The sequence below is a fragment of the Salmonella enterica subsp. arizonae genome, assembly GCF_008692845.1.
Classification (GTDB): domain Bacteria; phylum Pseudomonadota; class Gammaproteobacteria; order Enterobacterales; family Enterobacteriaceae; genus Salmonella; species Salmonella arizonae.
In genome coordinates, this window is record NZ_VXJW01000005.1 from 173,015 (window position 1) to 288,357 (window position 115,343).

Annotated in this window: 88 protein-coding genes, 6 pseudogenes and 1 riboswitch (2 of these 95 running past the window's edge); of the genes and pseudogenes, 52 read left to right on the forward strand and 42 right to left on the reverse strand. The window is 53.2% G+C overall.

Annotated features, from left to right (window positions below):
• The 4 genes in view from rsmA to lptD are tightly spaced (at most 53 nt apart) and all read right to left on the reverse strand, a layout consistent with a single transcriptional unit that may run on beyond the window.
• Positions 1-706, reverse strand: partial view of a 16S rRNA (adenine(1518)-N(6)/adenine(1519)-N(6))-dimethyltransferase RsmA gene (gene rsmA, locus F4V61_RS11685; RefSeq protein WP_001065397.1) — the 5' portion only. The gene continues 116 nt to the left of window position 1, outside the view; the window shows 706 of its 822 coding nt (coding positions 1-706); the start codon lies at positions 704-706; its stop codon lies off the left edge, out of view.
• Positions 703-1,692 carry a 4-hydroxythreonine-4-phosphate dehydrogenase PdxA gene (gene pdxA, locus F4V61_RS11690; protein WP_038396990.1) on the reverse strand — a complete coding sequence of 330 codons (990 nt, stop codon included), beginning with the start codon at positions 1,690-1,692 and terminating at the stop codon, positions 703-705. The genes rsmA and pdxA overlap by 4 nt, the downstream gene beginning before the upstream one ends.
• A complete protein-coding gene (surA, locus tag F4V61_RS11695; protein WP_038396989.1) occupies positions 1,692-2,978 on the reverse strand; it encodes a peptidylprolyl isomerase SurA in 1,287 nt (428 codons plus the stop codon). The genes pdxA and surA overlap by 1 nt, the downstream gene beginning before the upstream one ends.
• A 53-nt stretch (positions 2,979-3,031) precedes the next feature.
• Positions 3,032-5,386: an LPS assembly protein LptD gene (gene lptD, locus F4V61_RS11700; RefSeq protein WP_080152947.1), complete on the reverse strand. Its 2,355-nt coding sequence runs from the start codon at positions 5,384-5,386 to the stop codon at positions 3,032-3,034.
• Positions 5,387-5,639: 253 nt separating this feature from the next.
• Here lptD and djlA point away from each other — a divergent pair, with 253 nt between their 5' ends.
• Positions 5,640-6,449 (forward strand): co-chaperone DjlA, encoded by an 810-nt coding sequence (gene djlA / locus F4V61_RS11705; RefSeq protein ID WP_001200598.1) that lies wholly within the window; start codon positions 5,640-5,642, stop codon positions 6,447-6,449.
• 75 nt (positions 6,450-6,524) lie between these two features.
• Here djlA and rluA read toward each other — a convergent pair whose 3' ends face one another.
• From rluA to polB, 3 genes are all read right to left on the reverse strand, one after another.
• Positions 6,525-7,184: a bifunctional tRNA pseudouridine(32) synthase/23S rRNA pseudouridine(746) synthase RluA gene (gene rluA / locus F4V61_RS11710; protein WP_080160915.1), complete on the reverse strand. Its 660-nt coding sequence runs from the start codon at positions 7,182-7,184 to the stop codon at positions 6,525-6,527.
• 11 nt (positions 7,185-7,195) lie between these two features.
• On the reverse strand, positions 7,196-10,102 hold the full coding sequence (rapA, locus tag F4V61_RS11715; RefSeq protein ID WP_001116961.1) for an RNA polymerase-associated protein RapA: 2,907 nt from the start codon (positions 10,100-10,102) through the stop codon (positions 7,196-7,198).
• Between the two features lie 174 nt (positions 10,103-10,276).
• Positions 10,277-12,628 (reverse strand): DNA polymerase II, encoded by a 2,352-nt coding sequence (gene polB / locus F4V61_RS11720; RefSeq protein ID WP_080160914.1) that lies wholly within the window; start codon positions 12,626-12,628, stop codon positions 10,277-10,279.
• A gap of 636 nt (positions 12,629-13,264) precedes the next feature.
• Here polB and F4V61_RS11725 point away from each other — a divergent pair.
• Positions 13,265-13,685 (forward strand): annotated as a pseudogene (locus F4V61_RS11725) (DUF4751 family protein).
• 4 nt (positions 13,686-13,689) lie between these two features.
• Here the strand turns inward: F4V61_RS11725 and araD are convergent.
• From araD to araB, 3 genes are all read right to left on the reverse strand, one after another.
• Positions 13,690-14,385 carry an L-ribulose-5-phosphate 4-epimerase gene (gene araD / locus F4V61_RS11730; protein ID WP_038396986.1) on the reverse strand — a complete coding sequence of 232 codons (696 nt, stop codon included), beginning with the start codon at positions 14,383-14,385 and terminating at the stop codon, positions 13,690-13,692.
• 100 nt (positions 14,386-14,485) lie between these two features.
• Positions 14,486-15,988, reverse strand: coding sequence for an L-arabinose isomerase (gene araA, locus F4V61_RS11735; RefSeq protein WP_038396985.1), 1,503 nt, complete (start codon positions 15,986-15,988; stop codon positions 14,486-14,488).
• Between the two features lie 10 nt (positions 15,989-15,998).
• Positions 15,999-17,708 (reverse strand): ribulokinase, encoded by a 1,710-nt coding sequence (gene araB / locus F4V61_RS11740; protein ID WP_080160913.1) that lies wholly within the window; start codon positions 17,706-17,708, stop codon positions 15,999-16,001.
• A gap of 339 nt (positions 17,709-18,047) precedes the next feature.
• On the opposite strand from araB, the gene araC reads away from it, so the two are divergent.
• Both araC and F4V61_RS11750 read left to right on the forward strand, forming a co-directional pair.
• Positions 18,048-18,893 (forward strand): arabinose operon transcriptional regulator AraC, encoded by an 846-nt coding sequence (araC, locus tag F4V61_RS11745; RefSeq protein WP_000852380.1) that lies wholly within the window; start codon positions 18,048-18,050, stop codon positions 18,891-18,893.
• 118 nt (positions 18,894-19,011) lie between these two features.
• A complete protein-coding gene (locus F4V61_RS11750; RefSeq protein ID WP_001148361.1) occupies positions 19,012-19,779 on the forward strand; it encodes a DedA family protein in 768 nt (255 codons plus the stop codon).
• Positions 19,780-19,828: 49 nt separating this feature from the next.
• Here the strand turns inward: F4V61_RS11750 and thiQ are convergent, their stop codons facing one another.
• From thiQ to sgrR, 4 genes are all read right to left on the reverse strand, one after another.
• Complete coding sequence (gene thiQ, locus F4V61_RS11755; protein ID WP_080160912.1) at positions 19,829-20,530, reverse strand: thiamine ABC transporter ATP-binding protein ThiQ; 702 nt, start codon at positions 20,528-20,530, stop codon at positions 19,829-19,831.
• Positions 20,514-22,124: a thiamine/thiamine pyrophosphate ABC transporter permease ThiP gene (gene thiP, locus F4V61_RS11760; protein ID WP_058819161.1), complete on the reverse strand. Its 1,611-nt coding sequence runs from the start codon at positions 22,122-22,124 to the stop codon at positions 20,514-20,516. Before thiP ends, thiQ begins: the two co-directional genes overlap by 17 nt.
• Positions 22,100-23,083, reverse strand: coding sequence for a thiamine ABC transporter substrate binding subunit (gene thiB / locus F4V61_RS11765; RefSeq protein WP_058344650.1), 984 nt, complete (start codon positions 23,081-23,083; stop codon positions 22,100-22,102). Before thiB ends, thiP begins: the two co-directional genes overlap by 25 nt.
• Positions 23,084-23,114: 31 nt before the next feature.
• Positions 23,115-23,214, reverse strand: a riboswitch (TPP riboswitch).
• 33 nt (positions 23,215-23,247) lie between these two features.
• Entirely contained in the window at positions 23,248-24,906 is a 1,659-nt protein-coding gene (gene sgrR, locus F4V61_RS11770) for an HTH-type transcriptional regulator SgrR (RefSeq protein ID WP_080160911.1), read from the reverse strand.
• A gap of 92 nt (positions 24,907-24,998) precedes the next feature.
• On the opposite strand from sgrR, the gene sgrT reads away from it, so the two are divergent.
• On the forward strand, positions 24,999-25,121 hold the full coding sequence (gene sgrT / locus F4V61_RS11775; RefSeq protein WP_058344652.1) for a glucose uptake inhibitor SgrT: 123 nt from the start codon (positions 24,999-25,001) through the stop codon (positions 25,119-25,121).
• A 118-nt stretch (positions 25,122-25,239) separates the two neighbouring features.
• Positions 25,240-26,418, forward strand: coding sequence for a sugar efflux transporter (locus tag F4V61_RS11780; RefSeq protein WP_079829326.1), 1,179 nt, complete (start codon positions 25,240-25,242; stop codon positions 26,416-26,418).
• 137 nt (positions 26,419-26,555) lie between these two features.
• Here the strand turns inward: F4V61_RS11780 and leuD are convergent, their stop codons facing one another.
• The 5 genes from leuD to leuL all read right to left on the reverse strand — a co-directional run bounded on the left by leuD (position 26,556) and on the right by leuL (position 31,412).
• A complete protein-coding gene (leuD, locus tag F4V61_RS11785; protein WP_080160910.1) occupies positions 26,556-27,161 on the reverse strand; it encodes a 3-isopropylmalate dehydratase small subunit in 606 nt (201 codons plus the stop codon).
• A 10-nt stretch (positions 27,162-27,171) separates the two neighbouring features.
• Positions 27,172-28,572, reverse strand: coding sequence for a 3-isopropylmalate dehydratase large subunit (gene leuC, locus F4V61_RS11790; RefSeq protein WP_079829327.1), 1,401 nt, complete (start codon positions 28,570-28,572; stop codon positions 27,172-27,174).
• A 2-nt stretch (positions 28,573-28,574) separates the two neighbouring features.
• On the reverse strand, positions 28,575-29,666 hold the full coding sequence (gene leuB / locus F4V61_RS11795; RefSeq protein WP_000042339.1) for a 3-isopropylmalate dehydrogenase: 1,092 nt from the start codon (positions 29,664-29,666) through the stop codon (positions 28,575-28,577).
• The gene (gene leuA, locus F4V61_RS11800) at positions 29,666-31,237 is read right to left on the reverse strand and encodes a 2-isopropylmalate synthase (protein WP_000082805.1); all 1,572 of its coding nucleotides are present in this window, start codon (positions 31,235-31,237) and stop codon (positions 29,666-29,668) included. Before leuA ends, leuB begins: the two co-directional genes overlap by 1 nt.
• Positions 31,238-31,325: 88 nt before the next feature.
• The gene (gene leuL / locus F4V61_RS11805) at positions 31,326-31,412 is read right to left on the reverse strand and encodes a leu operon leader peptide (RefSeq protein WP_038396974.1); all 87 of its coding nucleotides are present in this window, start codon (positions 31,410-31,412) and stop codon (positions 31,326-31,328) included.
• A gap of 645 nt (positions 31,413-32,057) precedes the next feature.
• Between leuL and leuO the strand changes: the two are divergent.
• The 25 genes and pseudogenes from leuO to F4V61_RS22850 all read left to right on the forward strand — a co-directional run.
• A pseudogene (gene leuO, locus F4V61_RS11810) lies at positions 32,058-33,002 on the forward strand (transcriptional regulator LeuO).
• Between the two features lie 320 nt (positions 33,003-33,322).
• On the forward strand, positions 33,323-35,047 hold the full coding sequence (ilvI, locus tag F4V61_RS11815; protein WP_167670657.1) for an acetolactate synthase 3 large subunit: 1,725 nt from the start codon (positions 33,323-33,325) through the stop codon (positions 35,045-35,047).
• Positions 35,048-35,049: 2 nt separating this feature from the next.
• On the forward strand, positions 35,050-35,541 hold the full coding sequence (gene ilvN, locus F4V61_RS11820) for an acetolactate synthase small subunit (protein ID WP_058344702.1): 492 nt from the start codon (positions 35,050-35,052) through the stop codon (positions 35,539-35,541).
• A 198-nt stretch (positions 35,542-35,739) separates the two neighbouring features.
• Positions 35,740-36,744, forward strand: coding sequence for a catabolite repressor/activator (cra, locus tag F4V61_RS11825; RefSeq protein WP_000762413.1), 1,005 nt, complete (start codon positions 35,740-35,742; stop codon positions 36,742-36,744).
• Between the two features lie 607 nt (positions 36,745-37,351).
• Positions 37,352-37,810 (forward strand): division/cell wall cluster transcriptional repressor MraZ, encoded by a 459-nt coding sequence (gene mraZ / locus F4V61_RS11830; RefSeq protein WP_000488295.1) that lies wholly within the window; start codon positions 37,352-37,354, stop codon positions 37,808-37,810.
• 1 nt (position 37,811) lies between these two features.
• Complete coding sequence (gene rsmH / locus F4V61_RS11835) at positions 37,812-38,753, forward strand: 16S rRNA (cytosine(1402)-N(4))-methyltransferase RsmH (protein WP_058344656.1); 942 nt, start codon at positions 37,812-37,814, stop codon at positions 38,751-38,753.
• Complete coding sequence (ftsL, locus tag F4V61_RS11840) at positions 38,750-39,115, forward strand: cell division protein FtsL (protein WP_000625665.1); 366 nt, start codon at positions 38,750-38,752, stop codon at positions 39,113-39,115. The genes rsmH and ftsL overlap by 4 nt, the downstream gene beginning before the upstream one ends.
• Positions 39,116-39,267: 152 nt before the next feature.
• A complete protein-coding gene (ftsI, locus tag F4V61_RS11845; protein ID WP_000196921.1) occupies positions 39,268-41,022 on the forward strand; it encodes a peptidoglycan glycosyltransferase FtsI in 1,755 nt (584 codons plus the stop codon).
• Complete coding sequence (gene murE, locus F4V61_RS11850; RefSeq protein WP_058344657.1) at positions 41,009-42,496, forward strand: UDP-N-acetylmuramoyl-L-alanyl-D-glutamate--2,6-diaminopimelate ligase; 1,488 nt, start codon at positions 41,009-41,011, stop codon at positions 42,494-42,496. Before ftsI ends, murE begins: the two co-directional genes overlap by 14 nt.
• The gene (murF, locus tag F4V61_RS11855) at positions 42,493-43,851 is read left to right on the forward strand and encodes a UDP-N-acetylmuramoyl-tripeptide--D-alanyl-D-alanine ligase (RefSeq protein WP_000626641.1); all 1,359 of its coding nucleotides are present in this window, start codon (positions 42,493-42,495) and stop codon (positions 43,849-43,851) included. Before murE ends, murF begins: the two co-directional genes overlap by 4 nt.
• Positions 43,845-44,927 carry a phospho-N-acetylmuramoyl-pentapeptide-transferase gene (mraY, locus tag F4V61_RS11860; RefSeq protein WP_000964138.1) on the forward strand — a complete coding sequence of 361 codons (1,083 nt, stop codon included), beginning with the start codon at positions 43,845-43,847 and terminating at the stop codon, positions 44,925-44,927. Before murF ends, mraY begins: the two co-directional genes overlap by 7 nt.
• Positions 44,928-44,929: 2 nt before the next feature.
• On the forward strand, positions 44,930-46,246 hold the full coding sequence (gene murD, locus F4V61_RS11865; protein ID WP_000796495.1) for a UDP-N-acetylmuramoyl-L-alanine--D-glutamate ligase: 1,317 nt from the start codon (positions 44,930-44,932) through the stop codon (positions 46,244-46,246).
• A complete protein-coding gene (gene ftsW, locus F4V61_RS11870) occupies positions 46,246-47,490 on the forward strand; it encodes a cell division protein FtsW (RefSeq protein WP_001239804.1) in 1,245 nt (414 codons plus the stop codon). The genes murD and ftsW overlap by 1 nt, the downstream gene beginning before the upstream one ends.
• Positions 47,487-48,554: an undecaprenyldiphospho-muramoylpentapeptide beta-N-acetylglucosaminyltransferase gene (gene murG, locus F4V61_RS11875; protein WP_080160908.1), complete on the forward strand. Its 1,068-nt coding sequence runs from the start codon at positions 47,487-47,489 to the stop codon at positions 48,552-48,554. The genes ftsW and murG overlap by 4 nt, the downstream gene beginning before the upstream one ends.
• Positions 48,555-48,671: 117 nt before the next feature.
• On the forward strand, positions 48,672-50,147 hold the full coding sequence (murC, locus tag F4V61_RS11880; RefSeq protein ID WP_001096068.1) for a UDP-N-acetylmuramate--L-alanine ligase: 1,476 nt from the start codon (positions 48,672-48,674) through the stop codon (positions 50,145-50,147).
• Positions 50,140-51,060, forward strand: coding sequence for a D-alanine--D-alanine ligase (locus tag F4V61_RS11885; RefSeq protein ID WP_079827748.1), 921 nt, complete (start codon positions 50,140-50,142; stop codon positions 51,058-51,060). The genes murC and F4V61_RS11885 overlap by 8 nt, the downstream gene beginning before the upstream one ends.
• Before the next feature lies 1 nt (position 51,061).
• The gene (gene ftsQ / locus F4V61_RS11890; RefSeq protein WP_080152763.1) at positions 51,062-51,892 is read left to right on the forward strand and encodes a cell division protein FtsQ; all 831 of its coding nucleotides are present in this window, start codon (positions 51,062-51,064) and stop codon (positions 51,890-51,892) included.
• Positions 51,889-53,151: a cell division protein FtsA gene (ftsA, locus tag F4V61_RS11895; RefSeq protein ID WP_000588463.1), complete on the forward strand. Its 1,263-nt coding sequence runs from the start codon at positions 51,889-51,891 to the stop codon at positions 53,149-53,151. The genes ftsQ and ftsA overlap by 4 nt, the downstream gene beginning before the upstream one ends.
• A 60-nt stretch (positions 53,152-53,211) precedes the next feature.
• Positions 53,212-54,363 carry a cell division protein FtsZ gene (ftsZ, locus tag F4V61_RS11900; RefSeq protein ID WP_000462791.1) on the forward strand — a complete coding sequence of 384 codons (1,152 nt, stop codon included), beginning with the start codon at positions 53,212-53,214 and terminating at the stop codon, positions 54,361-54,363.
• Positions 54,364-54,463: 100 nt separating this feature from the next.
• A complete protein-coding gene (gene lpxC / locus F4V61_RS11905) occupies positions 54,464-55,381 on the forward strand; it encodes a UDP-3-O-acyl-N-acetylglucosamine deacetylase (RefSeq protein WP_038396969.1) in 918 nt (305 codons plus the stop codon).
• Positions 55,382-55,967: 586 nt separating this feature from the next.
• Positions 55,968-57,458, forward strand: a complete 1,491-nt coding sequence (locus tag F4V61_RS11910; RefSeq protein ID WP_150363958.1) for a hypothetical protein — start codon at positions 55,968-55,970, stop codon at positions 57,456-57,458.
• A 362-nt stretch (positions 57,459-57,820) separates the two neighbouring features.
• Positions 57,821-58,324 (forward strand): secA translation cis-regulator SecM, encoded by a 504-nt coding sequence (secM, locus tag F4V61_RS11915; protein ID WP_000014341.1) that lies wholly within the window; start codon positions 57,821-57,823, stop codon positions 58,322-58,324.
• A 60-nt stretch (positions 58,325-58,384) separates the two neighbouring features.
• On the forward strand, positions 58,385-61,090 hold the full coding sequence (secA, locus tag F4V61_RS11920) for a preprotein translocase subunit SecA (protein ID WP_058344661.1): 2,706 nt from the start codon (positions 58,385-58,387) through the stop codon (positions 61,088-61,090).
• A gap of 151 nt (positions 61,091-61,241) precedes the next feature.
• The gene (gene mutT, locus F4V61_RS11925; RefSeq protein ID WP_038396965.1) at positions 61,242-61,637 is read left to right on the forward strand and encodes an 8-oxo-dGTP diphosphatase MutT; all 396 of its coding nucleotides are present in this window, start codon (positions 61,242-61,244) and stop codon (positions 61,635-61,637) included.
• Positions 61,638-61,857: 220 nt separating this feature from the next.
• Positions 61,858-61,953: pseudogene (locus F4V61_RS22850) on the forward strand (LysR family transcriptional regulator); the annotation flags it as partial.
• 24 nt (positions 61,954-61,977) lie between these two features.
• Here the strand turns inward: F4V61_RS22850 and yacG are convergent.
• Genes yacG through coaE form a run of 3 tightly spaced genes read right to left on the reverse strand, consistent with a single transcriptional unit; the run spans position 61,978 to position 63,542 of the window.
• Positions 61,978-62,169 (reverse strand): DNA gyrase inhibitor YacG, encoded by a 192-nt coding sequence (yacG, locus tag F4V61_RS11940; protein ID WP_038396964.1) that lies wholly within the window; start codon positions 62,167-62,169, stop codon positions 61,978-61,980.
• A gap of 9 nt (positions 62,170-62,178) precedes the next feature.
• Positions 62,179-62,922 carry a cell division protein ZapD gene (gene zapD, locus F4V61_RS11945; protein WP_080160906.1) on the reverse strand — a complete coding sequence of 248 codons (744 nt, stop codon included), beginning with the start codon at positions 62,920-62,922 and terminating at the stop codon, positions 62,179-62,181.
• Positions 62,922-63,542, reverse strand: a complete 621-nt coding sequence (gene coaE / locus F4V61_RS11950) for a dephospho-CoA kinase (RefSeq protein ID WP_001270910.1) — start codon at positions 63,540-63,542, stop codon at positions 62,922-62,924. Before coaE ends, zapD begins: the two co-directional genes overlap by 1 nt.
• A 225-nt stretch (positions 63,543-63,767) precedes the next feature.
• Here coaE and F4V61_RS11955 point away from each other — a divergent pair, with 225 nt between their 5' ends.
• The gene (locus tag F4V61_RS11955) at positions 63,768-64,811 is read left to right on the forward strand and encodes a GMP reductase (protein ID WP_001217362.1); all 1,044 of its coding nucleotides are present in this window, start codon (positions 63,768-63,770) and stop codon (positions 64,809-64,811) included.
• Positions 64,812-64,841: 30 nt separating this feature from the next.
• On the opposite strand, the gene hofC is transcribed toward F4V61_RS11955, so the two are convergent.
• The 4 genes from hofC to nadC all read right to left on the reverse strand — a co-directional run bounded on the left by hofC (position 64,842) and on the right by nadC (position 68,980).
• Positions 64,842-66,044, reverse strand: a complete 1,203-nt coding sequence (gene hofC / locus F4V61_RS11960; protein ID WP_080160905.1) for a protein transport protein HofC — start codon at positions 66,042-66,044, stop codon at positions 64,842-64,844.
• On the reverse strand, positions 66,034-67,419 hold the full coding sequence (gene gspE, locus F4V61_RS11965; protein ID WP_080160904.1) for a type II secretion system protein GspE: 1,386 nt from the start codon (positions 67,417-67,419) through the stop codon (positions 66,034-66,036). Before gspE ends, hofC begins: the two co-directional genes overlap by 11 nt.
• A gap of 9 nt (positions 67,420-67,428) precedes the next feature.
• Positions 67,429-67,866: a prepilin peptidase-dependent pilin gene (gene ppdD / locus F4V61_RS11970; RefSeq protein WP_038396959.1), complete on the reverse strand. Its 438-nt coding sequence runs from the start codon at positions 67,864-67,866 to the stop codon at positions 67,429-67,431.
• 220 nt (positions 67,867-68,086) lie between these two features.
• Positions 68,087-68,980 (reverse strand): carboxylating nicotinate-nucleotide diphosphorylase, encoded by an 894-nt coding sequence (nadC, locus tag F4V61_RS11975; RefSeq protein ID WP_080152759.1) that lies wholly within the window; start codon positions 68,978-68,980, stop codon positions 68,087-68,089.
• Between the two features lie 87 nt (positions 68,981-69,067).
• On the opposite strand from nadC, the gene ampD reads away from it, so the two are divergent.
• Both ampD and ampE read left to right on the forward strand, forming a co-directional pair.
• Positions 69,068-69,631: a 1,6-anhydro-N-acetylmuramyl-L-alanine amidase AmpD gene (gene ampD / locus F4V61_RS11980; RefSeq protein WP_000923241.1), complete on the forward strand. Its 564-nt coding sequence runs from the start codon at positions 69,068-69,070 to the stop codon at positions 69,629-69,631.
• Positions 69,628-70,482, forward strand: coding sequence for a beta-lactamase regulator AmpE (gene ampE / locus F4V61_RS11985; protein WP_038396958.1), 855 nt, complete (start codon positions 69,628-69,630; stop codon positions 70,480-70,482). Before ampD ends, ampE begins: the two co-directional genes overlap by 4 nt.
• Positions 70,483-70,547: 65 nt before the next feature.
• Here ampE and F4V61_RS11990 read toward each other — a convergent pair whose 3' ends face one another.
• The 3 genes from F4V61_RS11990 to aroP form a co-directional block, all read right to left on the reverse strand.
• A complete protein-coding gene (locus tag F4V61_RS11990) occupies positions 70,548-71,498 on the reverse strand; it encodes a glycoside hydrolase family 43 protein (RefSeq protein ID WP_038396957.1) in 951 nt (316 codons plus the stop codon).
• Complete coding sequence (locus tag F4V61_RS11995; RefSeq protein WP_038396956.1) at positions 71,498-72,904, reverse strand: glycoside-pentoside-hexuronide (GPH):cation symporter; 1,407 nt, start codon at positions 72,902-72,904, stop codon at positions 71,498-71,500. The genes F4V61_RS11990 and F4V61_RS11995 overlap by 1 nt, the downstream gene beginning before the upstream one ends.
• A gap of 173 nt (positions 72,905-73,077) precedes the next feature.
• Positions 73,078-74,451, reverse strand: a complete 1,374-nt coding sequence (aroP, locus tag F4V61_RS12000; protein ID WP_012210531.1) for an aromatic amino acid transporter AroP — start codon at positions 74,449-74,451, stop codon at positions 73,078-73,080.
• 562 nt (positions 74,452-75,013) lie between these two features.
• Between aroP and pdhR the strand changes: the two genes are divergently transcribed.
• The 4 genes from pdhR (at position 75,014) to lpdA (ending at position 82,123) form a co-directional block, all read left to right on the forward strand.
• Positions 75,014-75,778 (forward strand): pyruvate dehydrogenase complex transcriptional repressor PdhR, encoded by a 765-nt coding sequence (pdhR, locus tag F4V61_RS12005; protein ID WP_000331769.1) that lies wholly within the window; start codon positions 75,014-75,016, stop codon positions 75,776-75,778.
• Between the two features lie 159 nt (positions 75,779-75,937).
• The gene (aceE, locus tag F4V61_RS12010) at positions 75,938-78,601 is read left to right on the forward strand and encodes a pyruvate dehydrogenase (acetyl-transferring), homodimeric type (RefSeq protein WP_038396955.1); all 2,664 of its coding nucleotides are present in this window, start codon (positions 75,938-75,940) and stop codon (positions 78,599-78,601) included.
• Positions 78,602-78,615: 14 nt separating this feature from the next.
• Entirely contained in the window at positions 78,616-80,496 is a 1,881-nt protein-coding gene (aceF, locus tag F4V61_RS12015) for a pyruvate dehydrogenase complex dihydrolipoyllysine-residue acetyltransferase (protein WP_080160903.1), read from the forward strand.
• A 202-nt stretch (positions 80,497-80,698) separates the two neighbouring features.
• The gene (gene lpdA, locus F4V61_RS12020) at positions 80,699-82,123 is read left to right on the forward strand and encodes a dihydrolipoyl dehydrogenase (protein ID WP_000102488.1); all 1,425 of its coding nucleotides are present in this window, start codon (positions 80,699-80,701) and stop codon (positions 82,121-82,123) included.
• A gap of 438 nt (positions 82,124-82,561) precedes the next feature.
• Here lpdA and F4V61_RS12025 read toward each other — a convergent pair.
• Positions 82,562-85,593: pseudogene (locus tag F4V61_RS12025) on the reverse strand (Tn3 family transposase).
• 138 nt (positions 85,594-85,731) lie between these two features.
• On the opposite strand from F4V61_RS12025, the gene F4V61_RS12030 reads away from it, so the two are divergent.
• A complete protein-coding gene (locus tag F4V61_RS12030) occupies positions 85,732-86,289 on the forward strand; it encodes a recombinase family protein (protein ID WP_079827769.1) in 558 nt (185 codons plus the stop codon).
• A 143-nt stretch (positions 86,290-86,432) separates the two neighbouring features.
• Positions 86,433-86,855, forward strand: a complete 423-nt coding sequence (locus F4V61_RS12035) for a hypothetical protein (protein ID WP_079781560.1) — start codon at positions 86,433-86,435, stop codon at positions 86,853-86,855.
• Here the strand turns inward: F4V61_RS12035 and F4V61_RS12040 are convergent.
• The 3 genes from F4V61_RS12040 to F4V61_RS12050 all read right to left on the reverse strand — a co-directional run bounded on the left by F4V61_RS12040 (position 86,852) and on the right by F4V61_RS12050 (position 91,667).
• Positions 86,852-89,233, reverse strand: coding sequence for a glycoside hydrolase family 19 protein (locus tag F4V61_RS12040; protein WP_249041808.1), 2,382 nt, complete (start codon positions 89,231-89,233; stop codon positions 86,852-86,854). The genes F4V61_RS12035 and F4V61_RS12040 overlap by 4 nt on opposite strands.
• Positions 89,234-89,300: 67 nt before the next feature.
• A complete protein-coding gene (locus tag F4V61_RS12045; protein WP_345941267.1) occupies positions 89,301-90,074 on the reverse strand; it encodes a DUF2950 family protein in 774 nt (257 codons plus the stop codon).
• A 12-nt stretch (positions 90,075-90,086) separates the two neighbouring features.
• Positions 90,087-91,667, reverse strand: a complete 1,581-nt coding sequence (locus tag F4V61_RS12050; RefSeq protein ID WP_080161259.1) for a DUF3300 domain-containing protein — start codon at positions 91,665-91,667, stop codon at positions 90,087-90,089.
• Positions 91,668-92,058: 391 nt separating this feature from the next.
• Between F4V61_RS12050 and acnB the strand changes: the two genes are divergently transcribed.
• The 6 genes and pseudogenes from acnB to F4V61_RS12080 all read left to right on the forward strand — a co-directional run.
• On the forward strand, positions 92,059-94,656 hold the full coding sequence (gene acnB, locus F4V61_RS12055; RefSeq protein ID WP_038396949.1) for a bifunctional aconitate hydratase 2/2-methylisocitrate dehydratase: 2,598 nt from the start codon (positions 92,059-92,061) through the stop codon (positions 94,654-94,656).
• 149 nt (positions 94,657-94,805) lie between these two features.
• The gene (gene yacL / locus F4V61_RS12060; protein WP_000384315.1) at positions 94,806-95,168 is read left to right on the forward strand and encodes a protein YacL; all 363 of its coding nucleotides are present in this window, start codon (positions 94,806-94,808) and stop codon (positions 95,166-95,168) included.
• 75 nt (positions 95,169-95,243) lie between these two features.
• The gene (locus F4V61_RS12065) at positions 95,244-96,341 is read left to right on the forward strand and encodes a LacI family DNA-binding transcriptional regulator (RefSeq protein ID WP_282958759.1); all 1,098 of its coding nucleotides are present in this window, start codon (positions 95,244-95,246) and stop codon (positions 96,339-96,341) included.
• Between the two features lie 155 nt (positions 96,342-96,496).
• Positions 96,497-99,574 carry a beta-galactosidase gene (locus tag F4V61_RS12070; RefSeq protein ID WP_080161258.1) on the forward strand — a complete coding sequence of 1,026 codons (3,078 nt, stop codon included), beginning with the start codon at positions 96,497-96,499 and terminating at the stop codon, positions 99,572-99,574.
• 53 nt (positions 99,575-99,627) lie between these two features.
• Positions 99,628-100,334, forward strand: a pseudogene (locus tag F4V61_RS12075) (oligosaccharide MFS transporter); the annotation flags it as partial.
• Positions 100,335-100,338: 4 nt separating this feature from the next.
• Positions 100,339-100,554: pseudogene (locus F4V61_RS12080) on the forward strand (DapH/DapD/GlmU-related protein); the annotation flags it as partial.
• Positions 100,555-100,609: 55 nt separating this feature from the next.
• Here F4V61_RS12080 and speD read toward each other — a convergent pair.
• The 3 genes from speD to F4V61_RS12095 all read right to left on the reverse strand — a co-directional run bounded on the left by speD (position 100,610) and on the right by F4V61_RS12095 (position 102,860).
• Positions 100,610-101,404 carry an adenosylmethionine decarboxylase gene (speD, locus tag F4V61_RS12085; protein ID WP_000734281.1) on the reverse strand — a complete coding sequence of 265 codons (795 nt, stop codon included), beginning with the start codon at positions 101,402-101,404 and terminating at the stop codon, positions 100,610-100,612.
• Positions 101,405-101,424: 20 nt separating this feature from the next.
• Positions 101,425-102,285, reverse strand: coding sequence for a polyamine aminopropyltransferase (speE, locus tag F4V61_RS12090; RefSeq protein ID WP_038396944.1), 861 nt, complete (start codon positions 102,283-102,285; stop codon positions 101,425-101,427).
• A 227-nt stretch (positions 102,286-102,512) separates the two neighbouring features.
• Positions 102,513-102,860: a YacC family pilotin-like protein gene (locus F4V61_RS12095; RefSeq protein WP_000781543.1), complete on the reverse strand. Its 348-nt coding sequence runs from the start codon at positions 102,858-102,860 to the stop codon at positions 102,513-102,515.
• A 200-nt stretch (positions 102,861-103,060) separates the two neighbouring features.
• Here F4V61_RS12095 and cueO point away from each other — a divergent pair, with 200 nt between their 5' ends.
• The gene (gene cueO / locus F4V61_RS12100) at positions 103,061-104,671 is read left to right on the forward strand and encodes a multicopper oxidase CueO (protein ID WP_058344671.1); all 1,611 of its coding nucleotides are present in this window, start codon (positions 103,061-103,063) and stop codon (positions 104,669-104,671) included.
• A 77-nt stretch (positions 104,672-104,748) separates the two neighbouring features.
• Here cueO and F4V61_RS12105 read toward each other — a convergent pair whose 3' ends face one another.
• Entirely contained in the window at positions 104,749-107,142 is a 2,394-nt protein-coding gene (locus tag F4V61_RS12105; RefSeq protein ID WP_079835804.1) for a glucose/quinate/shikimate family membrane-bound PQQ-dependent dehydrogenase, read from the reverse strand.
• 205 nt (positions 107,143-107,347) lie between these two features.
• Between F4V61_RS12105 and hpt the strand changes: the two genes are divergently transcribed.
• Entirely contained in the window at positions 107,348-107,884 is a 537-nt protein-coding gene (gene hpt / locus F4V61_RS12110; protein ID WP_000683337.1) for a hypoxanthine phosphoribosyltransferase, read from the forward strand.
• A gap of 76 nt (positions 107,885-107,960) precedes the next feature.
• Here the strand turns inward: hpt and can are convergent, their stop codons facing one another.
• Complete coding sequence (can, locus tag F4V61_RS12115) at positions 107,961-108,623, reverse strand: carbonate dehydratase (protein ID WP_012210524.1); 663 nt, start codon at positions 108,621-108,623, stop codon at positions 107,961-107,963.
• A gap of 108 nt (positions 108,624-108,731) precedes the next feature.
• Between can and F4V61_RS12120 the strand changes: the two genes are divergently transcribed.
• The 4 genes from F4V61_RS12120 (at position 108,732) to F4V61_RS12135 (ending at position 112,260) form a co-directional block, all read left to right on the forward strand.
• Complete coding sequence (locus F4V61_RS12120) at positions 108,732-109,658, forward strand: ABC transporter ATP-binding protein (RefSeq protein WP_000150647.1); 927 nt, start codon at positions 108,732-108,734, stop codon at positions 109,656-109,658.
• Entirely contained in the window at positions 109,655-110,425 is a 771-nt protein-coding gene (locus F4V61_RS12125; RefSeq protein ID WP_000983421.1) for an ABC transporter permease, read from the forward strand. Before F4V61_RS12120 ends, F4V61_RS12125 begins: the two co-directional genes overlap by 4 nt.
• 104 nt (positions 110,426-110,529) lie before the next feature.
• Complete coding sequence (locus F4V61_RS12130) at positions 110,530-110,970, forward strand: PTS sugar transporter subunit IIA (protein WP_079799284.1); 441 nt, start codon at positions 110,530-110,532, stop codon at positions 110,968-110,970.
• Positions 110,971-111,030: 60 nt separating this feature from the next.
• The gene (locus tag F4V61_RS12135; protein WP_080161256.1) at positions 111,031-112,260 is read left to right on the forward strand and encodes a polysaccharide deacetylase family protein; all 1,230 of its coding nucleotides are present in this window, start codon (positions 111,031-111,033) and stop codon (positions 112,258-112,260) included.
• A gap of 5 nt (positions 112,261-112,265) precedes the next feature.
• On the opposite strand, the gene panD is transcribed toward F4V61_RS12135, so the two are convergent.
• From panD to folK, 4 genes are all read right to left on the reverse strand, one after another.
• Positions 112,266-112,646 (reverse strand): aspartate 1-decarboxylase, encoded by a 381-nt coding sequence (panD, locus tag F4V61_RS12140; protein ID WP_000621524.1) that lies wholly within the window; start codon positions 112,644-112,646, stop codon positions 112,266-112,268.
• Between the two features lie 415 nt (positions 112,647-113,061).
• Positions 113,062-113,913: a pantoate--beta-alanine ligase gene (panC, locus tag F4V61_RS12145; RefSeq protein ID WP_058344675.1), complete on the reverse strand. Its 852-nt coding sequence runs from the start codon at positions 113,911-113,913 to the stop codon at positions 113,062-113,064.
• A gap of 122 nt (positions 113,914-114,035) precedes the next feature.
• Positions 114,036-114,827 (reverse strand): 3-methyl-2-oxobutanoate hydroxymethyltransferase, encoded by a 792-nt coding sequence (panB, locus tag F4V61_RS12150; protein WP_000805439.1) that lies wholly within the window; start codon positions 114,825-114,827, stop codon positions 114,036-114,038.
• Positions 114,828-114,949: 122 nt separating this feature from the next.
• A protein-coding gene (gene folK, locus F4V61_RS12155) for a 2-amino-4-hydroxy-6-hydroxymethyldihydropteridine diphosphokinase (protein ID WP_000150784.1) crosses the window boundary here: on the reverse strand, positions 114,950-115,343 show its 3' portion. Its footprint extends 86 nt past the window's final position; 394 of the gene's 480 nt are visible here — the last part of the coding sequence; its start codon lies off the right edge, out of view; it ends in the stop codon at positions 114,950-114,952.

Below are 115,343 nucleotides of genomic sequence, written 5' to 3' on the forward strand. Positions count from 1 at the left end.
CAACGCTAAAAAGATTGCCGAGACTGTTACGGATCGTTTTACGGCGCTGGTTAAAGGCCTCGGTGGTGATACGGCTCAACACGCGAATATCTTTAACCGGGTAAGGCATCGTTGCGTGTGGCACCAGACGCACCACGGCGGAGTCCACTTTGGGCGGCGGCGTGAAGGCGGATGGCGGCACTTCTAGCACTGGGATCACCTGACAGTAATATTGCGCCATCACGCTTAAACGACCATACGCTTTGCTGTTCGGCCCTGCAACCAGACGATTTACCACTTCTTTTTGTAACATAAAATGCATGTCGGCAATGGCATCAGTATAGCTAAAGAGATGAAACATCAGCGGGGTGGAGATGTTATAGGGCAGATTGCCGAAAACACGCAGCGGTTGGCCCAACTGCGCAGACAGTTCGCCAAAGTTCATGGTCATGGCGTCCTGCTGATAAATGGTCAGCTTCGGTCCCAAGAATGGATGGGTTTGCAAACGCGCCGCCAGATCGCGGTCAAGCTCAATAACCGTGAGCTTATCCAGTCGTTCGCCGACCGGTTCCGTCAGAGCGGCCAGACCTGGGCCGATTTCAACCATCGCCTGGCCTTTTTGCGGATTAATAGCAGAAACAATACTGTCGATCACAAACCGATCGTTGAGAAAGTTTTGCCCGAAGCGTTTACGGGCTAAATGGCCCTGATGGACTCGATTATTCATTGGGTATTAACAATCATTTTGATGGCGAGATTAAGCGCCGTAATAAAACTGCCGACATCCGCTTTTCCCTGACCCGCCAGTTCAAGCGCGGTGCCGTGGTCAACGGAGGTTCGAATAAAAGGTAGGCCGAGCGTAATATTCACTCCCCGACCGAATCCTTGGTATTTTAGCACGGGCAGACCCTGATCGTGGTACATTGCCAGCACCGCATCAGCATGGTCGAGATATTTAGGCTGAAACAGCGTATCTGCGGGCAGCGGACCAGTAAGGTGCATTCCCTGCGCGCGCAGTTCGTCGAGTACCGGAATGATAGTGTCTATCTCTTCCGTCCCCATATGGCCGCCTTCACCCGCGTGCGGGTTAAGACCGCACACCAGAATATGAGGGTTGCGTAGCCCGAATTTCGTCCGCAGATCGTGATGTAAAATAGCAATCACATCGTGGAGTAACGCAGGCGTAATCGCATCAGCAATCGCGCGAAGCGGCAGATGCGTAGTCGCCAGCGCGACACGCAGCGCTTCGGTCGCCAGCATCATCACCACTTTTTTCGCCCGCGAGCGCTCCTCAAAAAACTCCGTATGCCCGGTGAACGGAATGCCAGCGTCATTGATCACGCCTTTATGCACCGGCCCGGTGATCAGCGCGGCGAATTCATTTTGCAGGCAGCCGTCACAGGCCCGCGCCAGCATTTCCACCACATAGGTGCCATTTTCTACCGTCAACTGACCGGGGGACGCTGGCGCGCGCAGCGATACCGGCAATAGGGTCAGCGTTCCCGCAGGCTGCGGTGCGGCGGGGACATCAGGCGAGTAGGGGAGAAGCGAGAGGGGCAGGCCGAGTATGGCGGCCCGCTCCGTCAGGAGCGCGCCATCCGCACAGACGACCAGTTCTACCGGCCACGCACGTTGCGCCAACTGGACAACAAGGTCGGGGCCAATCCCGGCGGGTTCGCCGGGAGTAATAACAACGCGTTGTGCACTGCTCATTAGTTACTCAGAATCTTAACGTAAGCACTGGCGCGCTGTTCTTGCATCCAGGTCGCCGCTTCTTCTGAGAATTTACGGTTCATCAGCATACGATAAGCGCGATCTTTCTGCGCCGCGTCGGTTTTGTCTACCTTACGCGTATCCAGCAATTCGATCAGATGCCAGCCGAAAGAGGAGTGTACCGGCGCGCTCATTTGGCCTTTCTGCAGCTTCATCAGCGCGTCGCGGAACGCCGGATCGAAAATATCTGGCGTAGCCCAACCTAAATCACCGCCCTGGTTAGCGGAGCCTGGGTCCTGAGAGTACTCTTTCGCCGCGGCGGCAAACGTGGTTTTACCGCTCTTAATATCAGCCGCAATTTCTTCCAGCTTCAGGCGCGCCTGCTGATCGGTCATAATCGGCGACGGCTTAAGCAGAATGTGGCGAGCGTGAACTTCGGTCACGGAGATATTCTGGCTCTGACCACGCAGGTCGTTCACTTTCAGAATGTGGAAGCCGACGCCGGAACGAATCGGACCGACAATGTCGCCTTTCTTCGCGGTGCTCAGCGCCTGGGCGAAAATTCCCGGCAGTTCCTGAATTCGGCCCCAGCCCATCCGACCACCTTTTAACGCCTGCTGGTCGGCAGAATAGGTAATCGCCAGTTTGCCGAAATCAGCGCCATTACGCGCTTCTTCAACAATCGTTTCCGCCTGGCGTTGCGCGTCGTTAACCTGCCCGGAGGTTGGGTTCTCCGGCAGCGCAATCAGGATGTGGCTCAGATTCAATTCGGTGTTGGCGTCGTTTTGGGTGCCAATCTGTTTTGCCAGCGCGTCAACTTCCTGCGGCAAAACGGTGATACGGCGACGAACCTCGTTGTTGCGCACTTCAGAGATAATCATCTCTTTACGAATCTGGTTACGGTAGGTTGAATAGTTCAGCCCATCGTAGGCCAGACGGCTACGCATCTGATCCAGCGTCATATTATTTTGTTTGGCGATGTTGGCGATAGCCTGATCCAACTGCTCATCCGTGATTTTCACCCCCATCTTCTGACCCATCTGCAGGATAATTTGATCCATGATCAAACGTTCCAGGATCTGGTGACGCAGCGTGGCGTCGTCCGGAAGCTGCTGACCTGCCTGACCCGCGTTGAGTTTGACTGATTGCATTAAACCATCAACGTCGCTTTCCAGCACGACGCCATTATTGACGACGGCTGCGACTTTATCGACTACCTGGGGGGCAGCAAAACTGGTATTCGCGATCATGGCGATACCGAGAAGCAGCGTTTTCCAGTTCTTCATACTTTTTCCATTTCAATTAACCGCAATGCGGATTACGTGGTAAATCAATCAGATTACATAGAATTTTGATACGGCAGAATGTTAGAACGCAACATTTCTTGCGTGCCGAGGCCGTAGTTAGAGCTCAAACCGCGCAGCTCAATATTGAAGCCGATCGCGTTATCATAAATCGCGTGTTGTTTATCGTTATCCCAACCGTTCAGCTTACGTTCGTACCCAACGCGGATCGCATAGCAGCAAGAGTTGTACTGCAAGCCAAGCATCTGGTCTGCAGGTTTGCTCGAATTGGTATCGAAGTAGTACGCGCCGACAATCGACCAGCGATCGGCAATCGGCCAACTCGCTACCGCGCCTACCTGATTGATGCCGTTTTTATACTGCTCTGCCGTGGAATAAGACGAAGGCAACGTGGCCTGAATGTATTCCGGGCTGGCATAGCGGTAGTTCAACTGCACCAGACGATCCTGATCCCGTCGGTATTCGAGACTGCTGCTGCTGGTGGCGACGCTATCCAGACGGGTATCGTACTGCACCCCGCTACGCAGACCCCAGCGTTCTGAAATACGCCAGTAAGTGTCGCCTGCCCACACCAGCGAACCGGTTTTGTCGTCATTCTCCCATTTAATGTTGTCATCGCCGGTGCGAGACTCCGTGAAATAGTAGATTTGACCCACAGAAACGTTAAAACGTTCAACGGCGGCATCATCATAAATGCGTGTTGTGACGCCGGTCGTGACCTGATTAGCGGAAGCAATACGGTCGAGACCGCCATAAGTGCGGTCGCGGAACAGGCCGTTATAGTCGGATTGCAGTAAAGAAGAGTCGTAGTTATAGATGCCGCTCTGGTCGCGATACGGCACATACAGGTACTGCACGCGTGGTTCCAGCGTTTGGGTATACCCCGGCGCCAGCATCGCCATATCACGTTCGAAGACTAATTTCCCGTCGACTTTAAACTGCGGCATGACGCGGTTAACTGAATCTTCCAGTTTTTTGCTGTTAGTGGAGTTGTACCAATCCAGATTCGTTTGCTGGTAGTGCGTCGCCATCAGCTTCGCTTCGGTGTTCAGACTGCCCCAGCGGTTGGAGAGCGGCAGATTAATGGTCGGCTCCAGGTGGACGCGGGTCGCTTCCGGCATATCGTCTCTGGTGTTGACAAAGTGTACCGCCTGGCCGTAAATCCGGGTATCAAACGGCCCAAGATCGTTATGGTAGTAGTTAACGTCTAACTGCGGCTCCGCCGAGTAGCTGCTGTTGTTCTGATCGTTAAAGACCTGGAATTGCTTGGTCGACACCGTAGCGTCAAAGTTTTGTACGGCGTAGCCGACGCTGAATTTCTGCGTGGCGTAGCCGTCAGTACTTGAACCGTACTTACTGTCGAAATCGTTAAAGTAGCTGGAGTCGCTGACTTTGGTGTAATCGACGTTAAAACGCCACACCTGATCCATCACGCCTGAGTGCTGCCAGTAGAATAACCAGCGGTGCTTATCGCCCTCTTTGGGATGATCATCTTCATAAACTTTATCAGAAGGCAGATAGTCTAATTCCATCAACCCCGCGCCCGCCTGCGTGAGATAACGGAATTCGTTTTCCCACATGATATTGCCGCGGCGGTGTATATAGTGCGGGGTAATGGTGGCGTCCATATTGGGCGCGATGTTCCAGTAATACGGTAAGTAGAACTCAAAATAGTTATTAGTGGTGTATTTCGCGTTCGGGATCAGGAAACCTGAGCGACGTTTGTCACCGACCGGCAGTTGTAAATAGGGGCTATAAAAGATCGGAACCGGACCGACTTTAAACCGGGCGTTCCAGATTTCCGCAACTTGTTCCTCACGGTCATGGATGACTTCACTTCCCACCACGCTCCAGGTATCGGAGCCCGGCAGGCAGGAGGTAAAGCTGCCGTTTTCCAGAATGGTATAGCGGTTTTCGCCGCGCTGCTTCATGAGGTCGGCTTTACCGCGCCCCTGACGGCCCACCATTTGGTAGTCGCCTTCCCAGACGTTCGTGTCTTTGGTGTTGAGGTTCGCCCAGCCCTTCGGTCCCTTAAGGATGACCTGATTGTCATCATAATGCACATTACCCAACGCATCGACAGTACGTATAGGTTCCGGCTGACCTTCCGCCTGTTTCTGATGAAGTTGCACTTCATCCGCTTGCAGGCGACTATTCCCCTGCATAATGTCCACGTTGCCGGTAAAAACGGCATCGTCCGGGTAGTTTCCTTTAGCGTTATCGGCATTAATAGTGACCGGCAGATCGTTGGTATCGCCTTTTACCAGAGGACGATCGTAGCTCGGCACGCCCAACATACATTGTGAGGCAAGATCGGCTGCCAGACCCTGATGACTATAAAGGGCGCTGGCGATCATGGTGGCCAGAAGAGTGGGAATACGTTTTTTCATACGTTGTATTTATTGTTCCATCATCGGTAGCGTTGCGCGTGACAAACGGTCACAGCCTAACTTACTCATCTTCGCTGCGCCAGTGTTAATCCTGCCGTTTAGCGTCTGTGGTGTTAGGCACGGCATTGAATGACAGGTATGATAATGCAAATTATAGGCGATGTCCCACAATTGACCGTAGCCTTCATTAGCGGAAAAGCACCTTATTTTGTGGGAGATAGCCTCACCGATAGCGTAACGTTTTGGGGAGTCTATGCAGTACTGGGGAAAGATAATTGGCGTCGCCGTAGCCCTGATGATGGGCGGCGGCTTTTGGGGCGTAGTCCTGGGTCTGCTGGTGGGCCATATGTTCGACAAAGCCCGCAGCCGAAAAATGGCGTGGTTTGCCAACCAGCGCGAACGACAAGCACTATTTTTTACCACCACCTTTGAGGTGATGGGCCACTTAACCAAATCAAAAGGACGGGTGACGGAAGCGGACATTCATATTGCCAGCCAGTTGATGGATCGCATGAACTTACACGGCGATTCGCGTACCGCCGCGCAGAACGCCTTTCGGGTCGGAAAAGCGGATAATTACCCATTACGTGAAAAGATGCGGCAGTTTCGTAGCGCCTGCTTCGGGCGTTTTGATCTGATCCGGATGTTTCTGGAAATTCAGATCCAGGCGGCGTTTGCCGATGGCTCGCTGCACCCTAATGAGCGGGAGGTGCTGTATGTGATTGCGGAAGAGCTAGGCATTTCCCGTATGCAGTTCGATCAGTTTCTGCGCATGATGCAGGGTGGCGCGCAGTTCGGCGGCGGTTATCATCAACAGTCCGGCGGCTGGCAGCAGGCGCAGCGCGGGCCGACTCTGGAAGATGCCTGTAATGTGCTGGGGGTTAAAACCACCGACGATGCGACCACCATTAAACGCGCTTATCGCAAGCTGATGAGCGAGCATCACCCCGATAAGCTGGTGGCGAAAGGATTGCCGCCGGAAATGATGGAGATGGCGAAGCAAAAAGCGCAGGAAATTCAGAAAGCGTATGAATTAATTAAAGAACAGAAAGGATTCAAGTAATCGTTTTGCCGGATGGCGACGCAAGCGTCTTATCCGGCCTACGAAGATGTGTAGGCCGGATAAGCGAAGCACCATCTAAAAATCCGCTGGCGCTTTAAAGGTCATGCTCGTGCCGTAAGTAGGATGGGTAATGGTCAGCATTTCGGCATGTAACTGCAAACGCGGCGCCAGCGACAACGCCTCTGGCGAGGCGTAAAATCGATCGCCTAAAATCGGGTGGCCCAGTGCCTGCATATGCACACGAAGCTGATGGGAACGTCCGGTGATTGGTTGGAGCGCCACGCGGGCGGTATTATCCGCCGCAAAGTCCACCACGTTATATTCCGTTTGCGCCGGTTTGCCGGTTTCATAACACACTTTCTGCTTTGGCCGGTTCGGCCAGTCGCAGATGAGCGGTAAGTCGATCAGCCCCTCCGCTGGGGTGGGATGCCCCCATACGCGCGCTATATACTGCTTTTTTGGCTCACGTTCGCGGAACTGGCGTTTCAGCTCCCGTTCCGCGGCTTTGGTCAGCGCGACGACAATCACGCCGCTGGTCGCCATATCCAGACGATGCACCGATTCTGCCTGCGGGTAGTCGCGCTGGATACGCGTCATAATGCTATCTTTGTGCGCTTCCAGACGTCCTGGCACGGACAACAGGCCGCTGGGCTTGTTGACCACCATAATGTGTTCATCCTGATACAGGATAACTAGCCAGGGATCCTGCGGCGGATTGTAGTTTTCCATCCCCATGTACGGCTCCGTTATTGGTGCGTGACGACGATAAGGCGAAGCGCGTCCAGACGCCAGCTAGCCTGATTAAGACTTTCCAGCACCTGTTGACGGTTACTGTCGATAGCGGCAAGTTCGTCATCGCGAATGTTCGGGTTGACGGCGCGCAGCGCTTCCAGACGCGACAGTTCTCCGGACAGCTTTTCATCCGCCTCGCGACGCGCGTTATCAATCAGCGCCCTGGCGGATTTTTCAATCTGGGTCTCGCCTAGTTGTAAAATAGCGTGGACGTCCTGTTGAACGGCATTGACCAGTTTGCTGCCAGTGTGGCGATTAACGGCGCTTAACTGACGGTTAAAGGTTTCAAACTCGACCTGGGCGGCCAGATTATTACCGTTTTTATCTAACAGCATACGGACCGGCGTCGGCGGCAGGAAGCGGTTCAGTTGTAGCTGTTTCGGTGCCTGCGCTTCCACGACGTAAATCAGCTCAACCAGCAGCGTGCCTACCGGAAGCGCTTTATTTTTCAGCAGCGAAATGGTGCTACTGCCGGTATCGCCGGAGAGGATCAGATCCAGACCGTTACGGATAAGCGGATGTTCCCAGGTAATAAATTGCGCATCTTCGCGAGATAGCGCGACGTCACGTTCAAACGTGATAGTACAGCCGTCTTCCGGCAGACCAGGGAAGTCAGGCACCAGCATGTGGTCAGACGGCGTCAGCACGATCAGGTTGTCGCCGCGATCGTCCTGGTTAATACCAATGATATCGAACAGGTTCATGGCGAACGCGATCAGGCTGGTGTCATCGTCCTGTTCTTCAATGCTTTGCGCAAGCTGTTGGGCTTTTTCCCCACCGTTGGAGTGGATTTCCAGCAGGCGATCGCGGCCCTGCTCTAACTGGGCTTTTAGCGCTTCATGCTGCTCGCGGCAGGATGTGATCAGATCGTCAAACCCGTCTGTTTCTTCAGGTGCCCCCAGATAGTTAATCAGACTGGCGTAGGCTGAATCATAAATAGCGCGACCGGTCGGGCAGGTGTGCTCAAAGGCGTCCAGCCCTTCGTGATACCAGCGAACCAGCACCGACTGGGCGGTTTTTTCCAGGTACGGGACGTGAATCTGGATATCATGCGCCTGGCCGATACGATCCAGACGACCAATACGCTGTTCCAGCAGATCCGGGTTAAACGGCAAGTCGAACATCACCAGATTGCTGGCAAACTGGAAGTTACGTCCTTCGGAGCCGATTTCGGAACATAACAGCACCTGCGCGCCGGTATCTTCTTCGGCGAACCAGGCGGCGGCGCGGTCGCGTTCGATAATCGACATACCTTCATGGAATACGGCGGCGCGGATGCCTTCGCGCTCGCGCAGCACCTGCTCCAGTTGTAACGCGGTGGTCGCCTTGGCGCAGATCACCAGCACTTTTTGCGAACGATGGCTGGTCAGATAGCCCATCAGCCACTCAACGCGCGGGTCGAAGTTCCACCAGGTGCCGGTATCGCCTTCGAACTCCTGATAAATTTGTTCCGGATAGAGCATATCGCGGGCGCGATCTTCCGCGCTTTTACGCGCGCCCATAATGCCGGAGACCTTAATGGCAGTCTGATACTGGGTCGGCAACGGCAGTTTTACCGTATGCAGTTCACGTTTCGGGAACCCCTTGACGCCGTTACGGGTGTTGCGGAACAGAACGCGGCTAGTGCCGTGGCGATCCATTAGCATCGACACCAGTTCCTGACGGGCGGCCTGCGCGTCGTCGCGATCGCTATTAGCCGCCTGCAACAGCGGTTCGATATCCTGTTCGCCGATCAGATCGCCCAGCCTGTTCAGTTCGTCGTTGCTGAGCTTATTGCCTGCCAGCAGCATGGCCACCGCATCGGCGACAGGACGGTAGTTTTTCTGTTCTTCGACAAACTGTGCGAAATCGTGGAAACGGTTCGGATCGAGCAGGCGCAGACGGGCGAAATGGCTTTCCATCCCCAGTTGTTCCGGCGTGGCGGTCAGCAGCAGCACGCCCGGCACGCGTTCGGCTAACTGTTCGATGGCCATATATTCACGGCTCGGCGCATCGATGCTCCACACCAGATGGTGCGCTTCGTCGACCACCAGTAAATCCCACTCGGCGTCGCACAAATGTTCCAGACGCTGCTTATTACGGCGGGCGAAATCCAGCGAGCAGATCACCAGTTGTTCGGTTTCAAACGGGTTATACGCGTCGTGCTGTGCTTCGGTATAGCGTTCGTCATCAAACAGCGCGAAGCGCAGGTTGAAACGGCGCAGCATTTCTACCAGCCACTGGTGTTGCAGGGTTTCCGGAACGATGATCAATACGCGTTCCGCCGCGCCTGATAACAACTGTTGATGCAGAATCATCCCGGCTTCAATGGTTTTCCCTAAGCCCACTTCGTCCGCCAGCAGTACGCGCGGCGCATGGCGACGACCAACATCATGAGCGATATTAAGCTGATGCGGGATCAGATTGGTCCGCTGGCCGCGCAGGCCGCTGTACGGCATACGGTACTGCTCGCTCTGAAATTTCCGGGCGCGATAGCGCAGCGCGAACCGATCCATTCGATCGATTTGACCGGCGAACAGACGATCCTGGGGCTTACTGAAAACCAACTTGCTGTCGAGCAGAACTTCGCGCAACGTCACATTGGTCTCTTCGGTATCCAGTCGGGTGCCGACATAGGCAAGCAGGCCATTTTCTTCTTTTACTTCATCAATATGTAGCTGCCAGCCTTCATGGCTTGTAATCGTATCGCCAGGGTTGAACATGACGCGGGTCACGGGAGAATCACTGCGCGCATACAGACGGTTTTCCCCTGTGGATGGGAAAAGTAAGGTGACGGTTCGCGCATCCATCGCAACAACGGTTCCAAGTCCCAGTTCGCTTTCTGTATCGCTGATCCAGCGTTGACCAAGTGTAAAAGGCATATTTTGTTAGGCTCTATATCTTTGATTGCAGGCATTACTCGTCATACCCAGGCGATAGCGCTGGATAATTGCAAGTATACGACCCCGCTACCAGGCTAATGTGGTAGTGGCGTTAATTAGGTCCAGGAATGGAAAGGGCGCTATGGTACTGGAAGGCGGCGCTTTCGTCACGCGTCAAAATAGCCCCAGTTGCCCGGTCAGTAGTGTAGCAAAATTATCCTCAATGAAGGGAAGAATTCCTTCCGCCACGGGTTGTAGCTGGCGGGTAAGATAGTGTTCGTAATCCAGCGGCGACTGCTGGTAATCCACAGGCTCGGGGCCATTAACGGTCCAGACATATTTTATGGCGCCGCGATTCTGATACTGCGCCGGACGCCCCCGCTTCAGGTTTTGTTCATCCGCCAGCCGGGCGGCGCGTACGTGCGGCGGGACGTTACGCTGGTACTCATCTAAAGGGCGGCGTAGACGCTTACGATAAACCAGTTGCGCGTCCAGTTCGCCCGCCATCAGTTTATCGATAGTCTCGCGCACATAGTCCTGATAAGGTTCATTGCGAAAAACGCGCAGATACAGCTCCTGCTGAAAGCGCTGCGCCAGCGGCGTCCAGTCGGTCCGCACCGTTTCCAGACCTTTAAATACCATACGCTGACTCTCGCCTTCCTGAATCAGGCCCGCGTAGCGTTTTTTACTGCCGGTATCCGCGCCGCGGATAGTCGGCATCAGAAAACGGCAAAAGTGGTTTTCAAACTCCAGTTCCAGCGCGCTGGTCAAATTTTGCTGTTGTAACGTTTGCCCCCACCATTCATTGACGTGACGCACCAGCATATGCCCGATTTTCGCTGCGTCTGCTTCTGAGTGCGCGCGCCGGAGCCAGACGAAAGTCGAATCGGTATCGCCATAAATCACGTCATAACCCTGCGCCTCAATCAGCGCTTTGGTCTGGCGCATAATCGCATGGCCGCGCATAGTTATTGATGACGCCAGACGGGGATCGAAAAAGCGGCAGGCCGTTGTGCCGAGTACGCCATAAAAGGCGTTCATAATGATTTTAAGCGCCTGCGAGAGCGGTTTATTGCCCTGACGTTTGGCTTCATCGCGCCCGTGCCAGATTTGGCTAACAATTTCCGGCAGGCAATGTTTTTCTCGTGAAAACCAGGCGTCAAGGAAACCTTCGGTACTGTGTTCCGGATCCGGCTGCGCCATGCCTTCGACCAGCCCGACCGGATCAATCAAAAACGTGCGGATAATCGACGGGTACAGGCTTTTATAATCCAGCACCAGCACCGAATCGTATAATCCGGGTTGTGAATCCATCACATAGCCGCCGGGACTTGCCAGCGGCGGCACTTCGCCGAGATTGGGCGCGACATAGCCAGCGCGGTGCATCCGCGGAAAATAGAGGTGTCCGAATGCGGCGACCGAACCACCGTGACGATCGACTGGCAGACCGTTGATCGTTGCCCGCTCCAGCAAAAACGGCATGATCTCGGTTTTATGGAAAATTTGCGTGACCAGCTCGCAGTCTTTCAGGTTATAGGTGGCGAGGGCGGGTTTATCCTGGGCAAAGCGGCGATCGATCTCATCCATACGATCCCAGGGATTATTAATGGATTTACCTTCGCCGAGCAGTTCCTGCGAGACTGCTTCCAGCGAAAAAGATGAAAAATTCCAGAACGCGGATTTAAGCGCATCGATGCCGTCGATAATAACTCGCCCTTTGGCCTGAGCGAAAAAAACGCCGTTTTTAAAGCCGTGTTCACGCCACTCCAGTTCGCTATTGTCACGTCCCAGTCGTAAAGGGATGCGGTAACGTTCGGCATGTTTTTGCAGCATACGCAGGTCGAACTGCACAACGTTCCAGCCAATGATGACGTCAGGGTCATGTTCGGTAAACCAGGCATTTAGTTTTTCCAGTAGCTGCGGGCGGCTGGCGACATACACAAGTTCGAAGTCCAGTTGGCGGGCATCGCCATTCGCCGGACCAAGCATATAAACGATACGCTGGCCGCAGCCTTCCAGACCAATGCAATACAATTCGCCGTGTCGCGTGGTTTCGATATCCAGCGATACCCATTTTAGCGGCGGTCGGTAGTCTGGGTGGGGTTTAAGACGCGCATTGCGGATAATGCCGTTGCGCATCTCGCCGTCTACCCAAACGGGCGAAGTAATAAAGCGCTCCATCAGGTAACGTTCCGGCGGGCGTATATCCGCTTCATAAACGGTGACGCCGTTTTCGCGCAGCATTTTATCCATCCGCATAAGCTGGCGATGAGTGCGGCAATACAGGCCAGATACCGGCTGGCGATGAAAGTCTCGTAGCTGGAGTGGCTTCAGGCGATAGTCGTTTTCTTTGTGCAGCAGCGAGACGGCAAGGGGGGTCTGGCTGGTCGGAATAAACGCCACCGACTCCTGTGGCGCCAGCGTCGCCTGCAAAGGGCCGTTGTCTGTCGCCAGCCAGAAAGAGACCTCTGTCCCTTGCGGCGTATCCCGCCAGTGCCGGGTTAAAATGAAACCTGCCTGCGCCACGCTGATTACCTGTCTAAAAAACTCACGATAATTATAACCTGGTTTAGCGCTGGATACTGTTATTTTGTACAGGCATATGACGTAAAGGACAGTATCCGTGGTCGAACGATCGCGACGTTCACGAATGAGTTCGTTCCCGGTGACGGGTGTGATGGCTATTTTAGCGGTAAAAGGCTGCTGGCGTCAGATATTTTTGTTAACGTGTATTTATCAATATAATGATGTTGGTGTATATAGCAAATGTAATTATTCTATAGCTGTTAATTTTGAATCATCTTTATTTACACATTTTATCTATAGGTTGACTGTTTTGTATCAAGTCTGCTTTCAGATGTTTGATATTTTCAGAATAGTGCTTATTAGAATCTGTTACTTATTTCTCGGATTAACAAAAAAGCGATATTTTTTGTTTGTTTTAATTAATGAAAAGTGTAAGAATTTTAGTTGAAACATCCGCACCATCAGGTAGAAATATAATATTTCAATTGACTGCTATGGTTAAATAAAAATGGAATACAGTGCGAATTCGTCGGGAACTCTCTGCATAATTTAATTTTTATTTTATGATGTAATTTTATTTTCACTTCCAGGTGCGGATGTTTTATCAACATTTGTGGTATTCGGGAATTATCTTTTATGAATGTGAATATGCAGGCATGTCTGATGGGGTACGATCGCTATCTCTTCGTCAATACTCAACGCGCCAACCCTTCTATAAAAACCGTGAGTAGATTTTTTGAGTATAAAACATGGACAGATCAGATTTGGCGTACCGAAATTATTGAAAACGGCAATGCTTTTTTTCACTGGCAAGGACACGACAGAAAAAACGGGCATCGGGATACTATTATTAACTATCTGCTAAATGGGCAACGCTGGCAGTCAACAATCGAAGATTATACTTTCTTCCATGCGTTGGAAGGAAAAGCGTTGCAGGGGCATTATGATAATATTATTGAATATGTGAGCTCTGATAATTACGTCTATCAAAGCGCATTTGCTGAATATATCACCGATCAGACTTCATCAACGCGCCCCAAATGGGACGCACCTTTAGGGAATTACTGCCCGTAATAGGCTTTTGCGCCGTGTTTGCGCAAATAATGTTTATCCAGAAGAGTTTGCTGCATGTCGGGTAACTGTGGCGCAAGCTGGCGGCAGAAGATCCCCATATAAGCCACTTCTTCCAGCACGATAGCGTTATGCACGGCATCCTCGGCATTTTTACCCCAGGCAAACGGGCCGTGCGAATGGACAAGCACGCCAGGCATGTGAGTGGCGTCAATGCCCTGTTTTTCAAAGGTTTCAACAATGATATTGCCTGTTTCCCACTCATACTCGCCATTAATTTCCGCGTCGGCCATTTTGCGAGTGCAGGGAATCGTACCATAGAAATAGTCGGCGTGGGTGGTGCCCGTCGCCGGAATCGACTGACCCGCTTGCGCCCAGATAGTGGCGTGGCGCGAATGGGTATGCACAATGCCGCCGATAGTCGGAAATGACTGGTACAACAGGCGGTGGGTTGGCGTATCGGACGAAGGTTTTTTTGTGCCTTCAACCACCTGACCGGTTTCGAGACTGACTACTACCATATCGTCGGCGCTCATAACGCTATAATCAACGCCGGATGGCTTAATCACCAATACGCCGCGCTCGCGATCGATGGCGCTAACGTTACCCCAGGTGAGGGTGACCAGGTTGTGTTTTGGCAGCGCCAGATTAGCTTCCAGCACCTGACGTTTGAGATCTTCTAACATACTAACTCCTGAATACCGGATGGCGCTTTGCTCATCCGGCCTACGAGGTTGGTGCGGCCTGTAAGCCGGATAAGGCGTTTACGCCGCCATCCCGCAACTATTAATGTTTTAAGCTGTAATACATGTCGTTCCAGCGCAGCGCGTCTTTAAAGCCTGGCAGGTGGGTATCGTTATCAATCACTGCGATTTCGATATCGTGCATTTCCGCGAACTGGCGCATATCGTTCAGATCCAGCGCGTGGCTGAAGACGGTGTGGTGCGCGCCGCCGGCCAGAATCCACGCTTCTGACGCGGTCGGCAGGTCCGGTTGCGCTTTCCACAGGGCGTTGGCCACCGGCAGTTTCGGCAGGTCATGCGGTGTTTTTACCGTGTCGATGCAGTTGACCAGCAGGCGATAGCGATCGCCGAGGTCGATCAGGCTGGCGACGATCGCCGAACCGGTTTGGGTATTGAAAATCAGGCGCGCCGGATCTTCCTTACCGCCAATGCCGAGGTGCTGTACATCGAGGAGCGGTTTCTCTTCCACCGCGATGGACGGACACACCTCCAGCATGTGCGAGCCGAGCACCAGATCGTTGCCCTTCTCGAAGTGGTAGGTGTAATCCTCCATAAATGAGGTGCCGCCCTGCAGACCGGTTGACATCACTTTCATAATGCGAAGCAGAGCGGCGGTTTTCCAGTCGCCTTCGCCCGCAAAACCGTAGCCCTGCTGCATCAGACGCTGTACGGCCAAACCCGGAAGCTGTTTCAGACCGTGTAAATCTTCAAAGGTGGTGGTGAACGCGTGGAAGCCGCCCTGTTCCAGGAAGCGCTTAATACCGAGTTCAATACGCGCCGCTTCTCGTACGTTCTGGCGTTTATCACCGTGGATCCGGGTGGCAGGCGTCAGGGTATAGCTGCTTTCGTACTCGTCAATCAGAGCGTTGATGTCACCGTCGCTGATGGAATTCACCACCTGTACCAGATCACCTACCGCCCAGGTATTGACCGAAAAGCCAAACTTGATCTGCGCGGCCACTTTATCACCGTCAGTCACCGCCACTTCACGCATATTGTCGCCGAAACGGCAGACTTTAAGCTGGCGGATATCCTGTTTAGAGACCGCCTGGCGCATCCAGGCGCTGATACGCTTATGGGCCTCTTTATCCTGCCAGTGGCCGGTGACGACCGCGTGCTGCTGGCGCATCCGCGCGCCGATAAAACCGAACTCGCGGCCGCCGTGCGCGGTCTGGTTCAGGTTCATAAAGTCCATATCGATGCTGTCCCACGGCAGGGCGGCGTTAAACTGGGTATGGAATTGCAGCAGCGGTTTGTTAAGGATACTCAGCCCGTTGATCCACATTTTGGCCGGGGAGAAGGTGTGGAGCCAGACTACCAGACCCGCGCAGCGATCGTCATAATTGGCGTCACGACAAATGGCGGTAATCTCATCCGGCGAGGTGCCCAGCGGTTTTAATACCAGTTTACATGGCAGTTTGGCTTCGGTATTCAGCGCGTTGACCACATGCTCGGCATGTTGAGTGACCTGACGCAAGGTCTTTGGTCCATACAAATGCTGGCTGCCGATCACAAACCATACTTCATAATTATCAAAAATCGTCATTGTCGTGTCCTTAATGAGTCAGGATTGCCTGATTGACCGGGGTTGTTAGCGCCGGTGTGGCAGTCGTAAGATAATGTTGTTCTGCGCTGAGCGCCCACTGTTGATAGCGGCGGTAAAGCTGTTCGAAGCGTTGCGCCTGTTCAGGGCGGGGATGCAGTGTGCGCTCTACCGCGCTCGCCATGTTTTGCTGGGCGGCGGGAATATCGGCATGTACTTTCGCGGCGACGGCGGCAAAGATAGCGGCGCCTAATGCGCAACACTGGTCGGAAGCGACGATCTGCAACGGTCGATTCAGTACGTCGCAGCAGACTTGCATAATGACCTGATTTTTACGGGCGATGCCGCCAAGCGCCATCACGTTATTGACCGGAATCCCCTGTTCGGTGAAGCACTCCATAATGGCGCGGGCGCCGAAGGCGGTCGCGGCGATCAGACCGCCAAACAACGCCGGGGCATCGGTGGCGAGATTGAGATCGGTAATGATGCCTTTCAGGCGCTGATTGGCGTTCGGCGTACGGCGACCGTTAAACCAGTCCAGAACGACCGGCAGGTGAGCCAGTGATGGATTTTTCGCCCACGCGTCGGTCAGGGCAGGCAGTAGTTGCTTCTGGCTGGCGTTAATCTGATCTTTCAGTTCCGGATGACGGGCGGCGAGCTGCGCCAGCGGCCAACTGAGTACGCGACCAAACCAGGCGTAGATATCGCCGAAAGCGGACTGGCCCGCTTCCAGACCGATAAAGTTCGGTACTACGCTGCCGTCAACCTGGCCGCAAATCCCTTTCACGGCGCGATCCCCGACGCTCTGTTTATCCGCAATCAGAATGTCGCAGGTAGACGTGCCGATGACTTTTACCAGCGTATTGGGCTGTGCGCCCGCGCCGACCGCGCCCATGTGACAGTCGAACGCGCCGCCGGAAATCACTACGCTTTCCGGCAAGCCGAGGCGCTGCGCCCATTCGGCGCACAGGGTGCCCACGGGCAGATCGGCGGTGAAGGTTTCGCTAAATAACGGGTAGCGCAGATGACGGTTAATGCACGGATCGAGTTCATCAAAGAAGCTCGCAGGCGGCAGACCGCCCCAGCTTTCATGCCACAGTGATTTGTGCCCGGCGCTGCAGCGGCCACGGCGGATATCCTGCGGGCGAGTGGTGCCGGAAAGCAGCGCCGGCACCCAGTCACACAGTTCAACCCACGATACGGCGGCTTGCGCGACGGCGCTATCCTCACGGGTGATGTGCAAAATCTTCGCCCAGAACCATTCGCTGGAGTAAACGCCGCCAATATAGCGAGAGTAGTCGAGCTTACCCGGCATATGGCACAGACGGGTAATTTCGTCGGCCTCTTCCACCGCAGTATGATCTTTCCATAGCACGAACATCGCGTTTGGGTTCTCAGCGAACTCCGGGCGCAGCGCCAGGACGTTGCCGTCGGCGTCAATCGGCGCTGGCGTAGAGCCGGTGCTGTCAACGCCAATCCCAATGACATTTGCGCGTTGCGCGGCGCTGAGTTCCGCCAGAACGCGTTTCAGCGCGATTTCCATTGATTCCATGTAGTCACGCGGATGATGACGGAACTGGTTATTCGGGCCGTCGCAATAACGGCCTTCTTGCCAGCGCGGATACCACTCTACGCTGGTGGCGATTTCGTCGCCGGTGGCGCAGTCCACTGCCAGAGCGCGCACTGAATCACTGCCAAAGTCGAGGCCAATTGCAATTGCCATCGTCTTACTCCATCCAAAGAAACAGATATGGAGAAACAGTAGAGAGCGGCGGCCAAAACCGTCAGGCAGGATTCGCTAATCTTATGGACAAAATTGCTAATGCTTTGCAAAGTGTGACGCTGTGCAAATATTCAATGTGGACATTCCAGCCATAGTTATAGACACTTCTGTTACGTAATTTTATCGCCCTCGCTGTACGTTTCTGTTACAAATCTCTTTTCACTGGCGGGGTTGATAGGTGCTTTCATCAATCGCAAGGACTCGCGGGAACGTAAGTGCTGTTGCCCTGGACAATATGGACAATTTGTTTGTTCTCTGAATATCGGGGGGAGGGAAATAATGGCTGAAACGCAAAATGATCCGCTATTGCCTGGATATTCATTTAATGCTCATCTGGTTGCTGGGCTGACGCCGATTGAAGCGAATGGATATCTGGATTTTTTTATCGATCGTCCGCTGGGTATGAAGGGATATATTCTTAACCTGACTATCCGCGGAGAGGGCATTATTAATAATAATGGCGAGCAGTTTGTCTGCCGACCCGGTGATATATTGTTATTTCCGCCAGGCGAGATTCACCACTATGGACGTCATCCGGACGCCAGCGAGTGGTATCACCAGTGGGTTTACTTCCGGCCTCGCGCCTACTGGCAGGAGTGGCTGGCCTGGCCGACTATCTTTGCCCAGACGGGCTTCTTCCGTCCGGACGAGGCGCGCCAGCCGCATTTCAGCGAACTGTTCGGGCAGATCATTAGCGCCGGGCAAGGGGAAGGACGTTACTCTGAGCTACTGGCGATCAATCTGTTGGAGCAGTTGCTGCTCAGACGTATGGCTGTCATTAATGAGTCATTGCATCCGCCGATGGATAGCCGTGTGCGCGATGCCTGCCAGTATATCAGCGACCATCTGGCGGACAGCCATTTTGATATCGCCAGCGTCGCCCAGCATGTCTGCCTGTCGCCCTCCCGGTTGTCGCATCTGTTCCGTCAGCAGTTAGGCATTAGCGTATTGAGCTGGCGCGAAGATCAGCGTATCAGCCAGGCGAAACTCCTGCTTAGCACCACGCGAATGCCAATAGCGACCGTCGGGCGCAATGTTGGCTTTGACGACCAGCTCTATTTTTCTCGCGTTTTCAAAAAATGTACTGGCGCCAGTCCCAGCGAGTTCAGAGCAGGATGTGAATAAAAAGTGAATGATGCGTCCGTAAAGATGTCATAAGTCGTAACTATTCAGATAATTGACGGCTTGACGAAGAGAGGCGGGGTAAGCAGAATCCTTGCTTCGTAACGCTGACGGACACACTATGCAAGCACTGCTGGAACATTTTATCACCCAATCCGCTCTGTATTCGCTTATCGCCGTGTTGCTGGTCGCCTTTCTGGAGTCGCTGGCGTTGGTTGGCTTGGTTTTGCCCGGTACCGTGATGATGGCGGGGCTGGGTGCGCTGATTGGCAGCGGGGAGCTGAACTTCTGGCATGCCTGGCTTGCGGGCATCATTGGTTGCCTGTTGGGGGACTGGATCTCCTTCTGGCTGGGCTGGCGCTTTAAAAAGCCGTTGCACCGTTGGTCGTTCATGAAAAAGAACAAGGCGTTGCTGGATAAAACCGAGCACGCGCTGCATCAGCACAGTATGTTTACCATTCTGGTGGGCCGTTTTGTGGGACCGACGCGTCCGCTGGTGCCGATGGTAGCGGGGATGCTGGATCTGCCCGTGGCGAAATTTATTGGGCCGAACTTGATTGGCTGTTTGCTGTGGCCGCCGTTTTATTTCCTGCCGGGGATCCTTGCGGGTGCGGCAATCGATATTCCTGCTGATATGCAGAGCGGTGATTTCAAATGGCTGTTGCTGGCGACAGCGCTGCTGCTGTGGGTAGGCGGTTGGTTTTGCTGGCGGCTGTGGCGCAGCGGCAAAGCGGCTGTCGATCGCTTAACCGCGTATTTACCCCGCAGCCGTTTGCTGTATCTGGCACCGTTGACGCTTGGGATCGGCGTGGTTGCGCTGGTGGCGTTACTCCGCCATCCACTGATGCCGGTGTATATGGATATTCTGCGTAAGGTCGTGGGTTACTGACGATTCTTTTGCCGGATGGCGCTGACGCTTATCCGGCCTACAAAATCAATCACTCGGATTTGATGCCTAATAGCGCCGAGGCGCTGGCCTGACCGCTTAATAACTCATCCGTTTTGCCCTGCCAGGCTATGCGTCCGTTGGCGACCACAATTGAGCGGGGCGCAATTCGCGCCGCATCTTCTACGCTGTGGGAAACCATCAGCAACGTAAGCTGCTTATCGCGACAGACCTCGGCGACCAGCGTCAGCATCTCCTGGCGCAGCGCGGGATCGAGCGCAGAGAACGGTTCATCAAGCAGCAATATGGGTTGTTCCCGCACCAGGCAACGCGCCAGCGCCACGCGCTGTCGCTGACCACCGGAAAGCTCGCCGGGGAGTCGCTCCAGCAGTGAGTCAATCCCCATTTGTTCGGCTATGTGGCGCATTTTCTCTCGCTGCGATGCGTTCAGCTTCAATCCCGGATTAAGCCCCAGGCCGATGTTTTGCTGCACGCTCAGGTGGCTGAACAGGTTATTTTCCTGAAACAGCATGGAAACGGGGCGACGAGAGGGCGGCGTAGTGGTGTGAGCTTCACCTGCAATCATCATGGTGCCGCTGGCAGGCGTAAGAAAGCCGGCAATCAAATTCAGCAGCGTACTTTTCCCGGCGCCGCTTGGTCCGAGTACCGCTACCTGCTCACCGCGCGCGATCGACAACGTAAAACGCATCGGCAAATGGTGATAAAGCCATGTAATATCAATCAGTTTTAACATTTCGGCCCGGTAATTTCTCTATGAGGGTAAATAGCGTAAAGCACAACAGCAACAGAATCAGCGCGGTCACCGCGCCGTCCTCGCTGCGGTAGGAGCCGATTTGCTGATACAGATAAAACGGCAGGGTACGAAAATTGTCGTTGCCGAAAAGCGCGACCACGCCAAAATCGCCAATCGACAGCACGCAGGCAAACGCCATCGCCTGCGCCAGCGGACGCTTCAGAGCACGCAGTTCAACTACTTTCAGGCGCGCTCCCCCCTCAATTCCTAACGACTGACACAGCATTCCGTAACGGGCGGTAATATCGCGCATGGGGTTTTCCAGTACTTTTAGCGCGTAGGGGATAGCCATTAGCGCATTGGTGAAAATCACGATACCGTCGGCGGATTCCGGTAAGCCAACGCTATTATTGAGCAGTAAAAAGAAGCCTGTCGCCAGCACGATCCCTGGCATCGCGAGGATCAACATCCCGCTGAGTTCCAGCGTTTGTCCGGCGAATACTTGCTGGCGTTGGCGTAGCTCGCGGCTACTCCACAGCAGCATCATGGTCAGCACCACACACAGAACGCCCGCCGCCAGCGCAATGCGTAGCGATGTCCAGACAGCCTGCCACAGAATGGGTTGCGCCAGCACCTCCGGCAGGCTGCGGTTGACGCCATCGACCACTACGGCGACCAGCGGCGGAAGCAGCAGCAGCAGCGCCAGCACGATTAATAAGGCGTCCGTCAGACGGCTGTGGAGACGATCATCAGGATCGTGCCAGCCCTGCGTCAGCGTCATCCCCGGCGCAATCGCTTTGCTCAACCGCTGGCTTAGCAGTACCAGCGCCAGGCAGCAGACCATCTGGATTAATGCCAGCATCGCCGCGCGGGCGGGATCGTAGTCATAGCTGAGCGCCTGATAGATAGCCAGTTCGATAGTGGTGGCCTGCGGGCCGCCGCCGAGTGACAGGACCGTCGCAAAACTGGCGAAGCAGAGCATAAAAATCAGCGCCGCGACGGGCGGGATTTGGCGGCGCAGCCACGGCCATTCGACAAAACGGAAAAAATGCCAGCCGCGTATTCCGAGCTGGGCGGCGAGCTGGCGCTGTTCGCCGGGAATATTTTCCAGTGACTGCAACAGCAGACGGCTGGCCATCGGCAGATTAAAAAAGACATGCGCCAGTAAAATGCCCTGCAAGCCGTAGGGGGAGAATGTCCACTTGAGCCCCAGCATCTGCCACAGAGAAGCCAGCCAGCCCTGACGGCCATACACGCTAAGAATACCGAACACGGCGACCAGCACCGGCAGAATCAGCGTCATGGCGCACAGACGCAGCAGCGCCAGACGTCCAGGAAAGCGGCGTCGATAAAGCGCGCGGGCGAGAAAAATCGCCGGGACTACAGACAGGACCGCGGACAGAAACGCCTGCCAGAATGAGAAGCGCACCACATGCCACAGGTAGCTATCCCGCCAGATTGTCGACCACGCGCCCGACGGCGCGTTCAGCCAAAGCGCCAGAAAGGCCGCCAGCGCGACGGTTATCATCAGCGCGGCGGCGGTAAGCCCTGGAAGCAGCCAGCCGGGAATTAACGGCTGACGGCGCGTTGCCATTCGCTAATCCATGTCTGGCGTTGAGCCGCAACCTGCTGCGGCGTAAATTCCAGCGCGGTGGCTGGCTTACTCAGTTGCTCGAATCCTGACGGCAAGGCGACTTGCGTTACCGGGTACATCCAGTTGCCGGTTGGTATGGCGTTCTGAAACGCTGGAGAGACCATAAATTTGAGGAATTTCTCTGCCAGTTCCGGCTGCTTACTGGCGACGGTACGCGCTGCTACTTCTACCTGTAAATAATGACCTTCGCTGAAGTTCGCGGCGGCATAATTGTCCTTTTTCTCTTCAATAATGTGATACGCCGGAGAGGTGGTGTAGCTGAGCACCAAATCGCTTTCGCCTTTCAGAAATAAGCCGTAGGCTTCACTCCAGCCTTTCGTCACCGTAACCGTTTTGGCTGCCAGTTTTTGCCAGGCCTGCGGCGCGTTATCGCCGTAGACTTTTTGCATCCACAGTAACAGCCCCAGCCCCGGCGTGCTGGTACGAGGATCCTGATAAATCACTCGCCATTTTTGATCGCTCTCGACCAATTCTTTCAGGCTTTTCGGCGGATTTTTCAGCTTGTTTTTATCATAGACAAAGGCGAAATAACCGTAATCGAACGGAACAAATGTGTCATTTTTCCAGCCGCCGGGCACCTTGAGCGCCTCATTCGCCACGCCGCTTTTGGCAAAGAGTGTAGTTTGCGTAGCCGCTTCCAGCAGATTGTTGTCCAGCCCCAGCACCACATCAGCTTTACTGTTCTTCCCTTCCATCCGCAGGCGGTTGAGCAGCGAAACGCCATCCTCCAGCGCCACCAGTTTCAGCTCGCAATTGCAGTCGGCTTCAAACGCTTTTTTCACCACCGGGCCAGGCCCCCAGTCGGCGGCGAACGAGTCGTAGGTATAGACGGTGAGAACGGGTTTGGCGAAGGCTGGCACCGCGCACAGGAGTAAAAGCGGAAGATATTTTTTTAACACTTTGCACCTCAGTTAAAGAGTGGCAAAGGACTTGAGAGGTAGCCTCAAATCCCTTCGCCGGCATTATCCGGATCAGGTTCGACGGGTATTTTCTCAGCGCACGCACAGGCGCGGCACCCCGTTGAGTTCGGCGTTAGTGTAGTGATTTTGTCGCCGGGCGGCAATCACGGGTCCGGCGGCGCAAACCACGCCGATTTAAAATCGAACCAGCCGAGGGTATTCATGCGCAGCCCACGCATACTGCGCTGTCCATGGATAATCAGCCAGTGGTGGATTAGCGGCACAATCGCTTTGCTGGCCAGCAGTTGCTGGCACCAGTTCGCCAGGTTCATCTCGCCAGCGCGCCACTGCGCGGCATCGCCCAGCCAGTCGCGCGGAATACAGTTTTGCAAGAGCGGAATTTCGCACAGATGCGCGAACAGCGAGAAATCCAGCGGCAGGGTAAAGTTAGCGCTGTTAAGCCAGATATCGCTTTCGATCTCGCCGGCGTGCCATTGATCGTAGTCGATCTCCTGAATATGCAGATGTACCTGATGCTCAGCCAGAAGCGCGCTCATGATACGGGAGATAACCCGATGCTCAATGTGCTCACGATAGAAGGTCAGCGTGAGGGTTTCCAGCCCGGCGGGTTTTTCGTCCAGGCCTGGGCGGGCATGATGCCAGCGCGGTAACAGCCCATAGGCAGGGAACCAGAGCTGCTGTAGCGGTTCATCGGCATGATAGAGTAAATTGGTGGGGGAGAGGACGTGGCTCACCCATTCTCTGACCTGCGGATGCGCGCCGCGCGGTGTTCTGGCGTCGAATAGCAGGTAATAACACCCCTCCTCCAGGCGGCTTTCTATCGCTTTTTCACCGCCTTGTATCGGCCCTTCCAGCATCAAGCCGCAGGCGGGTTCTTCGCTGATATCCGGCAGTACCCAGACGTTCACTTCGTCTATCAACGCCCGATAGCCGAAATAGTCATCAAATGCGAGTATCTTGAGCTGGTTTCGCGTATTACGCCGCACGGCATACGGCCCGGTGCCAATAGGATGGCTGGCGAAATTCGTCAGCGTTTCCCATTCTCGCGGCAAAATCATTGCCGGGACCTGGCCCAGCAGCCACGGCAGCCAGCGATCCGGCTGAGAAAGATGAATATCCAGCGTCCATGCGGTAGGGGAGTCTATCTTTGTAATGTGCGAGTAAAGCGGAAGCGTATTGATACGCGTCAGCGAGGCGATGACATCTTCCATCTCCAGCTCGCGGCCATGATGAAAATGAATGCCGGGGCGCAGGTAGAAGCGCCATAGTAAAGGGGAAATTTGTTGCCAGTGGTGAGCTATATCTGCTTCCAGTTCCCCATTTTCCTCATTTACCCGCGTGAGCGAGCTGAAAATTTGCCGGGCAATATGGGTTTCCGAGCGACGTAATGCGGTTCCCGGCAGTAGATTGTGCATCGGACGATAGTAAAGTACCCGCAGAATATGCCGCCCCTGCCGAAAACTGCGTCCAAGATGGGAAATCAGCATTTGCCTGACGGCGCTTTTATCGCCGACCAGTTGTACCAGTTGATCGATTCGATCTTGTTCCAGCAGGTCTTCCGCCCGCTGCTGTTGCAGCGCCAGTCCGGTATACAGGAACGTCAGGCGCGAACGCTTGCCGCGTCCAACCTCGGCTTCCCATGTCAGCCAGCCGCGCGCCTGCATCGTATTTAGCAGCGTGCGCATATGGCGACGCGAGCAGTTCAGTAGATCCGCCAGCTCGTTAAGCGTGGTGTCTTGCGTTTTACCGTCACAGCATTGCCATAGACGGATAAATTGTTGTTGCAGGCGACCTGAGGGCATAAAAGGGGAACTCCGAAGAAAAACTCAGCAGTTTTATTATCCCTATATTAGGCCAATAATATCTTTCGATGAAGCAAGAGGAAGAGGTCGCTATGCGCCAGTTCTGGTTGAGATATTTTGCCGCGACGGAAAAAACGTCCTGGCTGGCTTGCCTGAGCGCGCCGCAGCGCTTAAAAATGCTCACAGAACTGATGCAGTGGGAGGCGACCGATTGAAGCCAATTGCGGACATCATGTGTGACTGAGTATTGGTGTGGGCTATGGCCTAAAATCACCCGCCAGCAGATAATACCTGCTGGCTTTTTTTATTTCGGCTGCGCTTAAAGGACTTACTATGCTCTGGATTATGACGATGGGACGGCGTCTCAACGGGATTTATGCGGCGTTTATGCTGGTCGCTTTTATGATGGGCGTCGCCGGCGCGCTTCAGGCGCCGACATTAAGCCTGTTCCTGAGTCGCGAAGTGGGCGCGCAGCCGTTTTGGGTGGGGCTATTTTATACCGTCAACGCCATTGCCGGGATTGGGGTCAGTCTGGCGCTGGCGAAACGCTCGGACAGCCGCGGCGATCGCCGTAAGCTGATTATGTTTTGCTGTCTGATGGCGATCGGCAACGCATTATTGTTTGCTTTTAATCGTCATTACGTAACTTTAATTACCTGCGGCGTACTGCTGGCGTCTCTGGCCAATACCGCCATGCCGCAACTATTTGCGCTGGCGCGGGAATATGCCGATAGTTCGGCGCGCGAAGTGGTGATTTTTAGTTCAGTGATGCGCGCCCAGCTTTCGCTGGCGTGGGTGATTGGTCCGCCGCTGGCCTTTATGCTGGCGCTGAATTACGGATTCACCGCCATGTTCTCTATTGCCGCCGTTATTTTTGCCGTCAGCCTGGTATTGATTGCCCTGATGCTGCCTTCGGTGGCGCGCGTCGAACAGCCTGTCGATGCGCCGATTGCTCAGGGAAACGGCTGGCAGGATAAAAATGTACGTATGTTGTTTATCGCCTCCACGTTAATGTGGACCTGCAATACCATGTACCTCATTGATATGCCGCTATGGATAAGCGCTGAACTGGGCCTGTCGGATAAACTGGCTGGTGTATTAATGGGTACTGCGGCAGGGCTGGAGATTCCGGCGATGATTCTGGCCGGCTTTTATGTGAAGCGTTTTGGCAAACGGCGGATGATGATCGCCGCCGTGGCGGCGGGCGTGTTGTTTTATATCGGTTTGATCTTTTTTCACAGTCGGACGGCTTTGCTGTTGCTGCAACTGTTCAATGCTATTTTTATCGGCATTGTCGCCGGGATTGGAATGCTGTGGTTTCAGGATTTGATGCCAGGCAGGGCAGGGGCCGCCACGACGCTTTTCACCAATAGCATTTCAACGGGCGTTATTCTGGCGGGCATGATTCAGGGCGCGGTGGCGCAAAGCTTCGGCCATTTTGCCGTCTACTGGGTGATTGCGGCGATTTCCGTGGTCACGCTGGCCATGACCGGGCGGGTGAAAGACGTATAGAAAATGCCGGAATATCCCCGGCGCTGGAGACCGATGACAAACCCGGAGCCTGATAGCGCTACGCTTATCAGGCCTACAGAATATAGTGGCAACCTGGTGATATTGCATAACCTGTAGGCCAGGTAAGGCGTCAAGAATTACCGCATAAACGCCGGTTGTTTATTTTCGTAGGCGGCAATCGCATCTTCGTGTTGCAGCGTCAGCCCAATGCTGTCCAGACTGTTCATCATACAGTGACGGCGGAAAGCGTCGATCTCAAAGGGATAACGTTTGTCGCCGGCTTTCACGACCTGCGCGGCCAAATCCACCTCAAAGTGAATCCCCGGATTGGCCTGCGCCAGCGCAAACAGCTCATCCACCGCTTCTTCGCTTAACTTCACCGGCAGCAGTTGGTTGTTAAAGCTGTTACCGTAGAAAATGTCGGCGAAGCTCGGCGCGATCACCACTTTAAAACCGTAGTCGGTCAGCGCCCACGGGGCATGTTCGCGCGATGAGCCGCAGCCGAAGTTTTCCCGCGCCAGCAGAATAGACGCGCCTTGATATTCCGGGAAGTTCAGGACGAATGCCGGATTAGGTTGCTGACCCTGTTCATCCAGAAAACGCCAGTCGTTAAACAGGTGCGCGCCAAAACCGGTACGCGTGACCTTCTGCAAAAACTGCTTGGGGATAATGGCGTCGGTATCGACGTTGGCGGCATCCAGCGGGACAACCAGGCCTGTATGTTGGATAAATTTCTCTGCCATGATGGTTTCCTTATTTGATGCTGCGAATATCGGCAAAACGGCCCGTGACGGCGGCGGCGGCGGCCATCGCCGGGCTGACCAGATGGGTCCTTCCTCCGCGGCCCTGACGGCCTTCAAAATTGCGGTTGCTGGTCGAGGCGCAACGCTCGCCCGGATTCAGACGATCGTTATTCATCGCCAGGCACATCGAGCAGCCTGGCAGACGCCACTCAAAACCGGCTTCGATAAATATTTTATCCAGCCCTTCCGCTTCCGCCTGCGCTTTGACCGGACCGGAGCCGGGAACCACCAGCGCCTGTACGCCTGGAGCCACTTTGCGGCCTTTGGCGACTTCCGCCGCCGCGCGCAAATCTTCAATACGCGAATTGGTACAGGAGCCGATAAAGACTTTATCGATAGCAACGTCCGTTAACGGTACGCCCGGCTGTAAGCCCATATAGGCCAGCGCTTTTTCAGCGCTGGCGCGCTCAACCGGATCGCTAAAGGAGGCGGGATCGGGGATGATATCGGTGACGGAAATCACCTGGCCCGGATTGGTGCCCCAGGTGACCTGCGGCGCGATCTCTTCCGCCCGCAAGGTGACGACGGTATCAAAGGTCGCGCCGTCATCAGTCTTCAGCGTTTTCCAGTACTCGACGGCATCGTCAAAATCGCTGCCCTTCGGCGTGTGCAAACGTCCTTTTACATAGTTAAAGGTGGTTTCATCCGGGGCGACCAGACCAGCTTTGGCGCCCATCTCAATCGCCATATTGCACAACGTCATGCGGCCTTCCATACTCAGCGCGCGGATCGCGTCGCCGCAAAATTCAACCACGTGTCCGGTGCCGCCGGCGCTGCTGGTTTTACCGATGATCGCCAGCACGATGTCTTTGGCGGTAATGCCCGGCGCGGCGTTGCCCGTGACTTCAATCTTCATGGTCTTAGCGCGCCCCTGTTTCAGAGTTTGCGTCGCCAGTACATGTTCCACCTCAGAAGTGCCGATACCGAAGGCCAGCGCGCCAAACGCGCCGTGGGTGGCGGTGTGGGAGTCGCCGCAGACGATGGTCATGCCCGGCAGGGTGACGCCCTGTTCCGGCCCCATCACATGGACGATGCCCTGATACGGGTGATTCAGGTCATACAGTTCGACGCCGAACTCGTTACAGTTCTTAATCAGCTCCTGCATCTGGATACGCGCCATTTCGCCGGAGGCGTTAATGTCTTTGGTCTGCGTCGAGACGTTGTGATCCATCGTGGCGAAGGTTTTCCCTGGCTGACGTACCGGACGATGGTGCGCGCGCAGACCGTCAAACGCCTGCGGCGAGGTCACTTCGTGTACCAGGTGGCGATCGATGTACAGCAGCGGCGTTTCGTTTGGCGCCTCAAAGACCACGTGGGCATCAAATAATTTTTCGTATAATGTCTTCGCCATGATTACACCCCTTCTGCGACATAGCGGGCGATAATATCGCCCATCTCATCGGTACTGACCGCGGCAGCGCCCCGCGCTAAATCATAGGTAGCGATGCCTTCTTCTAATGCGCGATTGATCGCCTGTTCAATGGCCGTTGCCGCCTCATCGGCGTCCAGGCTGTAGCGCAGCAGCAACGCCAGCGACAGGATCTGCGCAATGGGATTGGCGATATTTTTCCCGGCGATATCCGGCGCGGAGCCGCCAGCCGGTTCATACAGGCCAAACCCTTGCTCGTTCAGGCTGGCGGAGGGCAACATCCCCATTGAGCCGGTGATCATGGCGCATTCGTCGGACAGAATGTCGCCGAACAGATTAGAGCACAGCAGTACGTCAAACTGCGACGGGTCTTTAATCAACTGCATGGTGGCGTTATCGATATACATGTGCGTCAGTTCCACATCGGGATACGCTTTCGCGACGTCATTGACGATCTCACGCCACAGGATAGAGCTTTGCAGTACGTTGGCTTTATCAATAGAGGTGACTTTACGGCGGCGTTTACGCGCCGATTCAAAGGCGATACGGGCAATGCGCTCGATCTCAAAGCGGTGATAAACTTCGGTATCAAAGGCTTTTTCGTACTGACCGCTGCCTTCGCGGCCTTTTGGCTGGCCGAAATAGATCCCGCCGGTCAGCTCGCGCACGCACAGGATATCGAAACCGTTAGCGGCGATATCGGCGCGCAACGGGCAAAATGCTTCCAGTCCCTGATACAGTTTCGCCGGACGCAGGTTACTGAATAATTTGAAATGCTTGCGCAGCGGCAGCAGGGCGCCGCGCTCCGGCTGGCTTTCCGGGGGCAAATTTTCCCATTTCGGGCCGCCGACGGAGCCAAACAGAACGGCATCCGCCTGCTCACACCCTTCAACGGTGGCTTTCGGCAGTGGATGACCATGATTGTCGATAGCAATACCGCCGACGTCATAGCGGCTGGTGGTAATACGCATATCAAAACGGCTGCGTACCGCATCCATGACTTTCAGGGCTTGCGCCATGACTTCCGGGCCGATGCCGTCGCCCGGCAATACGGCAATATGATAGTTCTTCGACATTACACGATTTCCTTGTTGTTCTCTTTATTGTGAGCTTTGCGTTGCAATTCTTTTTCAACTTCGGCGGCGCGCCAGATATTGTTCAGTACGTGCACCATCGCTTTGGCGGAGGATTCGACGATATCCGTCGCCAGCCCGACGCCGTGGAAGCGGCGACCATGATGGTTCACTACGATATCGACCTGACCCAGCGCGTCTTTGCCCTGGCCTTTGGCGTTCAGGTCGTATTTAACCAACTCAACGTCGTAGCCGGTAATGCGGTTAATCGCCTGGTAAATCGCGTCAACCGGGCCGTTACCGTTGGCGGCTTCGGCTTTGGTTTCTTCACCACAGGCCAGTTTCACGGAGGCGGTGGCGATATCGCTGGAGCCCGACTGCACGCTGAAATAGTCCAGGCGGAAATGCTCTGGTTCTTCCTGCTGCTTATTAATGAACGCCAGCGCCTCCAGGTCATAGTCAAACACCTGGCCTTTTTTATCCGCCAGCTTCAGGAACGCGTCGTACAGGCGATCCAGGTTATAATCGCTTTCTTGATACCCCATCTCTTCCATACGGTGTTTTACCGCGGCGCGGCCGGAACGGGAGGTCAGATTCAACTGCACCTGATTCAGACCGATGGACTCCGGGGTCATGATTTCATAGTTTTCGCGGTTCTTGAGGACGCCGTCCTGGTGGATGCCGGAAGAGTGAGCGAAAGCGCCGCTGCCGACAATCGCTTTGTTGGTCGGAATTGGCATATTACAGATTTGGCTGACGGTCTGGCTGGTGCGCCAGATTTCGTGGTGATTGATGTTGGTGTGTACGTTCATAATGTCTTTGCGCACTTTAATCGCCATGATGACCTCTTCCAGCGCGCAGTTACCGGCGCGTTCGCCGATACCGTTCATTGCGCCTTCAACCTGACGCGCGCCCGCATGTACCGCCGCCAGCGAATTACCTACCGCTAACCCTAAGTCGTCGTGGGTGTGAACGGAGATGATGGCATTGTCGATATTGGGGACACGTTCATACAGACCGGAAATGATTCGCGCGAACTCAAACGGCATGGTATAGCCTACGGTATCGGGAATATTGATGGTTCTCGCGCCGGCGTTTATGGCGGCTTCCACCACGCGTGCCAGATCGTTAACAGGCGTCCGGCCGGCATCTTCGCAGGAGAACTCCACGTCATCAGTGTAATTACGCGCACGCTTAACCATGTATACCGCGCGTTCGATGACCTCATCCAGCGTGCTGCGCAGTTTGGTGGCGATGTGCATTGGCGAGGTGGCGATAAAAGTATGGATACGAAACGCGTCGGCGACCTTCAGCGCCTGTGCCGCGACGTCGATGTCTTTTTCTACACAACGCGCCAGGGCGCAAACGCGGCTATTTTTGATGATGCGCGCGATGGTTTGTACGGACTCAAAATCACCCGGAGAAGAGACCGGGAAGCCCACTTCCATGACATCAACGCCCATACGCTCAAGGGCCAGGGCAATCTGCAGCTTCTCTTTTGCGCTCAGGCTGGCCTGTAACGCTTGTTCGCCGTCGCGTAAGGTCGTATCGAAAATAATGACTTGCTGGCTCATGATGTGGTCCTTGTCTCCTGGGGCGCCTTGCGTCAGGCATAAAAAAACCCGCGCAACGGCGCGGGTTTTTGTTTGACTTCGAGCTGACTTAATGCTGAATGCCGCCCACCCGTCTACCGCGCACAGAAAATGCGTTTAGTAGTAGTAGCCCGGTGAAACGAACGATATGTGACATTAATTCAACTCCAGCGAATGCGATATGCTTTTAGTGGTACTGGATATGACGTTTGATGTCAACTCTGATTGCTGCCGCCATTGCATTTTGTGGGCGATATCCGGAGACGTACTTTAGCTAATTGTGCTGGGCTTTGCGTCCAATAAAGGATAAAAGAACGGGTAGATATTCATACTTTTCATTATTTGAAATATTTAGGCATTTTTGTTTGCAAATTGGTTAGGAGAGTGGCCTGCTAAAGGTTTAGTATATCTTTTTGATTTATTTTATATTTTAACAAATAACCGTGTTTACTTAATGAATAAGGATAAAGTTATTGATAAATTAATGTTAACTTTTTCGGTGTTAATAATATAAACATTTAATTGAAGCTTAAATTATCATTCACTTGGCGTATGATTGTCTATTTGTCATGGTTATGGTTATATTGCTTTCGTAATTTAAACATTATGAATCGCGATGATGTGGCTCAGGACACATTACGTTTGCGCTGGCATTCTATTTGTCTATGTCAGCGTCTTTATGTTTTCCGAATTTTAACGCTTTCCCTTTTTCTTATTTTATATGCATGGTAAATCATATTTTCAGGAATTATTTCTGCTTTCAGCCAGAAAAAGGGAGTTAAGCGTGACAGTGGAGTTAAATATGCCAGAGGTCAAAACCGAAAAGCCGCATCTTTTAGAGATGGGTAAACCGCAGCTTCGCATGGTTGATTTGAACCTATTGACTGTGTTCGATGCGGTGATGCAAGAGCAGAATATTACGCGCGCCGCCCATACGCTGGGAATGTCTCAGCCTGCGGTCAGTAACGCCGTGGCACGTCTGAAGGTGATGTTTAATGACGAACTATTTGTTCGTTATGGACGAGGAATTCAGCCGACTGCCCGCGCATTTCAGCTATTTGGTTCAGTCCGCTAGGCGTTGCAATTGGTACAAAATGAATTACCGGGATCGGGGTTTGAGCCGATCAGCAGCGAACGTGTATTCAACCTTTGCGTGTGCAGTCCGCTGGATAATATCCTGACGTCACTGATTTATAATCGCGTAGAACAAATTGCGCCGAATATTCATCTCGTTTTTAAAGCTTCGTTGAATCAGAATACCGAGCATCAGCTACGCTATCAGGAGACCGAATTCGTTATTAGCTATGAAGAATTCCGTCGTCCTGAATTTACCAGCGTACCGCTATTTAAAGATGAAATGGTTTTAGTCGCCAGCCGGAAACATCCGCGTATTAGCGGCCCACTGTTAGAAAGTGATGTTTATAATGAACAACATGCGGTTGTTTCTCTCGAACGTTATGCTTCATTTAGTCAGCCATGGTATGACACGCCGGATAAACAGTCGAGCGTGGCTTATCAGGGCATGGCGCTTATCAGCGTTCTGAATGTAGTTTCGCAGACACATTTGGTCGCCATTGCCCCGCGCTGGCTGGCGGAGGAGTTTGCGGAGTCGCTGGATCTGCAAATACTACCGTTGCCTTTAAAACTGAATAGCCGGACATGCTACCTTACCTGGCATGAAGCGGCTGGGCGCGATAAAGGGCACCAATGGATGGAAGAGTTATTAGTCTCTGTTTGTAAGCGATAAAGACGGGCAGAATAAATCAGAAATGCCTTCTGGTTTATTCTGCTTTTTAATATATATCAAAAATTTTATGCTAAACTAGCGGTTGACCCTTGTTTTCGCCATTATAAAAAATTGATGAATTGCTGTAAGTCTGCTTTTATAAGCAATTATTTATTACCTGATGTGATTCAGACGGAGTATTTCTCCATTTCCTTTCTTCTTGCTTCCTGATTATTCTGATCTTCTCCCCCGTTACATCATTCCCCCTAATTGTCGGCGTGATAGCGAGCGGTTAAGGTGTCCGTCAAACCGTGATGACAAGTGTAAAGTGGAGGCAAGCCGTGGAGATGTTGTCTGGAGCCGAGATGGTTGTGCGATCGCTTATCGATCAAGGCGTGAAGCAGGTGTTCGGCTACCCTGGGGGCGCAGTGCTTGATATTTATGATGCGCTACATACCGTCGGGGGAATCGATCATGTTCTGGTTCGTCACGAGCAGGCCGCGGTGCATATGGCGGATGGTCTGGCGCGAGCCACTGGCGATATTGGCGTGGTGCTGGTGACTTCCGGGCCGGGGGCGACCAATGCGATTACCGGGATTGCTACGGCCTATATGGATTCTATTCCGCTAGTGATTCTTTCCGGCCAGGTCGCTACCTCATTGATTGGCTACGATGCCTTTCAGGAATGCGACATGGTGGGGATTTCCCGACCGGTGGTCAAACATAGCTTCCTGGTCAAACATACGGAAGATATTCCTCAGGTACTCAAAAAAGCCTTCTGGCTGGCGGCAAGCGGGCGTCCCGGACCTGTGGTCGTGGATTTGCCGAAAGATATTCTGAATCCGGCGAAAAAAATGCCGTATGCCTGGCCGGAAACGGTCAGTATGCGCTCTTACAATCCCACAACGTCAGGACATAAAGGACAAATTAAACGTGCGCTGCAAACGCTGGCGTCGGCGAAACAACCGGTGGTTTATGTGGGGGGAGGGGCGATAAGCGCGGCCTGCTACGCGCCGCTGCGCCAAATAATCGAAACCTTCAACTTGCCAGTCGTCTCTTCGTTAATGGGGATTGGCGCGTTTCCTGCGACTCATCGCCAGTCGTTAGGGATGCTGGGAATGCATGGCACTTATGAAGCCAATATGACCATACATAACGCCGACGTGATTTTTGCCGTCGGCGTACGATTTGACGACCGGGCGACGAATAATCTTGCTAAATATTGTCCGAACGCGACGGTATTGCACATCGATATTGACCCGACGTCTATATCCAAAACGATTAACGCTGATATCCCGGTGGTAGGCGATGCCCGTGTGGTACTGGAACAAATGCTGGAGCTCCTGGTGCAGGATACGCCGTCTCAGCCGCGGGATGATATTCGCGACTGGTGGCAGCAGATAGAGCGCTGGCGTGCCCGTCAGTGCCTGAAATATGACGCGGAAAGCGAAAGCATTAAACCCCAGGCGGTGATTGAAACCCTCTGGCGTCTGACGAAGGGCGACGCGTACGTGACGTCCGATGTAGGACAACACCAGATGTTTGCCGCTCTCTACTACCCGTTCGATAAACCACGTCGCTGGATTAATTCCGGCGGGCTCGGCACGATGGGCTTTGGCCTACCGGCTGCGCTGGGCGTTAAAATGGCCCTGCCGAAAGAAATGGTGGTCTGCGTGACCGGCGATGGCAGTATACAGATGAATATTCAGGAGCTGTCGACAGCCTTACAGTATGAACTGCCGGTGCTGGTTCTGAACCTGAACAACCGTTATCTGGGGATGGTGAAACAGTGGCAGGATATGATCTATTCTGGTCGTCATTCTCAGTCTTATATGCAGTCATTGCCGGATTTTGTGCGCCTGGCGGAAGCATATGGCCATGTCGGGCTGCAGATTAACCGTCCGGATGAGCTGGAAAGTAAACTCAGCGAAGCCCTTGAGCATGTGCGTAATAACCGGTTGGTGTTCGTCGATGTCACCGTTGATGGCAGCGAGCATGTCTATCCGATGCAGATTCGCGGGGGCGGGATGGACGAAATGTGGTTAAGCAAAACGGAGAGGACCTGATGATGCGCCGGATTTTATCGGTATTACTGGAAAACGAATCTGGGGCGTTATCGCGGGTTATCGGCCTCTTTTCGCAACGCGGATATAATATTGAAAGCCTGACCGTCGCGCCGACAGACGATCCGACGTTGTCGCGCATGACTATCCAGACGGTAGGCGATGAAAAAGTGCTTGAGCAAATTGAAAAGCAACTGCACAAGCTGGTTGATGTGCTGCGCGTCAGCGAGCTGGGTCAGGGAGCGCACGTTGAGCGGGAAATCATGCTGGTGAAAATCCAGGCCAGCGGCTACGGACGGGAAGAGGTGAAGCGTAATACGGAAATTTTCCGTGGTCAGATTATTGATGTCACGCCAACGCTGTATACCGTTCAACTGGCGGGCACCAGCGATAAACTGGATGCTTTTCTGGCCTCGCTGCGCGAGGTGGCGAAAATTGTTGAAGTGGCGCGTTCAGGCGTCGTAGGGCTTTCACGCGGCGATAAGATTATGCGCTGACCTGGTTTGCCGGCTGTCTGCCGACAAGAATTATCATCCCCAACCCAACATCACCGGTTGGGCTTTTTTTTTGCGAAATCCGTGGTAACCCGGAATAAAAGCGGTTGCCGGAGTGATCAATCTGCGCTTAGATGTTAACGATTTTAACCCATGCCGTCATAAAGGTTATGGTTTGTACAATTTACACAAGGGGCAATTGTGAAACTGGATGAAATCGCTCGGCTGGCCGGTGTCTCGCGCACAACTGCAAGCTACGTTATAAACGGTAAAGCGAAGCAATACCGCGTGAGCGACAAAACCGTAGAAAAAGTCATGGCGGTGGTGCGTGAGCACAATTACCATCCTAATGCTGTGGCTGCCGGGCTACGTGCTGGACGCACACGTTCCATTGGTCTGGTGATCCCGGACCTTGAAAACACGAGCTACACCCGTATTGCAAACTATCTTGAGCGCCAGGCGCGCCAGCGTGGCTACCAACTGCTGATCGCCTGTTCTGAAGATCAGCCGGATAACGAAATGCGTTGCATTGAGCATCTATTACAACGGCAGGTGGATGCAATCATCGTTTCAACCTCGTTACCGCCGGAGCATCCCTTCTATCAGCGCTGGGCCAACGATTCGTTCCCCATCGTCGCGCTTGACCGGGCGCTGGATCGCGAACATTTCACCAGCGTGGTCGGAGCGGATCAGGATGATGCCGAGATGCTGGCGGAGGAGTTGCGTAAATTCCCGGCGGAAACGGTGCTTTATTTGGGGGCGCTGCCGGAGTTGTCCGTCAGCTTCCTGCGCGAGCAGGGGTTCCGCACCGCATGGAAAGACGATCCGCGGGAGGTGAATTTCTTATATGCCAACAGCTATGAACGCGAAGCCGCTGCGCAGCTATTTGAGAAATGGCTGGAAACGCATCCTATGCCGCAGGCGCTCTTTACCACGTCGTTCGCGCTATTACAGGGCGTGATGGACGTTACGCTGCGGCGCGATGGAAAATTGCCCTCGGATTTGGCGATTGCGACCTTCGGCGATCATGAGCTACTGGATTTTCTGCAATGCCCGGTGCTGGCGGTAGCGCAGCGTCATCGTGATGTTGCGGAGCGTGTGCTGGAGATTGTACTGGCAAGCCTTGATGAGCCGCGTAAGCCGAAGCCGGGCTTAACGCGTATTCGGCGTAACCTATATCGTCGTGGCATTCTGAGCCGTAGTTAACGGAGCGGCGGCAAAAGATAATCTCTTCTGCCGCCGTCAAACAAAAAGCGTATTAGTAAAAATAACCCTCGAATAATTAAGATTATTCCTTAAAATTATCCGAAAATTGTTTTTTATTTCCTTTCTTTTGTCTGAAATTGTCTGCATTCCGGTAATGAAGACGTAACGAGTGTTTTCCTTTGTCTTGTTTTGTTACAAGCATGCAAGAAATTGTCGAATTAACAGCCACTTTTTTCACTCTGGTGCGATAGTCGCCCGTAGACGCTGGTATAGCAGGCGCCTGGCACGTTAAGCAGGCACTGTTAACACAGTGCAATATGTCCTAAAATGCCGCTCGCGTCGCAAACTGACACTTTATATTTTTCTCGGATTATATTGAGTCCGTTTTAAACGGTGGTGGGTCTTTGGTTTTTTTCTTACAAATATTCATAACGTTAATTTGTCTGGCGCGCTGGACGGAAATTAATCAACGCGGATATTCGCTATAAACATTGGCTTTTTTACTTCGGTAAGCGTTGTGACTCGCTTGACAAGCTTTTCCTCCGCTCCGTAAACTCCTTCGAGTGGGAATTTGTGGGATAAAGTGGTGGAAAGGGGTGAGACTGGCATGTTCCGGGGGGCAACGTTAGTCAATCTCGACAGTAAAGGGCGCCTGACCGTGCCGACCCGTTATCGGGAGCAACTGATCGAGAGCGCTACCGGTCAAATGGTATGTACCATTGACATCCATCACCCATGTCTACTGCTTTACCCCCTGCCTGAATGGGAAATTATTGAGCAAAAGTTATCTCGTCTGTCGAGCATGAACCCGGTAGAACGTCGCGTACAGCGTTTACTGTTGGGCCATGCCAGCGAATGTCAGATGGATGGTGCAGGTCGATTACTGATCGCGCCAGTTCTACGGCAACATGCCGGACTGACGAAAGAAGTGATGCTGGTTGGACAGTTCAACAAATTTGAGCTGTGGGATGAAACGACCTGGTATCAACAGGTCAGGGAAGATATCGACGCTGAACAGTCAGCTACCGAAACGTTGTCGGAGCGGCTGCAGGACTTGTCTCTATAAGATGATGGAAAATTTTAAACACACCACGGTACTGTTGGATGAAGCCGTTAATGGTCTAAATATTCGTCCGGATGGTATCTATATTGATGGCACATTTGGTCGCGGCGGCCACTCGCGCCTGATCCTCTCGCAACTAGGCGAAGAGGGGCGCTTGCTGGCGATCGATCGCGATCCGCAGGCGATCGCCGTTGCGCAGGCCATTAATGATCCTCGCTTCTCCATCATTCATGGACCTTTTTCCGCGTTGGCTGATTATGTAGCCGAGCGCGAGCTTACCGGTAAGATTGACGGAATTCTTCTTGATCTTGGCGTCTCCTCTCCGCAGCTTGACGATGCGGAGCGCGGTTTTTCATTTATGCGCGACGGTCCGCTGGATATGCGAATGGATCCGACGCGCGGCCAGTCTGCCGCCGAGTGGTTACAAACGGCGGAAGAGGCGGATATTGCCTGGGTGCTGAAAACATTCGGCGAGGAGCGTTTTGCCAAACGTATTGCTCGCGCCATTGTTGAGCGCAATCGCGAACAGCCGATGACCCGTACCAAAGAGCTGGCGGAAGTGGTTGCGGCGGCGACCCCGGTAAAAGACAAATTCAAACATCCCGCGACCCGTACCTTCCAGGCGGTGCGCATCTGGGTAAACAGTGAACTGGAGGAGATAGAGCAGGCGCTAAAAAGCTCGCTCAGCGTACTGGCCCCAGGCGGGCGGCTTTCAATCATCAGTTTCCACTCGCTGGAAGACCGTATTGTGAAACGCTTTATGCGTGAGCAAAGCCGCGGTCCGCGGGTGCCGGCCGGATTACCGATGACGGAAGCGCAGCTCAAAAAACTGGGCGGTCGTGAGTTACGAGCGTTAGGCAAGTTGATGCCGGGTGAAAAAGAGGTAGCTGAAAATCCTCGGGCCCGTAGTTCAGTTCTGCGTATCGCAGAGAGGACGAACGCATGATCAGCAGAGTGACAGAAGCCCTAAGCAAAGTGAAGGGATCGCCAGGAATCACCAACCGCCATGCCTTGCCTGGCGTGATCGGTGACGATCTTTTGCGGTTCGGGAAGCTGCCACTCTGCTTGTTCATTTGCATCATTTTAACGGCGGTGACGGTGGTAACGACGGCGCACCATACTCGCTTGCTCACCGCGCAGCGTGAGCAACTGGTTCTGGAGCGCGATGCATTGGACATTGAGTGGCGCAACCTGATCCTTGAAGAAAACGCGCTCGGCGATCACAGCCGGGTGGAGCGGATCGCAACGGAAAAGTTGCAAATGCAGCATGTTGATCCGTCCCAAGAAAATATCGTAGTGCAAAAATAAGGATAAACGCGACGCATGAAAGCAGCGGTAAAAACGCTATACGTGAAAGCATTCATGGTGCATCAAGGCGGCAAGCACATGAATCCTCAGGAGCTTACTCAGGTAAGTGACTGGGGCCGGTGCGCGCAGTCAACGCAGAGGCTACTTGAAGGATGACGCGTATAAATTCGAAACGCCAGGAAGAACAGACCAACTTCATCAGTTGGCGTTTTGCGTTGCTTTGCGGCTGTATTTTACTGGCGCTGGTTTTTTTACTTGGGCGCGCGGCGTGGCTACAGATTATCGCCCCGGATATGCTGGTGCGTCAGGGCGATATGCGTTCATTGCGTGTTCAGGAAGTCTCCACCTCACGCGGTATGATTACCGACCGTTCCGGGCGTCCACTGGCGGTCAGCGTACCGGTTAAGGCGATCTGGGCCGATCCGAAAGAAGTTCATGACGCCGGCGGCATCAGCGTCGGCGATCGCTGGAAAGCGCTTTCCACCGCGCTCAATATCCCGCTCGATCAGCTCTCCGCCCGTATCAACGCCAACCCGAAAGGGCGTTTTATTTATCTGGCGCGTCAGGTGAATCCTGACATGGCGGACTACATCAAAAAACTCAAACTGCCGGGTATTCATTTGCGTGAAGAATCACGCCGCTACTACCCGTCAGGAGAAGTAACCGCTCACCTCATCGGTTTTACCAACGTCGATAGTCAGGGAATTGAAGGCGTTGAAAAGAGCTTCGATAAGTGGCTTACCGGTCAGCCTGGCGAGCGAATCGTGCGTAAAGACCGCTATGGTCGCGTGATAGAGGATATCTCCTCCACTGACAGCCAGGCTGCGCACAACCTGGCGTTAAGCATTGATGAACGCTTACAGGCGCTGGTTTACCGCGAGCTGAACAACGCGGTGGCGTTTAACAAGGCGGAATCCGGTAGCGCGGTGCTGGTCGATGTCAATACCGGTGAAGTGCTGGCGATGGCCAACAGCCCTTCTTATAACCCCAACAACCTTGCCGGTACGCCGAAAGACGCGATGCGTAACCGCACCATCACCGACGTGTTTGAACCGGGTTCTACGGTTAAGCCGATGGTGGTGATGACCGCGCTTCAGCGCGGTATCGTCAACGAAAATACGGTGTTGAATACCGTTCCATACCGAATTAACGGCCACGAAATCAAAGACGTGGCGCGCTACAGCGAATTAACCCTGACCGGGGTTCTACAGAAGTCGAGTAACGTCGGCGTATCCAAACTGGCGTTAGCGATGCCGTCCTCAGCGTTAGTAGATACTTACTCACGTTTTGGGCTAGGAAAGGCGACCAATTTGGGGTTGGTCGGAGAACGCAGTGGCTTATATCCTCAAAAACAACGGTGGTCCGACATAGAGAGGGCCACCTTCTCTTTCGGCTACGGGCTAATGGTAACGCCGTTACAGTTAGCGCGAGTCTATGCAACGATCGGCAGCTATGGCATTTATCGCCCGCTGTCGATTACCAAAGTCGATCCGCCTGTACCCGGCGAACGCATATTTCCTGAATCCACCGTGCGCACCGTGGTGCATATGATGGAAAGCGTGGCGCTGCCTGGCGGCGGCGGCGTGAAGGCGGCAATTAAAGGCTACCGTATCGCTATCAAAACCGGTACGGCGAAAAAAGTGGGGCCGGACGGTCGCTACATCAACAAATATATTGCTTATACCGCAGGCGTAGCGCCTGCGAGTCAGCCGCGCTTCGCGCTGGTAGTTGTAATCAACGATCCGCAGGCGGGTAAATACTACGGCGGCGCCGTTTCCGCGCCGGTGTTTGGTGCCATCATGGGCGGCGTTCTGCGCACCATGAACATCGAACCGGATGCGCTGGCAACGGGCGAAAAAAATGAATTTGTAATTAATCAAGGCGAGGGAACAGGTGGCAGATCGTAATTTGCGCGACCTTCTTGCTCCGTGGGTGGCTGGACTACCCGCGCGAGAACTGCGAGAGATGACGCTCGACAGCCGTGTGGCTGCGGCGGGCGATCTCTTTGTGGCAGTGGTGGGTCATCAGGCGGACGGGCGTCGATATATCCCGCAGGCGATAGCGCAAGGCGTAGCTGCCATTATTGCAGAGGCGAGAGACGAGGCGACCGACGGTGAGATTCGCGAAATGCACGGCGTACCGGTCGTCTATCTCAGCCAGCTCAATGAGCGTTTATCGGCGCTGGCGGGCCGCTTTTACCACGAGCCATCTGAAAACATGCGTCTGGTGGCGGTGACCGGCACCAACGGCAAGACCACCACCACCCAACTGCTGGCGCAGTGGAGCCAGTTGCTCGGCGAAACCAGCGCGGTGATGGGAACGGTAGGCAACGGACTGTTGGGCAAAGTGATCCCGACGGAGAACACAACCGGTTCCGCTGTGGATGTTCAGCATGTGCTGGCCAGTCTGGTTGCGCAGGGCGCGACCTTCGGCGCGATGGAAGTCTCTTCTCACGGCCTGGTGCAGCATCGCGTGGCGGCGCTGAAATTTGCTGCCTCCGTATTTACTAATTTGAGCCGCGACCATCTCGACTATCATGGCGATATGGCGCATTACGAGGCGGCAAAATGGATGCTTTATTCAACTCACCATCACGGGCAGGCAATCGTCAACGCCGATGATGAAGTTGGACGCCGCTGGCTGGCGTCGCTACCCGATGCGGTCGCAGTATCGATGGAAGGGCATATCAATCCTAACTGTCACGGCCGTTGGCTGAAAGCGGAGGCGGTGGACTACCACGACCGCGGAGCGACGATTCGTTTTGCTTCAAGCTGGGGTGAAGGCGAAATAGAAAGCCGCCTGATGGGCGCGTTTAACGTCAGCAACTTACTGCTGGCGTTGGCGACGCTGCTGGCGCTGGGCTATCCGTTAACGGATTTGCTGAAAACCGCCGCGCGTTTGCAGCCGGTTTGCGGGCGGATGGAAGTCTTTAGCGCGCCAGGCAAAGCCACTGTCGTTGTCGATTACGCGCACACGCCTGATGCGCTGGAAAAAGCGTTGCAGGCGGCGCGTCTGCACTGCGCCGGAAAATTATGGTGCGTCTTTGGCTGTGGCGGGGATCGTGACAAAGGTAAGCGCCCACTCATGGGGGCCATTGCCGAAGAGTTCGCGGATATCGTCGTGGTGACTGACGATAACCCGCGTACCGAGGAGCCGCGCGCCATTATCAACGATATTCTGGCTGGAATGCTGGACGCCGGGCAGGTCAGGGTAATGGAAGGCCGCGCTGAGGCGGTAACCAACGCCATTATGCAGGCAAAAGACAATGACGTCGTGCTGATTGCAGGTAAAGGGCACGAGGATTACCAGATTGTCGGCACGCAGCGTCTTGATTATTCAGACCGCGTGACCGCAGCGCGTTTGCTGGGGGTGATCGCATGATTAGCGTAACGCTCAGCAAAATTGCCGATGTCCTTGGCGCCGAACATCGCGGGGCGGATCTCACTCTCGATACGGTCATTACCGATACACGGAAAGTGACGCCGGGATGCCTGTTCGTGGCGCTGAAAGGGGAACGCTTTGATGCGCATGATTTTGCTGATAAAGCAAAAGCGAACGGCGCTGGCGCCCTGCTGGTCAGTCGTCCTCTGGATATCGATCTTCCGCAGGTGATTGTAAAAGACACGCGTCAGGCATTTGGCCAACTGGCCGCCTGGGTACGTATGCAGGTACCGGCGCGGGTGGTGGCGTTAACCGGTTCGTCCGGCAAAACCTCGGTCAAAGAGATGACCGCCGCGATTCTTAGCCAGTGCGGAAATACCCTGTATACCGCAGGCAATTTTAACAACGATATCGGCGTGCCGATAACGCTGCTGCGATTAAACCATGATTATGACTATGCCGTAATCGAATTAGGCGCTAATCACCAGGGCGAAATCGCCTGGACCGTTAGCCTGACGCGCCCGGAAGCGGCGCTGGTCAATAATCTGGCGGCGGCGCATCTGGAAGGCTTCGGCTCGTTAGCCGGCGTGGCGAAAGCGAAAGGCGAAATCTATACCGGTTTGCCTGAGAACGGTATCGCGATTATGAATGCCGATAATAACGATTGGCTAAACTGGCAAAGCATTATTGGCGATCGCCAGGTGTGGCGTTTCTCACCGAATGCGGCAAACAGCGACTTTACCGCCGCGAATATTCACGTTACGTCACATGGTACAGAATTTACCTTGCAAACGCCGAGGGGCAGCATTGATGTACTGCTGCCGCTGCCGGGGCGGCACAATATTGCTAACGCGCTGGCGGCCGCTGCTTTATCAATGGCGGTGGGGGCGACGCTGACGACCATTAAAGCGGGTCTGGCGACGTTAAAAGCCGTGCCTGGACGACTGTTCCCGGTTCAGTTAAGTGAAAACCAACTGGTGCTGGATGACGCTTATAACGCCAACGTCGGTTCAATGACCGCCGCAGTGCAAGTCCTTTCTGAAATGCCAGGCTACCGCGTGCTGGTGGTGGGCGATATGGCTGAACTGGGCGCAGAAAGCGAAGCGTGCCACATCCAGGTTGGCGAGGCCGCAAAAGCGGCGGGTATCGATCGAGTGTTAAGTACCGGAAAACGCAGTCAGGCTATCAGCCACGCCAGCGGCGTTGGCGAACATTTTGCAGATAAAGCCGCGCTGATTGCGCGTTTAAAGGCTCTGCTCCAGGAGCAACCGATGATGACTATTTTAGTGAAAGGATCACGCAGCGCCGCGATGGAAGACGTGGTTCATGCGTTACAGGAGAAAGGTTCATGTTAGTTTGGCTGGCCGAGCATTTGGTCAAATATTATTCCGGCTTTAACGTCTTTTCTTATCTGACGTTTCGCGCCATCGTCAGCCTGCTGACCGCGTTGTTCATCTCTTTATGGATGGGCCCGCGTATGATCGCTCGTCTGCAAAAACTCTCTTTTGGCCAGGTTGTACGTAACGATGGCCCGGAATCGCACTTCAGTAAACGTGGTACGCCGACGATGGGCGGCATCATGATCCTGACAGCGATTGTGATTTCCGTTCTGTTATGGGCTTACCCGTCTAACCCATACGTCTGGTGCGTGCTGGTAGTACTGATTGGCTACGGTATTATCGGTTTTGTCGATGACTACCGCAAAGTGGTGCGTAAAGATACCAAGGGGCTGATTGCGCGCTGGAAATATTTCTGGATGTCGGTTATCGCGCTTGGCGTGGCTTTTGCGCTTTATCTCGTCGGGAAAGACACGCCTGCGACCCAACTGGTGGTACCGTTCTTTAAAGATGTTATGCCGCAATTGGGGCTGTTTTACATCCTGCTGTCCTACTTTGTCATCGTTGGTACGGGTAACGCCGTGAACCTGACAGACGGGCTCGATGGCCTGGCGATTATGCCGACCGTCTTCGTTGCCGCCGGCTTTGCGTTGGTAGCATGGGCGACCGGGAACATGAACTTCGCCAATTATCTGCATATTCCGTATTTACGTCATGCGGGCGAACTGGTGATCGTCTGTACGGCCATTGTCGGCGCGGGATTAGGATTCTTGTGGTTTAACACCTATCCGGCGCAGGTTTTTATGGGCGATGTCGGATCGCTGGCGTTGGGCGGCGCGTTGGGCATTATTGCCGTGCTGTTGCGTCAGGAATTCCTGCTGGTGATTATGGGCGGCGTCTTTGTGGTGGAAACCCTGTCGGTCATCCTGCAGGTGGGTTCTTTCAAATTACGCGGACAGCGTATTTTCCGTATGGCGCCTATCCATCACCATTATGAACTGAAAGGTTGGCCGGAACCGCGCGTGATTGTGCGCTTCTGGATTATTTCGCTGATGCTGGTGCTGATTGGCCTGGCAACGCTGAAGGTACGTTAATCATGGCTGATTACCAGAGCAAAAACGTCGTCATTATCGGTCTGGGCTTAACCGGACTTTCCTGCGTGGATTTTTTCCTCGCCCGCGGCGTCACGCCGCGCGTGATGGATACCCGCGTGACGCCGCCGGGTCTGGATAAACTGCCGCAAGAAATTGAGCGCCACGTTGGCGGCCTGAATGACGAATGGCTATTAGCGGCAGATTTGATTGTCGCCAGCCCTGGCATCGCCCTGGCGAATCCCTCTCTTAGCGCTGCCGCCAGCGCTGGAGTAGAAATTGTCGGCGATATCGAACTGTTTTGCCGCGAAGCGCAGGCGCCGATTGTGGCCATCACCGGCTCGAACGGCAAAAGCACCGTGACCACATTAGTGGGCGAGATGGCGAAGGCGGCGGGCGTCAATGTCGGCGTTGGCGGTAATATCGGACTTCCGGCGCTGATGCTGCTGGATGCCGATCGCGAACTGTACGTGCTTGAACTCTCCAGCTTCCAACTGGAAACCACGTCAAGTTTGCAGGCGGTGGCGGCAACGGTGCTCAATGTCACTGAAGATCATATGGATAGATATCCGTTTGGTCTGCAACAGTACCGGGCAGCGAAACTGAGCGTCTACGAGAATGCGAAAGTGTGCGTGGTGAATGCCGATGACGCGTTGACGATGCCGGTACGCGGCGCCGATGAACGCTGCGTCAGTTTTGGCGTCAATATGGGTGATTATCATCTTAATCGTCAACAGGGTGAAACCTGGTTGCGGGTAAAAGGCGAGAAAGTGCTGAACGTGAAAGAGATGAAGCTTTCCGGCCAGCATAACTATACCAATGCGTTAGCGGCGCTGGCGCTGGCGGATGCCGCTGGTCTGCCGCGCGCCAGCAGTCTGAAGGCGTTGACGACATTTACCGGGCTAGCGCACCGCTTCCAGCTAGCGCTGGAACATAACGGCGTACGTTGGATCAACGATTCGAAAGCGACCAACGTCGGCAGTACCGAAGCGGCGCTAAACGGGTTGCATGTGGACGGCACGCTGCATCTGCTGCTGGGCGGCGACGGTAAGTCGGCAGACTTTTCTTCGCTGGCGCGCTATTTGACTGGCGACCGTATCCGCCTTTACTGTTTTGGGCGCGATGGCGCGCAGCTTGCCGCGCTGCGTCCGGAAATCGCAGAACAGACTGAAACGATGGAAGAGGCGATGCGTTTGCTGGCGCCGCGCGTTCAGTCGGGCGATATGGTGCTACTGTCGCCCGCCTGCGCCAGCCTTGATCAGTTTAAAAGTTTTGAGCAACGGGGCGATGTCTTTACCCGTCTGGCGAAGGAGTTGGGTTGATGCGTTTATCTCTCCCCCGTCTGAGAATGCCGCGCGTACCAGGTTTTGGCCTCCTGGCCTGGCTGTTTGCGGCGCTTAAAGGCTGGGTGATGGCTTCGCGCGATAAAGACGCCGACAGCCTGATCATGTATGACCGCACGCTGCTATGGCTGACCTTCGGGCTGGCGGCGATAGGTTTTGTCATGGTGACGTCGGCCTCCATGCCAGTCGGACAGCGTCTGGCGAACGATCCGTTTTTGTTTGCCAAACGTGATGCGCTCTATATCTTCCTGGCATTTTGTCTGGCGATGGTCACGCTGCGTTTGCCAATGACCTTCTGGCAAAAATACAGCACGACAATGCTAATTGCGTCGATCATTATGCTGCTTATCGTGCTGGTCGTCGGGAGTTCGGTCAACGGGGCATCGCGCTGGATTGCGCTGGGGCCGCTGCGTATTCAGCCTGCGGAGTTTACTAAGTTGTCGTTGTTCTGCTATCTCGCGAACTATCTGGTGCGTAAGGTTGATGAAGTGCGCAACAACCTGCGCGGCTTTTTAAAACCAATGGGCGTGATTCTGGTGCTGGCGGTGTTACTGCTGGCGCAGCCTGACCTCGGGACGGTGGTCGTACTGTTTGTCACCACGCTGGCGATGCTGTTTCTCGCTGGGGCGAAATTATGGCAGTTCATCGCCATTATCGGGATGGGGATATCGGCAGTGATTCTGTTGATCCTCGCTGAACCATATCGTATTCGCCGCGTCACCTCTTTCTGGAACCCTTGGGAAGATCCATTCGGCAGCGGTTATCAGCTAACGCAGTCGTTAATGGCTTTTGGTCGCGGTGAGATATGGGGGCAAGGGCTGGGGAATTCGGTACAGAAACTGGAGTATTTGCCAGAGGCGCACACTGATTTCATCTTCGCCATTATTGGGGAAGAACTGGGTTATATCGGTGTGGTATTGGCGCTTTTAATGGTATTCTTCGTCGCTTTTCGCGCGATGTCGATTGGCCGTAAGGCGCTGCAGATTGACCACCGTTTTTCCGGATTTTTAGCCTGTTCTATCGGTATCTGGTTTAGCTTCCAGGCGCTGGTGAACGTTGGCGCGGCGGCGGGAATGCTACCGACGAAAGGTCTGACGCTGCCGCTGATCAGTTATGGCGGGTCGAGTCTGTTGATTATGTCGACGGCCATTATGTTTTTATTACGTATTGATTATGAAACGCGTCTGGAAAAAGCGCAGGCGTTTACACGAGGTTCTCGATGAGTGGTCAACCGAAGCGGTTAATGGTGATGGCAGGCGGTACCGGCGGACATGTGTTTCCGGGGCTGGCCGTTGCGCACCATTTAATGGCTCAGGGCTGGCAGGTTCGCTGGCTGGGCACCGCCGATCGTATGGAAGCGGATTTAGTGCCGAAGCATGGCATCGACATTGACTTTATTCGGATCTCCGGTCTGCGCGGTAAAGGCGTAAAAGCGCTTCTGGCGGCGCCGCTGCGGATTTTTAACGCCTGGCGGCAGGCGCGGGCGATCATGAAGCGGTTTAAGCCGGATGTCGTGCTGGGAATGGGCGGTTATGTTTCCGGCCCCGGCGGTCTTGCCGCCTGGTCATTGGGTATTCCGGTCGTCCTGCATGAGCAAAACGGTATCGCCGGGCTAACCAATCAGTGGCTGGCCAAAATCGCGACCACGGTGATGCAGGCGTTTCCCGGTGCGTTCCCGAACGCGGAAGTGGTGGGTAACCCGGTGCGTACCGACGTACTGGCGTTGCCGTTGCCGCAGGTGCGTCTGGCCGGTCGTGACGGCCCGATTCGCGTGTTGGTGGTCGGCGGTTCTCAGGGGGCGCGAGTCCTGAACCAGACGCTGCCGCAGGTTGCCGCCAGACTGGGCGATACGGTTACAATCTGGCATCAAAGCGGAAAAGGCGCGCAGCTCACGGCAGAGCAGGCGTATGCCGGGGCGGGACAACCGCAGCATAAGGTAACGGAATTTATCGATGACATGGCCGCCGCCTATGCGTGGGCGGATGTGGTGGTGTGCCGTTCCGGCGCTTTAACAGTGAGCGAGATCGCCGCCGCCGGGTTACCGGCGATATTCGTGCCATTTCAGCATAAAGACAGGCAGCAGTACTGGAATGCGCTGCCGTTAGAAAACGCCGGCGCAGCGAAGATTCTTGAGCAGCCGCAGTTTACTGCGGAAGCGGTCGCCGACACCCTGGCGGGATGGTCGCGAGACACTTTGTTAACAATGGCGGAGCGTGCCCGCGCGGTATCCATTCTGGATGCCACCGAGCGCGTCGCCAGTGAAGTCATCCGGGTTGCCCGGACGTAATTTGTAGCGGTGCCTTTTGCATCGCAGGTTTTTATACCCTCAATCATTCGGGTTGCAGGAAAGGCAACGTATCTGCAATTTGAAGTATGACGGGTAGTCGAGTTAATGGCGTAAAGAATGAATACACAACAACTGGCAAAACTGCGTTCCATCGTGCCCGAAATGCGTCGCGTTCGGCACATCCACTTTGTCGGCATCGGTGGTGCTGGTATGGGCGGTATTGCCGAAGTTCTGGCCAATGAAGGGTATCAGATCAGTGGTTCCGATTTAGCGCCGAATCCGGTGACCCAGCAGTTGACGAGCTTGGGGGCGACGATTTTCTTTAACCATCGCCCGGAAAATGTGCGCGATGCCAGCGTGGTCGTGGTTTCCAGCGCGATTTCTGCGGATAACCCGGAAATTGTCGCGGCGCATGAAGCGCGTATTCCGGTCATTCGCCGTGCGGAAATGCTGGCGGAACTGATGCGTTTTCGACACGGCATCGCCATTGCCGGAACCCACGGTAAAACCACAACGACCGCAATGGTGTCCAGTATTTATGCCGAAGCGGGGCTGGACCCGACTTTCGTGAATGGCGGACTGGTGAAGGCCGCAGGCGTTCATGCGCGTCTGGGCCATAGTCGTTACCTGATTGCCGAGGCGGATGAGAGCGATGCGTCGTTCCTGCATTTGCAGCCGATGGTAGCGATTGTCACCAACATCGAAGCCGACCATATGGATACCTATCATGGCGACTTTGAAAATTTAAAGCAGACGTTTATTAACTTCCTGCACAACCTGCCGTTCTACGGTCGCGCGGTAATGTGCGTCGACGATCCGGTCATTCGCGAGCTGCTGCCGCGGGTGGGGCGTCAGACCACGACGTATGGCTTTAGTGATGACGCCGACGTCCGTGTAGAAGATTATCAGCAGATAGGGCCGCAGGGGCACTTTACGCTGTTGCGTCAGGGGATGCCGGATCTGCGCGTGACGTTGAATGCGCCGGGTCGCCATAATGCCCTGAATGCCACGGCGGCGGTTGCGGTAGCGACTGAAGAAGGCATCGACGATGACGCTATCCTGCGCGCGCTGGAAAGCTTCCAGGGGACCGGGCGTCGCTTTGACTTCCTCGGCGAGTTCCCGCTTGAGCCGGTGAATGGTAAATCCGGGACAGCGATGCTGGTAGATGACTATGGCCATCATCCCACGGAAGTCGACGCCACGATTAAAGCCGCGCGGGCGGGGTGGCCGGATAAAAACCTGGTGATGCTGTTTCAGCCGCACCGTTACACGCGCACGCGCGATCTGTATGACGATTTCGCCAATGTGCTGACGCAGGTCGATGCGTTGCTGATGCTGGACGTTTACCCGGCGGGCGAAACGCCGATTCCGGGCGCGGATAGTCGTTCTTTATGCCGCACGATTCGTAATCGGGGAAAAATTGACCCGATTCTGGTTTCCGATCCGGCTCAAATTGCGACAATATTAGCGCCGGTGCTTACGGGTAACGACTTGATATTAGTGCAAGGCGCAGGAAATGTTGGCAAAATTGCGCGTTACTTATCTGAAATCAAGCTCAAGCCGCAAACCCAGGAGGAAGAGCAACATGGCTGATAAAATCGCGGTCCTGTTGGGCGGAGCCTCTGCGGAGCGGGAGGTCTCACTGGAATCCGGCGCGGCAGTGCTGGCAGGGTTACGTGAAGGCGGTATTGATGCGCACCCTGTCGATCCGAAAGAGGTCGATGTCGCGCAGCTTAAAGCAATGGGCTTTCAGAAGGCCTTTATTGCGTTGCATGGCCGCGGCGGTGAAGATGGCACCTTACAGGGAATGCTTGAACTGCTCGGCCTGCCTTATACCGGCAGCGGCGTGATGGCCTCGGCGCTTTCAATGGATAAACTGCGCAGTAAATTGCTGTGGCAGGGCGCTGGCTTACTGGTCGCGCCGTGGTTCGCGCTGACGCGCGCCGGGTTTGAAAAAGGCCTTAGCGAAGAACAAAAAGCGCGAATTTCGGCGCTGGGTTTACCGCTGATCGTCAAACCTGGCCGTGAAGGTTCCAGCGTCGGCATGACGAAAGTGGTAGAAGAAAATGCTTTACAGGGGGCGTTAGCATTGGCTTTTCAGCATGATGACGAAGTGCTGATCGAGAAATGGCTGTGCGGCCCTGAATTCACGGTGGCGATACTTGGCGAAGAAATTTTACCGACAATTCGTATCCAACCGGCAGGAACCTTCTATGATTATGAGGCGAAGTATCTCTCTGATGAGACACAGTATTTCTGCCCTGCCGGTTTAGAAGCCTCCCAAGAGGCCGCGCTACAGTCGCTCGTCCTGCAAGCCTGGAAAGCTTTAGGCTGTAAAGGATGGGGGCGCATTGACGTCATGCTGGACAGTGATGGTCAGTTTTATCTGCTGGAAGCCAATACTTCTCCAGGTATGACCAGCCATAGTCTGGTGCCGATGGCGGCGCGTCAGGCGGGAATGAGCTTCTCGCAGTTAGTGGTACGGATTCTGGAGTTGGCGGACTGATATGTCGCAAGCTGCGCTGAACACGCGAAACAGTGACGAAGAGACGCCTTCTTCACGCCGTAATAATGGAACGCGTCTTGTGGGAATGATATTCCTGCTGACGGTGCTGTGTACCGTGTTTGTTAGCGGGTGGGTCGTGTTAAGGTGGATGGAAGATGCGCAGCGTTTACCGTTATCAAAGCTGGTATTAACCGGCGAGCGTCACTACACGCGTAACGATGATATCCGCCAGGCAATACTGGCTCTGGGCGCGCCGGGAACCTTTATGACTCAGGATGTGAACATTATCCAGAGCCAGATTGAGCGTTTACCGTGGATTAAACAGGCCAGCGTCAGAAAACAGTGGCCTGATGAATTGAAGATTCATCTGGTTGAATATGTGCCGATTGCGCGTTGGAATGATCAACATATGGTCGATGCTGAAGGCAATACCTTCAGTGTCCCGTCAGATCGCATCGGCAAACAGGTTTTACCCATGTTGTACGGCCCGGAAGGCAGCGCGAGTGAAGTGTTGCAAGGATACCGCGAGATGGGGCAGGTGCTGGCTAAGGATAAATTCACTCTGAAGGAAGCGGCGATGACCGCACGTCGCTCCTGGCAATTGACGCTTAATAACGGCATTAAGCTCAATCTTGGCAGGGGCGATACGATGAAAAGGTTGGCTCGCTTTGTAGAACTCTATCCGGTTTTACAGCAGCAGGCGCAAACCGATGGCAAACGGATTAGCTACGTTGATTTGCGTTATGACTCAGGTGCGGCGGTTGGCTGGGTGCCGCTCCCCCCTGAGGAATCTAATCAGCAACAGAATCAGGCACAGGCAGAACAACAATGATCAAGGCGACGGACAGAAAACTGGTAGTAGGACTGGAGATTGGCACCGCGAAGGTTGCCGCTTTAGTAGGGGAAGTTCTGCCCGACGGTATGGTCAATATCATTGGCGTGGGCAGTTGTCCATCGCGGGGTATGGATAAAGGCGGGGTGAATGACCTTGAGTCAGTAGTGAAGTGCGTTCAGCGCGCTATTGACCAAGCGGAATTGATGGCGGATTGCCAGATATCTTCGGTATATCTGGCGCTTTCTGGAAAGCATATTAGCTGTCAGAATGAGATAGGCATGGTGCCTATTTCTGAAGAAGAAGTGACGCAGGAAGATGTGGAAAACGTCGTGCATACTGCGAAGTCAGTGCGCGTGCGCGACGAGCATCGCGTGCTGCATGTGATTCCTCAGGAGTACGCCATTGACTACCAGGAAGGCATTAAAAACCCGGTAGGTCTTTCCGGCGTGCGAATGCAGGCGAAAGTGCATTTGATTACCTGCCACAACGATATGGCAAAAAACATTGTCAAAGCTGTTGAACGTTGTGGTCTAAAAGTTGACCAATTGATATTTGCCGGACTGGCGGCCAGCTATTCCGTGTTGACGGAAGATGAACGTGAACTGGGCGTCTGTGTCGTGGATATCGGCGGTGGTACAATGGATATCGCCGTTTATACTGGCGGCGCGCTGCGCCATACCAAAGTGATCCCTTACGCGGGGAATGTGGTGACCAGCGATATCGCTTATGCCTTTGGTACGCCGCCGAGCGATGCCGAAGCCATTAAAGTCCGCCATGGTTGCGCGCTGGGTTCCATCGTCGGTAAAGACGAGAGTGTTGAAGTGCCAAGCGTAGGCGGGCGTCCGCCGCGCAGCCTGCAACGCCAGACGCTGGCGGAAGTAATTGAGCCGCGTTATACCGAGCTGCTCAATCTGGTCAACGAAGAGATATTGCAATTACAGGAACAGCTTCGCCAACAAGGGGTAAAACATCACCTGGCGGCGGGGATTGTGTTAACCGGTGGCGCGGCGCAAATCGAAGGGCTTGCGGCTTGCGCCCAGCGCGTATTCCATACGCAGGTGCGTATCGGCGCGCCGCTGAATATCACCGGTCTGACGGATTATGCCCAGGAGCCGTATTATTCGACGGCGGTGGGATTGCTTCACTACGGGAAAGAGTCCCACTTAAACGGTGAAGCAGAAGTGGAAAAACGTGTTACGGCATCAGTTGGCTCGTGGATCAAGCGACTTAATAGCTGGCTGCGAAAAGAGTTTTAATTTTTATGAGGCCGCCAGATATTACGGCCTCAGGCGACAGGCACATGACGGAGAGAGATTATGTTTGAACCTATGGAACTAACCAACGACGCGGTGATTAAAGTCATCGGCGTCGGTGGCGGCGGCGGTAACGCTGTTGAACACATGGTGCGCGAGCGCATCGAAGGTGTTGAATTCTTCGCGGTGAATACCGACGCTCAGGCGTTGCGTAAAACGGCGGTTGGCCAGACCATTCAAATTGGTAGTGGCATTACCAAAGGTTTGGGCGCTGGCGCGAACCCGGAAGTCGGTCGTAACGCGGCGGACGAAGACCGTGAAGCGCTACGTGCGGCGCTTGAAGGCGCAGACATGGTATTTATCGCGGCAGGCATGGGCGGAGGTACCGGAACCGGCGCGGCGCCAGTAGTTGCTGAAGTGGCAAAAGATTTAGGTATTCTGACCGTTGCCGTGGTGACTAAGCCTTTCAATTTCGAAGGCAAAAAGCGTATGGCATTTGCGGAACAGGGTATCACCGAGCTGTCCAGGCATGTGGACTCGCTGATCACCATACCGAACGACAAGCTGTTGAAAGTACTGGGTCGCGGCATTTCGCTGCTCGATGCCTTCGGCGCGGCGAACGACGTATTGAAAGGCGCGGTGCAGGGTATCGCCGAGCTGATTACCCGCCCAGGCCTGATGAACGTCGACTTTGCGGACGTGCGTACCGTGATGTCTGAAATGGGCTATGCAATGATGGGCTCCGGCGTGGCAAGCGGTGAAGACCGTGCGGAAGAAGCGGCTGAAATGGCTATTTCTTCTCCACTGCTGGAAGATATCGACCTGTCTGGCGCGCGCGGCGTGTTGGTCAACATTACGGCGGGCTTCGACCTGCGTCTGGATGAGTTTGAAACCGTCGGCAACACCATTCGCGCCTTTGCGTCGGATAACGCCACCGTGGTTATCGGTACTTCTCTGGACCCGGATATGAACGACGAACTGCGCGTGACCGTGGTGGCGACCGGTATTGGTATGGACAAACGTCCGGAAATCACTCTGGTGACCAACAAACAGGTGCAGCAGCCGGTGATGGATCGTTATCAGCAGCACGGTATGGCGCCGCTGACGCAGGAGCAAAAAACGGTCGCTAAAGTGGTTAACGACAATACGCCACAGGCGGCAAAAGAGCCGGATTATCTGGATATCCCCGCATTCCTGCGTAAGCAAGCTGATTAAGAATTAGCTGGAATTTGGGATTCTGGGCTCTTTGTGCTAAACTGGCCCGCCGAATGTATAGTACACTTCGGTTGGATAGGTTATTTGGCGAGATTATACGATGATCAAACAAAGGACACTTAAACGTATCGTTCAGGCGACTGGCGTCGGTTTACATACCGGTAAAAAAGTCACTCTGACATTACGCCCTGCGCCGGCCAATACCGGGGTCATCTATCGTCGCACCGACTTGAATCCACCGGTAGATTTCCCGGCCGATGCCAAATCTGTGCGTGATACCATGCTCTGTACCTGTCTGGTGAATGAGCATGATGTACGGATTTCAACCGTTGAGCACCTGAATGCTGCTCTGGCGGGGTTAGGTATCGATAACATCGTTGTTGAGGTTAATGCCCCGGAAATCCCGATTATGGATGGCAGTGCTGCTCCGTTCGTCTACCTGCTGCTGGATGCCGGTATTGATGAACTGAACTGCGCCAAAAAATTTGTACGTATTAAAGAGACTGTTCGGGTTGAAGATGGCGATAAATGGGCTGAATTCAGACCGTACAATGGTTTTACGTTGGATTTCACTATCGACTTTAACCATCCGGCGATCGATTCCAGCAGCCAGCGCTATGCGATGAACTTCTCTGCGGATGCGTTCATGCGCCAGATCAGCCGTGCGCGTACCTTCGGTTTCATGCGTGATATCGAATATCTGCAGTCCCGTGGCCTGTGCCTGGGCGGCAGCTTCGATTGTGCCATCGTTGTTGACGATTATCGCGTATTGAACGAAGACGGCCTGCGTTTTGAAGATGAATTCGTTCGCCACAAAATGCTCGATGCGATCGGTGACTTGTTCATGTGCGGTCACAATATTATTGGTGCATTTACCGCGTATAAATCCGGTCATGCATTGAATAACAAACTGTTACAGGCTGTCCTGGCAAATCAGGAGGCCTGGGAATTTGTGACCTTCCAGGATGACGCAGAACTGCCGTTGGCTTTCAAAGCGCCTTCGACGGTACTGGCATAACGACATACGTTGTCGTATAAATTCGACTGGTTAACCTGGCACTCTCTCCGGCCAGGTGAGCTAGTCGTTTTTTTTATTACCCTTTATCTGCGCTTCCCTTAATATGGCAATTTTGGCGTGGGCTAGCGGCGAAGTTATGTCTTTATAATAATTTTAGTAGGTAATATTAGCAGTCTTTAACCACAACTGTAATGGCATTATCTAACGTCAAAACCATTCTGATCCATTGAATAAAAAACAACATGTTATTATTTGTCACGCCAGTAACCTGGCTGGCCAATACTACTGTAAACTCAACAATATTCCCTTCCTATCCCTCGCAAGTGGTCAAAAAGTAAAGTAAAAATTGAATGCCGGGCAAATGAACATGGCGGATATGCACCTGTCTCTCCAGGCAATAACTGCGGCGTCAGCGGAGAAAATCAGCCAGTGGCGACAATGCTATTTCAGACCGATACTGGATGACCTGTGCTTATGTCTTGAGATGAAAAATATAAATCAGGTAAATGCCTGGTAACGAAAAGGGGAAACGATATGGAATAATTTTTTACATTATAACTTCTCTGGTAAAGGGGAGACACACAGTATGATGCTTTTCTCTATCATATCTGCCGTAAATGGTGGTGTGTTATCATCTGCGTGCACTCATTTTCTTTTAGATGAGAGTAAGTTAGTTGAGCCTGGTATTATTGGCGATAATAAAGAGCGAACATTGCACTTTGATGTGTTACTTAACCAGCTCACACTCTATCCATATGAAACATCGGATCCATTGTTCATATCTATAAACGCGGTGACCTCATGCTGCGGTGAGAGTAGTGCCTACCAATTGGCGATATCTACAGGGCGGTTCCCTTTGTATGAATCTGAGATTAATGAGTTGATGAAAGATTTTCTTTATCAACATGTCGTTGATGCCAATGGTCATGTAAAAATTACTTTCACCGATGTATGTAAGAGGCTGAATTCATTATGGAGGAAGTTCACTGAAGAAAATTTACGCACAACTTCAAAAGATGAAGAGGTTGTGTGTTCGTCTTATACCATGCCTGTATCTGTGCCGGAAAAAGAGAGTTCTCTTGACGAAAAAGATGAAAAGGTTGTGTGTTCGTCTTATACCATGCCTGTATCTGTGCCGGAAAAAGAGAGTTCTCTTGACGAAAAAGATGAAAAGGTTGTGTGTTCGTCTTATACCATGCCTGTATCTGTGCCAGAAAAAGAGAGTTTTTTTGACCAAAACAAACTAACTTTGAAGGATGTCAAGAATTTCAAGAAAATACAATCTGCCTTTAAGCGCGAATTGAGCTCCATTCAGAAATCGTTAAATGTTCTTAATAACCGTAAAGCCGTTGAGCGTTTTAGAGAGTATAAAACGGTCGAACTCTTTCTACAAACGGGGGTACATACTGGGTTTTGTGTCGCCGGTGGCTTGTCGAGCGCTGTAATCGGCACGGCAATTTCTCCTGGCTTTGGTACGCTCATCGGCGCGGGGGTTGGCGCAGGATTAGCGTGGTCAGGTAAAAAGCTTTACGATTATGCCGCAGGTGCTGTAAGCAATAAAATAAACCCTAACCCCCATTTAAAAACCAGGGAAATTGACCGGAAAATAAAATCTGCCGAGAAAGGTTTCTTCTGGGAGTGCGGGGCAAAAATAAAATCACTCGTTGTGGAACCCTCGCGGGGGACCGGTATCCTCGCGGCTAGCCTTATCTCTTCAGTAATACAAGAAGTCTCGATACCTATTCATGATATAGCCACTGCTTGTTATGATTATGAAATAGCTTGTGAAGGATTAACATCTAAAAAAGCGTCTAAGATTGAAGCCTTACTGGCAAAATATCATAGCAAGTTGAATAAAGAATATAAACAGGTGCTCAAGTATCTTGAGGAGAATCCGACACCGGATAACCAGCGACGTAAAAAGAAGATCCTTCGACGGGATGCAGTGATTCGCGAGCGATTAGCGACTATCCGCGAAAGTATTAAGGACGCTGTAGAATCGCGAAGATTGAGTATTCATAAAGGCCGCAGTGTAATGGCGCCGGATGACGAAAAGCGTGCCAACGAGGCGATATAATTTTCACCGCTGAAATCATGACTGTTGGACAGGTGGCGCAGACCATCTGCCACGGTAGCGTCTGTGCCTGACCGAAGAACGTTGTAAGTTGTTTGAACTGCCGATGATGATGGGGAAACTACGCCAGCGCTGTTTTTTGTCAAGGTGGCTTGATAAACGTGCTGGAAGGCAATGTTTCTATCTATACCCGCGCCTGTTTAGCAGGATTAAATCGAAATACGGCGCGTTCGCTGTTTTCTTAGCCATTTTTTATCTTTGTTTCTCGTCATTACTGCTGTAGCGCGTACGCTTTAATGATAAGATTTGTGCGCAAATTGTTTTAATTTTATAAGCCCATTAAGGGCATATCAGGTGACAATGACGTGAGTGGAATACTGACGCGCTGGCGACAGTTAGGCAGACGATATTTCTGGCCGCATCTCTTATTAGGGATGGTCGCGGCGAGTTTAGGTTTGCCCGCGCTCAGTAACGTCGCTGAAACCAATACACCTGCAAGGGCGACTGCCAGCAACCACAGCGCCGCGTCTAAAGTTAACTTTAGCCAACTGGCGCTGTTAGAAGCGTCTAACCGTCGTCCCAATTTCACCGTAGATTACTGGCATCAGCACGCTATTCGCACGGTGATTCGCCACCTCTCTTTTGCAATGGCGCCGCAAACGCTGCTCGTTGCCGACGCGCCATCGCCATTACAGGCGCATCATATCGCTTTACTGAATACGCTCAGCGCGATGCTCACGCAGGAGGGCACGCCGCCTGCGATTATTCGCGTCTCCCTGGCGTATTTCGCGCCGCAAACCGCATTTAGCATCCCGGCCTGGATAAGTCAGGCGCAGGGCATTCGCGCCGGTCCTCAACGTCTCAGCTAACGAAAAAAGACCCTTTAACTTTATTGTAGCTCCGCGGCGCGGGGCGTTTGAGATTTTATTATGCTAATCAAACTATTAACGAAAGTATTCGGTAGCCGTAACGATCGTACGCTGCGTCGTATGCGTAAGGCCGTGAGCCTTATTAATGCAATGGAACCGGAGATGGAAAAACTCTCCGATGAAGAACTGAAAGCGAAAACCAACGAATTCCGCGCACGTATTGAAAAAGGCGAAAGCGTAGAGAGCCTCATTCCGGAAGCGTTCGCGGTGGTGCGTGAAGCCAGTAAACGCGTCTTCGGGATGCGTCACTTCGACGTTCAGTTGTTGGGCGGTATGGTTCTCAACGATCGCTGCATCGCGGAAATGCGCACCGGTGAAGGTAAGACCCTGACCGCAACGTTGCCAGCCTACCTGAACGCGCTGTCCGGTAAAGGCGTTCACGTCGTTACCGTGAACGACTATCTGGCCCAGCGTGACGCCGAAAACAACCGTCCACTGTTCGAATTCCTCGGTATGACTGTTGGCATCAACCTGCCAGGTATGCCTGCGCCAGCCAAGCGTGAAGCTTACGCTGCCGACATCACTTACGGTACTAACAACGAATACGGTTTTGACTACCTGCGCGACAACATGGCGTTCAGCCCGGAAGAGCGCGTGCAGCGTAAACTTCACTATGCGCTGGTGGATGAGGTTGACTCCATCCTGATCGATGAAGCGCGTACCCCGCTGATCATTTCCGGCCCGGCGGAAGACAGCTCGGAAATGTACAAAAAAGTGAACAAAATCATCCCGCATCTGATTCGTCAGGAGAAAGAAGATTCTGACACTTTCCAGGGCGAAGGCCATTTCTCCGTGGATGAGAAAGCGCGTCAGGTCAACCTGACCGAACGCGGTCTGGTGCTGATTGAAGAGCTACTGGTGCAAGAAGGCATTATGGATGAGGGTGAGTCTCTCTACTCTCCTGGCAATATTATGCTGATGCATCACGTCACCGCCGCGCTACGCGCGCATGCGCTGTTTACCCGCGACGTGGATTACATTGTGAAAGACGGCGAAGTCATCATTGTTGATGAACATACCGGTCGTACCATGCAGGGGCGTCGCTGGTCTGACGGTTTACACCAGGCGGTAGAAGCGAAAGAAGGTGTTGAAATTCAGAATGAAAACCAGACGCTGGCGTCTATCACCTTCCAGAACTACTTCCGTCTGTATGAAAAGCTGGCCGGTATGACCGGTACGGCGGATACTGAAGCGTTTGAATTTAGTTCCATCTATAAGCTGGATACCGTGGTCGTGCCAACCAATCGTCCAATGATCCGTAAGGATTTGCCGGATCTGGTCTACATGACCGAAGCGGAAAAAATCCAGGCCATTATCGAAGATATCAAAGAGCGCACTGCGAACGGACAGCCAGTGCTGGTCGGGACGATTTCTATCGAGAAATCTGAAGTGGTTTCCAGAGAGCTGACCAAAGCGGGCATCAAACATAACGTACTGAACGCTAAATTCCACGCCAACGAAGCAGGCATCGTTGCGCAGGCCGGTTATCCTGCGGCGGTCACTATCGCCACTAACATGGCGGGTCGTGGTACCGATATTATGCTGGGCGGTAGCTGGCAGGCGGAAGTCGCCGCGCTGGAAGCGCCGACGGAGGAACAAATTGCGCAGATTAAAGCTGACTGGCAGGCGCGCCACGACGCGGTGCTGGCTGCAGGCGGTCTGCATATTATCGGCACCGAGCGTCATGAATCCCGTCGTATCGATAATCAGTTGCGCGGGCGTTCCGGTCGCCAGGGCGATCCGGGTTCGTCCCGTTTCTATCTGTCGATGGAAGATGCGCTGATGCGTATTTTCGCCTCCGATCGCGTGTCAGGTATGATGCGTAAACTGGGCATGAAACCCGGCGAAGCGATTGAGCACCCGTGGGTAACGAAAGCTATCGCTAACGCGCAGCGTAAAGTGGAAAGTCGTAACTTCGATATTCGTAAGCAACTGCTGGAATATGATGACGTGGCGAACGATCAGCGTCGTGCAATTTATTCCCAGCGTAACGAACTGCTGGATGTGTCTGACGTTAGCGACACCATTAACAGCATTCGTGAAGATGTCTTTAAGGCGACCATTGACGCCTACATTCCGCCGCAGTCGCTGGAAGAGATGTGGGATATCCCCGGTTTGCAGGAACGCCTGAAAAACGACTTTGACCTGGAGTTGCCGATTGCCGAATGGCTGGATAAAGAGCCGGAGCTGCATGAAGAGACGCTGCGTGAGCGTATCCTGGCGCAGTCCATCGAGTTGTATCAGCGTAAAGAAGAGGTGGTTGGCGCTGAAATGATGCGTCACTTCGAGAAAGGCGTGATGCTGCAAACTCTCGATTCCCTGTGGAAAGAGCATCTGGCGGCGATGGATTATCTGCGTCAGGGTATTCATCTGCGCGGCTATGCGCAAAAAGATCCGAAGCAGGAGTATAAGCGCGAATCCTTCGCTATGTTCGCCGCGATGCTGGAATCGCTGAAATATGAAGTGATCAGCACTCTGAGCAAAGTTCAGGTACGTATGCCGGAAGAGGTCGAAGCGATGGAGATGCAGCGTCGCGAAGAGGCGGAGCGCCTGGCGCTGATGCAGCAGTTAAGCCATCAGGATGACGATGCCGCCGTGGCTGCCGATCTAGCCGCTCAAACGGGCGAACGTAAGATTGGACGTAACGATCCTTGCCCTTGCGGTTCCGGTAAGAAATACAAACAGTGTCACGGTCGCCTGAGTTAATGCGATAAATTTATCGGCCTGATAAGACGTAATGTGTTGCCATCAGGTCGATGCTGGCATTATTGCCGAATGGCGCTACGCTTATTCGGCCTGGTATTGAACACGGATAAAAAGGCGCAGGCGACTGCGCTTTTTTTATGGATACAACAAGATGAAAAAACTGCAAATTGCGGTTGGGATTATCCGCAACCCGAACGATGAAATTTTTATTACCCGGCGCGCCGCTGATGCGCATATGGCGAACAAGCTTGAATTCCCCGGCGGAAAAATAGAATCCGGAGAAACACCAGAGCAGGCGTTGATCCGTGAGCTACAGGAAGAAGTGGGAATTACGCCAACACTGGCGACACTATTCGATACTTTGGAATATCAATTCCCGGACCGGCACATCACGCTATGGTTTTGGCTGGTTGAACGCTGGGAGGGCGAACCGTGGGGGAAAGAAGGACAGCCGGGACAGTGGATCGCGCAAAGCACGTTGAATGCGGACGACTTCCCGCCTGCCAATGAGCCGATTATTCGCAAATTACGACAATGTGCGCATTAACTGGGGATCTCAATACGATCCCCGTTGATCTTATTATCGATTTAATGTGGACATAATTTCTGGCCAGTAACGGGTGCCAGCCGTGGCATTATGAGGGAAAACCGCCTCAATTGCCGCTATCTCCTGCGAAATTAGGACCTGAGATAACGCAATTTTGCCTCGCGTACCCGATCCGCCATCGCATCGGTCGTGTCTTCTTCTGTGGAGACTGAGGGATCGAGGCGATGTTGATTTAATTAACGAACACTGTGGCGCCGGTATTCGCTTTGGCGATGTGGTACAACTTGATATGAATATCGTTCCGCTCGGTGATATTGCCGTATCAAGAGAGACCTTGCCGTTAGTGCTCTTCGCTCCAGTCGTCACTATCAGACAGGTCGCCGCTGCTGGCGATTCGCTTCTCTTCGGCGGCCCATTCACCCAAATCAATTAACTGACAGCGTTTAGAACAGAACGGGCGGAAGGGGCTGACTTCCCCCCAGACTACCGGTTTACCGCAGGTCGGACAGCTTACGACGGTAACGTCAGACATTTTTACTCCTTAGCAACAGGCCAGTTCAAAATCAAGACGCTCCGGCACCAGACCATTTTCACTATCCAGCGGCATAAAGCGAATGGCAAAACGGCTCTTATGGCCGGAAATTTGTGGGTAAAGTTGGGAATCAAGCGTCAGTATCAGACGCAGTAAATCGGCATCGTCCCCGTTATCCTGATAAAACCCGTTCAGGCTGGTTTGCTTGCGGAAGGGCGCTGAATTGCGGATCAGATCAAGCACCAGAGTCAGCGCCTGGGTGAGGGGGTTCAGGCTGGCAAGCCAGCTTTCAATCTGGGCGTCGCGCTGTGGCTGTTGTAGGTGCAACCAGATATGCAGCGTGGGTAAATCGAAACTGCAACAGCCGCCCGGAATACTTAAGCGTTGACGTACAAGGGCAATCAAGCGATCTTCGCGTAGCTGCTGGCCAATCCTCGGCGCGGAGATCAGCACGCTGCCCGCGGATTTTAACTGCTGGCGCAGGGCTTCAATACGGTCCTGGTCGACGCCGGGAACTTCAACCCATGCCTGTAATTTTCGCTGCTGTCGCTCCAGCTCTTTCAGCAGTTCGGTACGGACTTCGCCACGTTCGAACACATCCAGCAGGTCGCTGATATTACGGAAAAAATGCAGAGCGCCCGCATGGTCTGCAATTGGCAGGTTGATGGAGAGCTGTTGGATCAAAAACTCTATGCGCAGCCACGTACGCATCTTCTCATTGAGAGGGTGTTCAAATAGGACCTGGGTGTGCATTACGGTTTTTCCTGTGAGACAAACTGCGACGCGAGCTTAAGATAACAGGCGTGCAGGCGGGCCACATCTGATGCGATAGCATCCGGTGCGCCGTTATTATCAATAACATCGTCCGCTACGGCAAGGCGCGCTTCACGCGTCGCCTGTGCAGCGAGAATGTGTTCAACATGCTCGCGTGTAACATCATCACGCTGCATTGTACGCATGAGTTGCGTTTCGGGCTTAATGTCAACCACCAGTACGCGGTTGGCTTTGGGATATAGCTTGTTTTCAACCAGCAGAGGAACAACCCATAATACATAAGGCGACGTCGCCTGTTGAAACTGCCGCTGGGTTTCCTGCTGAATTAAGGGATGAAGCAGAGCGTTAAGCCAGGCTTTTTCTTCCGGATGCGAAAAAATACGCTCACGCAGCGCCCGGCGACGTAACGTGCCGTCGGCGGCGATAAGTTCAGAACCAAAATGTTCCGCTATTGCGTTCAGGGCGGGCTGCCCTGGCTCAACCATCTGGCGCGCGATAATATCCGCGTCGATGACGGTTATTCCGAGGTCAGCGAAGGCATCAGCGACGGTACTTTTACCGCTGCCAATACCGCCGGTTAAGGCTACGGTATACCTCATATCTCCAGCTTCCGGAATTTTAGTTTGCCAATCAAAAGGTTAAATTTTAAACATACAAAGACGATACGCTCTGAGCATTAACCTACTATTCGCCAGGTAAATTTATGGGATTGTAACGTAAAAAAAGAGAATTTCGCAGTCTTGTACGGCCATGATTAGTGCGTATGATAGCGTCACTGGAGTTGTGAGTTTCGATTTTTCGCCATTAACCCCAGGAATCCACACATGCGTATTGAAGAAGATCTGAAGTTAGGTTTCAAAGACGTTCTTATCCGTCCTAAACGTTCTACCCTCAAAAGCCGTTCCGATGTCGAACTGGAACGTCAATTCACCTTTAAACACTCAGGTCAGACCTGGTCTGGCGTACCGATTATCGCGGCAAATATGGATACCGTCGGGACGTTTGAAATGGCGCAAGCGTTGGCTGGGTTCGATATTCTGACTGCTGTACATAAACATTACACCGTTGAAGAGTGGGCAGCTTTTATCAACACGGCTTCGGCTGATGTTCTGAAGCATGTGATGGTTTCCACCGGTACCTCTGACGCTGATTTCGCAAAAACGGCGCAGATTCTGGCGCTGAATCCTGCGCTGAACTTTGTTTGCATTGATGTGGCCAATGGTTATTCAGAACATTTCGTGCAGTTCGTCGCGAAGGCGCGTGAAGCATGGCCGACAAAAACGATCTGCGCAGGTAATGTGGTAACGGGCGAGATGTGCGAAGAGCTTATCCTCTCCGGCGCCGATATCGTGAAAGTGGGAATTGGTCCCGGCTCCGTATGCACGACGCGTGTAAAAACCGGCGTCGGTTATCCGCAACTGTCGGCGGTTATCGAATGTGCTGACGCGGCGCATGGCCTGGGCGGTATGATCGTCAGCGATGGCGGCTGCACCATGCCAGGCGACGTAGCAAAGGCCTTTGGCGGCGGCGCGGATTTCGTTATGTTGGGCGGCATGCTGGCGGGTCACGAAGAGAGCGGTGGCAGCGTGGTAGAAGAGAACGGCGAGAAATTTATGCTGTTCTACGGCATGAGTTCGGAATCAGCGATGAACCGTCATGTCGGCGGCGTTGCGAAATACCGCGCGGCAGAAGGTAAAACGGTTAAATTGCCGCTGCGCGGGCCGGTGGGCAATACCGCCCGCGATATCCTGGGCGGTTTACGCTCAGCCTGCACTTATGTCGGCGCGTCTCGTCTGAAAGAGTTGACCAAACGCACCACCTTTATTCGGGTGCAGGAACAAGAAAACCGCATTTTCAATAACCTCTAATATTCTGGCTGGCGTAAATGTGCGCCAGCCTTATCCCATCCCGCTCATCGCGTCTCCCAGATGAAAAATCGGCAAATACATCGCCACCACCAGCGTACCGATAATTAAGCCGGTGATGATCAATAACGCCGGTTCCAACAGCGACGCCAGATTATCGGCCAGCGCCAGCGTAGTTTCACTGTGGTGACGGGCAAGGTTATGCAGCATGATATCGAGTGAACCGGACGCTTCGCCCGTTCTGACCAGTTGCAGGCATAGCGGACTAAATTCCTGCGTATTTTTTAGCGCCAACCAGACCGGATTGCCCGCGGCGATTTCCTGATGTACCTGCGTTAAACGCTGTGACCAGTAAGGGCAGCCGAGACTATCGATAGCGCTTTCCAGTCCCTGAAGAAAAGGAATGCCTGCGCTTTGGGTTAATGCCAGTACGGTGAATATTTGCGCTAGTTTCTGGCCTCTTATCAGGCGGCCCATGACGGGGAGCCGTAGCAGAAGGTGCTGGCGCTGCGCCTGCCAGGACGGTTTTTGTTTTACCCTGTGGTGAGCGATAGCACCGATAACCGCCAGGAGTAAGATGAGCCAACCCCATGCCGACCCCCATTGCGCTATCGCGATAATACCGCGTGTCAGAAGAGGGAGCGGGGTATTGAAGCTACGGTAAATGGCGGAAAATTCCGGCAGGACAAAGTGCAGCATGGCGAAAACGACCAGGGCGGCCATTGTCAGAATAATGGCGGGATAGCGCAGCGCCTTTTTCACGCTAACCGTAATCTGCCGTTGCGCTTTTTGCTGACGGGCCAGTTCAAAGCAGCATTCGGCCAGTTTGCCGGTCAGTTCTCCGGTGCGGATCATCGTCTGGTAGAGCGGCGGAAATACCTGCGGCCAGGAGACTAATGCGCTGGAAAAAGGGACGCCCTGTTCAAGCTCGTGAGCCAGCGTGCGCAACAGCGCTTGCCATTGTCGGTGGGGATGCTGTTTCGCAAGGAGTTCCAGCCCTTCAGAAAGCGTCAGTCCGGCATGAATGAGCGTGGCCAACTGATGAATAATTTCAGCGCTTTGCTCTTCTTTCCACAGTGCGGCGTTAACACCCATGCGCTTGATGCGAAGCGGCATAATGCGCTGGTGTTGCAGGGTGATGATCAGCGCCAGACGATTGTCCACCCATACAACGTCTTGTTCCAGTTGGCCTTTATCGTTAACGCCTTGCCAGCGCCAGAGCTGTTTAACCGTCATGGGGCATTCCCAGAACGCGTAGTATCTCTTCAAAGGACGTCATGCCTTGCTCAACGGCGCGACAGCCATTTTCAAAAAGCGTCCCTGTACCAGTCTGTTGGAGGTGGGCTTCCAATGCCTGCGCCGATGCGCCGCTCGCAATTAACTGTCGTAATGCCGGGGTAACGGTTAACACTTCGAATAACGCGGTTCGGCCATAAAAGCCGTGGTAGCAATGCTGACAGCCGCTTGCCTGCCAGCGCGGTAGCGCGCTGGGCCAAAGGTTGGGCGATAACACCACGGGATCGCTCAGACGTTGTTTGCAGTGCGGGCAAAGCTTCCTTACCAGGCGTTGCGCTACCACCAGCGTAAGCGCCGATGAGATCATCCAGCGTGCTACGCCCATTTGCTGTAAACGTATCAGGGTTTCGCTGGTGGAGTTCGTATGGAGCGTTGAAAGTACCAGATGGCCCGTTTGTGCCGCCTTAATGGCGATTTCTGCGGTGTCGCCGTCACGAATTTCACCTACCATGATGATGTCAGGGTCCTGGCGTAAAAGCGCGCGCAGCACATTTTGAAAGGTGAGCCCGGCGCGGGGATGGATCTGCGTCTGGTTAATCCCATCCAGTGGAATTTCTATCGGATCTTCAACGCTACAGAGGTTGATACCCGGCGTATTGCGGGTTTGTAGCGCGCTGTATAGCGTGACCGTTTTTCCGCTGCCGGTAGGGCCAGTCACCAGTACCAGTCCCTGAGGTTGCTGTAGGGCTTGTTTAAAAGCGGTAAGTTGCGTCCCACACATGCCCAGAGCGTCCAGATCCAGCGTTTGTTCAACCTGATGCAATAACCGTAAGACGACTTTTTCGCCTTCTTTACAGGGAAGCGTGGCGATACGAAAAGAGATGCTTTCGCCCGTCAGGTCAACGGTAAATTGCCCGTCCTGCGGCAGGCGATGTTCGGCGATGTCCAGATTTCCCCGGACTTTCAAACTGGCCGTCATCGCAATACCCGTCTCTTTGGGGATGTCCTGCAGGATATGAAGAACGCCGTCGATGCGGAGCCTGATCCGGTAGCGGCTGGCGCCTGGTTCGAGATGGATATCGGAGGCGCGTTTCGCCATCGCCGAGCGTAATGTCTGATTGAGAAGCTGGGCTGCGGTTTCTCCGCCTTTCGCGGCGTTTGCCGAGGGAGCCTGATCCGGCTTATGCAGATGATTTTCCATTTGCTGGCGAGTCCAGCACACAATATCAATCTGTTTTTGCGTGGCGAAATGCAGAGCGTCCAGTAACGCATGAGAGGGCGCGTCGACCACTGCAACAGTGATACTGTTGCTGGCGCTATTGATCAGTACAGCCTGGTGACGTTGACACAAGGTGTTGAGCTGTGCGTCCTTCATCTTGTTTCCTTAGTTGGCGTCAAAACGGAAGACATCTTCACAAGCCTGTTGTAGCGCGCTGTCGCTTTGAATATTGCAGTTACGCGTCCAGCCGGTAATGCCGTTAGCATTGTCCCAGGCGGGCGTCATGATGACGCTAAGCCCGTTCAGACTCTCCTGACCGGTAAGCGTGATGACGCCTTTTTCCACACTCATGCCCGAAACATAACGGGTGACGACGGGCGAGGGGATACCGTTGGCGCCCGCATCACAAGTGCCCGTACCCCCATGTTCCAGAGCGCAGAGTTCGACGGCGGTACGGTAGGGGACAAAAGTTTGCAACATATCCGTCAGCGCCGCTTTACGCAGATAGTTCTGGTAAGCCGGAATGCCGATGGCGCTTAAAATGGCGATGATGCCAATAACGACCATCAGTTCGATAAGCGTGAAACCGCGTTGTTTTTCCATTGTTCGCTCCTTGAGTTAGCTGGCGCTACTTTGGCAAACGAGAAAAGAACGGGCGAGCGGCAAAAGGTAAAACGGGAAGGCGGATTCTGAAGATTTTCGCTGCGTTACATGACATGGCAACGTTATTGCGAGGCGCTACCAATATTTTACCGGATAACGACGCAGGCTTACGGATAGGGATTTATAGACCCGACGGCATAGCGCCATCGGGCGGAGAGGATCAGCGAAAACGCATGGAGAGATCGAGCGCGCGCAGGTGCTTGGTCAGCGCGCCAACGGAGATGAAGTCCACCCCGGTTTCAGCAAATTCGCGTAAGGTTTTTGCGGTCACGTTGCCGGACACCTCCAGCTGCGCCTGGCCGTTGACGCGTTTCACCGCCTCGCGCATCTGGTCGGTTTCGAAATTATCCAGCATGATGATATCCGCCCCTGCTTTCAACGCATCGTCCAGTTCATCCAGATTTTCGACTTCGACTTCTATCGGCACGTCCGGATGTAGCCAGAATGCTTTTTCCACCGCCTGACGAACAGATCCGGAGGCGATGATATGGTTTTCTTTAATCAGGAAAGCGTCAGTGAGGCCCAAACGATGATTCGCGCCGCCGCCGCATAAGACCGCATATTTTAGCGCGGTGCGCAGGCCCGGCAGCGTTTTACGCGTGTCGAGCAACTGGGTTTTGGTGCCCGTCAAAAGCGCAACGTAGCGGCGTACTTCGCTGGCGACGCCGGAAAGAGTCTGGACAAAGTTTAACGCCGTGCGCTCGCCGGTCAGCAATACGCGAGCAGAGCCGTCCAGCTCAAACAGCGTTTGGTTCGCGTGAATAGCGTCGCCGTCGTCGACATGCCAGGTGAGGTGCACATCGTCGCCCGCCAGTTGGATGAAGACCTCTTCAACCCAGCGCTTGCCACAGAAAACGCCGTCTTCACGGGTAATCACTGCGGCATGGGTACGTATATCTTCCGGCAAAAGTTGTGCGGTGATATCGTTGCTGGCATCGACTTCTCCACCTAAATCCTCACGCAGCGCCTGAGCAACGGCGGCAGGGATATCAATATTAATACGTTCCAGTAGCGCGTCACGTCGGTCGTCTGGGTTATAACGGCGAGGCGGCATGATAAAACTCCAAATTACTAACGAATCATAAGGTAGAAACATGCTACTCTGAAGCAGCTATAAGCACCACTCAAAAGGAGGCTCCGCATGTTGCTAGACAAGGGTTGGTTGGTTGAGGCGCGACGCGTACCTTCTCCGCATTATGATTGCCGCCCGGATGACGAAAACCCGTCATTGCTGGTGGTGCATAATATCAGCCTGCCCCCCGGCGAGTTTGGCGGTCCGTGGATCGATGCGTTATTCACCGGAAAAATATATCCAGACGCCCATCCTTTTTTTGCAGAAATCGCTCATCTTCGCGTTTCGGCCCATTGTCTAATTCGCCGCGACGGTGAAATCGTTCAGTATGTGCCTTTTGATAAGCGTGCGTGGCATGCGGGTGTATCAAACTATCAGGGGCGGGAACGCTGTAATGATTTTTCCATTGGTATTGAGCTGGAGGGCACGGATGCGTTGCCCTATACCGATGTGCAATATCAGCAGTTAGCCGCCGTGACGCGCACGCTCATCGCTTGCTACCCTGCGATTGCCGACAATATGACCGGACACTGCAATATTGCGCCTGACCGTAAAACGGACCCTGGCCCCGCTTTTGACTGGCCGCGGTTTCGCGCTTTGGTCGCCCCCTCGTCGCACAAGGAGATGACATGACGCTGTTTACGACATTACTGGTGCTGATTGTCGAGCGCCTGTTTAAGCTGGGCGAGCACTGGCAGCTCGATCACCGGCTGGAGGCGCTATTCCACCGAATTACCCATTTTTCAGTGTTGCGTACGATGGGGATGACGGCGATCGCGATGGCGGTGACTTTTCTGCTGCTTCAGGGGTTAAAAGGGCTGCTATTTAACGTGCCGACGCTGGTGATGTGGATTCTACTGGGCGTACTGTGTATCGGCGCGGGTAAAGCGCGAGTACATTATCACGCCTGGCTGAAAGCGGCGTCCCGTAACGATCCGCATCCTTGCGAGGCGATGGCTGGCGAGCTTACGCTGATTCATGGCGTACCGCCGGACTGCAATGAGCGTGAGTTTTTGCATGAGCTGCAAAACGCGCTGTTATGGATAAATTTCCGTTTTTACCTCGCGCCGCTATTTTGGTTTATCGTCGGTGGTCCATGGGGACCGGTAACGCTGGTGGGCTATGCGTTTTTACGGTCCTGGCAGACTTGGCTGGCGCGCTATCAGACGCCGCACCAACGTTTGCAATCCGGCATTGACGCTATTCTTCATGTGCTCGACTGGATCCCGGTACGTCTGGCGGGCGTGGTGTATGCGTTGCTGGGGCATGGCGAGAAAGCGTTGCCGGCCTGGTTTGCTTCGCTGGCGGATTTGCATACTTCGCAATATCAGGTACTCACGCGTCTGGCGCAATTCTCACTGGCGCGCGAACCGCATACTGACAAAGTGGAAACGCCAAAGGCGGCGGTGTCGATGGCGAAGAAAGCCTCGTTTGTGGTAGTAGTGATTATTGCCGTGTTGACTCTGTACGGCGCGCTGGTGTAACACGGTTTTGCCGGAGGGCGGCGCACGCGCTTTATCCGGCCTACGAACGATAGTGGGTAAAGGGATCAGAGCGTATCTGCTGGTGGAATGCCAAAATCAGGCATTCCATTCTCATCCCAGCGAATCCGTTTCAGGCGGGTATGGCGGTTTGGATCATACAGCGGATCGCCTACTATTTCAGTATAGTTTCGTGCGTGATAGACCAGTACATCTTCGCCGTCTGGCGTTGTGGTGAAGCTATTGTGACCGGGACCGAACTGACGATTTTCAATACTGGTGGTAAAAACCGGATGCGGTAACTTATGCCAGTTTGCCGGATCGCGCGGATCGGCGCGCAGATCAATCCACAGCAAGCCCATACAATAGTTTTCATCGGTGGCGCTGGCGGAGTAGCTGATAAACAGTTTATCGCCGTGTACCAGTACTGCAGGGCCTTCGTTAACCCAAAAGCCCCGACACTCCCAGTCATACTCTGGTTTACTGAGTCTCACCGGCTCGCCTTTAAGGGTCCATGGATTTTCCAGTTCAGCCAGATAAATATTTGAGTTACCGGCGATATCTGGCGCTTTTTGCGCCCACAGATACCACTGCTTTCCCTGATGATGAAAAGTGGTGGCATCCAGGGCGAAGGTATCAAACGGCGTCTTAACCTGGCCTTTTTCAGTCCAGACGCCGGTGAGCGGATCGGCATCGGCGCACTCAAGGGCAAACATGCGGTGCTGGAACATATTCAATTTATCCAGCGCCTGGGTATGCGCCGCAGCAAAATAAAGATACCACTTACCGTTGATACGATGCATTTCCGGCGCCCAGATCAGTTCGCTCATCGGGCCGGTTTTCGGCTTGCGCCATACTACGACGGGTTCGGCGGCGCGCAGCCCTTGCAGCGAATCGGCACGGCGGATTTCCAGTCGGTCATATTCCGGCACGGAGGCAATAAAGTAGTAATCGCTGCCGTCGCGTAAAATAAACGGATCGGCACGTTGTTCAATAAACGGGTTTGGCCAGTTTGTCATCAGGCTTTCCTTACGCTTTCAGCGGCGTTGAGTTCCTGTAACTCGCTCAATTCGCGGTAATTAGTGCGACGTTTTTCCAAATCGTCCTGGATCTGTTTCATCAGTTCACGGTCAACTTTCAGTAGACGTACGACGACTGCGGTAATCAGATACCCAACGCCGGGGATAACGGTAAACAGCAGCATAATACCGTTCATCGCCGAGGCGCTTTGCGTTTTAGCGCTGGCGTCATAACCGTACCAGGAGAGCAAAAAACCGACCATCGCCCCGGCAATCGCCAGGCCCAGTTTCAGAAAGAACAGATTACCGGAGAAGCTAATACCGGTAATCCGTTTGCCGGTTTTCCATTCGCCATAGTCGTCGACGTCCGCCATAAGTGACCAGTGCAATGGGGAAGGGATTTGGTGCAGAATATTGAGCAGGAAGTAGAGCGCCACAATCATCACGGTGGCTTTCGGATCAAAGAAATAGAACGCGCAGGAGAAAATCGCCAGCACGATGTTGGTCCAGAAAAATACCTTCAATTTACACCAGCGATCGGTTAAGACTTTTGCCAACATACTGCCGATCATCATACCGACCACGCCGAGACTAATAAAAAGCGTGGCGAAATGGGTGCTTTGCCCCATCACCCAGGTGACGTAATACATGGTCGCCGCCATACGAATAAACCCCGGGCAAACGTTGCATAAGGTCAATAGCAGAATGCGTACCCACTGATCGTTTTTCCACACGTCTTTGAAATCATTCTTCATATCATCGTGCGTCGGAACGGCAGGGCGAACGCGTTCGCGGACGCTGGCGAAGCAGAACAGAAACATACCCATGCCGATAATCGCCAGCACGGTCATCGCCAACTGATAGCCTTTGGCTTTATCGCCGCCGCCAAACCAGTCCACCATTGGCAATAGCGTTAACGATAGCAACAGCGTCGCGATGCCAACTAACACGAAGCGATAAGACTGACAGGCCACGCGCTCTTTCGGATCGTTGGTGATCACGCCGCCCAGCGAGCAATAGGGAATATTGATGGCGGTGTAGGTGACGGAAAGCAGGAAATAGGTGACAAAGGCATAGACAACTTTGCTGTTATAGCTCCAGTCCGGCGTCGTAAACATCAGAATGCTGAACAGCGCGTAGGGAAATGCAACCCACAGTAGCCAGGGACGAAAACGGCCATATTGACTTTGGGTACGGTCGGCAAGCGCGCCCATCACCGGATCGGTAACGGCATCGATAACGCGCACTGAAAGGAGTAAAACACCGACTAACGCCGGAGCAAGCCCAAAAATATCCGTATAAAAATAATTAACAAACAGCATGATAGCGCCAAAAATAATATTACATCCGGCGTCGCCCATGCCATACCCGATTTTCTCTCTTACTGACAGCCTACCCTTATCCATTGAGACTTCTCCTCATCAGATGATGGCGGTAATTATTCGCCTGCGAGCTTTTTTTTGCGTAGCAGGATCACGCCGCTGATATGGATGAAATGGTTATACGCGGGAAACTGTGAGGCAGATAACACCCTCCCCGGGCGGGGAGGGAAGGCATAATGCATACCGTCGGGCAATAATCAGTGAGCTTTTACCACTTTTGCCGTTTTTTCTTTACAGACGTAGCCGACGCCCAGAATGAGCAACCATACGGGAATCAACCACACAGAGATCGCCATACCTGGCGTCATCAGCATAATGAGCAATACCGCCGCCATAAACAGCAGGCAGAGAACATTGCCGAGCGGATAAAACAGGGCCGGGAAGCGGGTTTTCACACCCTGTTGCTGTTTCGCGCGACGGAACTTCATATGGGCAAGGCTAATCATCGCCCAGTTAATGACCAGCGCGGAGACCACCAGCGCCATTAACAGTCCGAACGCGGATTCCGGAGCCAGGTAGTTGATCAGGACGCATAGCGCGGTAACGATCGCCGACAGCAGTATGGTATTGACCGGCACGCCGCGTTTATCGACGGACAGCAGCGCTTTCGGCGCATTCCCCTGCTGGGCCAGACCGAACAGCATACGGCTGTTGCAGTAGACGCAGCTGTTATAAACCGATAGCGCGGCGGTGAGAACCACGATATTCAGCGCATTGGCAACAAACGTATCGCCCAGCTCATGGAAGATGAGGACAAACGGGCTGGTATCGGCGGTGACGCGTGCCCACGGCAGCAGCGAAAGCAGGACCGCCAGCGAGCCGATATAAAAAATCAGGATGCGATAGATAACCTGATTGGTGGCTTTAGGAATGCTCTGTTCCGGGTTATCGGCTTCAGCGGCGGTGATCCCCACCAGCTCCAGTCCGCCGAACGAAAACATAATAATGGCCATCATCATCACCAGCCCGGTCCAGCCATGCGGCAGAAAGCCGCCCTGTTCCCACAGATTGCGCACGGTCGCCTGCGGGCCAGCGGTATCGCTGAAGAGTAACCATGCGCCGAACAGAATCATGGCGATGACAGCGATCACTTTGATAATGGCGAACCAAAACTCCATCTCGCCGAATACTTTAACGTTGGTCAGGTTAATGGCGTTGATGACGACGAAGAAAAGCGCCGCCGAGGCCCAGGTGGGGATTTCCGGCCACCAGAACTGAATATATTTACCGACGGCGGTCAGTTCCGCCATCGCGACCAGCACATACAGTACCCAGTAGTTCCAGCCGGAAGCGAATCCGGCAAAGCCGCCCCAGTATTTATAGGCGAAGTGGCTAAAGGAACCGGCGACCGGTTCTTCAACGACCATCTCCCCCAACTGGCGCATAATCAGAAAGGCAATAAAGCCTGCAATCGCATAGCCCAGAATAATTCCCGGCCCCGCCGACTGGATAACGGAGGCGCTTCCCAAGAACAAGCCTGTTCCTATCGCGCCGCCCAACGCGATAAGCTGAATATGGCGGTTTTTCAGGCCGCGCTTGAGCTGCTCGCCGTGCTGCTGACTGTCCATCATAAAACCTCGTGTATGGTGCGCTGTTTATTCATAACGCGCTTATTTTGAACGATGCACTAGTGCGTGTGTAAGTTTGCAATTCCGCTTTTTGTATTTATTTATTTACAACACCTATTTATTAAATATCACAGCTACTCTTTTGTCTTTATCAGAATAATGGTATGTGGCTGCGAATGCACCTGCTTTGTGCAGGGGTGATGACGAATTGCGTAAAAAGGACGCACTTGTAAATACCTCCTTTTATTTTCCCTTACAGATGTTAATGCATTTATATTTCATAAAATTGAATATTAATGCACTACTTCTGATGTTGAATCGGTTCAGATGAGATTTTTTATCGTTTCAAATACGTTAAATCTACCTCCTGATGGGTAAATTTAACATTTGTGCATAGTTATAATTTTGAAACGTGATTTCTGTAATATTGTTAAAATGTGCCTCCTTTACTGATTTCAATCAAAACCTATATGGACAGAAGGTGAATACTTTGTTACTTTAGCGTCACAGACATGAAATTGGTAAGACCAATTGACTCCGGGCAAATGGCTTAAGACAGGGAATCATGGCCTACAGCAAAATTCGCCAACCAAAACTCTCCGATGTGATCGAGCAGCAACTGGAGTTTTTAATCCTTGAGGGGACATTACGCCCCGGAGAAAAACTCCCGCCGGAACGCGAACTGGCAAAACAGTTCGACGTCTCGCGTCCCTCCTTGCGTGAGGCGATTCAACGTCTCGAAGCTAAGGGATTGTTGCTTCGTCGTCAGGGCGGCGGAACCTTTGTGCAGAGCAGCCTGTGGCAGAGCTTTAGCGATCCGCTGGTAGAACTGCTCTCCGATCACCCTGAATCCCAGTTTGACCTGCTCGAAACGCGCCATGCGCTGGAAGGCATTGCGGCTTATTACGCGGCGCTGCGCAGCACCGACGAAGATAAAGACCGTATTCGCGAGTTGCACCATGCCATTGAGTTGGCGCAAGAGTCCGGCGATCTGGATGCCGAGTCCGACGCCGTGCTTCAGTATCAAATCGCCGTCACCGAAGCGGCGCACAACGTGGTATTGCTTCATCTGCTAAGGTGTATGGAGCCAATGCTGGCGCAAAACGTGCGGCAGAACTTCGAATTGCTGTATGCGCGTCGTGAAATGCTGCCGCTGGTGAGTACGCATCGTACCCGTATATTTGAAGCCATTATGGCCGGAAAACCAGAAGAAGCGCGTGAAGCTTCACATCGCCATCTGGCGTTTATCGAAGAGATTATGTTGGACAGAAGCCGTGAGGAGAGCCGTCGTGAACGCGCCTTACGCCGTCTGGAGCAACGCAAGAATTAGTTTTTTCTGGCAGAACGTTAGCCAGAAGATGTTGTTAAAAAAGCGCAAAAATGTGCGCGGCAACTAAACGCAGAACCTGTCTTATTAAGCTTTCTGGCGAAAGTTTAATGGGACAGGTTCCAGATAACTCAACGTATTAGATAGATAAGGAATACCCCCATGTCAGAACGTTTCCCAAATGACGTGGATCCGATCGAAACTCGCGACTGGCTACAGGCGATCGAATCGGTCATCCGTGAAGAAGGTGTTGAGCGCGCTCAGTATCTGATTGACCAACTGCTTTCTGAAGCTCGCAAAGGCGGCGTGAAAGTAGCGGCAGGTGCAGGGGCCAGCAATTACATTAACACTATTGCCGTTGAAGACGAACCGGAATACCCGGGCAATCTGGAGCTGGAACGTCGTATTCGTTCTGCTATCCGCTGGAACGCCATCATGACCGTGCTGCGCGCGTCTAAAAAAGATCTTGAGTTGGGCGGCCACATGGCTTCCTTCCAGTCTTCCGCCACGATCTATGATGTCTGTTTCAACCATTTCTTCCGTGCGCGCAACGAACAGGATGGCGGCGACCTGGTGTACTTCCAGGGCCACATCTCTCCGGGCGTATACGCTCGCGCGTTCCTGGAAGGCCGTCTGACTGAAGAGCAGATGGACAACTTCCGTCAGGAAGTTCACGGCAATGGCCTCTCTTCCTACCCACACCCGAAACTGATGCCGGAATTCTGGCAGTTCCCGACCGTCTCGATGGGGCTGGGTCCCATTGGTGCAATCTATCAGGCGAAGTTCCTGAAATATCTGGAACACCGCGGCCTGAAAGACACTTCTAAACAGACCGTTTACGCCTTCCTGGGCGACGGCGAGATGGACGAGCCGGAATCCAAAGGCGCTATCACCATCGCCACCCGTGAAAAACTGGACAACCTGGTCTTTGTCATCAACTGTAACCTGCAACGTCTTGACGGCCCGGTCACCGGTAACGGCAAAATTGTTAACGAACTGGAAGGCATCTTTGAAGGCGCTGGCTGGAACGTTATCAAGGTGATGTGGGGCGGCCGTTGGGATGAGCTGCTGCGCAAAGATACCAGCGGTAAGCTTATCCAACTGATGAACGAAACCGTTGATGGCGACTACCAGACCTTCAAATCCAAAGACGGCGCTTACGTGCGTGAGCACTTCTTCGGCAAATATCCGGAAACTGCCGCGCTGGTTGCCGACTGGACTGACGAGCAGATTTGGGCGCTGAACCGTGGTGGTCACGATCCGAAGAAAGTCTACGCGGCGCTGAAAAAAGCGCAGGAAACCAAAGGCAAAGCAACGGTAATCCTGGCCCATACCATTAAAGGTTACGGCATGGGTGACTCTGCCGAAGGGAAAAACATCGCCCACCAGGTGAAGAAAATGAACATGGATGGCGTGCGCTACGTCCGCGATCGTTTCAACGTGCCGGTTGCTGATGCTGATATCGAAAAACTGCCATACATTACCTTCCCGGAAGGTTCTGAAGAACATAAATACCTGCATGAACGCCGTCAGGCGCTGCACGGCTACCTGCCAAGCCGCCAGCCGAACTTCACGGAGAAGCTGGAACTGCCGACCCTCGAAGACTTCAGCGCGCTGCTGGAAGAGCAAAGCAAAGAGATCTCTACCACGATCGCGTTCGTGCGTGCTCTGAACGTGATGCTGAAGAACAAGTCGATCAAAGACAGGCTGGTGCCGATTATCGCCGATGAAGCGCGTACTTTCGGTATGGAAGGTCTGTTCCGTCAGATTGGTATCTACAGCCCGAACGGCCAGCAGTATACTCCGCAGGACCGTGAGCAGGTAGCGTACTACAAAGAAGACGAGAAAGGCCAGATTCTGCAGGAAGGGATCAACGAGCTGGGCGCAGGCGCATCCTGGCTGGCTGCGGCGACCTCTTACAGCACCAACAATCTGCCGATGATCCCGTTCTATATCTACTACTCCATGTTTGGGTTCCAGCGTATTGGCGACCTGTGCTGGGCTGCAGGCGACCAGCAGGCTCGCGGCTTCCTGATCGGCGGTACTTCTGGTCGTACGACCCTGAACGGCGAAGGTCTGCAGCACGAAGATGGCCATAGCCATATTCAGTCGCTGACTATCCCGAACTGTATCTCTTACGATCCGTCTTACGCGTATGAAGTTGCGGTCATCATGCATGATGGTCTGGAACGTATGTACGGTGAAAAACAAGAGAACGTTTACTACTACATCACCACGCTGAACGAAAACTACCACATGCCGGCGATGCCGGAAGGCGCTGAAGAAGGTATCCGTAAAGGTATCTACAAACTCGAAACCATTGAAGGTAGCAAAGGTAAAGTTCAGCTTTTAGGCTCCGGTTCTATCCTGCGTCACGTTCGTGAAGCGGCACAGATACTGGCGAAAGACTACGGCGTAGGCTCTGATGTCTACAGCGTGACCTCTTTCACCGAGCTGGCGCGAGATGGTCAGGATTGTGAACGCTGGAACATGCTGCATCCGCTGGAAACCCCGCGCGTACCGTACATCGCTCAGGTGATGAACGACGCGCCGGCGGTTGCTTCTACTGACTATATGAAACTGTTCGCCGAGCAGGTCCGTACTTACGTACCGGCTGACGACTATCGCGTATTGGGTACTGATGGCTTCGGTCGCTCCGACAGCCGTGAGAACCTGCGTCACCACTTTGAAGTTGATGCTTCTTATGTGGTTGTCGCAGCGCTGGGCGAACTGGCTAAACGTGGCGAAATCGACAAGAAAGTGGTAGCGGATGCGATTACCAAATTCAACATCGATGCAGATAAAGTTAACCCGCGTCTGGCATAAGAGGTAAAAGAATAATGGCTATCGAAATCAAAGTACCGGACATCGGGGCTGATGAAGTTGAAATCACCGAGATTCTGGTCAAAGTGGGCGACAAAGTTGAAGCTGAACAGTCGCTGATCACCGTAGAAGGCGACAAAGCCTCTATGGAAGTCCCGTCTCCGCAGGCTGGCGTCGTGAAAGAGATCAAGGTCTCTGTCGGCGACAAAACCGAGACTGGCAAACTGATTATGATTTTCGATTCCGCCGAAGGTGCAGCAACTGCTGCGCCTGCTCCGGCAGAAGAGAAGAAAGAAGCGGCTCCGGCGGCAGCACCTGCTGCGGCAGCGGCGAAAGAAGTACACGTACCGGATATCGGCGGCGACGAAGTCGAAGTGACCGAAGTGATGGTGAAAGTCGGCGATAAAGTGGAAGCTGAACAGTCGCTGATCACCGTAGAAGGTGATAAAGCCTCTATGGAAGTTCCGGCGCCGTTCGCGGGCACCGTGAAAGAGATCAAAATTAGCACCGGCGACAAAGTGTCTACCGGTTCGCTGATCATGGTCTTCGACGTTGCAGGTGAAGCGGGTGCAGCAGCACCGGCGAAAGCGGAAGCCGCTACGACGCCAGCAGCCACTGGCAAGAAAGACGTTAACGTACCGGATATCGGCGGCGACGAAGTTGAAGTTACCGAAGTGATGGTGAAAGTCGGCGATAAAGTGGAAGCTGAACAGTCGCTGATCACCGTAGAAGGCGACAAGGCTTCTATGGAAGTTCCGGCACCGTTCGCGGGCACCGTGAAAGAGATCAAAATCAGCATCGGCGACAAAGTGAAAACCGGTTCTCTGATTATGGTCTTCGAAGTGGAAGGCGCAGCGCCTGCTGCCGCTCCGGCTAAACAGGAAGCGGCTGCCCCCGCGCCAGCGGCAAAAGCTGAGAAACCTGCTGCGGCGCCGGCTGCCAAAGCGGAAGGCAAATCCGAATTTGCTGAGAACGACGCTTACGTTCACGCGACGCCGCTGATTCGCCGCCTGGCACGCGAATTCGGCGTGAACCTGGCGAAAGTGAAAGGCTCTGGCCGTAAAGGTCGTATCCTGCGCGAAGACGTTCAGGCTTACGTAAAAGAGGCTATCAAGCGTGCGGAAGCTGCACCGGCAGCAGCAGGCGGCGGTATTCCAGGCATGTTGCCGTGGCCGAAAGTGGACTTCAGTAAGTTTGGTGAAGTTGAAGAAGTGGAACTGGGCCGTATCCAGAAAATCTCTGGCGCGAACCTGAGCCGTAACTGGGTGATGATCCCGCACGTTACGCACTTCGACAAAACCGATATCACCGATCTGGAAGCGTTCCGTAAACAACAGAACGCCGAAGCTGAGAAGCGCAAACTGGATGTGAAATACACCCCGGTTGTCTTCATCATGAAAGCGGTTGCCGCTGCGCTTGAGCAGATGCCGCGCTTCAATAGCTCTTTGTCCGAAGATGGTCAGCGCCTGACGCTGAAGAAATACATCAACATCGGCGTGGCGGTTGATACGCCAAATGGTCTGGTGGTTCCAGTCTTTAAAGACGTGAATAAGAAGAGTGTGACTGAGCTGTCTCGCGAACTGACTACCATCTCCAAAAAAGCGCGTGATGGTAAGCTTACCGCTGGCGAAATGCAGGGCGGTTGCTTCACTATCTCCAGTATCGGCGGCCTGGGAACTACCCACTTCGCGCCGATTGTCAACGCGCCGGAAGTGGCTATCCTCGGCGTGTCCAAGTCGGCGATGGAACCGGTGTGGAATGGTAAAGAGTTTGTGCCGCGTCTGATGATGCCTATCTCTCTCTCCTTCGACCACCGTGTGATCGACGGTGCTGATGGTGCGCGTTTCATTACCATTATCAACAATATGCTGTCTGACATTCGCCGTCTGGTGATGTAAACAAAAAAGCCGGCCCGACGGCCGGTTTTTTGTCTTTTAATCTCATGTATTTTGTGAGGTTATTAGCGAAAGCGATAATTCGTGATCCGTTTATTGTTTAAAAATTGTTAACAATTTTGTAAGATACGAGCGGATAGAACGACCCGGTGGATGATGGGCGATCAAGTACCCCGGACCGCCGGATACAAATAAAGAGGTCATGATGAGTACTGAAATCAAAACTCAGGTCGTGGTACTTGGGGCGGGCCCGGCAGGCTACTCTGCCGCTTTCCGTTGCGCTGATTTAGGTCTGGAAACCGTAATCGTAGAGCGTTACAACACCCTCGGCGGGGTTTGTCTGAATGTCGGCTGTATCCCTTCTAAAGCTCTGCTGCACGTTGCAAAAGTTATCGAAGAAGCGAAAGCGTTGGCGGAGCACGGTATCGTCTTTGGCGAGCCGAAAACCGATATCGACAAGATTCGTACCTGGAAAGAGAAAGTGATCACTCAACTGACCGGCGGCCTGGCGGGTATGGCCAAAGGCCGTAAAGTGAAAGTGGTCAACGGTCTGGGTAAATTCACCGGGGCTAACACCCTGGAAGTGGAAGGTGAAAACGGCAAGACCGTGATCAACTTCGACAATGCGATCATCGCGGCGGGTTCTCGCCCGATCCAATTACCGTTTATTCCGCATGAAGACCCGCGCGTATGGGATTCCACTGACGCTCTGGAACTGAAAGAAGTGCCGAAGCGTATGCTGGTAATGGGCGGCGGTATCATTGGTCTGGAAATGGGCACCGTATACCACGCGCTGGGTTCAGAGATTGACGTGGTTGAAATGTTCGACCAGGTTATCCCGGCGGCTGATAAAGACATCGTTAAAGTTTTCACTAAGCGCATCGGTAAGAAATTCAACCTGATGCTGGAAACCAAAGTGACCGCCGTTGAAGCGAAAGAAGACGGTATCTACGTTTCGATGGAAGGCAAAAAAGCCCCGGCTGAAGCGCAGCGTTATGACGCGGTTCTGGTGGCGATTGGTCGTGTGCCGAACGGTAAAAACCTCGATGCGGGCAAAGCTGGCGTGGAAGTTGACGATCGTGGCTTTATCCGCGTTGACAAACAGTTGCGTACAAACGTGCCGCACATCTTCGCTATCGGTGATATCGTCGGTCAGCCGATGCTGGCGCATAAAGGCGTTCACGAAGGTCACGTTGCCGCTGAAGTTATCGCCGGTAAGAAACACTACTTCGATCCGAAGGTTATCCCGTCTATCGCTTACACCGAGCCAGAAGTGGCATGGGTTGGCCTGACCGAGAAAGAAGCGAAAGAGAAAGGCATTAGCTATGAAACCGCCACCTTCCCGTGGGCTGCTTCTGGCCGTGCTATCGCATCCGACTGCGCAGACGGTATGACTAAACTGATTTTCGACAAAGAATCTCACCGCGTGATCGGCGGGGCGATTGTCGGCACCAATGGCGGCGAGCTGCTGGGCGAGATCGGACTGGCGATCGAAATGGGCTGTGATGCGGAAGACATCGCGCTGACCATTCATGCGCACCCGACTTTGCATGAGTCCGTGGGCCTGGCGGCGGAAATCTTCGAAGGTAGCATTACTGACCTGCCGAACCCGAAAGCGAAGAAGAAATAATCTTCTGAGGGTGACAATACCGGGTTGCCTGTAAGCCGGATAAGAGGTCAGTCGCCATCCGGCAATGCGCCATCCAATACAGAACAAGCGGCTTTGCAGCCGCTTTTTTTATGTGTGATAAACCAGATGTGTCAAATAGATGGCGAAGGATAACGAAACCACAAAATTTATCTTTTCTGTCGACATACGCTTTCATGCCTCATGCCGCCAGCAGGGCGCTTGTCAGCAACTCTTACTCAACTAATTGTTTCATAAGACATACTCCTCCTTACTTTGTCATTACCCCGAAATTGGTAATGCCATAAAATAATAGTTAGGTAATTATTATTATGGTTGGTATATGAAGTTTTTTCTGACGACAGTAGTAGCGCTAACGGCGTCGTTAATCTCCGGCATGGCATTCGCGGGGTTTGAGGGCCAATGGAACGAAAACGTACGTTAAGGAGATAATTCATTGTTTAAATTAAAATTTAAAGTTCTTAGTTCACCGTTCATAATATTCTCCGATAGCGTGAACGTATAATGGCCCAGCATATTGATATGTCCGTGCATCAGCGGGGATAACCGGGCGATATCCTCTTCACCGGTTTCTTCTCCATTACTGCGCATCCAGCTCAGTGCTTCCTGCATATAAAGCGTGTTCCACAGCACCACTGCGTTAGTGACCAAGCCCAGAGCACCCAGTTGATCTTCCTGCCCTTCACGATAGCGCTTTCTGATCTCACCTCGCTGCCCGTAGCAAATTGCCCGCGCCACAGCATGGCGGCCTTTTCCCCGGTTGAGCTGCGTCAGGATCCGCCTGCGATAATCTTCATCATCAATATAATTAAGAAGGTACAGCGTCTTGTTGACGCGTCCCACTTCCATGATCGCCTGTGCCAGCCCTGATGGGCGCGAGCTTTTCAGCAAAGAGCGAATGAGCTCTGAAGCATGAATGGTGCCCAGCTTGAGCGAACCGGCAGTTCGCATCATCTCATCCCACTGATTCTCCGCCTTCGACAGATCTGCACATCCCCGCGCCAGCTCATCCAGTGCACCGTAATTTGCCGATTTATCCACCCGCCAGAATACCGCTTCGCCGGCATCGGCAAGCCGGGGGAAAACTGGTATCCCAGCAGCCAGAAGAGGCCAAAAATAATGTCGCTGGTACCGGCTGTGTCTGTCATGATCTCAACCGGATTCAGCCCTGTCTGCTGCTCCAGAAGACCTTCCAGCACAAAAATGGAATCCCGCAATGTGCCGGGCACCACAATGCCGTGAAATCCAGAGTACTGATCTGAGACAAAGTTGTACCAGGTGATACCAGGTCCGGAACCAAAATATTTTCTGTTAGGACCGGAATTGACGCTTTTCACCGGCGTGACAAAGCGCATGCCATCGGCTGACGCCACTTCGCCACCGCCCCAGCGACCGGCAAGCTCCAGCGTGGACTGAAAATCAACCAGGCGGGCATTGGCGCTGATCAGCGTTTCTGCACGGAGGTAATTTTGTTTCACCCAACTGAGCCGGTGGCGGGTCAGTGCCGGTATATTGTGCTTTATTAGCGGTTCCAGTCCGATATTGCAGGCTTCAGCCATCAGAACCGCACACAGGCTGACGTGCAGATCCTGCGCCCGTGCTCCGGACTCACTGACATGCATAAATTCCCGTGTAAATCCTGTTCTGGCGTCTATTTCAAGCAGTAATTCCGTCAAATCAACAGGAGGAAGCAACTGTCTTACCCGACTGTTGAGACAAAGCAACGAAGGTGGCTCCTCCAGTCTCTCCAGGCTGCTGATGGTCAGGGAAGGATATTTACCATCATTGCAGACATGGACTTCCGCATTCCCTTCAAATCGGGATGCGACAGCTTTCCAGGTCTCATCCAGTTGAATGGCCAGTTGTTGCACGCCTTTATGTCCATCGGTGGGATGTCCCAGTGCACGACAGACGGGAATACGCTGAGCCTGCGACTCTTCACCCTGCAACAGCTTCTCGCGGGGATCTCACCAGCGATCGCTGTTTTCGAGCCAGATGTCCCGTCGGCGCAGTGCATCCTGAAGGCGCTCCAGCAGACACAGTGAATAACCGGCGCGTTGTATCCGGCCCTCGGCATCGTATACGAGGCGCTTCCAGGGGCCAGTGATGATATGTTCAGGCGCATCATCGAGGATGCGCTTTTTCGAGCCGTTCAGTTCGACCAGATAATGAATCGCGGTCAGCGTATGTTCTCCTGCTGGCGCAGCACGGAAATGCAGGTCTCGCAATACCGCCGGAAGGAAACGCTTAACCCGGCCGTACTGCTCAACCATTTCGTCATGGAAATTATTGTTCTGAGGGCGGGCAAGCTCATTAACCTTGCTGACGGATTCTGCCAGTCTGTTCTTCGGTATGCAGCTGAATATGGCCTGTCTCAGTTCAGCATCATCAGCCAGATCATCCAGCAACAGTGTACAGGCCCGAGCCAGCAGTAGCGCAGCGCGGTCAAGATCTTTCAGCGTCCTGAGCCGTTTTTTCTGCCCGGTTTTCTTCGCCTCGCGGGTAATGTCCAGGATCAGCATATCGAGCACGTCAACGGCCTCATCCAGCGCTGTTATTTCCTGCGCTTTAACGAATGCGGTGAGTATGGCCAGTTTTCTTTGCTCTGGCATGCGTGCGATATATTTTACCGATGCCATACCTGCGTAACGCGCCAGATTACGCAGCTGTATAGCGGGCAGGCCGGTAAAGTTCAGCCGGGAAAACTCAAGGTTTCGCAGCCGGATATACCGCTCCAGCGCTTCGGTAAATGCCGGACCGCTGACGGTGACTGGTCCCTTTTTCAGTTGCTCCAGCGGTGAAATTCGCTCCCCCTCAGGAATGTCCAGCAGCTCCGTCACGCGGGCAGTCTGCCAGCTGTCCGGCAACGCGGCCAGTTTTTTCCACAGCCGCTGATTTGCCCGTTCGCGTATTTCACTGACGAGACGTACAAGTGTGGTTGCTCCGGGCAGCAGGACCTTATTCTGAAGCAGCCACGCGGTGGCAAAATCAAACATCAGACCGGGTCGCTCAATTACTGAGCCATGCCCGGGTGTACAGCAGGCGCTTCAGACGGAAAGACCATGGAAAATCGCCAAATTCATGGTAACTGTAATTTTCCTTAATCAGCGCAGTATGTTCTCTGAGGGTGGTACCCCGTTCTGCGTAGCGGGAGAGGACTTCCGGACGGCGGATATTAAGCTGCACCGCTACAAATTTTGAACACCCGGCAGAACCCGGGTTAAATCCGTCAGAAAGGTGCCCAGAAAACGGGCGCTGGTAAGCTGAAGCGCTATTCCCAGTCGGTTATGCCTTCCCCGCCGCTGGTTAATGAAAGCAAGATCCCGTTCATCAAGATGAAAATAGCGCGCCAACTGCACGTCATTAGGTTCTGCAACGTAGCGACCATAATTCAGTTCCTGCTCAGTGGTCAGAAAACGACGGGCATATCGGACTCCCTGCCTAACGGGTATATGTTAACAATTTTGTAACCGTCCGAAATATTATAAATTATCAGACACATAAAAACTGCAACGTTTATATGTCTATTAAATCGATTTTTTGTTATAACAGACATCAATTGTCCGATATTTGATTTAGGATACATTTTTATGCGTCTTTTTGGTTACGCACGGGTCTCAACCAGTCAGCAGTCTCTCGATATTCAGGTTAAAGCTCTCAAAGATGCAGGGGTAAAAGCTAACCGCATCTTTACCGACAAGGCATCCGGTAGTTCAACCGATCGGGAAGGACTGGATCTGCTACGCATGAAGGTGGAGGAAGGCGACGTGATTCTTGTAAAGAAGCTTGATCGGCTTGGCCGTGACACCGCCGATATGATCCAGCTGATAAAAGAGTTTGATGCTCAGGGGGTAGCCGTAAGGTTCATTGATGACGGGATTAGCACCGACGGAGAAATGGGTAAAATGGTGGTCACCATCCTGTCAGCCGTTGCTCAAGCCGAGCGCCGGAGAATACTGGAGCGTACCAATGAAGGCCGACAGGAAGCGAAGCTGAAAGGTGTCCGGTTTGGGCGCAGGCGAATCATCGATCGTAACGTCTTACTTGTGCTTAATCGGGAAGGTATTGGGGCAACAGAAATTTCCCGGCGACTCAATATTGCTCGCTCAACAGTGTATAAAATACTCGAAGATGAAAGGGGCTTGTGATGCAACATTTTGACATCACTCACTTTGGCGTTACCACTATATTTTTATTTCATATGCGATTAAAATTATTTGAGAAAAAAGCATTTAATCGCAAGCGAAAATATCGATGGTTGATACTGTAACAATACAACGGAGTGTTCTTAATGTTTCCTAAAAAATTAGCATGCATCTTTCTGGCATTATTAATGCCATTTGTTCAGGCAAGCGCAAATGATTTAATATTCAAATGTGATGTTAAAAATCACAAGCAAATAAGTTTGCATACGAAATCTGGCGATGTCATATATTCTTTTGGTAGAATTGGGGAAAAGCCTGAATTTGAGTTATCCAGAAAAAAACAACAAATCGAAACGAATTTCGAAAATTTATCAGGAAGGTATGCAACTAATTCTATAATAATAAGGAATGGTAATTACAGCTACAGATTAACCACAAGTATAGACAGAATTGCAGATATTCAGGAACCATCGACGTCATTGACGGTGATGAAGAATGATAAAGACCTCACTACTCTTCAATGTATTAAAGGCAGTGAAGTCGGTGCACTTATAGCTATTGATGATTAATCAAATACGTCCTGGAAGATTTCTTTATGTAATAAATCTTCCAGATTATCATATCTTACTTTCTTGTTGTCCATAGATAGGCCGCTATTTATTATGTTAGTAACAGCGACTGATGCTTCCAGAGAATATCCTTTATCAGCCTGAACATACATATTTTTATCATCCCAGAAAAACAAAGCAGATCTGACGGCATATTTAATGTTATCAGAGACTAAATCTGGTTGCTCCTCAAAGTTGATAGTCTCCCCCCATGTTAACGAACTGTATTCGGTAAATTTTCTGTAGTTATCTCGTCCGGTTAATTGTTTCATTCCTCGGCCTATGTAGCGCCATCCATCCCCAGGACGGTGATTCCCATTTCGTGTGCCATATGCTTTATTTGCAATATTTTCTTGATTTGCGGGGTGAGAGGCTGTTCGACCATCGAGTTCTTGCTCTTCCGGATGGCGGCGATAATATGAGAAATAAACTGGAAGTGCTGTTGGTGCATAATTTAAGTTTTCAGTAATTGAAAAATTACCCCCGGTTTCCTGATAAACCTGAGCCATAAAGTGATACAGCCTGACTTCTGTATTAAGGTGACAACGTTCCAGATTATCGTTTAGCTCATCCGCCACCTGCTGGAGAACCTCGTCGCTGACCTTGCGGCTATTTGTCCATATCTTCCGCAACATTGGCAGCGTGATTTTGCCACCTCCGGGCTTAAGCATCTCCAGAAACTCAAGCGGATGAAAATGCCATACTGAGCGCTGACTGGCGAACGGCGGCACCTTATCCATCCAGCGCGTCGCATCCAGAAATCCCCCGTTGGCCATCTTCACAACAGGGCTTTCATCCCTGACCGTAAATATCGATGACCAGCGTGTATCATCGCGTGTACTGTGCCAGTCGCTGTCATGCTTCACTATCAGCCGCCGCGCATATTCCGGGATGTTCATCTGATTGGTATGCAGTGCGCCGAACAGCAGTTCGTCCTGGGATTTATCGGGATACGGGTCGGGCGGTCTTCTGTTTTCAGCGTTGTGGATCAGGCTGTCATAAAACATTTTTGCCTGTGCCGATGCGGGTCCTTTTTCGCTGTCAAAGTGCGAGCTGATGCTTTTCAGGGCATCAATAACCCAGCGTTCATCCAGCGTGCGGGTAAAATCGGTTGTGTGTTCAGCTTCAATACAGTCAAAGTCCAGTCCGGCTAAATCATGCTGACTGAGCTGCTCCACATCGTCCTGGTGCATCCACGTATGTGGGCGGATTTGAAAGTATGTTACGCCGTTTTTATCCGTAAACGGGTATGTGGCATCACGCGGAATAATTTTTCCAGCATCGGCACGGGTAATGGCGCTCATCTGCTCAAAGGTACTTTCCTCGTCCTCCCCGTATCGCAGGTACAGTGGCCGTTTCAGCTTCAGCTTAATGAACTGTTTGCCAGTTTTGATAGCCTTCGCGTTTGCCACGAAATCAGGCACATGTTCATCTGGGCTCAGCAGCTCGATATGGGCTTTATAGTCCGTGGTAATAATCTGCGGATAATTATCTTCGTCGGCCAGATCCTGAGCGCCGAGGAACCCGACCGGATCCCCTGCTTTCACCGTCACTTTCAGCGGGGCGGACGGCACTACCACATCATCAAACACGCCGTGATTCAGTGCGCTGTGCATCCAGTCAGGCAGGTACACGTAACATTCGCCATCTGGCTCCAGATATTCCGGGCGCATCGAGACCCAGAACAGATCGCCTGCGGGGTTACCGTCCTGAAGACACTGCACCAGGGTGAACGGCTCCGGCCGTTGTTCCAGCAGAAACGATTTTTGTTGCAGCACGGTCAGCGTTTCCCCCTGCATCAGCGTTCTGGCGTGGCCGTGTTTATTTGCCAGCACGTCCGGCACGATTTCACGGCTGTCATCGTGGCGGGAGTGTTTGCGCATCCGCACCCCGTGACCTTTCTGCGTGACCCGGTAAAGCGGGCGTTTCGGGAATTCTGATAGTGGCGCGATGTGCATGTAAAGCTGGTACAGCGTCAGCCAGGAGGATTCATCCTGTTCGTCGGGTTTGTACACCGATTTGACCAGCACAAAGGTGCCGGACTGGCGCAGGGGGCGTTCCTGGTAACACTCGATAGCCGCGTAATCGCGGTTAACCCGCCATGCCACCACCTCGCCGTCCATCATGAACTGGAGCGGCACGGATTTTTCCGGCGTGTCCTGATTCAGCACCGAGGCCGGAGACGATGACGTCCCGATGTGGATCCCCCCGTGCCAGTAATGACTAATGCCAAGTAACCACCAACCGTGCGCGTTTTTGCGGATGTCGGTCAGCAGCTCGTCATAGTTCTTATAGTCCCGTCCGTCGGCTTTCCGTACCGGATAACGAATGTTTATCATCTTTCTTTAAGTGAAATCCCTCAAAACCATAATCATCGTAGGGAGTTAAGACGAAGGGGAGTAAAATTTATGCAGATTTTATTACTGAGGTATTTACCAAAGTAGACTTCCCAACGCCGTTGGGCTGCTTCGATTTTACTATTAGTGCAAGTTTTCGAACGGCTGAGTACGGATTCTTTATAAAACAATATGTTATCTTCTTAGCGTACGTTTTCGTTCCATTGGCCCTCAAACTCCTAATAATGCGGAAATGGTAGCCGTGATAACCCTCGTCTGGCGCTGCGGGGCTAAAGTTTGGACCTAACGGACTGGGGGCCTCGCCTGCTTTCATCGGCCAGTACAGGCCATCTTTTTTACCTTCGCTACTGATTATCCTGTGCGCCCAACGGTGATTTTGCAGGTAATAGTCCTGTTGCGCATCAACGTAAGTGTGCATGGCCTGTAAGGTAGAAAGTTCATTTCGCCCAATAGCGCGGGTGAGGATCTCATCCTGGGCTGCCGCCATATCAAAGCGCCAGCCGCCAGCCTCTTTCACCATCGGTACCGGGAGCTGCCAGTCTTCTCGTCCGACATTCAGGTGCGCCGTATTATCTTTTTGTACAATGCGGTGACCTTCGCGCCAGTCACGATTGAAGCGGGCCACGGCCTCTGGATCGGCGCCTTCTGGCGGCAGAAATTGCCGCCAGTCATCGCCCAGTAGCGCGGTAAGCTGTGTTTCGTTCTTTCCGGCTACCGCCGCGGCGAAGGCGCTGGCGGCCGCTTCCGGGGAGGGGAACCGTTCCTGCGCGTAGCCCAGCAAGGGGAGCGACAGTAACAGAGCGCTTAACATAACCTTTTTCATTATCTGCTCCGGTTAACGGCGATGAAATTCATGGTGTTCAGAAAAATGTTCCCGCACGGCGGCGCGTTGCTCGGTGTTTAAGTGACTGCCGCGACGGCTTTCCTGGCCGCGTAACTGTTGCGATTGCCAGGACGGCGATCGACTGTCGTTCCCGCTAAACACATTGGCGTGCATATGCTGGCGAAATGCCTGACGCTGTTGCGGCGTAGAGGACGCGATCCGCTGATGCGCCGCGTTACGCTGTTGCTGCGATAAGGGGGGCTGCTGTGTCTGGGATTTCAGCGTCGCGCTATGGTGCTGTGCCGTCTGCCTCCGCGCGCTGTCATGCTGATTGTCATAACCGCGATAATTATTACGCCGGGCTATCTCATTTAACTGTTGAGAGGCTGCCTTACGCTGAGCATCGCGAGCGCTTGCCGCTGGCAGCGAGGCGTCCGCTGTATGGCTGCGCTGTTGGAATTGCGCCATAGCCGTCTGGCGCTGGTTATCGCGAGATACCGGCGCTTGCCCGCCGATAACGCTGGTGGGATGGAATCGCTGCGCGACGGTACTATTGGGATAGGGTACGGCGTTGCGCCAGCCGGGATTATGCTGCCAACCCATCGTTTGGCCGGGCAGGTTTTGCCCAGATATCCGGTTGAAATTATTGACATTAATGTTGATATTGTCGCCATTGTGTTGATAACCGTTACCGCCATGCCGGTAATCATCGTCATGATGATAGTCGTCGTCATGGTGGTGATGGTCGTCGTCGTCCCAGTCTATGCTGCTGAACAAGGCATAGGTGGTGGCGACGCCCAGACTATAACCAAAACCTTTAACAAAACTATCGGCAAACTGCTGCCCCGGAGGGGGCGGTAAATACACCGGCGGATAAGCGGTATTGGGCCAGGCGCCATACACCGTCGCGGGATTATAGTTCGGCACGTACACCACCTGCGGATTTGCGGGTTCAATTTTGATGACGGTCGAAGATGCCGCTGGCGTACTGGCGGATGTGGTGGTTGTCGTTGTGACGGCGGTAGAAGCGCTGGACTTCGGCACGCTGGTGACGGTTTGCTGCGGCGTCGATTTTAGCGAACCGGTTTGTTGAGCCAGCAGACGCAGCCTTTGCACCGCATCCATTACATCCTGCGGCTGGGCTAAGAACGCATCGCCCAGGTTTTGCACCCATTGCGGATTCTCGCCCATAAGCGCCATCAACTGGGGAAAGGCGACCAGCGATTTTACGCTGGGGTCCCAGGGTTGGCTGGCCACCGCCTGAATAGCGGCATCGCCCTGCAGTGTGGGGTTATCTCGCGACCACTGAACGGCCTGAACCACGTTCGCCGGGTAGGTGGAGGCCATGAGCACCTGCGAAAGCAGGGAATCGGGATAAAGCGCGACAGGCGCGACCCATTGATCGATTTGCGCAGTGGTAAAGGTCGTTTTCGCGACAGGCGCGGGGACGGATGCCTGCATTTTTTCAGGGGCGGGAACCGTCGCCTGCGCGGGCGCTTCGGGGGCGCGGCTTTTAACATACAGTACGCCCGAAGCGGCAAATAACCCGGCACTGCACACAAGGGCAATGAGGGGTTTAAAGGGCAACGTCATTTTATCTCTCCCGATTCCAGGGAATCGCTATGGTCATTATGCCTGCCGCTGATGGGGTGCAGTGTTGCGTGAGTATAAAGGGACGATAGTTTAATTTTTAGCTAATGTTGGGATCGGTAACGCGATGTGATGATCAAAGCACGAAATGAGATAAGCATTTACAGTAGCCGCTACCGCCTCAGCGGAGCATTAGACTATCCTTAACGATTCAGCCACTTTTTTATGTTGCTTTTTTGTAAACAGATTAACACCCTACTAAAATCCTGCTATTCTGCCCGTTGCGGTACCCGGGCATTTACCCTACTAACTGCTGTCTCACAGGAGCGTGAAGAGAATCGCCCATACACAAAGCATATGCCGCACTATGACAATGAGAGCGAGGAGAACCGTCGTGCTAGAAGAATACCGTAAGCACGTAGCTGAACGTGCCGCCGAGGGGATTGTGCCCAAACCTTTAGATGCAACCCAAATGGCCGCGCTTGTCGAGCTGCTGAAAAACCCGCCCGCGGGCGAAGAAGAGTTCCTGTTAGACCTGTTAACCCACCGTGTTCCCCCTGGCGTCGATGAAGCCGCCTATGTTAAAGCTGGCTTCCTTGCCGCCGTCGCGAAAGGCGAAACGACGTCTCCGTTAATCGCCCCTGAGAAAGCCATCGAACTGCTCGGCACCATGCAGGGCGGTTACAACATTCACCCGCTCATTGATGCGCTGGATGACGCTAAACTGGCGCCAATCGCAGCGAAAGCGTTGTCTCACACCCTGCTGATGTTCGATAATTTCTACGATGTCGAAGAAAAAGCCAAAGCGGGCAACGGTTATGCGCAGCAGGTGATGCAATCCTGGGCCGATGCCGAATGGTTCCTGAGCCGTCCGCCGTTGGCGGAAAAAATAACTGTCACCGTTTTCAAAGTGACCGGCGAAACGAATACCGACGATCTCTCTCCGGCGCCGGATGCGTGGTCGAGACCGGATATCCCGTTACATGCGCAGGCGATGTTGAAAAACGCCCGTGAAGGCATTGATCCGGATCAGCCAGGCATTGTCGGCCCCATCAAACAGATTGAGGCATTAGCGAAAAAAGGCTTCCCGCTGGCTTACGTTGGCGATGTGGTGGGTACCGGTTCTTCCCGTAAATCCGCGACCAACTCCGTGCTGTGGTTTATGGGCGACGATATTCCGTTTGTGCCGAACAAGCGCGGCGGCGGTCTGTGCCTTGGCGGCAAAATCGCGCCTATCTTCTTTAACACTATGGAAGATGCGGGCGCGCTGCCAATCGAAGTGGATGTGTCTAACCTGAACATGGGCGATGTGATTGACGTCTACCCGTACAAAGGCGAAGTGCGCAACCATGAAACCGATGAACTGCTGGCAACCTTCGAACTGAAAACCGACGTGCTGATCGACGAAGTGCGTGCCGGTGGTCGTATTCCGCTGATTATCGGCCGTGGCCTGACCACCAAAGCGCGTGAAGCGCTGGGGCTGCCGCACTCAGACGTTTTCCGTCAGGCAAAAGACGTGGCGGAAAGCAGCCGTGGCTTCTCGCTGGCGCAGAAAATGGTCGGTCGCGCCTGCGGCGTGAAAGGTATCCGTCCGGGCGCGTACTGCGAACCGAAGATGACCTCCGTCGGTTCTCAGGATACGACCGGCCCGATGACCCGCGATGAGCTGAAAGACCTGGCCTGTCTGGGATTCTCCGCCGATCTGGTCATGCAGTCGTTCTGTCACACCGCAGCCTATCCTAAGCCGGTTGACGTCACCACGCACCATACCTTACCGGATTTCATTATGAACCGCGGCGGCGTGTCGCTGCGCCCGGGCGACGGCGTGATCCACTCCTGGCTGAACCGTATGCTGCTGCCGGATACCGTGGGCACTGGCGGCGATTCCCACACCCGTTTCCCGATCGGCATCTCCTTCCCGGCGGGATCGGGTCTGGTGGCGTTTGCCGCCGCGACTGGCGTTATGCCGCTGGATATGCCGGAATCGGTACTGGTACGCTTTAAAGGCAAAATGCAGCCGGGTATTACCCTGCGCGATCTAGTCCACGCCATTCCGCTGTACGCCATCAAACAGGGACTGCTGACCGTTGAGAAGAAAGGCAAGAAAAACATCTTCTCTGGCCGCATTCTGGAAATTGAAGGTCTGCCGGATCTGAAAGTCGAGCAGGCGTTTGAGCTGACCGATGCTTCTGCCGAGCGTTCCGCTGCCGGTTGTACTATCAAGCTGAACAAAGAGCCTATCATCGAATACCTGACCTCCAACATCGTCCTGCTGAAATGGATGATTGCGGAAGGTTATGGCGATCGCCGCACGCTGGAGCGCCGTATTCAGGGCATGGAAAAATGGTTGGCGGACCCACAACTGCTGGAAGCCGACGCTGACGCGGAATACGCAGCAGTGATCGACATCGATCTGGCTGACATTAAAGAGCCTATTCTGTGTGCGCCGAACGATCCGGACGATGCGCGTTTGCTGTCTGACGTACAGGGCGAGAAGATCGACGAAGTATTCATCGGTTCCTGCATGACCAACATCGGTCACTTCCGCGCGGCCGGTAAGCTGCTGGATAACCACAAGGGCCAGTTGCCGACCCGCCTGTGGGTAGCGCCGCCAACCCGTATGGACGCCGCGCAGCTAACGGAAGAAGGCTACTACAGCGTGTTTGGTAAGAGTGGCGCGCGTATCGAAATTCCGGGATGTTCCCTGTGTATGGGCAATCAGGCGCGTGTGGCTGATGGGGCTACGGTCGTCTCTACCTCAACCCGTAATTTCCCGAACCGTTTAGGTACCGGTGCGAATGTCTTCCTGGCTTCTGCGGAGCTGGCGGCGGTGGCGGCGCTTATTGGTAAGTTACCGACGCCGGAAGAGTACCAAACCTTTGTGGCGCAGGTGGATAAAACCGCTGTGGATACCTACCGTTATCTGAATTTCGATCAGCTTTCCCAGTATACCGAGAAAGCCGACGGGGTGATTTTCCAGACTGCGGTGTAATTTGACCGCTGGCAGCTACGCTTACCGGGCCTACAAAACCCATCGCAACTGCGGTGGGTTTTTTTATTTTCATTCCGCCTGCTGCTCCTGCTTTTTTTCTTTTCCGGTGCTGCGATAATGATGGTAAGGGCTTTGCAGAGGAACACATTATGGATTACGAATTTCTGCGCGATGTGACCGGACGGGTTTTGGTACGTATGTCAATGGGGCACGAAGTGGTCGGCCACTGGTTTAATGAAGAGGTAAAAGAGAACCTGGCCTTACTGGATGAAGTAGAACAAGCCGCGCTTACGGTCAAAGGCAGTGAACGTTCCTGGCAACGAGCAGGGCATGAATACACGCTCTGGATGGATGGCGAAGAAGTGATGATTCGCGCCAATCAACTGGATTTTTCCGGCGATGAGATGGAAGAGGGGATGAGTTATTACGATGAAGAGAGTTTATCCCTGTGCGGCGTGGAGGATTTTCTGCGGGTCGTCGTCGCGTACCGCAATTTTATGCAGCAGAAATAAGCGTTGACCACTACAGGTGGGGGAATTCTCCTTGCGGAGGAAAAGCCCTGAAGGGTGTGGCATGATAGCGCAAGGATAAATGAATTCAGGGTATTGAATGTGAAACCAGTCACGCTCTACGACGTTGCAAATCATGCCGGTGTTTCCTATCAGACGGTTTCTCGTGTGGTTAATCAGGCCAGCCACGTTTCGGCGAAAACGCGCGAGAAAGTGGAAGCCGCGATGGCGGAGCTTAATTACATTCCCAACCATGCAGCTCAACAGTTGGCGGGTAAACGCGTCCCGTTGATTGGTGTCGCGACCGCTAATCTGGCACTACACGCGCCGTCGCAGATTGTCGCCGCCATTAAATCCCGTGCGGATCAGGCGGGAGCCAGCGTGGTGATTGCGATGGTGGAGCGCAATGGCGTAGAAGCGTGTAAAATCGCAGTTCACAATCTACTGGCGCGGCGTGTTACCGGGATTATTATTAACTTTCCTCTGGAAGAAGACGCGGCGCTGGAGGTGGTCTCCGCAGCGGGCAACGTGCCGGTACTTTTTCTGGACGTTTCTGAACAGACCCCTGTCAACAGTATTGTTTTTTCCCACGATGAGGGGGCGAGGCTGGGCGCTGAGCATCTGGTGGCGCATGGGCATCAGCGCATCGCGTTGCTGGCTGGCCCTGCGTCATCCGTCTCTGCGCGCCTGCGGCTTGCGGACTGGCGTAAGCATCTCCAGCATCGCCAGATTACCCCCGTCGCTGTACTTGAGGGCGACTGGAGCGCGATGTCCGGTTTCCAGCAAACGCAACAGATGCTGAACAGCGGGATTATCCCAACGGCGATGTTGATCGCTAACGACCAAATGGCGTTGGGTGTCATGCGCGCCATTACCGAATTCGGCCTGAGAGTGGCGACGGATATTTCCCTTATTGGCTATGACGATACGGAAGACAGTTCCTGCTACATTCCCCCATTGACTACAATCAGACAGGATTTCGCCCAACTGGGCCGGGGGAGCGTCGATCGTATTTTACAGATTGCCGCAGGCGACTCGGTTTCGCAGAGTCAACGGTTGCCCGTCACGTTGATTGAACGCAAAACCGTATGCGCGCCGCAAACCGATCGCGCCTCGCCTCAAGCGTTGGCGGAAGCGTTAATGCAGTTGGCGCGGCAGATTTCACGCTTGTCGTAAAGTGTGCTCTGTATTTGCTGGCTTATCGTGTTAATAACGAATTAGTTTGAGCCAGCTCACCAAACGTTAACCTCATCCTTTACCTAAATTGTTATTTCGCAGTATACCTTCAAAAAAAATGTGAGCGAGTAACAATTTTGCGGAAGGATATGATAATGACACCAGAACGTGATTCACTGGCCGCCGTGTTAGCCCGCCGGGATTGGGAAAACCCTGCGGTGACACAGCTTAACAGGCTGGCCGCGCATCCGCCGTTTTGTAGCTGGCGCAAGGCAGACGATGCGCAGCGTAACCAATATGCGGCGCAGATACGCAGTCTGAACGGCGTCTGGAAATTTGCCTGGTTCTTCTCGCCGCAAGCAGTGCCGGAGAACTGGCGTCTTGAAGATCTTACGGAGGCTGGCACCATTAACGTGCCGTCGAACTGGCAGATGTACGGTTATGACTCGCCGATCTATTCCAACATTACCTATCCCTTCCCGGTTAATCCTCCCTATGTTCCGGCAGAAAACCCCACTGGATGTTATTCGCTCACATTTTGCGTGGATGATGACTGGCTGACTGAAGGCCAAACGCGCATCATTTTTGACGGCGTAAACTCTGCGTTTCATCTGTGGTGTAACGGTCGCTGGGTCGGCTATGGTCAGGACAGCCGGCTGCCGTCTGAATTTGACCTGAGTGAATATTTACAGGTGGGTGAAAATCGCCTGGCGGTACTGGTGCTGCGCTGGAGCGACGGTAGCTATCTTGAAGACCAGGATATGTGGCGGATGAGCGGCATTTTCCGCGATGTTTCCCTGCTGCATAAGCCGACGACGCAGATTACGGATTTCCACCTCCATACTCATCTGAATGACGACTTTACCCAGGCGGTGCTTGAGGCGGAAGTTCGACTGGCTGGCGGCGTGAACGACGATTTGCAGCTCGTGCTTCATCTCTGGCAGGGAGAAACGCTGGCGGGAGAGGCCCGCGCCACGCCGGGAAGTGAAATTATTGACGAGCGCGGCGGCTACGATGACCGCGCCACGCTACGCCTCAATATCAATCGTCCGGCGCTGTGGAGCGCGGAAACGCCTAATCTGTATCGGGCGGTGATCCAATTGCGTACCGCCGATGGCGAGCTGATTGAAGCGGAAGCGTGTGACGTTGGCTTCCGCCAGGTCCGCATCGATAAGGGGCTGTTACTGCTAAATGGTAAACCGCTGCTGATCCGTGGGACCAATCGGCATGAGCATCACCCTGAGCGCGGCCAGGTGATGGATTACGATACTATGGTGCAGGATATTTTGCTGATGAAGCAGAATAACTTTAATGCCGTACGCTGCTCGCATTACCCCAATCATCCGCAGTGGTACGCCCTATGTGACCGCTATGGTCTGTACGTGGTGGATGAAGCCAACATTGAAACCCACGGTATGACGCCGATGAATCGCCTGAGCGATGACCCGGACTGGCTACCCGCCATGAGTCAGCGTGTGACGCGCATGGTGCAGCGCGATCGCAACCATCCGAGCATTATCATCTGGTCGTTGGGCAATGAATCCGGGTATGGGGCTAACCATGACGCGCTTTACCGCTGGCTGAAAGCGGAAGATCCTTCTCGCCCGGTGCAGTATGAGGGCGGCGGCGCGGACACCGCCGCGACGGATATTATCTGCCCGATGTATGCGCGCGTTGATCAGGATCAGCCCTTCCCGGCTGTGCCAAAATGGTCAATCAAGAAGTGGCTCTCGCTGCCCGGCGAGCAGCGTCCGCTCATTCTCTGCGAATATGCGCATGCGATGGGCAACAGCTTTGGCGGCTTTGCCAAATACTGGCAGGCGTTTCGTCAGTATCCGCGCCTGCAGGGGGGCTTTGTCTGGGACTGGGTAGATCAGTCGTTGATTAAATATGACGCGGACGGCAAACCGTGGTCTGCCTACGGCGGGGATTTTGGCGATACGCCCAACGATCGTCAGTTCTGCATGAACGGGATGGTCTTTGCCGATCGCACGCCGCATCCGGCGCTGTATGAAGCGAAACACGTGCAGCAATTTTTCCAGTTTCGTTTGCTGCCGGGCGAAGAACGCCGCATTGAAGTACAGAGCGAATATCTGTTCCGCCACAGTGATAACGAGATCCTGCGCTGGATGCTGGCGCAGGAGGGCAATCAGTTGGCCAGTGGTGAAGTTGTGCTGGATATCGCCCCACAGGGGAGACAAATTATCCTGCTACCTGCATTCCCGCAGCCGGAAACCGCAGGGCAGCTTTGGCTGACGGTACGCGTTGAGCAACCGCTGGCGACAAGCTGGTCGGAGGCCGGGCATATCAGCGCCTGGCAACAGTGGCCGTTGGAAGAAAAGCTCTGCGTATCGAAACCCACTCGCGCCAGCGTTGCGCCCGTCCTGACGATGCGTGACGGCGAATTCTGCGTCACGCAAGGTAATTTGCGTTGGCAGTTCTGCCGTCAGCAGGGCTGGCTTACACAGTTCTGGCGGGATGATGAAGCGCAATTGCTGACCCCGCTTATCGATCAATTCACCCGTGCGCCGCTTGATAACGATATTGGCGTCAGTGAAGCGACACGCATTGACCCCAATGCCTGGGTGGAGCGTTGGAAGGCGGCAGGACATTACTGCGCGGAGCCAGCGCTGTTGCTGTGTGATGCAGACGAGCTGGCGGATGCGGTGCTGATAACCACCGCGCATGCCTGGCAATATCAGGGGGCAACGCTGTTTATCAGCCGCAAAACCTACCGGATTGATGATCATGGCGAAATGCAGATCGACATCGGGGTGGAGGTTGCCAGTGGAATGCCGTACCCGGCGCGGATTGGCTTGAGCTGTCAACTTGCGCAGGTGAATGAAAGGGTGGAGTGGCTGGGGCTGGGGCCGCATGAGAATTATCCGGATCGCCTGAGCAGCGCTTGTTTTGATCGCTGGAATCTCCCGCTGGATGCGATGTATACGCCGTATGTCTTCCCGACTGAAAACGGCCTGCGTTGCGGTACTCGCCAGTTGCGTTATGGCGCGCACCAGTGGAGCGGCGATTTTCAGTTCAATATTAGCCGCTACAGCCAGCGGCAACTGATGGAAACCAGCCACCGTCATTTATTGCAGGCAGAAGCAGGCGTCTGGCTCAATATCGATGGTTATCATATGGGAGTGGGCGGGGATGATTCATGGAGCCCGTCGGTATCGCCGGAATTTCAACTGAGCGCCCGGCATTACCACTACCAGATCGCATGGAAATAAAATACATCGTCGGGCAGATTGATCCTGCCCGTTTTTAATGCAAGGAAATCCATATGTATTACCTGAAGAATACAAATTTCTGGATGTTCAGCTTTTTCTTCTTTTTCTATTTTTTCATTATGGGCGCTTATTTTCCTTTTTTTCCAATCTGGTTACATGATATTAACCATATCAGTAAAGGGGGGCCGGAATTATTTTGGCCTGTATTTCTCTCTTTTCGCTGCTTTTCCAGCCGGCTTTCGGGCTAATGTCCGATAAGCTTGGTTTACGCAAACATTTACTGTAGGTCATTACTGGCATGCTAGTTATGTTTGCCCCGTTCTTTATTTATGTTTTTGGGCCGCTGTTACAGTTTAATATTCTACTGGGCTCCATCGTCGGTGGGGTCTATCTTGGATTTATCTACAATGCTGGTGCTCCGGCGATTGAAGCCTATATCGAAAAAGCGAACCGACGCAGCCATTTTGAATTTGGCCGTGCGCGTATGTTCGGCTGTGGAGGCTGGGCGCTCTGCGCTTCCATGGTTGGCGTGATGTTTACCATTAATAATGAGTTTGTCTTTTGGCTGGGGTCGGGATGTGCGTTGATCCTTGCGCTGCTGCTCTTTTTCTCTCGTACCGACTCTAGTTCATCAGCCGTAGTCGCGGATGCGCCAGGAGCCAATTCATCGCCGTTTAGCCTGAAGCTGGCGCTGGAACTGTTTAAACAGCCTAAACTGTGGTTCCTGTCGCTATATGTGGTGGGCGTCTCTTGTACCCACGTAGGGCGAAATGTTCTCTTTTCCCGTTACGATTGGCAGCCAGGTCGTGATTAATCCCGGCGTAACGATTGGTGATAATTCGGTAATTGGTGCCGGTAGCGTCGTAACAAAAGATATTCCGCCAGATGTGGTCGCCGCTGGGGTTCCCTGTCGTGTACTACGTAAAATTACGCAGCGGGATAAGGAATATTATTATCGTGATTTAAAAATCGGACCCTGACTCTATTTTTGGGCTTTTGCAGCAAAAACCGGAGCTTCCTTGCTCCGGTATTAATTTACACGGCTGGCATATTGCGGCCGTAGTAAATTTCGCGCATCTCTTTCCACAGCGCGGCGGTGATCTCCTGACGTTCGGTTTCAGTAAGATCTTCCGGTTTGGTGTGAAACATGTAGTGTTTCAGGTCGAACTCTTTGAGCAACATCTTGGTATGAAATATGTTTTCCTGATACACGTTCACATCCACCATGTCATACAGCGATTTCATATCTTCCGACATAAAATTCTGAATGGAATTGATCTCATGGTCGATAAAGTGCTTCATGCCGTTGACGTCGCGCGTAAAGCCGCGCACGCGGTAATCGATGGTGACAATATCGGACTCTAATTGGTGGATCAGATAATTGAGCGCTTTTAGCGGTGAAATCACGCCGCAGGTTGACACTTCTATGTCGGCACGGAAGGTGCAAAGCCCGCCTTCCGGATGGCTTTCCGGATAGGTATGCACGCAGATATGGCTCTTATCGAGGTGCGCCACCACCGTTTCCGGCAGCGGGCCGGGATGTTCGGTTTGGTCGATAAGTTTCGGGTCCATCGGCTCTTCGCTCACCAGAATCGTGACGCTGGCACCCTGGGGTTCATAATCCTGACGGGCAATGTTCAGGATGTTCGCGCCGATAATGGAGCAGGTTTCCGACAGGATCTCGGTCAGTCGGTTGGCGTTATAGAGTTCGTCGATATAGGCGATATAGCCATCACGCTCTTCTGCGGTTTTGGCGTAGCAGATATCGTAAATACAAAAACTCAGGCTTTTCGTCAGATTGTTAAAGCCATGCAGTTTCAGCTTTTTCAATTTTTATCACCTCCTTAGCGTCACTGTGCGGACAGTGCGTCATGTAGATATTGCGGCAGCGCAAATGCAGCGGCATGAATAGCCGGGTTGTAATAGCGACATTTGAGGCCGGCGGCATGAAAACGCGCCTGAATAGTTTCACTCGACAGGTGGCGAAGGGCGTCGTTGTCCGTCGCCCAGGCGAAAGTCATGATGCCGCCGTAATAAGTTGGAATCGCCGCCTGGTAGAAGCTGACATCGCTGAAGTAATGACTCAGCTTGCGGTGGCTGTCGAGCGCTTCATCCTGTTGCAGGAAGCATACGCCATTCTGGGCGACAAAAATCCCGCCTGGATTCAGGCAGCGCTTACAGCCTTCATAAAAGGCGGAGGTAAACAGGCTTTCGCCGGGGCCGATTGGATCGGTACAGTCGGAGATAATCACATCAAAAGTCTGGTGGGTCTGATTGACGAAATTCACGCCATCGTCGATCACCAGAGTAAAGCGCGGATCGTCGTAGCTGCCCGCATTGTGGTTAGGCAAATATTGACGACAAAATGAAACCACGCCGGCGTCAATCTCTACCATGGTAATGGTTTCAACGTTTTTATGCCGGGTGACTTCACGCAGCATCGCGCCGTCGCCGCCGCCGATAATCAGAACATGTTTCGCATGACCGTGCGCCAGCAGCGGGACGTGGGTCATCATTTCATGATAAATAAACTCGTCGCGTTCGGTGGTCTGTACCACGCCGTCCAGCGCCATCACGCGGCCAAAGGCGGCGTTTTCAAAGATGATCAAATCCTGGTGATCGGTTTTTTCATGATACAGAACGTTGTCTACGGCAAAGTACTGACCAAACTGGTCGTGTAGCGTTTCGTGCCACATCGTATTTTCGGCCATTGGCTGATACCTCCATTGTTAACACCCGTAAAAAAAGGGCGCGACATCATAGCTAACAATGACCGTAGATGCACGGTCATTATTTCAGCAATATCTCCTCGTCATACTGCAAAATGCAGGTGCATTGGCTTTACTCGCTCACCCCGGGCACTTACAGATGTCCAGGGGATTCGCTGCGTCGCCGCTTTTCTGTAACCTGGATTATGTAGAGTATAGAGAGCGGAGGATTATTTAACGTAGGCTAACAGGCTCAGGGAATCGCGGGCCAGCGCTTTGCATTTTTTAGCGACGGGAATACCGATACCGCTAAGATCGCGGTAGCTGTCTTCACCCAGAGATTTCATATCGAAGGTATCGTAGTTACTAAGGTCCCACTGATTTTGCTGGGCAAAAAAAACCAGCGCGCGCCGAATCTGACTGTTAGGTAAGTTTTGATAACCACAGTCATTTTTCAGAAAAACGAAAACCGCCGTTAAATCGGCCATATCTTCAGCTTCGGACTCAGTAAGCGCATAGCTATTCGCGCATAAGGCCATTAGGCTGCCAAACAACACGGGTCTGAAAAACATCTTCATTGCTTCTACCACAGCATCAGGGAAAGTCAACGTTAGCATACTGCGGACGTAGCGACGACTTTTATTATTGGAATTGGCTGCGGCTTTTTCATCTTGTTGTCTTGCTGTCAGGAATGGTAAAGACGCGTCGCTGGCTTGACCTTCCCGTTAGGGGAGGGTCTAAGCTTAGACACCCGCCTGTTCATTATAAGGAAATGATTATGTTACGCCGTGATTTCTTAAAATATTCAGTGGCGTTGGGGGTTGCATCAGCGCTGCCGCTATGGAGCCGCGCCGCTTTTGCCGCCGAACGCCCCGCGTTACCTATTCCTGAGCTGTTAACGGCAGATGCGAGCAACCGTATGCAGTTAATTGTTAAAGCCGGTCAGTCGACCTTCGCCGGTAAAAACGCGACGACCTGGGGCTACAATGGGAATTTGCTGGGGCCGGCGGTACAGCTTCACAAAGGAAAAAGCGTAACTGTTGATATCTATAACCAACTGGCCGAAGACACGACGCTTCACTGGCATGGTCTGGAGATTCCGGGCGTTGTCGACGGCGGCCCGCAGGGGATTATTCCCGCTGGCGGAACCCGCACGGTGACGTTTACGCCGGAGCAACGCGCCGCGACCTGCTGGATCCATCCGCATAAACATGGCAAAACCGGGCGCCAAGTGGCGATGGGACTTGCCGGACTGGTGCTGATCGAAGATGACGAGATTCGCAAATTGCGCCTGCCGAAACAGTGGGGCATCGACGATGTGCCGGTGATTATTCAGGATAAGCGCTTCTCCGCCGATGGTCAGATTGATTATCAACTGGATATCATGACCGCCGCCGTCGGCTGGTTTGGCGATACGCTTTTGACCAATGGCGCTATCTACCCGCAGCATTCCGCGCCAAAAGGCTGGTTACGCCTGCGCTTGCTGAATGGTTGTAACGCGCGTTCGCTGAATATCGCCGCCAGCGATCGTCGCCTGCTTTATGTGATCGCCAGCGATGGCGGCCTGCTGGCGGAGCCGGTGAAAGTCACCGAGTTGCCGTTATTAATGGGCGAGCGTTTTGAAGTGCTGGTGGATATCAGCGACGGGAAAGCCTTTGATCTGGTGACGCTGCCGGTCAGCCAGATGGGAATGGCGATCGCTCCGTTTGATAAACCGCATCCGGTGATGCGTATCCAGCCGCTGCGGATTACCGCCTCCGGTACGCTGCCGGATACGTTGACGACGATGCCGGCGTTGCCGTCGCTGGAAGGGCTGACGGTGCGCAACCTGAAACTGTCGATGGACCCGCGCCTTGATATGATGGGGATGCAAATGCTGATGAAAAAATATGGCGCTCAGGCGATGAGCGGCATGGATCATGACAGCATGAACGCGCATATGCAGGGCGGCAATATGGGGCATGGCGAGAGGGATCACAGCAACATGAACCATGGCGGGATGAATCATAGTTCGATGGGTAATATGAATCACGGCGGAAAATTCGACTTCCATAATGCCAACTTTATCAACGGGCAGGTATTCGATATGAACAAACCCATGTTCGCGGCGCAAAAAGGTCGCCATGAACGTTGGGTTATTTCCGGCGTGGGCGATATGATGCTGCATCCTTTCCATATTCACGGCACGCAGTTCCGTATTTTGTCAGAGAATGGTAAAGCGCCGGCGGCCCACAGAACGGGCTGGAAGGATACGGTACGCGTTGAAGGCGGTATCAGCGAAGTGCTGGTCAAGTTCGATCACGACGCGCCGAAGGAACATGCCTATATGGCGCACTGTCATCTGTTAGAACATGAAGATACGGGAATGATGTTAGGATTTACGGTCTAATCGATGTCTCCGACGCAGGCCGGGTAAGGCGAAGCCGCCACCCGGCATAATGCCCGGCATGCGCCGGGCATTAATGGTTATTTCGCGTCGTCAGGCAAAGCATAGGCCACGATATAGTCGCCCATCTTCGTACCAAACGAACCGTGGCCTCCGGCAGAAACGACCACGTACTGCTTACCGTTTACCTCATAGGTCATCGGCGTTGCCTGGCCTCCGGCGGGTAAACGTCCCTGCCACAGTTTTTCCCCGTTGCTCATGTTATAAGCGCGCAGATAATTGTCGGCGGTCGCGGCGATAAACAGCACGTTACCGGCGGTTGAGATTGGCCCGCCCAGCATTGGCATCCCCATGTTGAACGGCACCGGAACCGGCATCGGGAACGGCATACTGTCGCGCGGCGTCCCTATGCGTTTCTTCCACACGATTTCATTGGTCTTCAGATCCAACGCGGAAATATAGCCCCAGGCCGGTTGTTTACACGGCAGGCCAAACGGCGAAAGGAACGGATTCAGCGTGACGCCGAACGGTACGCCGTACTGTGGCTGAATACCCGCTTCTGTACCGGTGCCTTTTGCGTCTTTCGGCGGTTCCATCGGGTTGCCCGGCCCGCGGGGAATCAGTCTGGAGACAAACGGCAGCGCCATCGGGTTAGCGATAGCGACCTGACGGTCCGGATCGACGGAAATACCGCCCCATTCAAACATCCCCAGGTTGCCAGGGAATACCAGCGTGCCCTGCTCGGACGGCGGGGTGAAGATACCTTCATAGCGTAACTGGTGGAACATGACGCGGCACACCAGTTGGTCGAACATGGTCGCGCCCCACATATCTGCGCCGGAGAGATCTTTTTTCGGGCGGAATGTTAAATCAGAGAACGGCTGGGTTTTGGCGACATAATCGCCTTTTGCCGCGCCTTGCGGTACTGGTGTTTCCGGGGCGGGCACGATCAGTTCGCCATTACGTCTGTCCAGCACAAAGATATTACCGGTTTTAGCTGGCGCATAGATAACCGGAACGGTTTTACCGTCAACGGTAATATCCGCCAGCGTCGGCTGTGCCGGCAGGTCCATATCCCACAGATCGTGATGGACGGTCTGATAACTCCAGGCCAGTTTCCCGGTACTGGCATTCAGCGCCAGGATGGAGCTAGCATAACGCTCCTGCTCCGGCGTGCGATTACCGCCCCAGATATCCGGCGTGGTCACACCCATCGGCAGATAGACCAGATCCAGTTTCGCATCATAGGCGGCAGGCGCCCATGAGTTCGGCGAGTTAAAGGTAAAAGAGTGCTCATCGGACGGAATAGCGTTCGGATCTTTCGCTCCCGGATCGAAAGCCCACATCAGTTTGCCGGTATTCACATCAAAACCACGGATAACGCCGGACGTTTCACGGGTGGAGAAGTTATCCGTGACCGAACCGGCAATGACGATGGTTTTATCGGTGATAATCGGCGGAGACGTCGGTTCATACAGCCCCGGCGTGGTATCCGGCATATTGGTTTGCAGATTCAGGACGCCTTTGTTGGCGAAGGTTTCACACAGCTTGCCGGTTTCGGCATTCACCGCGAAAAGGCGACCGTCATTGACCGGGAGGATAATGCGGCGCGGACAGTCGGCGATGACCTCCGGCGAGGCGGTATCCGCTTTGGCTTCATGATAAGAGACGCCGCGGCAGGTGACGTGCTGGAAGGACTCATTGGTCTTCAACTGGGGATCAAAATGCCACTTCTCTTTACCGTTGGCGGCGTCCAGCGCGAACAGACGCTGGTGAGCCGTACACAGGTAGAGCGTATCGCCGACTTTAATCGGGGTGACTTCATTGGTGATTTCGCCCGGATCGTTTGGTTGTTTCAGATCGCCGGTGCGGAAGACCCACGCTTCTTTCAGTTGGTGAACGTTATCCGCATTGATCTGTTTCAGCGGCGAGTAGCGTTGACCTTCCTGATTACGTCCATAGGCTGGCCAGTCCTCGTCGGCGATCGGCGAGCTTGTTTCGGCAGCAGGTGTGGCGTCGGCGCGAAGCGTACCGTTGATCTCCTGCGGGTCGTTGAAGCCAGCCCAGGTCAGAATGCCGCCGCTAATCAGCAGCGCCACGACCAGCGCCCCCACTGCGCCGCGGGAAGGAACCACCAGTCGATGCCAGACAAACGGCAATATTAGCCAGATGCCGAAAAATACCAGGATATCGCTACGCGGCGTGAGCGCCCAGAAGTCGAACCCGACTTCCCATACGCCCCAAATCATTGTCGCCAGCAGCAGGGCGGCATATAGCCACAGCGCAGCGCGTTTACTACGCCATAGCAACCCGGCCACGGCTAGCATCACGACGCCCACGATGGGGTAGTACCAGGAACCGCCGATGGCGACCAGCCAGACACCTCCGATAAGAAGATACAGCCCGCAAAGCGCTGCGAAGAGGGCCGTCAGCGTCACGAGTAATCGTGGCGATCGTGCGTTATTTTCTGCCATAAAAAGACACCATCCCAAATTGTTAATTTTTTAGTAGCAATTAAGTATAGGAATTAACATGTGTGATCGTCATCACAAAATGAGCTTTCTTATCAAATGCCGCGAATGAATTCGTTTACTGGTATACTGCGTGCCTTGCGCGTCAATGCGGCGTTATTGTCAACCGGCATTGAGTGATTTGTTTTTAAATCATATGGTTATAAAGATGAAACATACTGTAGAAGTCATGATCCCCGAAGCGGAGATCAAAGCACGTATTGCCGAACTGGGTCGTCAGATTACCGAACGTTATAAAGACAGCGGCAGTGAAATGGTGCTGGTTGGTCTGTTGCGTGGCTCATTTATGTTTATGGCGGACCTGTGTCGTGAAGTTCAGATTCCTCATGAAGTCGATTTTATGACCGCCTCCAGTTATGGTAGCGGCATGTCTACCACCCGCGACGTGAAAATCCTGAAAGATCTGGATGAGGATATTCGTGGCAAAGACGTGCTGATTGTCGAAGATATTATTGATTCCGGTAATACGCTGTCGAAGGTCCGTGAAATCCTGGGCCTGCGCGAGCCGAAATCGCTGGCGATTTGTACGCTGCTGGATAAGCCATCTCGCCGTGAAGTGGATGTTCCGGTGGAGTTTATCGGCTTTTCTATCCCCGATGAGTTCGTTGTGGGTTACGGCATTGACTACGCCCAGCGTTACCGCCATCTACCGTATGTCGGTAAAGTGGTGCTGCTGGACGAGTAAGAACAGAAAGGCTGGGGAGCGTCGTGCTGTTGTAGGCCGGGCAAGCAAAGCGCCCCCGGCAACCCCGCCAGATGGCTTATTGATGGTTAATATATTTCAGACTTAGGGCGGAAATACCCTTATGGTAGCCGTTCTCCAGCGTTTCCCTGTTGGTGGCGGTGACGTCGAGATCGCGCAGCAGGCCGTCATTGATACTGTACGCCCAGCCGTGAATGGTCACATTCTGCCTGCGTTTCCACGCTGATTGCATAATGGTGGAATGTCCCAGGTTATAGACCTGCTCCATAACGTTCAATTCGTAGAGCGCGTCCAGACGTTGTTCTTCGGGCATTTTTCCCAATAGCGAGCTATGTTTAAGCCAGATGTCGCGGATATGCAGCAGCCAGTTGTTAATCAAACCCAGCTCAGGGTTTTCCACCGCAGCCTTGATACCGCCGCAACCGGAGTGGCCGCAAATGATAATATGCTCAACTTCCAGAACATCTACCGCATACTGAACCACGGAGAGGCAGTTCAGGTCGGTGTGAATAACCAGGTTAGCCACATTGCGATGAACAAATAATTCGCCCGGCTCAAGTCCGGTTAAACGTTCTGCGGGAACGCGGCTGTCGGAACATCCAATCCATAGAAAGCGTGGTTTTTGCGCTTGCGCCAGTTTCTCAAAAAATCCAGGGTCCTCTTCCACCAGCATTTTTGACCATAGTGCATTGTTGCTGATGAGTGTATCTATGTCTTTCATGGAGGTTAACGACCTGTAACCAAATAAGTGCGTTGGGCTAATATAGGGCAACTCCGTAATTATTTAAACCACATATAAAGTGTAAGAACGTAAAGTAAGTGAGAATTTATGACCATTGCGCTGGAACTTCAACAAGTTAAAAAAACTTATCCCGGCGGCGTTCAGGCGCTGCGCGGCATAGATTTACAGGTCGAAGCAGGGGATTTTTACGCGCTTCTGGGGCCAAATGGAGCAGGGAAATCAACCACCATCGGTATTATCAGCTCATTGGTTAACAAAACGTCAGGGCGTGTTAACGTTTTTGGTTACGACCTGGAAAAAGACGTGGTTAACGCCAAGCGACAGCTTGGGCTGGTACCGCAGGAGTTTAACTTTAATCCGTTTGAAACAGTGCAACAGATCGTGGTGAATCAGGCCGGTTATTACGGCGTGGAATATAAAGAGGCGGTATTACGCAGCGAAAAGTATTTAAAGCAGCTCGATCTGTGGGAAAAACGTAATGAACGCGCGCGGATGCTTTCCGGTGGGATGAAACGCCGCCTGATGATTGCCCGCGCGCTGATGCACGAGCCTAAGCTATTGATTCTCGACGAGCCAACGGCGGGCGTCGATATCGAACTGCGCCGCTCGATGTGGGGATTTCTGAAGGACTTAAACGCCAAAGGCACCACGATTATTCTTACCACTCACTATCTGGAAGAGGCGGAAATGCTGTGCCGCAATATTGGTATTATTCAGCACGGCGAGTTGGTGGAAAATACCTCAATGAAAAATCTGCTTTCAAAGCTGAAGTCGGAGACGTTTATTCTGGATTTAGCGCCAAAAAGCCCGCTACCTAAGCTGGCGGGTTATCAATATCGTCTGGTGGATACCTCGACTCTGGAAGTCGAAGTGTTACGCGAGCAGGGGATTAATAGCGTCTTTAGTCAACTGAGCGAGCAGGGAGTTCAGGTATTAAGTATGCGTAATAAAGCCAACCGTCTGGAAGAACTGTTTGTGTCGTTGGTGCATGAAAAACAAGGAGATCGGGCATGATGCAGCTTTACTGGGTTGCCCTTAAAAGCATTTGGGCGAAAGAGATCCACCGCTTTATGCGCATCTGGGTACAAACGCTGGTGCCGCCCGTCATCACCATGACGCTCTATTTTATTATTTTCGGCAACCTGATCGGTTCGCGCATCGGCGAAATGCATGGTTTTAGCTATATGCAATTTATTGTGCCGGGCCTGATTATGATGGCAGTCATTACCAACTCCTACGCCAATGTGGCATCGTCATTTTTTAGCGCCAAGTTTCAGCGTAATATTGAGGAACTACTGGTCGCGCCGGTACCGACGCATGTGATCATCGCCGGGTTTGTCGGCGGCGGCGTGGCGCGCGGACTGTGCGTGGGGATTCTGGTGACGGCGATTTCGCTCTTTTTCGTTCCTTTCCAGGTGTATTCCTGGATATTTGTCGCGCTAACGCTGATTCTGACCGCGATTTTGTTCTCGCTGGCTGGGTTGTTGAACGCCGTGTTTGCGAAAACCTTTGATGATATTAGCCTGATCCCAACCTTTGTGCTGACGCCGTTGACCTACCTCGGCGGGGTATTTTACTCGCTGACGCTGCTGCCGCCGTTCTGGCAAGGGTTGTCGCACCTGAACCCGATTGTCTACATGATAAGTGGTTTCCGTTATGGTTTCCTCGGTATCCATGATGTGCCGCTGGTGACGACGTTTGGCGTACTGGTGATCTTTATCGCCGCTTTCTACCTGCTTTGCTGGTCGCTGATCCAGCGCGGACGCGGTTTGCGTAGCTGATACGGTTCTCCTCTTCTCCTGGCGGGAAGAGGAGACTTTTGACGGCTGTCATCATTCTTAATTTATCACTCTGATAAACTACTTGTCTGCTAAGGAGGTAGGCTATGTTAGGTTGGGTGATAACCTGCCATGACGATCGCGCACAGGATATGCTTGATTGCCTGGAGAAAAAAAATGGTCCGCTGGCGCAATGCCGGGCGGTCAATTTTTGGCGCGGCCTGAGCTCGAATATGCTGAGCCGCATGATGTGTGATGCCCTCCATGCCACAGACTCCGGTGAAGGCGTGATATTTTTAACCGACATTGCCGGCGCGGCACCTTATCGTGTGGCGTCCTTGATGAGCCATAAACATTCTCAATGCGAAGTCATTTCAGGCGTCAGCTATTCATTAATGGAGGAAATGCTTCCGCTGCGGGAGTCGATGAGCAGTTCAGCATTTCGCGACCAGATTGTCGCGCTTGGCGCGCCGGATGTCACCAGCCTCTGGCATCAGCAGCAGAAAAATCCGCCTTTTGTATTGCTGCATGATTTGTATGAGTTTTGATCAATAACATTGGCGATGCTTTTGCTACAATAACGCGTTTTTTCGCCTCGGTTATGACATATGGTTATGCGCGTTGTTCTTATCTTGCTGTTCTTTTTCTCCGGCAATGTGTGTGCCGCGTTGCCCGCTCGTTATATGCAAACGACGAAAGACGCCGCCATTTGGTCGCAGATTGGCGACAAAATGGTGACGGTGGGGAATATCCACGCCGGACAAATTCTTTCCGTAAAGCCCATTGCGGTTGACTATTATGCCTTTAAATTCGGCTTTGGCGTGGGGTTTATCGATAAAGGTCATCTTGGGCCTGTGCAGGGGAAACAAAAGGTGGAAGATAGTCTGGGCGATCTTAACAAGCCGTTAATTAATCAGAATCTGGTGACCTGGAAGGATACGCCGGTGTATAACGCGCCGGACATCAGTAGCGCGCCGTTTGGCGTACTGGTGGATAATTTGCGTTACCCCATTATTAGTAAACTGACAGGCAGGCTACATCAAACCTGGTATCAGATCCGCATTGGCGACAGACTGGCGTATATCAGCGCTCTGGATGCGCAGGAAGACAACGGTATTCCGATTTTGACCTATCATCACATCTTACGTGATGAAGAGAATACCCGTTTTCGTCATACTTCCACCACGACTTCGGTTCGGGCATTCAGCAACCAAATGACCTGGCTTCGCGATCGTGGTTATGCCACGTTGACGATGTACCAACTGGAGGATTACCTTCATAACCGCGCTAATTTCCCGGCTCGCGCGGTGGTTATCACGTTTGACGATGGCCTCAAATCGGTAAGCCGCTATGCGTATCCGGTGTTGAAGCAATACGGTATGAAAGCGACGGCGTTTATTATCTCATCGCGTATTAAACGCCACCCGCAGAAATGGGTGCCGAAATCGCTACAATTTATGAGCGTTTCCGAGTTACGCAAGTTAAGCGATGTTTTTGATTTTCAGTCGCATACCCACTTTTTACACCGGGTAGACGGGTACAGGCACCCGATTTTATATAGCCGCAGCTACCACAATATTCTGTTTGATTTTGAACGTTCGCGACGGGCGTTGGTGCAGTTTAATCCTCACGTGCTTTATCTTTCGTATCCGTTTGGAGGCTATAACGCGACGGCGATCAAAGCGGCAAAAAATGCCGGGTTTCACCTGGCGGTGACAACGGTGAAAGGTAAGGTGAAGCCGGGGGATAATCCGTTCTTGTTAAAACGGTTGTATATTTTAAGAACGGATTCGCTGGAAACAATGTCGCGGCTGATTAGCAACCAGCCGCAGGGATAGCGTAATCAGGCAACCTGTACCGGAATGGCTTTTGCGGTGCGTTTCATTTCGTTGTCGCCTTCGAAGTAGGCAACGTTCGGGTGCCAGGTGCGCGCTTCTTCATCGCTCATGGTGACAAAGCTGGCAATAATGACAATATCACCCACGGAGGCGCAATGTGCCGCTGCCCCGTTAACGGAGATAATTTTAGAGCCACGCTCCGCCGCAATCGCATAGGTTGAGAAGCGCTTACCATTGGACACATTCCAGATATCAATGGCTTCGTTCTCCAGAATTCCGGCCGCGTCGAGAAAATCCTGGTCAATAGCGCAGGAACCCTCGTAATGCAGGTCAGCCTGGGTCACTTTGACGCGATGGAGCTTACCTTGTAACATTGTGCGAATCATAACGTCTACCTTTAACTCTTATCAATAACGAAGCAGGCGGCACCTGCTTTGAGAAAATTCTCAGGCAGTATTGCCCGATTTTTACGGGGTGTCTATACATCGCGTGTCGTTTCCTTCCATTGTTTATGCGCTATTTTCCAGAGTCGGCAGTAATTTTTTTATCTTATTGATTTTTATCATGATACGCCTCGTAAAAGTGGAAAAAACACTGGCCACGGCAATTTGCGAAGGGATACAGGAAAGTAAACGCGAAGCCCTGGGCAAGGCAAAAGTGAGGAGCGACGTAATATCGCCCGCTGTATGTTGGAGTGTGGAATGACGCGTGAGGCGGCAGCACAGATAACCACTTTAACGGATGATGAGATCGGACAGATAATCCGCTGGCGCTAGCGGTGGGTGCACCAGCGGCGACTATTCAGGATAGTTCTATAATTTTATTGTCGATAAGCCGCGCTTGTCCCAGCCATGCGGACATCAGGATCACCGCGCGTTTACTGGCGTCCGTTAGTTCGAATAGCGTGTCGGCATCGCGGATCTGGATATCATCAGGGCGAAAGCCTTTTTCATTTAACTCCTGGCCTGCGATGGCAATCATCTCTTCAAGGTCGCGCTCCCCGGCCTGTAATTTTTCGCCTAAGTCACTCATCACTTTATATAAACCCGGCGCTATCTTACGTTGTTCCGCCGTCAGGTAACCGTTACGCGAGCTAAGCGCTAAGCCATCTTTAGCGCGAACGATAGGCACGCCGACGATCTCAATGTCGTAGCCCATATCGGCAACCATTTTGCGGATAAGCTGAAGTTGCTGGAAATCCTTCTCGCCAAAGCAGGCGATGTCTGGTTGTACCAGATTGAACAATTTGCTGACAATCGTGGAAACGCCGCGGAAATGGCCCGGACGGCTGGCGCCTTCCAGCATGGTGGAAAGACCGGGAACCTCAACATAAGTTTGTCCTTCCGTACCCTGCGGATAGATCTGGTCCGGGGACGGGGTAAATATAATATCGACTTTGCGCTTATTGAGCTTTTCGCAGTCTTCCTGCAACGTGCGCGGATAGCGCGCCAGGTCGTCAGGGCGATCAAACTGCATCGGGTTGACGAAGATACTGGCCACTACCACATCGGCGCGGTCTTGAGCTTCATCAACGAGTTTCATATGTCCATCATGCAAGTTACCCATCGTTGGCACCAGCGCAATACGTTTGCCTTCCAGACGCAAACGGCGGATATGCTGGCGCAGCAGCGGCAGGGTTTCAATAATTAACACAACGTGACTCCTTGAGTTGCCTGATAGCCTGTAGGCCTGATAAGCATAGCGCCATCAGGCATTTGGGCTGGTGGCGACGCAAAAGCATCCTGCCCGGCCTACAAATGCTCTCAGTCGGAAAATTAATGGAAACTGTGTTCTTCGCCCGGATAAACGCCGGACGCGACTTCAGATATATACTGCCGTACTGCGGCGCGTATGTCGCCCGCCGTGCTAAGGAAATTTTTCGCAAATTTAGGGATATGCCCGCCGGTAATGCCGAAGGCGTCATGCATGACGAGGATTTGTCCGTCGGTGACGTTGCCCGCGCCGATGCCAATCACCGGAATCGACAACGCTTCGGTCACACGTTTCGCCAGCTCAACCGGTACGCACTCCAGCACCAATAGCTGTGCGCCCGCGCCTTCCAGCGCCAGAGCATCGCTGAGCAGTTGATCACCCGCATCACCGCGGCCCTGAACTTTGTAACCGCCAAAAATATTGACCGACTGCGGTGTCAGCCCCAGATGAGCACACACCGGTACAGCGCGCTCGGTGAGCATTTTCACGGTATCGACCAGCCAGGCGCCGCCTTCAATTTTGACCATATTCGCGCCTGCGCGCATCATGGTCGCCGCGTTTGCAAATGCCTGCTCTGGTGTGGCATACGCCATAAATGGCAGGTCGGAGAGCAGCAGGCAGTTCGGCGCGCCTCGCCGTACTGCGCGGGTATGGTAGGCAATGTCTTCTACGGTAACGGGCAGGGTGGAGTCGTGACCTTGTATCGTCATGCCGAGTGAGTCGCCGACCAGCATCACACTCAGCCCTTCATCGGCGAACAGTTTGGCAAAACTGTAATCGTAAGCGGTAATGGTGGCGAAGCGTTTTTTTTCTTGCTTATACTTTTGCAGCAGGGCAATAGTGGTGGGTTTCATAACGTTTCCTAATGGTAAATATTATATTTACCGGCATTCTAGCAGTCATATTCAGAGGGGCAATTGATTTAAGCAATCGATTGGCATGAGAGCAGTAAACGCTAAAGAAAGGGGCATATCCTTTACCAGGCGACAGGTTTTTCTACAGCCAGAAGCATGAGTTGTTGTCTTAGGGGGAGTCCGTCTGGAAAAATCAGATCGGGAGCAATTTCAAACAGCGGCCACAGCATAAAGCCACGGTTTTTCATATCGTAGTGCGGCACCGTCAGACGTTGGGTGTTAATGACTTCATCACCGAACAGCATAATATCGAGATCCAGCGTTCGCGGTCCCCAGCGTTCGGCTTTACGTATGCGGCCCTGCTGTAGTTCAATACGCTGGGTATGATTCAGCAAGTCTTCTGCGGTAAGCGCCGTATCCAGTGCGACGGCGGCATTTAAATAGTCTGGCTGATTCTGTGGGCCAAGCGGCGGCGTGCGGTAAAACGAAGAGACCGCGACGATACGGCTATCGGGA

What these genes read in the sequence shown, in the direction of transcription:
- pdxA (WP_038396990.1), bottom strand. Translation starts at nt 1,692, where the DNA reads ATGAGCAGTGCACAACGCGTTGTTATTACTCCCGGCGAACCCGCCGGG.
- surA (WP_038396989.1), bottom strand. Translation starts at nt 2,978, where the DNA reads ATGAAGAACTGGAAAACGCTGCTTCTCGGTATCGCCATGATCGCGAAT.
- lptD (WP_080152947.1), bottom strand. Translation starts at nt 5,386, where the DNA reads ATGAAAAAACGTATTCCCACTCTTCTGGCCACCATGATCGCCAGCGCC.
- djlA (WP_001200598.1), top strand. Translation starts at nt 5,640, where the DNA reads ATGCAGTACTGGGGAAAGATAATTGGCGTCGCCGTAGCCCTGATGATG.
- rluA (WP_080160915.1), bottom strand. Translation starts at nt 7,184, where the DNA reads ATGGGGATGGAAAACTACAATCCGCCGCAGGATCCCTGGCTAGTTATC.
- rapA (WP_001116961.1), bottom strand. Translation starts at nt 10,102, where the DNA reads ATGCCTTTTACACTTGGTCAACGCTGGATCAGCGATACAGAAAGCGAA.
- araD (WP_038396986.1), bottom strand. Translation starts at nt 14,385, where the DNA reads ATGTTAGAAGATCTCAAACGTCAGGTGCTGGAAGCTAATCTGGCGCTG.
- araA (WP_038396985.1), bottom strand. Translation starts at nt 15,988, where the DNA reads ATGACGATTTTTGATAATTATGAAGTATGGTTTGTGATCGGCAGCCAG.
- araB (WP_080160913.1), bottom strand. Translation starts at nt 17,708, where the DNA reads ATGGCAATTGCAATTGGCCTCGACTTTGGCAGTGATTCAGTGCGCGCT.
- araC (WP_000852380.1), top strand. Translation starts at nt 18,048, where the DNA reads ATGGCTGAAACGCAAAATGATCCGCTATTGCCTGGATATTCATTTAAT.
- F4V61_RS11750 (WP_001148361.1), top strand. Translation starts at nt 19,012, where the DNA reads ATGCAAGCACTGCTGGAACATTTTATCACCCAATCCGCTCTGTATTCG.
- thiQ (WP_080160912.1), bottom strand. Translation starts at nt 20,530, where the DNA reads ATGTTAAAACTGATTGATATTACATGGCTTTATCACCATTTGCCGATG.
- thiP (WP_058819161.1), bottom strand. Translation starts at nt 22,124, where the DNA reads ATGGCAACGCGCCGTCAGCCGTTAATTCCCGGCTGGCTGCTTCCAGGG.
- sgrR (WP_080160911.1), bottom strand. Translation starts at nt 24,906, where the DNA reads ATGCCCTCAGGTCGCCTGCAACAACAATTTATCCGTCTATGGCAATGC.
- sgrT (WP_058344652.1), top strand. Translation starts at nt 24,999, where the DNA reads ATGCGCCAGTTCTGGTTGAGATATTTTGCCGCGACGGAAAAAACGTCC.
- F4V61_RS11780 (WP_079829326.1), top strand. Translation starts at nt 25,240, where the DNA reads ATGCTCTGGATTATGACGATGGGACGGCGTCTCAACGGGATTTATGCG.
- leuD (WP_080160910.1), bottom strand. Translation starts at nt 27,161, where the DNA reads ATGGCAGAGAAATTTATCCAACATACAGGCCTGGTTGTCCCGCTGGAT.
- leuC (WP_079829327.1), bottom strand. Translation starts at nt 28,572, where the DNA reads ATGGCGAAGACATTATACGAAAAATTATTTGATGCCCACGTGGTCTTT.
- leuB (WP_000042339.1), bottom strand. Translation starts at nt 29,666, where the DNA reads ATGTCGAAGAACTATCATATTGCCGTATTGCCGGGCGACGGCATCGGC.
- leuA (WP_000082805.1), bottom strand. Translation starts at nt 31,237, where the DNA reads ATGAGCCAGCAAGTCATTATTTTCGATACGACCTTACGCGACGGCGAA.
- leuL (WP_038396974.1), bottom strand. Translation starts at nt 31,412, where the DNA reads ATGTCACATATCGTTCGTTTCACCGGGCTACTACTACTAAACGCATTT.
- ilvN (WP_058344702.1), top strand. Translation starts at nt 35,050, where the DNA reads ATGCGCCGGATTTTATCGGTATTACTGGAAAACGAATCTGGGGCGTTA.
- mraZ (WP_000488295.1), top strand. Translation starts at nt 37,352, where the DNA reads ATGTTCCGGGGGGCAACGTTAGTCAATCTCGACAGTAAAGGGCGCCTG.
- rsmH (WP_058344656.1), top strand. Translation starts at nt 37,812, where the DNA reads ATGATGGAAAATTTTAAACACACCACGGTACTGTTGGATGAAGCCGTT.
- ftsL (WP_000625665.1), top strand. Translation starts at nt 38,750, where the DNA reads ATGATCAGCAGAGTGACAGAAGCCCTAAGCAAAGTGAAGGGATCGCCA.
- ftsI (WP_000196921.1), top strand. Translation starts at nt 39,268, where the DNA reads ATGACGCGTATAAATTCGAAACGCCAGGAAGAACAGACCAACTTCATC.
- murF (WP_000626641.1), top strand. Translation starts at nt 42,493, where the DNA reads ATGATTAGCGTAACGCTCAGCAAAATTGCCGATGTCCTTGGCGCCGAA.
- mraY (WP_000964138.1), top strand. Translation starts at nt 43,845, where the DNA reads ATGTTAGTTTGGCTGGCCGAGCATTTGGTCAAATATTATTCCGGCTTT.
- murD (WP_000796495.1), top strand. Translation starts at nt 44,930, where the DNA reads ATGGCTGATTACCAGAGCAAAAACGTCGTCATTATCGGTCTGGGCTTA.
- ftsW (WP_001239804.1), top strand. Translation starts at nt 46,246, where the DNA reads ATGCGTTTATCTCTCCCCCGTCTGAGAATGCCGCGCGTACCAGGTTTT.
- murG (WP_080160908.1), top strand. Translation starts at nt 47,487, where the DNA reads ATGAGTGGTCAACCGAAGCGGTTAATGGTGATGGCAGGCGGTACCGGC.
- murC (WP_001096068.1), top strand. Translation starts at nt 48,672, where the DNA reads ATGAATACACAACAACTGGCAAAACTGCGTTCCATCGTGCCCGAAATG.
- F4V61_RS11885 (WP_079827748.1), top strand. Translation starts at nt 50,140, where the DNA reads ATGGCTGATAAAATCGCGGTCCTGTTGGGCGGAGCCTCTGCGGAGCGG.
- ftsQ (WP_080152763.1), top strand. Translation starts at nt 51,062, where the DNA reads ATGTCGCAAGCTGCGCTGAACACGCGAAACAGTGACGAAGAGACGCCT.
- ftsA (WP_000588463.1), top strand. Translation starts at nt 51,889, where the DNA reads ATGATCAAGGCGACGGACAGAAAACTGGTAGTAGGACTGGAGATTGGC.
- ftsZ (WP_000462791.1), top strand. Translation starts at nt 53,212, where the DNA reads ATGTTTGAACCTATGGAACTAACCAACGACGCGGTGATTAAAGTCATC.
- lpxC (WP_038396969.1), top strand. Translation starts at nt 54,464, where the DNA reads ATGATCAAACAAAGGACACTTAAACGTATCGTTCAGGCGACTGGCGTC.
- F4V61_RS11910 (WP_150363958.1), top strand. Translation starts at nt 55,968, where the DNA reads ATGATGCTTTTCTCTATCATATCTGCCGTAAATGGTGGTGTGTTATCA.
- secA (WP_058344661.1), top strand. Translation starts at nt 58,385, where the DNA reads ATGCTAATCAAACTATTAACGAAAGTATTCGGTAGCCGTAACGATCGT.
- mutT (WP_038396965.1), top strand. Translation starts at nt 61,242, where the DNA reads ATGAAAAAACTGCAAATTGCGGTTGGGATTATCCGCAACCCGAACGAT.
- yacG (WP_038396964.1), bottom strand. Translation starts at nt 62,169, where the DNA reads ATGTCTGACGTTACCGTCGTAAGCTGTCCGACCTGCGGTAAACCGGTA.
- zapD (WP_080160906.1), bottom strand. Translation starts at nt 62,922, where the DNA reads ATGCACACCCAGGTCCTATTTGAACACCCTCTCAATGAGAAGATGCGT.
- coaE (WP_001270910.1), bottom strand. Translation starts at nt 63,542, where the DNA reads ATGAGGTATACCGTAGCCTTAACCGGCGGTATTGGCAGCGGTAAAAGT.
- F4V61_RS11955 (WP_001217362.1), top strand. Translation starts at nt 63,768, where the DNA reads ATGCGTATTGAAGAAGATCTGAAGTTAGGTTTCAAAGACGTTCTTATC.
- hofC (WP_080160905.1), bottom strand. Translation starts at nt 66,044, where the DNA reads ATGACGGTTAAACAGCTCTGGCGCTGGCAAGGCGTTAACGATAAAGGC.
- gspE (WP_080160904.1), bottom strand. Translation starts at nt 67,419, where the DNA reads ATGAAGGACGCACAGCTCAACACCTTGTGTCAACGTCACCAGGCTGTA.
- ppdD (WP_038396959.1), bottom strand. Translation starts at nt 67,866, where the DNA reads ATGGAAAAACAACGCGGTTTCACGCTTATCGAACTGATGGTCGTTATT.
- nadC (WP_080152759.1), bottom strand. Translation starts at nt 68,980, where the DNA reads ATGCCGCCTCGCCGTTATAACCCAGACGACCGACGTGACGCGCTACTG.
- ampD (WP_000923241.1), top strand. Translation starts at nt 69,068, where the DNA reads ATGTTGCTAGACAAGGGTTGGTTGGTTGAGGCGCGACGCGTACCTTCT.
- ampE (WP_038396958.1), top strand. Translation starts at nt 69,628, where the DNA reads ATGACGCTGTTTACGACATTACTGGTGCTGATTGTCGAGCGCCTGTTT.
- F4V61_RS11990 (WP_038396957.1), bottom strand. Translation starts at nt 71,498, where the DNA reads ATGACAAACTGGCCAAACCCGTTTATTGAACAACGTGCCGATCCGTTT.
- F4V61_RS11995 (WP_038396956.1), bottom strand. Translation starts at nt 72,904, where the DNA reads ATGGATAAGGGTAGGCTGTCAGTAAGAGAGAAAATCGGGTATGGCATG.
- aroP (WP_012210531.1), bottom strand. Translation starts at nt 74,451, where the DNA reads ATGATGGACAGTCAGCAGCACGGCGAGCAGCTCAAGCGCGGCCTGAAA.
- pdhR (WP_000331769.1), top strand. Translation starts at nt 75,014, where the DNA reads ATGGCCTACAGCAAAATTCGCCAACCAAAACTCTCCGATGTGATCGAG.
- aceE (WP_038396955.1), top strand. Translation starts at nt 75,938, where the DNA reads ATGTCAGAACGTTTCCCAAATGACGTGGATCCGATCGAAACTCGCGAC.
- aceF (WP_080160903.1), top strand. Translation starts at nt 78,616, where the DNA reads ATGGCTATCGAAATCAAAGTACCGGACATCGGGGCTGATGAAGTTGAA.
- lpdA (WP_000102488.1), top strand. Translation starts at nt 80,699, where the DNA reads ATGAGTACTGAAATCAAAACTCAGGTCGTGGTACTTGGGGCGGGCCCG.
- F4V61_RS12030 (WP_079827769.1), top strand. Translation starts at nt 85,732, where the DNA reads ATGCGTCTTTTTGGTTACGCACGGGTCTCAACCAGTCAGCAGTCTCTC.
- F4V61_RS12035 (WP_079781560.1), top strand. Translation starts at nt 86,433, where the DNA reads ATGTTTCCTAAAAAATTAGCATGCATCTTTCTGGCATTATTAATGCCA.
- F4V61_RS12040 (WP_249041808.1), bottom strand. Translation starts at nt 89,233, where the DNA reads ATGATAAACATTCGTTATCCGGTACGGAAAGCCGACGGACGGGACTAT.
- F4V61_RS12045 (WP_345941267.1), bottom strand. Translation starts at nt 90,074, where the DNA reads ATGAAAAAGGTTATGTTAAGCGCTCTGTTACTGTCGCTCCCCTTGCTG.
- F4V61_RS12050 (WP_080161259.1), bottom strand. Translation starts at nt 91,667, where the DNA reads ATGACGTTGCCCTTTAAACCCCTCATTGCCCTTGTGTGCAGTGCCGGG.
- yacL (WP_000384315.1), top strand. Translation starts at nt 94,806, where the DNA reads ATGGATTACGAATTTCTGCGCGATGTGACCGGACGGGTTTTGGTACGT.
- F4V61_RS12070 (WP_080161258.1), top strand. Translation starts at nt 96,497, where the DNA reads ATGACACCAGAACGTGATTCACTGGCCGCCGTGTTAGCCCGCCGGGAT.
- speE (WP_038396944.1), bottom strand. Translation starts at nt 102,285, where the DNA reads ATGGCCGAAAATACGATGTGGCACGAAACGCTACACGACCAGTTTGGT.
- F4V61_RS12095 (WP_000781543.1), bottom strand. Translation starts at nt 102,860, where the DNA reads ATGAAGATGTTTTTCAGACCCGTGTTGTTTGGCAGCCTAATGGCCTTA.
- cueO (WP_058344671.1), top strand. Translation starts at nt 103,061, where the DNA reads ATGTTACGCCGTGATTTCTTAAAATATTCAGTGGCGTTGGGGGTTGCA.
- F4V61_RS12105 (WP_079835804.1), bottom strand. Translation starts at nt 107,142, where the DNA reads ATGGCAGAAAATAACGCACGATCGCCACGATTACTCGTGACGCTGACG.
- hpt (WP_000683337.1), top strand. Translation starts at nt 107,348, where the DNA reads ATGAAACATACTGTAGAAGTCATGATCCCCGAAGCGGAGATCAAAGCA.
- can (WP_012210524.1), bottom strand. Translation starts at nt 108,623, where the DNA reads ATGAAAGACATAGATACACTCATCAGCAACAATGCACTATGGTCAAAA.
- F4V61_RS12120 (WP_000150647.1), top strand. Translation starts at nt 108,732, where the DNA reads ATGACCATTGCGCTGGAACTTCAACAAGTTAAAAAAACTTATCCCGGC.
- F4V61_RS12125 (WP_000983421.1), top strand. Translation starts at nt 109,655, where the DNA reads ATGATGCAGCTTTACTGGGTTGCCCTTAAAAGCATTTGGGCGAAAGAG.
- F4V61_RS12130 (WP_079799284.1), top strand. Translation starts at nt 110,530, where the DNA reads ATGTTAGGTTGGGTGATAACCTGCCATGACGATCGCGCACAGGATATG.
- F4V61_RS12135 (WP_080161256.1), top strand. Translation starts at nt 111,031, where the DNA reads ATGGTTATGCGCGTTGTTCTTATCTTGCTGTTCTTTTTCTCCGGCAAT.
- panD (WP_000621524.1), bottom strand. Translation starts at nt 112,646, where the DNA reads ATGATTCGCACAATGTTACAAGGTAAGCTCCATCGCGTCAAAGTGACC.
- panB (WP_000805439.1), bottom strand. Translation starts at nt 114,827, where the DNA reads ATGAAACCCACCACTATTGCCCTGCTGCAAAAGTATAAGCAAGAAAAA.